Below are 115,343 nucleotides of genomic sequence, written 5' to 3'. Positions count from 1 at the left end.
CAGCGACGTCAGCGTGCGGACACCGACGTTGCCGCGCGACCCGCCGCCGGTCCGGTAGCCGGTGACCCGCACCTGCGCACCGTCCGGCGGGACGGCGCCGTGCCGGCGCGTGCGGCCGTCGGGCTGGCGGACGGCGGGGCCGAAGCGCACCTCGCCCGTCGCGGAGTCCCACACGACGTGCCGGTCGTCCGGGCCGGAGGCGGAGAAGTCGGGGACCTCGTCCCACTCGGTCGCACCGGTGCGGTCCACGACGACCACGCGCTCGTCGGGCCGCCGCGTCGCGACGGGTGCGGCGGACACGGCGAACCGCTGGCCCGGGCGCCCGTCGGACCGTCCCAGCACCTCGGCCGGCATCGCCTGCGCGTGCTCGGCGGGCACGCCGACGCCGACCGTGCGCACCTGCACGGAGCCCACGTGCGGGGACGCCTGGTACGCGGGTCTGCCGTCGGCGCGGTCGAGCAGCCGTGCCCGCAGCCAGTACGCGGTGGTCCCGCCGATCGTCAGGGGCGCGTGCCGGTCGCCGACCAGCAGCGTCACGGCGCCGTCACGGTTGAGCCCGCCGGTGGTGTCCTCGTCCACGACCGTGGGCACCCACGCCTCGCCGCTCCACACCTCCCACGCCAGGGGCGGGCGCGTCGGGTCCACGCCGATGCCCTCGGCGTGCGCGGTGACGTCCAGGCGCAGCACGAGGTCCGCGAGCGGCCCGGCGCAGCCCAGGTACAGCGCGTCGCCGTCGCGGATCGGTGACGACGGGAAGCAGCGCACGGACTCGCCGGGCACCTGCAGGGCCTCCCACGCGTCGGTGGACGCGGCGCCGTCGGGGCCGGCCGTGCGCGCCGCGACGAGCACCGGCGGGACCGCGACGGCCTCGGCGGACGTCGCGAACACCACGGGGTCCTGCCCGCCCACCGTCACGGTCGAGACCGCGGTGCCCGCGGGCACGACCACGGGCTCCGTGGCCGGCGCGGCCAGCAGGAACGTCAGCCGCGTGCGCGCCACCGACGGCGGGAACGGCTCGACGCCGACGAGCTCCAGGAAGTGCGCGTACATGCGGTCCGGCACCTGGTTGACGCGGTACAGCACCATCTCCCCGACCCACGCGAACAGCTCGACGAGCGCGACGCCGGGGTCCGACAGGTTGTGGTTGGTCCACTCGGGCGTGAAGCGCGGGATGAGGCGCTTGGTCTCGTCGACGATGTCCTGGAACCGGCGGTCGTCGAGGTTCGGCGGGTCGAGCGGCGGCATGTCAGGAGTCCTCGCGGGGGATCACGTAGAAGGGGAAGACCAGGTTGCGGCGGTCGTTGGTGGACCGGACGCGGTAGTCGATCTGGATGTGGAGCAGGCCGGTCTCGCCGGGGTCCTGCACGGGGCGCACGTCCTCGACGTCCACCCGCGGCTCCCACTGGGCCAGCGCGTCGCGCACGGCCTGGCGCACCAGCCCGACGAGGTTCGGGGTGATCGGCTCGAAGAGCAGGTCCCAGATGCGGCAGCCGAACGCGGGGCGCATGAGCCGCTCGCCGGGGGCGGTGAGCAGGACGACACGCATGGCGTCCTCGACGTCACCGGTCCCGTCGGTCATGGCGATCGACCCGGTGTGGTCGACCGCGAAGGGCCAGGCGAAGCCGCGGCCGACGAAGTCGGCGGCGGCCGTCATGCGCGCCGAGGGGTGCTGGAGGTCGCTCATCAGTTGATCGCCACCGGGTTGCCGACGACCTTCGTCGGGCCGGACGCGGAGACCTCGGCGGTGCCGCTGGCCTTGAGCGCGACCTGCGCGCCCGTGACCTCGACCTTCGCGGTGCCCTCGATCTTCACGGTCGTGCCCTTCAGCCGTAGCTCGTTGTCCGCCTGCACCGCGACGTCGGTGCCGCGCACGGTGACGCGTCCTGTGCCGTCCAGCTCGATCGACGACGACCCGGCGACGATGCGCAGCGGGATCTTCCCGACCTCGAGGACGGCCTGCTGCTGCGAGATCCGCAGGCCGTGGCCGGCGGCGCCGAGCGCGAGCTCGACGTAGGCGTCGTCGCCCGACTCGCCGTCGCCCAGGACGAGGCGCTGGCCGTGCCGCGCGTGCAGGGCCCGCACGCGCGGACCGCCCTGGGCACGCACGGTCTGCGGCGGCAGCGCCTGCGCCGAGTGCAGCCCGCCCAGCACGACCGGCCGGCTGACGTCGCCGCCCTCGAACGCGACGAGCACCTCGTCCCCCGGCTCGTGCTGCAGGACCATGCCGCCCGCGCTGCCGCCGCCGGGCGCGAGCACCCGGGCCCAGTCGGAGGACGTGCGGTCCGACGCGGTGACGAACGTGACCCGCACGCGCCCCAGGCGGTCGGGGTCGTCCGTGCTGTTGACGGTCGCGACGACGAGCCCGGTGTGCCGCGCGGACCGCACCGCACGCTCCCCCGTGGCACCGCCCAGGCGGACCGGCTCGCGGTCGCCCGCGACGAACGTGGTGCGCGAGGCGCGACCGTCGAACCGGTGCTCGACCTCCTGCACGTAGTACGTGCCGTCGAGGGGGCCGCCCTCGGCGACCTCGACCTCACCGCCGGGCACCACGTCGGGCAGCAGCGGGCCGCGGCCCTGCGCCTCGACGCGGCCGTGCCGGGCGGCCATGGCCTGCGCCCGCACCCGCGCCTCCTCGGCGGAGCGCACCTGCAGCCCGCCGACCTGGATCTGCGGCGTGGCGCCCCCGGCGTCCACCCGGGCGGTGAAGCCGGCGCGCGGCGCCGGTGCGTCGGCGGTGGCGCGCACCGACGTCGTGGTCGCGGCGTCCCAGCCCTGCACGACGTACGTCGCGTCGGGTCGTCCGACCTGGCGCGCGGACAGCTCCTCGAGGTCCACACCGAGCGTCAGGCGCGCGCGGCGCGCCCCGGACGCGGTGCCGTCGGCCCGCCGCCACACGCGCAGCGTCGTGCCGTCGACCACCCAGTCGAGCCCGGAGGCGACCGCGAGCTCGTCGATCAGCCCGAGCGGCGAGTCCGCCTGCAGGTGCCACGGCTCGGTGCGCGCGGTGGGCCAGCCCTGGACGGTCAGCCGCGCCGCGCGGGCGAGCTCGGCGACCACCTGCGAGGCGTCGACGTTGGCGCGCGCGACGACCCCCGCGTCGGTGGTCAGCGCGTACGCGCCGTCGTGGGCCGTGACGGTGGTGGTGCTGCCGCGGTGGTCCGCGCGGGTGCCCAGCGCCGTGACCGTGCCCGTGAACAGGGCCGTGCCGTCGACGCGCACCTCGACGTCCTGCCCGATCGCGAGACGCGAGGTGACCAGCCGGTACCCGCGGTCGACGAACGTCAGCGACGCCCGGCCGACGGTCCGCACGCCGCGCTGCACCCGCACGTCGACGAGGTCGTCGAGCTCCGTGACGCCCAGCGGGCGCCCGCCGAGGCGCACGTCGAACGACGTGTGCGCCAGCGGGTTGAGCCGGGCGGTCCCGACGTCCGTGCTCACGCGTCACCCCGCGGGACGGACAGCACGGTGCCGGGACGCAGGTCCAGCGGGTCGTCGATGCCGTTGGCCTGCGCGAGCGCACGCCACCGCGTCGGGTCGCCGTAGTGCTGCGCGGCGATGCGGTCCAGCGTCTCGCCGGCCTGCACCCGGTGGACGCGGTGCGGCTGGGGCGTGCCCGACGTGGGGTTCTGCGGGCCGAACGCGCGCGACGGCTCGTACTGCCGCAGCTCGAGCCCCGCCCGGGCCCGCAGCGGGGTCCCCGACGCGGAGAAGTACGTGAACGTCAGCTCGAGCGCCGCGACCACCGCGGTGAACGAGTGCAGGTCGCCCCAGTGGAACGTGACGGTCGGCGGGCGGACGTTGCCCGTGGCCTCGTCCGCGCCCGGCAGCGACGGGTCGACCTCCATGAGCTCCAGCAGGCGCCCGGTGTGCCGGGTGACGTCGGTGCCGTCGTGCGTCGTGTCGAAGAACAGGTCGACGGTGAGCACGCCGGACGACGACCCGGCGTACCGCAGCCTGGGCACGCCGCGGCCCGGGCGCGGGTCACCCACCCAGTGGTTCTCGCGCGTCAGCTGCAGCTGCGCCGGGTTGAACAGGCAGGGCACCTTCTGCCCGCCCTCGATCTCGAGGAACGCCTTGACCGGGGCCGTCGTCGCCGTCATGAGAAGACCTCCCGCGTCCGGCGCCAGGTGCGCCTCTCGTCCTGCTCCGCCAGCCGTTCCTCCACGAGCCGCACGACGCGGTCGTCGAGCTCGTGCTCCAGCCACGACGTCAGCTCGGCGCGCAGCCGGCGCTCGACGTCCGCATGGGGTGGGCGTACCTCGTCGTGCACGGGGGTCCTCTCCTGGCCGGCCGGCGGCAGCCACCGACGGACGACGGTGGCGCCCGCGGCCGAGGCGGGGGTGGCAGGGGCGGCACCGGGCGCGCCGCGGGTGGCGGCGGCCGGGAGCCCGCCCGACGCGGGTGCCGCGGGCGGGGCGGCGACGGGGTCGTGGCGCACGACCGTGCGCGGCGGCAGCACCGTCAGCCGCCGGACGACGCCGGCCGCGGCGAACGCCGGGGCAGGCGCCGGGGCGCCGGCGACGGTCGCGTGCGCCCCGGACGCCGCCGTGCCGCCCGCCGCGGCGCGGCCGGTGGGGACGCGGCCCCGTGCGCCGTGCGACGTCGGGTGCGCGACCGCGGGGACGGCCGGTGCACCGGGCAGGCCCGGACGCCCGCTCGGTGCGCCGACGGGAGCGGCGGACGCCCCGAGCGCGGGGACCGCGGCCCCCGCGCGCCCGGGGCCGCCGCTCGACGCGAGAAGTGTGGCGGCCGCCGACCCCCGGCCCGTGCGCGCGACGGCAGGGAGCACCGGTGCGGCGACCGCCGCACGCAGCGCGCCGGCGGGCGCGGTGGCGCGGACCCCGACGGGCTGGACCGCGCGGGCGAGCTCACCGGCCCCGCGCAGCGACGCGACGGCGGGCGTGCGGGCCGCCGGACCACCGGCGCGCGCGACGGAGCGTCGCACCGCTGCACCGGTGGGTGCCGGCCGGGCTGCCGGCCCGGCGGGCACGTGCTGGTCGCCGCCGGTCCCGAGGGACGTGGTGCGGGCGCGCGCGGGACCGCCGTGCGACGTCACGGTGGAGGTCGCGGTGGTGGAGGAGGTCGCGGAGGTGGACGTCGCCGCGGTGGACGTCGCCGCGCCGCGCGCCGCGATGCTCGCGGGCGTGCGGACCGCCGGGGCCGTCGCGCGCGCGACGGCGGACGTCGCGGCGGGCGAGGTCGAGCCGTACGGCGCGGCAGACGCTGCTGGTGCGGGCGCCGCGGCACGCGACGTCGGGACCGGCGCCGCCGGTCCGTCCGACCGTGAGGCAGCGCCCGGCACCGTGACGTGGGTCGCGGCCTGCGAGGCCCGGGCCGCGGCGGCGACCGCCGACGCGGCGGGGGCGACCGCCCGGCGCACGGTGCTCGGCTGCACGTCCTGGGCCGGACGCGATCCGGCGACCGGCCCGGCCGCCGGCGCGCCAGGCCCGGTCGACGCGCCTCCTGCGTGGGCGCCGGTGGCCGGCGTGCGGGTGGCCGCACGCAGGGAGGGGTGGGCGGCGGTGCCGTGCCGTCCGACCGGCAGCGTGGGCGTACCCGTGCCGAGCCCGGCCGAGCGCCGCACGAGGCCGCGCCGGTGGCCGGCTCCCGGCACACGGCCGGCGCCGCGCCAGGACGCGACCGGGCCGGTGCCGTGCGCGCCCGGCAGCGCCGACGCGGCGGACAGGGAGGCGGCGTCGGGCAGCGCCGACGCGCTGACCCGGGAGGGTGCGTCGAGCGAGCCCGCCGAGGGTCCGGGCACGGCAGGGCGACCGGTCGTGACCGGCCGACCCGTCGTGACCGGCCGACCCGTCGTGTCCGGCCGACCCGGGGTGGCCGGACGCCCCGTCGGGACGCGTCCCCGGTCGACGGCGCCCTGCGCCGGCGGCAGGGCGGGACCACGACGTCCCGGGGCGCCCGCGGCGGACGGTGCCGCGGTGGACGCGGCGGCGGCTCGCAGCGCAGGCGCCGAGAGGCCGGTCCCCTCGGATGCCGTGGAGCGGGTCTCCGCGGCCCACCGCCGCACCGCCGTGACCGGACGGCGGCCCGGGAGGGGCGTGCCGGGGACGGAGGCGCGCACGGCGAGGTCACGCGGGCCGTGCAGCGCCAGCGCCGCACGACGCACGGGCCCGGCGAGGGCAGCCGTGGCGGTCGGCAGACCGGCTGCCGCGCGGCGCACCGTGCCGCCGCGCCCTCCGGCGAGAGGCCGGTCCAGCACCGCGGCCCGTCCGGGGCCGGGCTGCTCGCCCGCGGCCGGGGAGGCGTGGGCAGGTGCGGGCGACCCGGCCGGGCCGCCCGTCGCGATCGGGACCCCGACGCGGGGTCGGTCCGGCTCCGCGCCCGCAGGTCGCGACGACCCGCGGGCCGCGCCGCCCGCGGTGCCGCCCGCGGCGACGCGCTCGGCTGCGGAGCTGCCGGTGACGGTGCGCTCGGCTGCGGAGCTGTCGGTGCCGGCGCGCGCGGTGGCAGTGCGCTCGCCGGCGGTGCGGCGCGTGAGCTCGGACGCGCGCTCGGCGCGCACCGCGGCGTGACGGCGCGCCGCGGCACCCGCGTGGACCTGACGGCGCACCAGCGCGCCCCCGGGACCGGGACGACCGGAGGGCGCAGGGGCGCCGGGGACCGTCGGGCTCGTCGGCGCCGCAGCGCCCGGCGCGGGACGGCCGGGAGACGGCTGCTGCGGCGCCGTGGTCGGCCCCGGGCGACCCCGGGCGGTCCGGCGTCGGGGGGCGACGTCGGAGAGGGTGGTCATGGTGCCGACGGCGCGGACCGCGTCGGGCAGGCGCATCGGCACGACGCGCGGAGCGAGACGTGCCTGGACCGCGCCGGGGCGGTGGCCGCGCTCGTCGGGCAGCCGGTCGGCGGAGCGCGGCAGACCGCGCGGGCGGTCGCCGATCGCGGCGACGACGCCGGCGTCCTGCGCGGCACGTGCCCGACGCTCGGCGGCCAGGCCGGACGACCACCAGCGCGGCGGACGCACGTCGTCCACCACGCGGACCCGGGCGGGCGCTGCGGCGGGGCCCGCGAGCGCGCGCCGCACCGCGACGGGACGCCCGGAGCCGGACGCGAACCGCACCGCGGCGGACGCGAGCGACCCGATCGCGGCGGGGCGCGCCCGGCCCACGGGACCGGGCCGGCGCCACCGCTGCGCGACGGCCGCGCCCAGCGGGGTCGCCGGGGTCGGCCGCGACGCGCGCGTGCCGGTCACCGGGTCCGGCCCCGTCACCGCGTCACCGCGCGGAACCCGTGGTGCGCGACCTCGAGGGACTCGGTCAGGGGCGCGTCGGAGTCGGCGGACAGCGACGGGCCCGTCCAGCTCACGGCGAAGACGCCGTCGAGCTCCCACGAGCGCATGCGGTTGCCGCGGTCGTCGAGGACCGTCACGGCGCCGGTGGCGCGCGTGAGGGTGTCGCCGTTGCCGGCGAAGCCCTGCCCGGACGACCGCTGCACCCAGCCGAAGAGCGCGTCGGACTGCACCATGCCGCGCGTGAACACCAGGTGCGGCCAGCGCATCACGCCGGGCAGCTGGTGCACGTACCCGTTCTGGCCGCCCTCGACGTGCTCGACGACGTCGACGTCGAGGCGCAGGCCCTGCACCTCGCGGAACGTGCCGATCTCCACGCCGTCGACCTCCAGCAGGAACCTGCCGGACGTCGTCGGCACACCACCGCCCAGGGGCGTCTGCTCAGACACTCTCGCGCACCGCCTCCCACGCCTGCTCGTTCATCGCCGCGACCGCCCGCACCATGCGGACCCGGTCGAGGTGCTCGAGGTCCAGCAGGTCGTCGAGCGGCCAGTGCAGGTGGTACGCCAGGTAGGCGATCTCCTGCCAGACCGCGTCGACGGGGTAGCGCAGCACGGTCCGCTCACCGGGTCTCGGCCGGGAGCTCCTCGATCGCCGAGCGCGCCGGACGCGCGGACGGCACGAGGCCCGCGTCCGGGACGTCGGCGGCCGGGGTCGGCTCCTCGACGGCGGCGGGCGCCGCGGGGGCCGCGGCGGCCACGTCGTCCTGGCCGGCCAGGAACTCCTCGACCTCGGCGGGGGTGCCGAAGTTGATGACGCCGTAGAAGTCCTGCAGGTACGCCAGGTCGGCGGCGAACAGGCCCTCGATCTCGTGCGTCGTCACCAGCTCCAGCGCCCCCAGGCGCTCGACGACCCGCGCGAGCACCACGACGGTCAGCCGCGGGTCGTCCGGGCCGCTGATCGTGGGGTCGCGCAGCGGCTCGAGCTCGTCGCGGGCCGTCGCCAGCCGCATGACGCCCTGCCGGTGCAGCGCCCCCTCGCGGTCGACGTAACCGCGAGGGAGCGTGAACTCGTACCGGGTGCGCAGGGTCACTTGACCCTCTCGAGGCGCTCGATCACCAGGGACACGGTCTCCTTGATGGCGTCCGACCCGTCGACCGACAGCTGGTCGGTCGAGATCTTGCTGGGCCAGCCGTTGAAGAAGTTGAACCGCGCGACCTCCTTGGCGCCGGCGTCGTAGAGCACGACGGAGCCGTTCTTGCGGTTGGTGTCGCGCGAGCCGCTCAGGCCGCCCTCGCGCACGGCCTTGAACCACTTCCACAGCGGGTCGTTGGTGACGTCGCCGGGGGCGACGCGGGTGAGCTGCAGGTCCGGCACCTCGACGGTCTGGCCGAGGAACTTGACCTGCTGCTTCTTGCCGTCCGCGCCGATCTGGGTGACCTTGCCGACGCCGACCTCGACGTCGAGGCCGGACACCGAGATGAGGGCCGAGACGACCTGCCCGTCGATCTCGAGGAAGAAGTTCTGGGAGACGATCGGGTCGGCGCTGAACAGGCCGGTGCCGCTGCTTGCCATGGGGTGCTCCTGTGGTGGTGGGGGGCGGGCTCGGGCCGTCAGGCCGCGCTCTGCTTGTTCTGGCTGATGCGGAAGACGACGAACTCCGCGGGCTTGACGGGCGCGAGCCCGACCTCGACGACGAGGCGGCCGGCGTCGATCGACTCCGGGGTGTTGGTGGTCTCGTCGCAGCGGACGAAGAACGCCTGCTCGGCGGTGGACCCGAACAGCGCACCGGACTGCCACAGGCCGTGCAGGTAGCCGGTGAGGGTCCGCTTGACGCCCTCCCACAGGGTCACGTCGTTCGGCTCGAAGACGGCCCACTGGGTGCCCTCGAGGATCGTCGACTCGACCATGTTGAACAGGCGGCGCACGTTGACGTACTGCCAGTCCGTGTCCGAGGCGAGGGTGCGGGCGCCCCAGATGCGGATGCCGCGCGTGCCGAACGGGCGGATCGCGTTGACGCCGATCGGGTTGAGGAAGCCCTGCTCGTTCTGCGACACGGTGCGCTCGACGTCCAGGACGCCGCGGATCGTGTCGTTGGCCGGGGCCTTCCACACGCCGCGCGTCTCGTCCGTGCGGGCCCACACGCCGGCGACGTGCCCCGACGGCGGGACCACGATCTCGGCCGACGCACCCGAGCCGAGGGGGTTCTCGACCTTGATCCACGGGTAGTACATGGCCGCGAACGCCGAGTCGTACTGCGCGACCTCGGAGCGCCACTCCTTGACCTGCTGCGGCGTCATCCCGGGGGGCGCGTCGAGCAGCGCCATGCGGTTGGCGTGCTGCTCGCAGTGCGCGATGAGGGCCGTCTGCACGGCCTTCCACAGCCCGAGGTCCAGCGTGCCGTCCTCGCGCGTGGCGGCGGTGACCAGGTCGGGGACCGCCACGATCGTGACGTCCTCGGCGATCGCCAGGCCGTTGATGCCCGTGCGGGCGGCCTCCGAGCCGGCGAACTTGCGGCCCGTGACCGGCACCTTGACGGGCTCGGCCTGCTGCAGGTCGTAGGTGCCGGGGCGCAGCAGCTCGAGCTGGCTGGACAGGTCGGTCGCCTCGTCGAGGCGGATCTCCAGCTTCACCTTCGTGGACGTCTTGTTGACGACCGTCGCGGCGTCGCGCGGCCCGCCCAGGCTGAGGCCCGGGTGCTCCTCGACGACCTCGCCGCCGTCGAGGACGGTCAGCGTGAACGTCGTCGGGCCCTCGAGGTCCTCGGGGGCGTCGTCGCTGCGCACCGCGACGGACAGCTGCGCGTCGGGCTCGACCGACTCGACGGCGACGGGCAGGCCCAGCGCGCGGTCCGCCGCGGGCAGCTCGAGCGTCGCCGGCTTGCCCGACGGCTCCGCGTTGGGGACGCGGACGATGTACGCCTGCGTGCCGCCGTTGAGGAAGTAGCCGTACACCGACAGGGGCAGCATCGCGCCCTCGACGAACCCGCCGTACAGCGCCTCGTACTGCGTCCAGCTGGTCACCAGGCGCGGGGCCAGACCCTGCGGGTCGGCCGGGTCGTCGGTGGGTGCCGACGCGGTGAAGCCCACGAAGGCCGTCACGGCGGTGGGCGCTGAGGTCAGCACCTTCTGGGACGAGGGGATCTCCTCGACGTACACGCCGGGCGCGGTGTAGGTGGGCACAGGTGGGTCCTTCTCTCGGTGGTGGGTCGCCGCCGCTCGGGTGGTCGGGGCCGGCGTCGCGGGTCGTCGTGAGGCTAGGCAGCGCGGTCCGGTGCGGACATCGGTAATCGCTACCGAAGGTTGCGCGGACACCCTCCGAGGGGCCGTCCGGGTGAGCCACGAACGGGTGAACTCCGTGTCCGACCAGGGGTTTCGGCACGCCTTCGTCGCACTTGCCCGGCTCGCACACCGCAACGGGCCTCACCCCCGCGCCACGCGCACGCGACCTTCACCCCAGGCACGAAGTCTCCGGAGGCGCTATGACCACGTCCGACGCAGGCACCAGCGCGGTCCGAGGACGGTCCACCTTCGCCGGTGTCCCCGCCCCGCGCGGGGGCCCGTCCCGCGCGCCCGCGCACGTCCTGCGCCCGGACGCCGTGGAGCACGTCACGTCGTCGCTGGGGACGGGGCGCAGCGTCCTCGTCGTCGGGGACGCGGGCACGGGCAAGACGCAGGTGGTCGCACGCGCGATCGAGCGGCTGCGCGCCGAGCAGGGCGACGTGCGCGTCGTCCTCATCAGCGGCGCCGGCACGCACGACGCGCTGCCGCTGGCGGCGCTCGAGCCGCTGCTCGAGGACGCGGGGGCCGCGTTCGGCGACCTCGCGGCGACGTTGCGCTCGCTGACCGCCGGCCTGGACCGGCTGCGCGGCGACGGCCGCCTGGTGCTGCGCATCGAGGACGCGCACCGCCTCGACGACGCCTCGGCCCGCGCGCTCGACTGGCTGGTCCGGCAGGACACGGTCCAGGTGGTCGCGACGCTGCGGCTGAGCTGGGCGTCCCGCACGCCGTGGGCCGCGCTGTGGAAGGACGACCTGGTCGAGCGCGTCGACATCGCCCCGCTCACGCGCGACGACGCCGAGCGGTGGCTCGCGGCCGAGCTCGGTGGGCCGGTGACGGCCCAGGCGGCGCACCACCTGTGGCGCGCGTCGAACGGCAGCGCGACGCTCCTGCGGGAGACCGTCAAGGACGCGCTGGCCTCCGGCGCGCTGACCCGGCGCCACGGCGCGTGGATGTGGCAGGGCGGCCCGCCGTCGCCCGCGCGCATGGAGGACCTGGCCGAGCTCGACCTGCAGGGAGCGAGCCGGCAGGCCCGCGCCGCGCTCGAGGTGTGCGCCGTGGTGTGCCCGATCCCGCTCGACGCGCTGCTCGACCTCGTCCCGGCCGCCGCGCTCGACGAGCTGGTGCTCGCCGGTGCCGTCGCCACGACGACGGCACCCACGCCGTCGGGCGGGACGGCCCGGGTCGTGGACCTGGCGGCGCCGGCGTACGCGGACGTCGCGCGCGCGTGGCTCCCCGCCTCGCGGCAGCGCGACCTGCTGCAGCGCGCGCTCGACGCGCCCGTGGTGCGCGGGGTCGCGGCCGGCTCGCTGGTCCGCTCGGTGGCCCTCGCGATCGACCTGGGGATGAGCGTCCCGCCGACGCGGCTGCGGGAGGCGTTCGACGGGGCGTTCGCGATCCACCAGTACGACGCGGCCGTGCGACTCGCGACCGGTGCGCTCGCGTCCTGCCCGCCGGAGCGGGCGGCGGAGCTGTACGCGTTGCGTGCGGCCGCCCGCGTGATGCTCGGCGAGATGGCCGAGACCTTGCGTGACCTGGCCCACGCCGCCGAGCTGCTGGCCGCCGGCCCGCTCGACGCCGAGGCCGCCGGCCTGCTGCTGCACGTCGGCGACATGACGGCGCACGTCGTCCACGCGCAGCTGGGCGACGTCGACCGGGCGCTCGCCCGTCTCGACGACGTCGTCGCGCCGCTGCGCGCTGCCGACCCGGAGGGGCGCCTGCGACGCTGGCGCGACGAGGTGGAGGTCACGCGGCTGACGCGGCTGGGGTACGCCGGCCGGTTCGGCGAGTGCCTGGACGCCGCCCTCGTCGCCGTCGACGGCGACACGCACCCGGCCCGTCGCGTGTCGCTGGCCCCACCGACCGCCCTCGCCCTGGGCGAGCGCGGCGAGCTGCGGCGCGCGCTCGCACTGTGCCTGCAGTTCGGCGCCGTCGCCGCCGCGCACGGCGACGAGCACCGCTGGGGCAGCGGCGAGGTCATGGTGGCGACGTTCTTCACGCTCCTGTGGTCGGGCGAGGTCGACGCCGTGCGCGACGCGCTGGGCCCCCCGGGGGGTGATCTGCCGTTCGCGGTGGAGTGGTCGTCCATGCACAGCGCGCTCGGTCTCATGGCCGTCGCCGCGGGGTCCTGGAGCGAGGCGCGCACGCAGCTGGCGACCGCGCGCGCCCGGTCCGGCCCCGCCGACCTCAGCGGCTTCCTGCGCTCGAGCCTCACGGCCGAGGCCGTGGCGGCGGCCGCCTGCGGCGACGCCGCGGCGGCGCGCGACCTGCTCGAGCAGGCCGAGCACGCGGCGGTCGGGTCGAGCGGGGCCCTCGAGGGCGACCTGCGGGTGCGTCGGCTCGACGCGCTCGGCTGGATGCGCAGCCCCGAGGTCGTCGCCGAGGCACGCGCCGTCGCCCGCTGGGCGCACGAGCGGGGCGCCGCGCGCGTCGAGCTCGAGGCGCTGCACCGGTGGGTCGACGCGACCCGGCGCGGCGGCGGCACCCTCGACCCGGCGGTCGTCGCGCGGGTCCGGGACCTGGGGCGGGTGTGCGACGGCGCGCGGTGCGCCGCCCTCGTCGCGCACGTCGAGGCCCTCGCGGCGGGCGACGCGGACCTGGTCCGCATCGCCGAGCGGGAGCTCAACCGCCGCGGGCTGTGGCTGCCGCCGCTCGAGGCACCGGTGTCGCTGACGTCCCGCGAGCGGGAGATCGCGTCGCTGGCCGCCGGGGGCATGACCAGCCGGGCCATCGCCCAGCGCCTCGTCCTGTCCACCCGCACGGTCGACTCGCACCTGTCGCGCGTGTTCGCCAAGCTCGGCGTCCACTCGCGCGAGGAGCTGGGGAACGTCCTGCGATGACCGCGGACCGCGGACCGCCGACCCGGTCCGTGGAACCACGACCACGGCCCGGGCGTTCTGCTCAGCACGACCGGTCGTTCCGGTACCGTGACCAGCGCCGTCACCGTCGGACGGCAGCCGCGCCACCAGCGCCTCCAGGAGGACCGCCGATGACCGAGCCCACCCCCCTGCAGCCGCCCGCGCCCGGCGCGGCGTTCGCGCTCGAGGCACCGGCACCCGTGGCGCCCGTCGCCTCGCACGACGCCCCGGCGATGGCCCCCCGGGTCGACCCCGCCGCGCTGCCCGGTCTCGACGCCAAGGTCGGGGCGTACCTGGCGAGCCTCGACAGCGCGCAGGCCGGCTCCCCGGAGTTCGCCGCCAAGGCCGACGACGTGCGCCTCATGGGCGACGCCGACATCCGGCAGGCCGCGGACACGTCGAACCGGCTGCTGCAGGTGCCCGTGCGCGAGCTGCGCGAGGGCGGCGTCTCCGGCACGTCGCAGGTGTCGAGGTCCCTGCTGGACCTGCGCCGCACGGTCGAGGACCTGGACCCGTCGGAGAAGTCCGTGGGCCGCAAGTTCCTGGGCATCCTGCCGTTCGGCGACTCCGTCACCGACTACTTCCGCCGGTACGAGAGCTCGCAGAAGCAGATCGACGCGATCGTCAAGGCGCTGTACCGGGGCCAGGACGAGCTGCGCAAGGACAACGCCGCGCTCAACCTGGAGAAGCAGAACCTGTGGGACACCATGGGCCGGCTCAACCAGTACATCTACGTCGCGAGCGCGCTGGACACCCAGCTGTCCGCCAAGATCGCCCAGCTCGACGTCGCCGACCCCGAGCGCGCGCGGGCGCTGCGCGAGGACGTCCTGTTCTACGTCCGGCAGAAGCACCAGGACCTGCTGACGCAGCTCGCGGTGTCGATCCAGGGCTACCTGGCGATCGACATCATCATCAAGAACAACCTCGAGCTCATCAAGGGCGTCGACCGGGCGACGACGACCACGGTCTCGGCGCTGCGCACCGCCGTGCTCGTCGCGCAGGCGCTGAACAACCAGAAGCTCGTGCTCGACCAGATCACGGCGCTGAACTCGACGACGTCGAACATGATCGCGTCGACGTCCAAGCTGCTGCGCGAGCAGTCGGTCACCATCCAGCAGCAGGCGGCGAGCGCGACGATCGGGCTGCCGCAGCTGCAGCAGTCGTTCGCGGACATCTTCACGGCGATGGACTCGATCGACACGTTCAAGGTGCAGGCGCTGGACTCGATGGCGCAGACCGTCGGGGTGCTGGAGACGGAGACGGCGAAGGCCAAGCAGTACCTGGACCGCGTCTCGCGCTCGGACCGCACCGACGTCGCCGGCGGGTCGCTCGACCTGGGTCTGCGCTGATCGCCACGACCGGGGAGGTGAGCAGGTGAGCGCCCTGGGTGACCTCGTCGCGCGCCTCCTCGGTCGCGCCCCGCGTCACGTCGTCCGGATCGAGGAGGACCCGGTCCCGACGGCCGAGCAGATCGCGACCTCCGTGCGTGACGTCGAGGCGTCCATCGAGGGCCGCGTACCGGCGGCCGTCACCGCCCGCGTGCACCGCATCACCGGCACGGTCGAGGACATGGTGCCGCGCCTCGACCGCTTCGGCGTCGGGGACCGGCAGGCGTACACGGTGGTCGCGACCGCCACGAGCTACCTGCCCGAGGCCGTCGACGGGTACCTGCGCCTGCCGCGCGACTTCGCCGACCGGCGCGTCGTCTCCCGCGGCAAGACGTCGCTCATGCTGCTGTGCGACCAGCTGGACCTGCTGGCCATGACGCTGGAGAAGATCTCCGACGCCGTGTACCGCGCCGACGCGCAGGCCCTCGTGGCGCACGGGCAGTTCCTCGCCGAGAAGTTCGGCCGGTCGTCGCTGGACGTGCCCGGTGCGGGCGGGACGGAGGCCCCGTGACGGGCACGACGCCGGGTCTGCCGGGCGCGCTGGACGCGCTCGTCGCCGCGGGCCGCGCGGCCGGGCTGGACCCGTCGGCGGTGCGCGACGAGGGCGAGCGCCTGGCCGCCGCCGTGGCGGAGTCCGTCACGGGCGCCGGGCCGGCGTGGCTCGCGGCCGTGGGGCGCGGGGACGACCTGACGGAGTTCTTCCGTGCGGCCGGGTCGGCCCGGCGCTGGCGGCACGCTCCCACGGACCTGCTGACGTCGTTGGTCGACGCGGGCTCGTCGCACGCCGCCGCGTACGCCGACGCGCTCGCGCACGTCGCGTCGGCGGCCTGCGACCTGGGCGAGCCGAGCCTGCAGCTCGTCGCGGCCGCGTCGGTCACCGCTGCCGTCCAGCGCGCCGCCGCACCGGAGCGTCCCCCCGCCCGGGTTCTCCCGGGGCCGGATCGCCCTCTCGCGCACCCCGGGGCGGCTCCGGGGCCGGATCGCCCTCTCGCGCCTCAGGGGGTCCCCCCGGGCGCGAGCGGTCGTCCCAGCGACACCGCGGCGGTGCCCGAGAAGACGTTCGACGAGCTGCTCGCCGAGCTCGACGCGCTGGTCGGGCTCGACGGCGTGAAGCGGGAGATCCGCCAGCAGGCGCAGGTGCTGCGCGTGGAGCGGCTGCGCGCCGACGCCGGCCTGACCAGCCCGTCGCTGACCCGCCACCTGGTGTTCGTCGGCAACCCCGGCACCGGCAAGACGACTGTCGCGCGGCTCGTCGCCGGGCTGTACCGCGCGCTGGGCCTGCTGAGCAGCGGGCACCTGGTCGAGGTCGACCGCTCCGAGCTGGTCGCCGGCTACCTGGGGCAGACCGCGACCAAGACCACCGAGGTCGTGGCCAGGGCCCTCGGTGGTGTCCTGTTCATCGACGAGGCGTACTCCCTCGCGGAGGACCAGTACGGCGCCGAGGCCGTGAACACCCTGGTCAAGGACATGGAGGACCACCGCGACGAGCTCGTGGTCATCGTGGCCGGCTACCCGCTGCCGATGGCCCGGTTCCTCGCCACCAACCCGGGGCTCGAGAGCCGGTTCGCCACCACGATCGGGTTCGACGACTACACGGACGCGCAGCTGCGGGAGATCTTCGCGCTCGCGGCCCGCAAGGCCGACTTCGTGCCGTCCCCCGAGGCGCTCGACCTGGTCGAGCAGATCGTCGCCGCCCAGCCGCGGCACGAGGGCTTCGGCAACGGCCGGTTCGCGCGCAACCTGCTGGACCGCGCCGTGCTGCGCCACGCCTGGCGGCTGCGGGACGTCGAGCAGCCGACGGTCGAGCAGCTGCGCACGCTGCTCCCCGAGGACCTCGCGACCGACGTCGAGGACGTCGCCCCCGACCTGCCGGCACCCGACGCCGACGTGTCCGCCCCCGTGACCCCGGCTCTCGACCTGCCCGCGCCCGACCTGACCGCCCCCCGCACCCCGGCCCAGCCCTCCGAGGAGCCCGCGTGACCACGACCGTCGTGCCCCCCACCTCGAGCCCGCCGGCCGCGCCGGGCACGGCGCCCGCGCCGGACCTCCCCACCAGCGGGGTGCGGTCCACCCCGGGCGGGCTGCGCCTGTGGGGTGCGCTCGCCGCCGTCGTCACCGCCCTGACGGGGCTGGTCGCGCTGGGTGTCACGACGAGCCAGCAGGCCGCCGTCGCCCAGGTGCGCGACGCCGCCGCCCAGCTCGTCGGGCTGCAGGACGCCCGCAACCAGCTCGTGGCGGCCGACGCCGCGGCGACCACCGCGTTCCTCGTCGGCGGGCTGGAGCCCACCGACCTGCGCCGGTCGTACGACGCGTCGCTCGACGCCGGCGCGCAGGCCCTCACGCTGCTGGCCGCCAGCGGGACGCACGGCGCCGACACGCTGGCGCAGGTCTCGGCGGACCTCACCACGTACACCGGCCTGGTCGAGCAGGCGCGGGCCAACAACCGGCAGGGCTTCCCCGTCGCCTCGGCGTACCTGGAGGAGGCCTCGACGGTGCTGCGCGAGGACATCGTCCCCGCGCTCGACCAGCTCGTGGCGGCCGAGCAGGACCGCGTCGACGCCGAGCTCTCGACCGTCCGCACGTCCGCTCCCCTGCTGATCGGGGTGGTGGTGCTCGCGCTGCTCGCCCTGGTCGCGGTGCAGGTGTGGGTCGCCCGCCGCACGCGCCGCACGTTCAACCCCGGCCTGGTCGGCGCGACCGTGGCCGTGCTGGTCGTGGGCGTGGTCGGCGGTACCACCCTGGGCGGGACGTCCGCGGCGGCGGTGCGCACCGCCGACGGCCCGTACGCGGCGACCGTCGCGGCCTCGCAGGCGTTCGCGCTGGCCAACGACGCGCGGTCCATGGAGGCGTTCACGCTGATCCGCCGCGGGTCCGGCGCGGCCTACGAGGAGTCGTTCGTGGAGAACGTCGACCGGGCGCGCGCGGCGCTGCAGGGCGACGGCGGCCGGCTCGACCGGCTGCTGGTCGAGCGCCTCGACGCCTGGGTCGCGGGCCACGAGCAGGTCCGTGCGCTGGACGACGCGGGCGACTGGGACGGTGCCGTCGCGCTGGTCACCAGCGACGACCCGGCCGCACCGCCGGCGCTGTTCGACGAGCTCTCCGGCGCGCTGGACACCGCGGTCGACGCCGGCAGCGCCGACGTCGCCGACGGCCTCGGTGGCGGGGCCGGCTGGGTGGGGTGGCTGCTGGCCGTCCTCGGCGTGGGCGGTGCGGTCGCCGCGTGGACCGGGCTGCGCGCCCGACGGGAGGAGTACCGATGAGCACACGTGCCACCGCCCCCACGGGTGCGCGCCGGGGCACGCCCGGCACCCGGCGCCGCGGTGCGCTGGTCGCGGCGGCCGCGCTCGTCGTCGCGCTCGTCGGCGGCTGCGCGGGGCAGTCCCCGCCCGGCGGCACCGCGGTGGTCCCCGCGGACGCGGGGGCCGTCCCCGCCGCCGTCGTCCCCGCGGCCGACGGCTGCACGGACGCGACGACGTCCTACGCCCCGGACGCCGGCACCGAGATCGCGGCCGGCTCCACGATGGACGCGATCCGCTCGCGCGGGTACCTGCTCGTCGGCGTCTCGGCGGACACCCTGCGCATGGGCGCCCGCAACCCGTTCACGGGGCGGATCGAGGGCTTCGACGTCGACGTCGCGCGGCAGGTCGCGCAGGCGGTCCTCGGTGACCCGGACGCGATCCGGTTCCGCGTCATCACGGCGGGCGACCGGATCCCCGTGCTGGTCGACCACGAGGTCGACCTGGTCGCGCGCGCGTTCACCATGAACTGCGAGCGCTGGGCCGACATCGCGTTCTCCGCCGAGTACTTCACGGCCGGGCAGAAGGTGCTGGTCAGCACCGAGTCCGACGCGACCGGCATCGAGGACCTCGCCGGGCAGCGGGTGTGCGCACCCGAGGGCACGACGACGCTCGAGCGGCTGGACGAGTACGACGTCGAGCCCGTGGGCGCCCGCACCCACTCCGCGTGCCTGGCGCTGTTCCAGCAGGGCCGCGTGGACGCGATCACCGGTGACGACACCGTGCTGGCGGGGTTCGTGGCGCAGGACCCGTACGCGCGGGTCGTCGGCGACGCCTTCAGCGCCGAGCCGTACGGTCTGGGCGTGCCGGCCGACCAGGTGGACATGGTCCGGTTCGTCAACGCGGTGCTCGACGGCATGAAGGCCGACGGCACCTGGGCGCAGCTGTACGACCGCTGGCTGGGCGAGGCCCTCGGCCCGGCGCCCGCGCCGCCCGCGTCCGTGTACGGACGGTCGTGACGGCGACCGCCATGGCTGCCGCGTCCGCCGACGTCGTCGCGCCCGTCGCCCCGGGGCGGCTGGGCGAGGCGATCCCTGCGCGCGACCTCATGACGTACCTCGACGGGCTGCTGACGTGGCTCGACGACCGGCGCACGCGGCTCGACGCGCTGGACACGGCGGCCCAGGCGACGGCGGAGTCCGAGCGGTACACCCCGGACGTGGTGCTGGCGCTGTCGGTCTGGCAGTCGGTGCGGACCCGCGCCGACGAGCTGCTGGCGGTGTGGGACGGCGGGCGGGTCACGGAGGTCGAGCGCGAGCGCATGTCGCAGCTGCTGTGGGGCCGCGTCGACACGCGCGCCGGCGCCCCGGTGTCCCTGCCGGAGGCGCTGACGCTGTGCGACGCGATGGTCTCGGCCCTGCGCACCCGCCTGGCGTTCGACCCGGACACCGCGGACGTCGTGGCGCGCCTGCGCGGCGTGCGCGCCGCGCTCGTGCGCGCCGAGGACCTGGCCGGCTCCGACGCGGCCGCCCACGAGCGGGTCGCCGCCCTGCGGGAGCGGGAGCAGCGCCTGTCCGCGCAGGCCGCCCGCGGCGGTGACGTCGCCGGTCCGCTCGCCGAGCTCGAGACCCGCACCGCCCACGCCGAGCGCGACCTCATGGTCGCCGTGTCGCAGCGCCGCTCGGTGGCGCGTGCCCGCGCGGACGCGCAGGCCACGGCGGCCGCGCTGGAGGCCCGCGAGCCCGCGCTGCACGCGCTGGCTGAGCGGTGCCGCCAGGAGGTCACGCACCCGCCGCGGCTCGCGGTGCCCGACGTGTCACGGCTGGGCCCCGTGCCCGAGCAGCGTGAGGCGCTGGACGCCTACGTCGCCCGCCTCGACGCGGTGCGCCGGGCCCTGGACGCCGCGCAGGACGCGTACAGCAGCCCGCTGCGCGAGCGCGCCGAGCTGCGCTACCGCCTCGGACGCGCCACGGCGACCGCGGCGTCGAACGGCCGCGACGCGTCCCCCACGGTGCGCGCCGGGCACGACGAGGCCCGTACCGCCGTGGAGACGACCCCCTGCGACGTGGCGCTCGCCCGCGCCCTCGTCGAGCAGTACGAGCACCTCGTCCGGCCGCTGCCGGGCGGACCGGGAGGAGCCCGATGACCAGCGCGACCGCCTGCCGCGAGCCCGGCTGCACGGGGACGTACGAGGACGGCTGGTGCGACCTGTGCGGGTCGCCGGCCCCCGCCGGTGCGACGTCCACGGTGACCGGGACGACGACACCGCCGCCGGCCGCCGGCGCGAACGGCGCGACCGCGGCCCGCACCCCGTCGTCGATGCTGGGCACCGGCATCGCACCCGGCGTCCCGACCCCCGGGGCCGGTGACGACGGTGCGGCCGAGCGGTCCACCCGCACCGGGCGCACCAGCTCGACCCGGCTGGCGTCGGCCGCCCTCGGCTCGGCACGCACGGCGGCCACGGGCTCGCGCGCGACGCGCCGGCTCGGCACGTCCTCGACGCGGCTGCGGCGTGCCCGGCTGGGCGCCGGGCTGACGACCGTGCCGCCCGCGCCGGTGGCGGACCCGCTGCAGGCCGTCATGGCCGACCCGCAGGTGCCGGAGCGCAAGCGGTTCTGCGCGGCGTGCGGCGAGCCCGTCGGGCGTGGCCGCGAGGGCGTCCCCGCCCGCACCCAGGGGTTCTGCCCCTCGTGCGGCGCCCGCTTCGACTTCGACCCGCGCCTGGCACCCGGCACGCTCGTGGGCGGGCAGTACGAGGTCGCGGGGTGCCTCGCGCACGGCGGCATGGGCTGGATCTACCTGGCACGGGACCGCAACGTGTCGGGCCGCTGGGTGGTGCTCAAGGGCCTGCTCAACAGCGGCGACCCCGACGCCGTGGCGGCCGCGATCTCCGAGCGGCAGTTCCTCGCACGCGTCGAGCACCCGCTGATCGTCGAGATCTACAACTTCGTGCAGCACGACGGCGACGGGTACACCGTCATGGAGTTCGTCGGCGGACGCTCCCTGAAGGAGCTGCTCACCGACCGCCGCGAGGCCGCCGGCCACGTCGACCCGCTGCCCGTCGACCAGGCCCTCGCGTTCGTCCTCGAGGTGCTGCCCGCGTTCGCGTACCTGCACGACCTGGGCCTGCTGTACTGCGACTTCAAGCCCGACAACGTCATCCAGGCCGGTGACGCGCTCAAGCTCATCGACATGGGCGGTGTGCGCCGCATCGACGACGACGACTCCGCGATCTACGGCACGGTGGGCTACCAGGCCCCCGAGGTGCCGGTCGACGGGCCGTCGGTCGCGTCCGACGTCTACACGATCGGCCGGACGCTGGCGACGCTGGTGCTGGACTTCCGCGGCAACACGACCACCTACGTGGCGGCGCTGCCCCCGGTCGACCAGACCCCCGTGTTCGCGCGGTACGACTCCTTCTACCGGCTGCTCGCCAAGGCGTGCGCCCCCGACCCCTCCGACCGCTTCGGGTCGGTCGACGAGATGCGCGCGCAGGTGCTGGGCGTGCTGCGCGAGGTCGTCGCGGCCGACCGCGGGGCGGGCGACCCGCCGCTGACGAGCGTCGCGTCGGTGCTCTTCGAGCCGCCCGTCACGGACCACGCGCAGCGCCCGCTGACGTGGGACGAGCTGCCCGCCCTCAAGGTCGACCCCGACGACCCGGCGGCCGGGTGGCTCGCCGGCGTGAACGTGGTGGACCCGGAGCAGCGCCTCGCCGCCCTCGCGGGCGCCCCGGAGGACACGGTCGAGGTCCGTCTGCTGCGGGCGACCACGGCCATCGAGGCCGGACGCCCGGACGTCGTCGCGGCGGCCGTCGAGGCGATCCTCGCGGACGACCCGTGGGAGTGGCGCGCCGTGTGGACCCAGGGGCTGGCGCAGCTCGCGGCGGGCGACCCGGTCGCCGCGCGCGCCTCGTTCAACGCGGTGTACGGGCAGGTGCCGGGCGAGCTGGCGCCCAAGCTGGCGCTGGCCGTGGCCTGCGAGCTGTCGGGTGAGCCCGGCATCGCCGAGCAGCTCTACGCCACCTGCGCGTACGCGGACGCGAACTACACGGCCCCGGCCGCGTTCGGCCTGGCGCGGCTGCGGATCGCGTCCCTGCACGTCGACGACGCGCTGGCCGCGCTCGACCTGGTCACGCCCACCCGCAGCTCCTACCCGCAGGCGCGGCTGATGCGGGCACGGGTCCTGGCCCGCTCGCGGGACGACCTGCCCGCCCTCGCCGCCGCCCTCGACTCCGTGCGCTCCGTGCCGCTCGAGCCCGCCGAGCGCACGGCCCTGCGGGTGGACGTGCTGTCGACCGCGCTGGCCACGGTGCGCCGCGGTGCGACGGCGCCCGGCGTGACCCTCGACGGCGCACCGGCCACCGAGGACGGTGTGACCGACGCCCTCGAGGCGGCCTACCGTGAGCAGGCCGCTCTCACGGCCGACCACGCCGCGCGCGTCGCCCTGGTGGACCGCGCCAACCGGGTGCGTCGGTGGACGGCGTGGTGAGCGGCACGGGGACGGCCGTCGTGTGCCCCGCGTGCGGCGAGGCCGCCGGCGACGGTGCGCGGTTCTGCGAGGCGTGCGGGGCACCGCTCGCGGCCGCGCACGGCACCGGCCCGGACGGTGCCGACAGCGCCGACCCCAGCAGCGCCGTCCCCGGCAGCACGGACCCCGGTCCCGCACCCGGCGACCCCGCGTCGTCCGGTGCTGCGTCGCCCGACCCCGCGCAATCCGGTGCTGCGTCGCCCGGCGGCTCGCCGGAGGGCGCTCCCCCGGCCGGCACCGCCGTGGACGGTGCGTCACCGTGCCCGGCGTGCGGCGGCGACGTCGCCGACGACGGGTACTGCGCGCAGTGCGGTGCCCGCGCCCCCGTGGAGCGCGACCACCGCGAGGAGCGGGCCGCACCGCACGTCGCGGGCGTCAGCGACGTCGGCGTGCGCCGGCGTCGCAACGAGGACGCGCTCGCGCTCGGTGCCGTCCCCGGCCCGGGCGCGACCGGCGGGCAGGCCGCGGGCTCGTCGCCGGGCGAGGACGTGAGCGTGCTGGTGGTGTGCGACGGCGTGTCCTCGGCACCCGACTCCGACGTCGCCAGCCAGGCCGCGGCGACCGCGGCCCGGGACACCCTGGTGGCCGGTGCCGCGCACGTCCCCGCCGACGACGCCGCCGCCTGGTCGCGCCTGCTGGTGGCCGCGGGCCACGCCGCGGACGACGCCGCGCGGGCCGCCGTCGACGACGCGACCGCCCGGCAGGACCCGCCGTCGTGCACGTTCGCCGCCGCCGTGGCCGGGCCGGGGCTGCTGGTCGCGGGCTGGCTCGGCGACTCCCGGGTGTACTGGCTCCCCGACGCGGGCACACCGGAGCAGCTGACGGAGGACGACTCGGTGGCCGCCGAGCTGATGGCCGACGGCATGTCCCGCGCCGCGGCCGAGCGCTCCCCGCAGGCGCACGCGATCACCCGCTGGCTCGGCGCGGACGCCGAGGACACCACGGCCCGCACCGTCGCCACCCGCCCCGGCGGGCCCGGCTGGGTGCTCGCCTGCTCGGACGGGCTGTGGAACTACGCGTCCGCGCCCGAGGCCGTCGCGGACCTGCTGCGCGACGCCGTGGCCCGGGTGGGCGACGACCCGCTGGCCCTGTCCCGTGACCTGGTCGCGTGGGCCAACGCGAGCGGTGGGCACGACAACGTGACCGTGGCCCTCGCGCGCGTCCCCGGCACCGCCGCCGCGGGCGGCGGCCCCGCCGACCCGCAGGACGACCCGCACGACGACGCGGGCACCGCCCCGACCGTCCGGCGCCGACCGCCCGGTAGCCTCCCCGGAGAGCCGCCCACCGACACCGGACCCTCCGCACCCTGAACCGCCCGCACCACCCGTCCGACGCCCCACCGCACCACCGAGGAGCCAGCGTGGCCACGTTCCGTGCCGAGGTCTTCCAGAACGAGTTCCTGCCCGACGGCGGCACGGACGTGCACGCGATCGTCACGGTGAGCGCCTCGGGCGTAGGCGGGGCGGGGACCAGCGGTGCCGGTGTCGCGGAGATCGTCATGATCGACACGTCGGGCTCGATGACGGGCCCGATGCTCGCGGCGGCGAAGCACGCGGCGCAGGTGGCGCTCGACCACATCCCGGACGGGACCTGGTTCGCGATCGTCAGCGGCAGCCACGTCGCCCAGCGCGTGTTCCCGTACCCGAACGCGCCCGTCGCGATCGTGCAGATGGAGCCGGCGGCGCGGGCGGAGGCCAAGCGGGCGGTCGCGCGCCTGTCGGCGCAGGGCGGCACGGCGATGAGCACGTGGCTGCGGCTGGCGGACCAGATCTTCGCCACCCAGCCCGCGGTGACGCAACGGCACGCGATCCTGCTCACCGACGGCAAGAACGAGTCCGAGCCCCGTGACCAGCTCACCGCGGCCGTCACGGCCGTCACCGGCCGGTTCCAGTGCGACGCGCGCGGCGTCGGCGAGCGCTGGCAGGTCGACGAGCTGCGGGAGATCGCGACGGCACTGCTGGGGACGGTCGAGCTCATCGCGAACCCGGCGGACATCGCCGAGGACTTCCGCTCCCTGCTGGCGGCGTCGCTGTCCCGCGGCGTCTCCGACGCCCAGCTGCGGGTGTGGACGCCGCAGGGCGGGCAGGTGCTGTTCGTCCGGCAGGTGGCGCCCACGGTCGAGGACCTGACGGCGCGCCGCACCACGGTCACGCCGCTGGTCGGCGCGTACCCCACGGGAGCCTGGGCCGACGAGTCCCGCGACTACCACGTGGCCGTCCGCCTGCCGTCCAAGCCGCTGGGCGCCGAGCAGCTCGCGGCGCGCGTGCAGGTCGCGGTCGGCGGCGAGGTCGTCGCCGCGGGGCTGGTCAAGGCCGCGTGGTCGGACGACGCCTCGCTCACCGCACGCATCAGCCCGGAGGTCGCGCACTACACGGGCCAGGCCGAGCTGGCGTCGGCGATCCAGGAGGGCCTGGCGGCCAAGGCCGCGGGTGACGAGGCGACCGCCACCGTCAAGCTGGGCCGCGCGGTGCAGCTGGCGGCCGAGACGGGCAACGAGGAGGCGACGTCGAAGCTGCGTCGCGTCGTGGAGATCGACGACGAGGAGCACGGCACGGTGCGACTGAAGCGCGGCGCGTCCCGCCTGGACGAGATGGCCCTCGACACCGCGTCGACCAAGACCTCGCGGGTGCGGCGGTGAGCGCCACCTGCCCCGAGGGGCACGTCAGCGCGTCGACCGACTACTGCGACGTCTGCGGTGCGCCCATCGCGCCGGCGGGCGCCGGCCCCGCACCGTCCGCGCCCACGCCCGCGGTGGCCGCCCCGTCGACGTGCCCGCACTGCGGGTCGCCCGCGGCGTCCGGCGCGCTGTTCTGCGAGAACTGCGGCTACGACTTCACCACCGGCGTGACGCCCGTGGCGCACACCGCGCCCGCGCCGACGCCCGCGGCGTCGACCGGGGCGGTCGTGACGCCCGCACCGGCCGCCGCGGGCGAGGGCCAGGGTGCGGCGACGGGTCCGGGTCCGGCCGCACCCGGTGCCGGAGCCGAGGCCGCTGCGTCGCCGGCCCTGCCCGACCCCGACCCTGCGCCGCTCGCGCCCCTCGCCCCGTCGGCACCCGACGGCGACGCGTGGGTCGCCGAGCTGTGGGTCGACCCCGACTGGTACGCCGCCCAGCAGGCGGAGGACCCCATGCCGTCCGTGGGCCTGCCCGTGCTGGTGCCGCTGCGCGAGCGCAGCGTGCTGGTGGGGCGGCCGTCGGCGTCGCGCAACATCCGCCCGCAGGTCGACGCGGGCGCCGACAGCGGCGTCTCGCGGCGGCACTGCCAGCTCAACACCGACGGTCAGCGCTGGTGGGTGGAGGACCTGCAGTCGTCCAACGGCACCTTCGTGGCGCGGGTCGGCGAGCCCTTGCCCGAGGAGCCGATCCGGCCCGGCCAGCGCCACGAGCTCCAGGACGGCGACCGCCTCTACCTGGGCTCGTGGACCCGGCTCGTCGTGCGCAGGGCGCTGCCGGGCGAGGCCTGAGGGCGTCGCGACGTCCACCGCGTGAGCGGACGCGGGCGGTCGCCCGGACCGGCGCCCGCGGCACCTCCCCGGGGGCCGATCGGGCGATTCCTCGCGTGTCACACCGTGTGCACGGCCCCGACCGTCCGACCCTGCGCAGATGATGGCGCAGCACCCGCCCCTCCCCGTCCCCGACGAACGGACCTCGACATGCGCCCCGGCCACCGCCCGACCAGGGGACGCACGCCCCGTCGACCGCACGGCGCACTCGCCGCGGCGCTCGTGCTCGCCGTCGTCACCGTGACCGCGACCGGCGCGCGGGCCGACGCCCCCGCCATCACCGCGATGTGGGTGTGGGACAACTCGCTCGACCGCGCGGTCGACGCCCGCGGCACCGGGTACACCCCGGCGGACCCCGCGACGCTCGCAGCGTTCGTCCGTGAGCAGCGGCTGACGACGGTCCAGGTGTCGGTGCCGTGGGCCTCGGACGAGGGACCGGTCGCGGCCTGGGTCACCGAGGCCGTCGCGGCCGTCCGCGCCGAGGGGGCGACCGTCGGCGTCCTGGGCGGTGACCCGCCGTGGCTCGAGCAGCCGGGGCTGGCCGTGCAGTGGATGCGCGCGGCGACCCACGGCCGCACGGTCGACCACGTGCAGCTCAACGTGGAGCCGTGGACGCAGCCCACCTGGTTCACCGACCGCGCGGGTGCGGTGACCCGGTGGCTCACGCTGCTCGACGAGGTCCGTGCGCAGCTCCCCCCGGGCGTGGGGCTCGGGGTCGACGTGCCGTACTGGCTGGCGTGGGAGCCGTGGGGCGCGGGCACCGTCGCCGACGCCGCGATGGCGCGCGCCGACCGCGTCGAGGTCGTCGCGTTCGTCGACCACGCGCACGGCCCCGACGGCATCCTCGCCCTGTCCGCCGACGCGGTGGCGGCCGCCGTCGCCGCGGGCGTGCCGTTCACGGTGGGCGTCGAGACGGACACCCCCGCCGTCGCGGGTGGCGCCGAGTGGACGTTCGGCGACGACGGCGTCGACGCCCTGCTCGCCGAGACGGCCCTCGTGCGCGACGCGCTCGCCGGCACCCCCGGCTACGAGGGCGTCGCGGTGCAGCACTACCGCACGTGGCGCACCCTCCAGGACGCCGCCACCACCCCCTGACGCACCTGCCGGCGTCACCCGTCGTAGGGTCGGCCCATGGCACGCAGCATCGCGACGACGACGTCGGTCGACCTCCTCACGCTCCTGGACTTCGTGCGTCCCCGGCACCACCTGCTGCTGGCGACGACGCGCGCGGACGGGCGGTCGCAGCTCTCGCCGGTCAGCGGCGGCGTCGACGACGCGGGTCGCATCGTGATCTCGACCTACCCGGACCGGGCGAAGACCCGCAACGCCGAGCGCGACCCGCGGGTGAGCGTGTGCGTCCTCTCCGACGAGTGGGACGGCCCCTGGGTGCAGGTCGACGGCACCGCCGAGGTGCTGCACATGCCGCAGGCCGAGGACGCCCTCGTGGACTACTACCGGTGCATCGCGGGCGAGCACCCCGACTGGGACGAGTACCGCGCCGCGATGCGGCTGCAGGGCAAGAGCCTGATCCGCGTGACCCCCGAGAGGTGGGGCCCGCTGGCCACCGGCGGCTTCCCGGCCGACGTCGCCGCCCGGCTCGACGCCGCGGGCTGAGCGCCGCCGGACCCTCGCCTCGCCCTCAGCGCTCGCCGGCGCCCGGGTGCACGATCAGCCAGGTCGCGACCGTGACGTCGTCGGACCGGTTGCTGAGCCGGTGCGGTGTGGTGCAGGCGTAGGAGATCGTGTCGCCGGCGCGCAGCACGACGCGCTCGTCGGCGAAGTCGACGGTGAGCTCACCGCGCACGACCGTCCCGATCTCGTACCCGACGTGCGTGACGAGCTCGTGCTGCCGGCCCGCGACGGTGTGCGGCGGGTAGGTCGACTCGAAGAAGTCGACGTCGTGCGAGACGCCGGGCGACAGGCGGCGGTAGACCACCCCGCCCTCGAGCGTCACGGACTCCACCTCGACGGCGCGACGCACGACGTAGCCGTCGGGGACGGGCGTCGACAGCTCGACGTCGGGCGCGCCGGAGGTGCCGCCGAAGACGTCGACGAGGGTGGCGTCCATGGCGGTGACGAGCTCGAAGAGCCGGTTCACGGAGGGCCGCAGCACACCGCGCTCGATCTGGGAGACCGCACTGGCGGAGATCCCGAGCCGCGCACCCACCTCCCGCAGGGTCAGGCCGCGGTCCTCCCGCAGGCCGCGCAGGCGCGTCCCCAGCTGCTCGGCGTCGAACGACGCCAGCAGGCTGCCGGTGTCCGGCGCGGTGCTCATCGGGCCGCCTCCTCGGTGATCACGGATGAAGCAGGAAGTTCACGCGGCAGAAACCTGCCCGGGGTTGTGAAGTCATAGATTCACGACTCGGGACGAACCGGAAGCAGCCGCTTCAGGTCGGCCCACGGTACGTGATCCCGTCCGCCCCGGCCAGGGCGGACCCCCGGTCGGCCCACCCCGACCCTCGGCACCCCGGTGCCCGCTCGCCGCTCCCTCCCCGACGTCCCGAGTGCGAGGACCACCATGACCGCTCCGCACGACACCCCGGCCGTCCCCCCGGGCGCACCGGCCCCCGCCACGGCCCCGCCCGGCGCCGTCGCCCCGCTGCCCGGCACCAAGCCGCACGACCTCGTCGAGGCCGCGGGCATGCCGATCGGCGCCGGCGAGATCAAGGCCACCTACGACCCGCGCCTGACCAACGAGGACCTGGCCCCGCTGCAGAAGCAGACCTGGTCGTCCTACAACATCTTCGCGTTCTGGATGTCCGACGTGCACAGCGTCGGCGGCTACGTCACGGCGGGCTCGCTGTTCGCCCTGGGCCTCGCGTCCTGGCAGGTGCTCGTCGCGCTCGTCGTCGGCATCGTCATCGTCCAGGTGTTCTGCAACCTCGTCGCCAAGCCCAGCCAGAAGACCGGCGTGCCGTACCCGGTCATCAACCGGGCGATCTTCGGGGTGCTCGGGGCCAACATCCCCGCGATCATCCGCGGGCTCATCGCGGTGGCCTGGTACGGCGTGCAGACGTTCCTGGCGGCCGAGGCGCTCAACATCATCTTCCTCAAGTTCCTGCCCGGGTCGCAGGCGCTGCTCGAGCCGTCGTTCCTGGGCCTGAGCGCGCTCGGCTGGATCTCCTACGCCATCCTCTGGGTCGCGCAGGCGGCGGTCTTCTGGAACGGCATGGAGACGATCCGCCGGTTCATCGACTGGGCCGGCCCCGCCGTGTACGTCGTCATGATCGTCATGGCCGTGTACCTGGTGTCCGAGGCCGGTTGGTCGAACATCTCGCTCAACCTGTCCTCGGGCCCGCCCCTGACCTTCGCGGCCTCGATCCCCGTGATGCTCTCCGCGATCGCGCTGGTCGTGTCGTACTTCTCCGGCCCGATGCTCAACTTCGGCGACTTCTCCCGCTACGGCCGGTCGTTCGCGGCGGTGAAGAAGGGCAACTTCCTCGGCCTGCCGATCAACTTCCTGTTCTTCTCGCTGCTCACCGTCATCTGCGCGTCGGCGACGGTCCCGGTGTTCGGCGAGCTCATCACCGACCCGATCCACACGGTGCAGGCCATCGACACCCCGTTCGCGATCCTGCTGGGCGGGCTGACCTTCGTCACCGCGACCGTCGGCATCAACATCGTCGCCAACTTCATCTCCCCGGCGTTCGACTTCTCCAACGTCTCGCCGCAGCGCATCTCGTGGCGCACCGGCGGCATGATCGCCGCCGTCGGGTCGGTCGTCCTGACGCCCTGGAACTGGTACGCCAACGACGACGCGATCCACTACACGCTCGGCGTGCTCGGCGCCCTCATCGGCCCGCTGTTCGGCATCCTCATCGCCGGGTACTACGTGATCAGCCGCCAGCGCGTGCACGTCGACGACATGTTCACCATGGCCCCCACCGGGCGGTACTGGTACAGCCGCGGGTACAACCGCAACGCGGTCGCGACCGTCATCGGCGCGGGCCTGGTGTCCGTCGCCGCCGCGGTCCTGCCGAAGCTGGCCGCGTCGCTCGGGCTGGTCGACGTCACCTGGATCGCGTCGTACTCGTGGTTCATCGGCTGCGGTCTCGGGTTCGCGATGTTCGTGTGGCTGGAGCGCCGCAACCCGCAGATGCCGCGGCTCGAGGCGTCCGACGCGCACGTGTCGGACGGCACGCAGGACGCCCCGGCGGTGGTCAGCCACCACGCGCACCCCACGGGCTCCTGAGGCCGGTCGTGCGCGACGGCATCCGCCTGCGGGTCGTCAACCCGAACACCACCCGGGCGATGACCGACCTGATCGGTCGGTCCGCCCGGGTGGTGGCCGGGCCCGGGGTCACGGTCGAGGCCGTGCAGCCCACCACCGGTCCCGCGTCGATCGAGAGCCACTACGAGGAGGCGCTGGCCGCGGTCGGCGTGCTCGAGCAGGTGCGGGTCGGCGAGGTGGACGGCGTCGACGCGTACGTCGTCGCCTGCTTCGGGGACCCCGGGCTGGACGCGGCGCGCGAGCTGGCGCACGGCCCGGTGGTCGGGATCGCGGAGGCGGCGTTCCACGCGGCCACCCTGGTCGCACGGCGGTTCAGCGTGGTGACGTCGCTGGGCCGCACCGTGGGTCGTGCGCACGAGCTGCTCGACCGCTACGGGTTCGCCGGCGCCTGCGCCGGGGTGCACGCGTGCGAGATCCCGGTGCTGCAGATCGAGGCGCCCGGCGCGCTCGACCGGGTCACCGCGGCGTGCCGGGCAGCGGTCGAGGCCGACGACGTCGACGCCCTGGTGCTCGGCTGCGCCGGCATGGCCGGGTACACCGGGCGGATCTCCGACGCCGTCGGGGTGCCGGTGGTCGACGGCGTCACGGCGGCGACGACGTTCGCGGCGGCGCTCGTGCGGGCCGGCCTGCGGACGTCGGAGCGCTCGGAGTACGCGCGGCCGCCGACCAAGGCGGTGCCGGGGCTGCTCCAGGACTTCGCGGTCGGGCCCGCGGGGCTCACCGCCGTGGCGACCGGCTGACGGGACCCACGGGCCACGACCTTCGGGCCACGACGCCACCGCGACTCACCAGGGGCGCAGCTCCGGCTGCTCCCCCGGGTACGCCTCGAACACCGCGCGCTCCTCGGCGGTGAACGCCCGCGGGGTGTGCGTCGCCCGGTCCAGCTGCACCATCCGGGACCGGGCGCGCAGCGCGACGGCCGCGCCGGGTCCTTCCCCGTCGAGGATCTCGTACGCGAAGTCCACCGACGACCGGCCCAGCCGCGGCACCCACACCTCGACCACGACGGGCTCCTGCCGGAACCGGATCGGCGCCAGGTAGTCGATCTCGTGCTTGACGACCACGAGCAGCGACGCGGTCATGGCACCGACCTCGTCGACACCCATGCGCGGGAAGAGGGTGAACCGCGCGTCGTCGAGGTACCGCAGGAAGGCGGCGTTGTTGACGTGCCCGAACAGGTCGACGTCCGACCACCTGACCTGCATGACCACGCACCCGCGTCCGGCCTGCGTCCCGCGGCGGCCCGCGACGAGCGGCGCCGGCGTGCTGCTGTCGTCCATGCCCCCACGCTACGGCGCGCACCCGGTCGCACCGTGCAGCACCACGTTGTGCTCGGGTGCTCGACTCGTCACAGTGGAGCCATGGGCACCGTCTCCCCCGTCGCGCACGCCCGGACCGCGGTCGACGTCGAGCGCGTCGTCACCGCGCGGGGGGCGTGAGCGCTGCCGTGCCGCACCACGCCGACGCCCCCACCGTCACCGTGCTCACCGGAGCCGGCATCTCGACCGCCTCGGGCATCCCCGACTTCCGCGGCCCGCAGGGCGTGTGGACCCGCGACCCGCACGCGGCGGACCTGCTCGAGCTGGACCTGTACGTGCGCGACCCCGCCGTGCGCGAGCGCGGTTGGCGGATGTGGGCCGAGCACCCCGCCTGGCACGCCCGCCCCACCGCGGCGCACCGCGCGCTCGTCGACCTCGAGCGGGCCGGCCTGCTGCTGGCCACGCTCACCCAGAACTTCGACGGCCTGCACCAGGCGGCGGGTGCGGACCCGCAGCGCGTCGTCGAGCTGCACGGCAGCCTGGCGACCACGTCGTGCCTGCGCTGCGGGACGACCTGGCCCACGCGCGAGGTGCTCGCACGGCTGCCCGCCGAGCCGGACCCCGCGTGCACGGTGTGCCGCGGGGTGCTCAAGCCGGACGTCGTGTACTTCGGTGAGCGGCTGCCCGAGGACGCCCTGGAACGGGCCGTGGCCGCCGCGACGGACGCGGTCACGTTCGTCGCGATCGGCACCACCCTGACGGTCCAGCCGGTGGCGAGCCTGGCCGCGGTGGCCGTCGACGCGGGCGCGCGGCTCGTCGTCGTCAACGCCGAGCCGACGCCGTACGACCACCTGGCCGACGAGGTCGTCCGCGACCCCATCGACGAGGCCGTGCCCGCCCTGGTCGCCGACCTGCTCGCGACCCGCTGACACCTCGGTCCTGCGAGACCGGGCGTCCGGGGACACGGGCCCCGGCGCACGAGGCCGGGTGGTCACCGACGAAGCTGCCGACCCTCGGGCTCCGCTCGACCGTGCGCCGTCGACCCGGGTCCGGATGGCCGCGCGCTCGTGGCTCACGGACGAATCCTTTCGAGCCATAAAGAATGTGAGCATTCTCATCCGGATCACCCGATCGCGCATTGCTGTTTGCAGTATGGAATCTGCCTGAATTACCTCACCTGTTCGCCGACGCCACGCCGATATGTCTGATTCGATCATGACGGCTTGGTGCGGGGCGTCCGATGTCGCGCGGCTGTGATCCAGGGGGAAACTGCCATGCGCTTCGGTAGCCGCCACATGTCCATCTCTCGTGCCGTAGGCGCGCTGATCGCGCCGCTGATGGCCGTGGCCCTGCTGGTCCCGACCGGGTCCGCCGCCGCGGCCACCCCGGCCCAGCCGCGAGCCGTCAACACGCAGGCGCCGCCGGAGCGTCCGCTGCCGGCCTCGGCGCTGCCGAACCACGGCCTGCCCGCGGGTGAGCGGCCGCCCGTGGAGCCCCCGTCCGTCGAGGCGGCGGGCCCGGCGCAGGCTCCCGACGCGACGGCGCAGGCGGCGCCCACGGTCGACCCGCGGTGGCTGGGACTCGCGAGCAGCGAGCTCGCCCGACCGGTGCTCCCGCGCGTGGTGGTCGCAGCCGACGACGGTGGCGCGGGCGACGGCGCGCCCGGCGAGGCGCCGGTCCTCGCGGACGTCGTCGCGGCGAAGCGCCTCGTCCTGCGTCCCGGCTTCGCGATGGGCGACACCTCGTTGGTCGTGTACTTCGACGTGGAGGACCGGGAGTTCGCGACGTGGCGGGGGTCGGTCACCGACACCGCCACCGGCGCGGTGCAGGAGTCGGTCGAGCTCACGGCCGCGGACCTGGCGGTGTGCGGGTCGCCGCGCACCTACTGCCGGACCTTCGGAGCGGCCGACGGCTGGTCGCTCGTGGCGGGTTCGACGTACTCCGTGGCCATCACGGCCACGTACCCGGACGCGTCGGTGGCCGTGTCCGCCCCGTCGGACGCGGCCACGGCCCGCCGCGTCGACGTGCCGCCCGCGATCCCGGCGGCGCAGGCCTCGGCGTGCGCCTGCGAGGACGCGCTGGGACGCGCGGCCGTGGCGCAGCAGGTGCGCGGGTTCGGGGTCAACACCGGCACCGGCGCCTACTCGCGGACGGAGGCCGACCTCTCGATGGCCTCCGTCGGCGTGCCGTTCGCCGCCTCGCGCTGGTACTCGTCCACCTCGCAGAAGCCCGGCATGTTCGGCGTCGGGTGGACGTGGACCTACGACATGACCGTCACGGCCTCGGGCGACGACGCGGTGGTGCGGGCCGAGGACGGGGCGGTGGCCACGTTCGAGGGCAGCGACGACGGCACGTACCGGCGCCCCGCCGGCGTGCGGTCCAACCTCAGGAAGACCGCGGACGGCTGGACGCTGACGACCCCGACCCACCAGGTGATGACGTTCGACGCGCAGGGACGGCTCCTCTCCGTGCTCGACGCGCGCGGGCTCGGTGTGCGACTCACGTACGGGACGGACGGGCTCTCGACGATCACCGACGGCGCAGGGCGCGTCGTGAAGATCTCGCTGCGCAACGACGTGGGCCTCATCCGACGGATCGAGCTGCCCGACGGGCGCAACGTCCAGTTCGACTACGACCGCAACCGCCTGATCAGCGTCCAGGCGCCGAACGGCCGCACGACCCAGTACCGCTACGACACCGCGGGCCGGATGTCACAGGTCGTCGACCCGCGCGGTGCCGTGCAGGTCGCCACGACGTACGACGCCACCACGGGACGCGTCGTGAAGCAGGTCGACGTGAACGGCAAGGAGACGACCTTCGCGTGGGACGCGTCCCGCAACGAGGCCACCACGACCGACGCCGACGGCGTCGTCCTCCACGACGGCTACCGCAACAACCACCTGGTCTACACGCAGAACGGCAACGGCGACACGCACCACGTGCGGTACGACGCCACGGGCAACTCGAACCTGAGCGTCGACCCGAACGGCAACCAGCGCGCGGCGACGCACGACGCCGACGGCAACGCGACGTCGTCGTCGGCACCGGAGCCGTTCGCCTTCGTCGAGGAAGCCGAGTACGAGGGCAACGAACCCACGCGCTTCACCGACGGCAACGGCAAGACCTGGACGGCGGAGTACAACAGCTTCCACGAGCTGACGAAGAAGACCGATGCCGAGGGCCACTCGACGACGTACACGTACGACGACCGAGGACTGCGGACGACCGAGACGGACCCGCGCGGCAAGGTCACGACGTTCGAGTACGACGAGGCCGGCAACCGGACAGCGGTCGTCACCCCGACCGGACGCCGGTACGTCTACACCTACGACGCGGTCGGCAGACTGACCGGGACCACGGACCCGCGCGGCACCGTGGACGGTGCCGACGAGGACGCGTTCACCACCCGCTACACCTACGACGAGTCCGACCGGCCGGCCACCGTCTCCGCTCCCGGCAAGAAGACGGTGCGCAAGTCCTACGACGAGCTGGGCCGGCTCGACGTCGACACCGACCCCGACGGCAACTCGGTCCGGTACTCGTACGACACCGCGAACCGACTCGTCGAGGTGAAGGACCGGATCGGGAACGTCACGGCGTACACGTACACCCCCGCGGGCCGGATCGCGTCGAAGACGGACGCGGCGGGTGGCCGGACGACGTACACGTACAACGCCAAGGGCCTGATCGCGACAGTCGTGAGCCCGCGCGGCAACGTGGAGGGCGCGGACGGCGCCGCGTTCACCACCACGTACCACTACGACCAGAACGACAACCTGCTGCGCACGAGCCGCCCGGCGCCGGGCGGCGGGACCGTCACGCAGGACGCGTCGTACGACGAGCTGGACCGCACCACGTCCGAGGTCGACGAGAACGGGGTCGCGACCAGCGCCCGGTTCGACAACAACAGCAACCTCACGTCGATCATCGACCCGGTCAGGGGTGTCACGAGGCTCGGCTACGACGCGGCCGACCGGCAGCGCTCGTCGACGGACCCGGCGGGGAACACCGCCACGGTGGACTACGACGCCGCGGGCAACGTGACACGCCAGGTCTCGGCGACGGGAGCGGTGACGTCCTTCGAGTACGACGACGACGCCCGCCTCGTGGCGGTCGTCGACCCGCTCGGGAACGTCGAGGGCGCCGACGCCGAGAAGTACACGACCCGGTTCGCGTACGACGGCGCCGGCAACCGCACCACGGTCACCGACCCGCTGGGCAACGTCACGACCGACCTGTTCGACGCGCACAACAGGCTCGTCGAGCACACGGACGCGAACGGCCACACGACGAGCTACACCTACGACGACCTGGACCGCGTCAGGAAGGTCACGGCGCCGGACGCCAAGGACGGGCAGGGCACGTCGTACACCTACGACGCGAACGGCAACGCGACCCAGGTCCGCGACGCCCGAGGGAACGCCGTCACCGCGACCTACGACCGGCTCGGCCGGATCGCCACGACCTTCGACGCACTCGGTCGGCTCCGGCAGCACACGTACGACGCGGAGTCGAACCTCGTCGAGACGGTCACGGCGCGCACCACCCCTGACCCGTTCAACCCCGTCGACCCCGACAGGGCCAACCGGACCATCACGCAGACGTACGACTCGCTGAACCGCCTGACGGACCGCACGCTCGGGACGGACGGCCCCACCTACACCTACGGGTACGACTCCAAGAGCCGCCTGACCTCCGCGGTCAGCCCGTCGGGTACGACGACGACGACGTACGACGACGCGGACCGGATCACGCAGGTCGACCGCGAGGGCCGGGTCTACACGTACACGTACGACGTCACGGGCAACCTCGAGACGCAGTCCAACCCGGACGGGACGACGCGCACCGCGTCCTACGACGCCGACGACCGGATCACGTCCCTGAGCGCAGCCGGCGGGACGTGGGGCTTCACCTACGACACGGCCGGGCGGCGCGCGACCACCACGATGCCGGGCGACCTCGTCGAGAAGCGGTCGTACGACACGGCCGGGCGCCTGACGCAGGTCGACTCCCACGGCGCGGGCGGCACGTTGGCCCGCTACGACCTGACCCTGGACGACGGGGGTCGCCCGACGACCATCCGCACGACCCGCGGAGAGGTCAGCGAGGACGTCGCCTACACGTACGACCCTGCGAACCGGCTGACGGCGGCGTGCTACGGCACCGACTCGTGCGCGAAGCCCGGGAAGGGCAAGCTCTCCTACGAGTACGACGTGGTCGGCAACCGCACCGCGTCGTCCGCCACCGGCACGGCCGGCGCCTCCTCGGAGACGTACCGGTACGACGACGTCAACGCGCTCCTGTCACGCACGACCTCTCCGGCCGCAGGTGCCCCGACCACCACCACCTACGGGTACGACGCCGAGGGCAACCAGACCACCGCGGGCTCGGACGTCTTCGAGTACCACCTGGACCACTCCTTGGCGTCGGCGACGGTGGGCGGGTCGACCACGACCTACGAGTACGACGGACTCGGCAACCGTGTCGAGGCCACGACCGACGGGGTGCGCCTCGCGTCGGACTGGGACGTCAACGGCGAGCTCGCACAGATCACGTCGCAGCGCTCCGGACCTGTCGGTGGGGACCTCACCGGTGTGCGGGGACTCGTCCACGGGCCGAACGACGAGTCCCTCGCCCTGCTCACGAGCGCCGGCGACGTCTCAGCCCTGTTCGTGCACGACTGGCTGGGCGGCACCTCGGCGCTGGTGTCCCCGGACGGTGCCGTGCAGAGCCTCGCGGACTTCGACCCGTACGGGCTGCCGCGCACGTCGCCCACGCAGGACGGCCTGACCGTCACCCCGGACCCGATGGCCGCGGAGAACCCGGTGCTGTACGCCGGTGGCTACGCCGACCCGTCCCTCGGTGGGCGGTACGCGCTGCGTGCGCGCGACTACGACCCGACCACGGGCGTGTTCTCCACGGTCGACCCTGCGCCGGCCGGCCTCGGGATGCCTCTGGGGTCGACGTACGCGTACGCGGCCGGTTCCCCAACGATGTACACGGACCCTGCGGGTGAGTGGCCGAGCCTGTCGTCGGTCTGGAAGTCGGCGTCGAGCGGTGTCGCCAGCGCCTACCGGGCGACCGCGACGTTCGTGGACAAATACCAGGCCGAGATCGTCGGCGTCGGTGTGGGGATCGCTGCCGGGGCGGCGTGCGGCCTGACGACGCTCGGCGCCGGGAGTGTCGCGTGCATCGCGATCGGTGCCGCGGCGTCCTCGGCCGCCACGAACCTGTGGCGTACCAAGGTCCAGAAGAAGGAGGAGTTCACCTGGGGCGGGCTCGCCAAGGACCTGACGATCGGCACCGCCAGCTCGCTCGTCGGCTACGGGCTCGGTCGGTACGTCGCGAAGATCCCGGCTGTGCAGACCCTCGTGGGTCGGCTCGCCAACTCCACCGTCGGGCAGGCGGTGAACCGGGTCTCCGCCGCGGTGAGCACCGCGGTCAACCGTGTCGCCGCGAACGTACGGACCGCCACCGTCCAAGCCGCCGGCAGGGCACGCGCCAGCACCACGGCCGCGTTGCAGGCACGTGGCTGGAAGGCGATGGAGCCGAATGCGACGGTGAGGGATCTGGTGGGGATGCGTCGACCTGATGTCGGCGGCACCGCAGAGAGCACGATCAAGCAGCTGAGCGCGGCGACACGCTCGAACAGTGCGCTCCTCAGATCGGTGTTCAGGCCGAAGGACGGCGAGCACATCGCCCTCCGTGAAGGAACGACCAACGTCATCGACCAGGGCAACCACCGCGTGGAAGAGCTGCTGAGGAGGGCCGCCTCGTCCACCAGCCTCAGGCCCGACCGCATCACGTACGACACACCGATCTACATTCGAGGCTTTCCTGGTTCATGAGTCCGCTCGCGGGCACGCGCTCGACTCGAGGAGGAGGGATGTCGATGCAGGGAACGCCGATCGCGCAGCTGCCGTCGATGATCACCCGCATAGCAGTGGATCCCGCTGGTCGGTCGATCGCGTGCGCGACGGCGGCGGGGACGGTCCACCTGTTCGACACGACGAGCCTCACCGAGGTGTGGTCGGCTCGCCACGGGGGGCGATGGCGGGGGGTGCCGCTGCACTCCATCTCCATCTCCGGGCGCGGGGACATGGTGTGCACCGGGGGCGAGGACGGGACTGCGGTTCTCTGGTCCGTACCGGATGGTCGGAGGGCCGCCCGACTCACGTACGAGCACCGAGTTCCGGTCCTGTCGAGTTCCATCAGTCGGGACGGTCGCCAGCTGGCCCTGGGATACCGGACAGGGGTGATCGTCCTGCGGGACATGGTCGATCACCGCGAGACGGGGCGGCTGCACCACGACGTCTGGGCGAACCAGGTCGAGCACGACTCCACAGGCGCCCGGATCGCCTCGGCCGGCTACGACAAGACGGTCCGCGTCTGGCACGTCAGCGATCACTCCCCGGCGTGGCGCGTACCGACTCCTGGCCTCGCGGGCTCGCTGAGCATCGCACCTGAGGACGACCGGCTCGTCGTCAACGGATTCGGCTCGCGCGCGGCCGTGCTGTCGATGGAGGACGGCACGGAGCTCGGTGCGCTCCAGCACGATGCTGACGTCCTCTTCGTCAGGTTCAGCGCCGACGGTCGACGGATCGTCACGGAGTCCGAGACCGGTGTGGTGACGATGTGGAACGGCGAAACCCTCGACAAGATGGCAGAGGTCACCTTCGACCGGACAGTGGCCGATCCCCATGCCCTCCCCGCGGGGGCTGCCGTCGCGTTCGGCTACGGTGACGAGCTGCGCCTGTTCACCCTGAGCTCGGAGGAGTCGACGTGAGCACGCACCCGTCAGGGACCGAGCGGGTCCGCTCGACGCGGAACCTGCTCGACTCCGTGCTCAAGCCCAGGAGCGGCGCTTTCATCGCCGTGCGTCCCGGGACCACCGACGTGCTCGACGACGGTCAGCGCCGGGCGACGGAGCTGATGGCGCTGGCCGAGCGCGCGGACCTCGGGGACTACCGGGGAGTCACGTGGGACACCCCGATCCACATCAAGGGCTTCCGACGGTCGTCGTGAGCCTCGCCGCCCGTCGGCCCTCGAGGAGCTGACCACCCATGCCGTCCCCCCACGGGTTGCGCCTGCCCGCATCGATCACGAGCCTCGCCGTCCACCCGGACGGTCGGTCGATCGCGTGCGCGACGGCGGACGGCTCGGTCCACCTGGTCGACGCCGACCTGTCGGTGCTCTGGTCGGCACGGCACGGCACGCGGTGGTCGCGGGCCACCCGGCTCGCGTCCGTCGCGTTCTCCCCGCGGGGTGACCTGGTGGCCACCGGGGCGCACGACGGCAGCACGATGACGTGGCGGGTCGCGGACGGTCGACCGTCCCGGCGGATCACCTTCCCCCACACCGACTCCGTGGTGTCGTCCGCGTTCAGCCCCGACGGCCGCACGCTGGCGATCGCCCACCGGTCGGGGTACGTCGTCGCGTGGGACGTCGAGCAGGACCGCGAGGTGGGCCGCATGGACCACGGCTTCTGGGCGACCGGGGTCGAGTACGACGCGGCCGGCTCCTTCATCGCCACCGTCGGATACGACAGGTCCGTCCGGGTGTGGCGCGCGGACGACCTCACCGAGGTCTGGCGGGTGCCGACGCCGCAGATGGCGGGTGCGGTGAGCATCGCGCCCGCAGGGGACCGACTGGTCGCGGGCGGGTTCGGCGACCGTGCCGTCGTGCTGTCGAGCGACGACGGGGCCGAGCTCGGCGCGCTGCAGCACCGGGACAAGCTGCTCTTCGCGCGATTCACCCCGGACGGCCGAGGGATCGTCACGGAGTGCCTCGGCCACGTCCTGACGCTGTGGGACGCCGTCTCGCACGCGAAGCTGCGGGAGCTCCAGCTCGACGGGCTCGCCGTCGACCCGTGCGTGCTCCCCTCCGGCGACGCCGTCGCCGCCGGCTTCGGCCCCGAGCTGCGCGTCCTGCGCCTCGTCGGCTGACCGCCGCCTGCGCCTCCCGTCCGCCGACCGGTCGTCGACCCCGGGGAAGGCGCTCCCGGACCCCCGGGTGGGCGTGGCCGTCAGGTGAGCCAGTCGCGGACCGCCGCGACGACCGGTGCGTCGGCCGGCCCGTGGGCGCCGGGGACGACGACGAGCGTCGTGGGCCCGGCCAGGGTCGCGAGGTGCGTCGCGAGCTCGTCGGGGGTGCCGAACGGGTCGGTCGCACCGCTGACGGCCAGGACGGGCACGTCGATCCGCGGCAGGTGCTCGACCCGCAGCCGGTCCGGCCGACCGGGCGGGTGCAGCGGGTAGGACAGCAGCAGCAGACCCGCGACCGCGAGCCCGTCCGCGACGGCCATCGAGCTCATCCGCCCACCGAACGACCGCCCGCCGACGACCAGCCGCTCGGTGCCCACGCCCAGGTCGGCGGCGAACGCGTCGGCCTCCTCGCGCACCCGGGCGGGTGCGGCCGCCGCACCGCGCGGCAGGTCGACACGCCGCACCGGCAGCCCGGCGGCGGTCAGCGCGGTGTCGAGCGCGACGAGGGTCCGGTTGTCCCGCGTCGCCCCCGCCCCGGGGGCCAGCAGCACCCCGGCGACGTCGACCGGCCCGCTCCCCGCCCGCAGCACCCGCACGTCCGCCATCCCCCCATCCTCCCCCCGACATCACCCGCCCCGGACACCAGGTAAGGGCATTCCTGCAGGTAGCCTGCCCGCCGTGACTCGCGACACCCTCTCCCCGTCCGACCGGACCCGCGCCGGTGCGCTGTGCGAGCGCATCGAGGGCGTCTTCGACCAGCGCGTGGTCGGGCAGACGCAGCTGCGCACGTCCCTGGTGGTGGCGCTGATGTGCGGCGGGCACGTGCTGCTGGAGTCGGTGCCCGGTCTGGCCAAGACCACGGCCGCGCAGACGCTCGCGCAGGCGGTGTCGGGGTCCTTCCACCGCATCCAGTGCACCCCGGACCTCATGCCGTCGGACATCGTCGGCACCCAGGTCTTCAACTACGGGACGTCGACGTTCACGACGCAGCTGGGTCCCGTGCACGCCAACGTCGTGCTGCTCGACGAGATCAACCGCTCGTCGGCCAAGACGCAGTCCGCGATGCTCGAGGCGATGCAGGAGCGGCAGACGACGATCGCCGGCGAGATCCACCCGGTGCCGTCGCCGTTCATGGTGCTGGCCACGCAGAACCCCATCGAGGAGGAGGGCACGCACGTGCTGCCCGAGGCCCAGATGGACCGGTTCCTGCTCAAGGAGGTGCTGGACTACCCGCAGCCCGTGGAGGAGGTCGAGATCCTCGACCGCATCTCCGACGGCCGCATGACCCGCGCGCTGCGCGCGGACGCGCTGGCCCTCAAGGACGTCGAGTGGCTGCAGCGCACCGTCGACCAGGTGTACGTGGACCGGTCGATCCGGCGGTACGTGGTGGACCTGGTGGCCACCACGCGCGGGCGCGGGTCGGTGCAGGTGCCCGGCCTGGACCGGCTGGTCCGGATGGGCGCGAGCCCCCGCGGGTCGATCTCCCTCATGCGGGTGGCGCAGGCGGTCGCGCTGCGCGCGGGCCGCGGCCACGTGGTCCCGGAGGACGTGCACGCACTGCGCAACGCCGTGCTGCGCCACCGCATCGTGCGCACGTTCGACGCCATCGCGGACGACGTGTCGACCGAGTCGATCATCACGTCCGTGTTCGACGCGGTCCCGGCTCCCTGACCCGTGCCCGCCCGGTCCCGTCTCGCGCTGGTGCGCGCGCGCCTGCAGCTGCCCACGCTGCGGCGCGCCACCGGCCTGCTCGACGGACGGCACCGGGCGGTGTGGAAGGGCCACGGCGACGAGGTCGACGACCTGCACGTGTACACGCCGGGCGACGACGTGGGCGACATCGACTGGCGCGCGTCGGCGCGGTCCGCCACACCCGTCGTCCGGCGGTACGAGGCGACGTCGAACGTGGCGCTGGTGCTCGTCGTCGACACGGGCCGCCACATGGGCGCGACGTCGGCGGGCGGTGAGCCCAAGCACGAGGTCGCCCAGCTGGTGGCCGACGTGGTCGCGCACCTGGCGCACCAGCGCGGCGACCGCGTCTCGCTGCTGGCCGGCGACGCGGGGCGCGTCGTCGAGGTGCCGGCCGGGGCGGGCACCACGCACCTCGAGGTGCTGCTGCGCCGCCTGCAGCGCACGTTCGACCCCGACGCCCCCGAGGGTGACCTCGCCCGGCTGCTGGACCGGGTGCTGCGCCGCACGGCCCGCCGCTCGCTGGTGGTCGTCGTGACCGACGAGGCCCGGCCGGGCACGGACGCCGAGCACGCCCTGCGGCGGCTGCGGACGCGGCACGAGGTGATGGTGGTGCAGGTCGTCGACGCGGACCTCTTCGCCGGTGCGCTGGGGGCCGCCCCCGGCAGCCTCGCCGGGGTGTCGTCGTCCGCGGCCCGCGGCCGGCCCGTCGTGCTGCCGCCGGCCGGGCGCCCCGTCCGCGACGTCGTCAGCGGCTGGTCCCTGCCGGCGTACCTGCGCGGGCGCCGCGGCGTGCGCGAGGCGGTCGCCGCCGCGCGCACCGCGCGCCACGCGGAGGTGGAGGAGCGCATGCGCCGCCTGGGCGTGCGGTCCGTGACGGTCGAGTCCACGCACGACGTGCTCGACGAGATGGTCGCCCTGCTGGGGAGGTCACGTCGTGCCGGGCGCTGAGCTGGTCGACCCGGTGCCGTACTCCGGGTGGTGGCCGTGGGTCGCGGTGGCGATCGTGCTCGCGGTGGTCGGGTGGTACGTGTGGGTCTGGCGCTCGACGCGCGGCCCCGCCGCGGCCTCCCCGCCGCCGGCCGTGCCGGGCGTGCCGGGCGCGCCGCGGGCGGCGAGCTCCCGCCGCGACCCGTACGCCGCGCTGCGCGGCACCACGCTCGCCCGGCTCGACGAGGTGGAGCGCCGGCACGCCGCCGGGGACGTCGACGCACGGGGCGCCAACCTCGAGATCCGGTGGGTGCTGCGCGAGTTCGCGACGGCCCGCACCGGTGTGGACACCTCGGCGATGACCGCCGCCGCCGCCCGCGCGGACCGCCGCACCCGGCCCCTGGCGTCCCTGCTGGAGAACTCGTCCGTGCCGACGTTCGGGGCGTCGTCGCGCACCCGCGTCGCCCGGACGCTGGAGCAGGCCCGCAAGCGGGTGCGGACGTGGTGACGCGCGCGGCCCTCGAGACGCCCTGGCTCGCGCCGGTCGTCGTGGCGGTCGTCGTGAGCGCCCTGGTCACGGGTCTGCTGCTGCGCGACCGGCGCGGTACGACGCCCGTGGCCAACACCGACGACCTGCGCCGCGTGCCGGCCCTGCGCGCCTGGCGCGTGCGGTACCGCGCGCTGCGCGTGACCCTGGCGCTGGCCGTCGCGACCGCGGCCGTCGCCGCGGCGGTGCTGGCGGCACGGCCGGTCACGGTCCAGGAGCGCACGCGCGAGCTCGCGAACCGCGACATCGTGCTGTGCCTGGACGTCTCGGGCTCGATGCTGCGCTACGACGAGCAGGTCGTGGCGACGTTCGAGCGTCTGGTGGCCGGGTTCACCGGGGAACGCGTGGCGCTGTCCGTGTTCGACTCCACCTCCTCCACCGTCTTCCCCCTGACCGACGACTACGCGCTGGTCACCGACCAGCTGCGCATCGCACGGGAGGCGTTCGCGGCGCCGGGGTCCGGGGCCGCGGAGGAGCTGTTCCGCGGCACGGGCGGCATCGAGGGGCAGGCCTCCCTCATCGGGGACGGCGTGGCGTCGTGCACCCTGCTGTTCGACCAGCACGACGCCGACCGCTCGCGCTCGATGGTGCTGGCGACCGACAACGAGGTGTGGGGCGATCCGGTGTACACGCTGTCCGAGGCGGCGGACCTGGCGGCCGCGCGCGGCGTCGTGCTGCACGCCCTGTACCCCGCGCACCGCGACATGGGGGCGGCCACCCCCGCCGCCCTGCGGGCGGCCGCCGAGGGCACCGGCGGGACGTTCGCCGCGGCCGAGGACGCGGACGCCGTACCGGCGATCCTGGCGCAGGTCCAGCAGGCCCAGCTGGCGGCCATGGAGGCGGACCCGGAGCAGGTCGTCACCGACGACAGCGACGTGTGGGTGTGGCTGCTGTACGGCGCGGGGCTGGCCGTCGTGGTGCTCGCGTGGCGGGTGCGCGCATGAGCGCCCGGACGGTGGTGCCGGTCCTCGTCGTGCTGCTCACGGCGGTGCCGATCCTGGCGCTGTGCGTCGGTGCGGCCCTACGGGCCTCCGGTCGGCGGCGTGACCCTGCGGTGCCGGGCGCGCCCGCACGCACCTGGTGGCGGCGCACCGCACTGGTCCTCGTGCTCGCGGTGGTCGGTCTGACGCCCACCGTCGCCGCGACGCAGAGCGGTGGGGCGCGCGTCGGGGTGCAGGTGTGGTTCGTCGTCGACCGCACCGGCTCGATGGCGGCCGAGGACTGGGGGCCGGGCGACCCGGTGGTCCGCGGGCCGGGCCTGCCGCCCGTCCCCGCCGTGCAGCGGCTGGACGGGGTCCGGCACGACGTCGTGCAGCTGACGCGGGACCTGCCGTCGGCGTTCTACTCGGTGGTCGCGTTCGCCGACGAGGCCGGCACGCAGCTGCCGCTGACCGACGACACCACCGCCGTGCGGTCCTGGGCCCAGACCGTGACGCAGGAGGTCACCGCAGGATCCGCGGGCACGCGCCGCGACCGCGCGCTGGAGGTCCTGGAGCGCTCGCTGCGGGACGCGCAGGACCGAGACCCGGGGATGGTGCGCCTGGTGTTCTACCTGTCCGACGGGGAGCAGACCACCGAGGACGAGCCGGGGTCGTTCACCGCGATCGCCCCGCTCGTCGACGGCGGCGCGGTGCTCGGGTACGGCACGGCGGCCGGTGCGCCCATGCGGCAGCACGACGGCAGCCTGGACCCGGACGCGCCGTACATCCCGGACCCGCAGGACCCGTCCCGTCCCGCGCTGTCGTACGCGGACGAGACGGCGCTGCGCGAGGTCGCGGCCGAGCTGGGCGTGCCGTACGTGCACCGCACCGGCCCCACGTCCACGGCCGACCTGGTGGCGGACGTCGACGTCGCGGCGATCACGGCCGACGGGCGTGCCGACCTGTCCACGCGGCGCGACCTGGTGTGGCCGTTCGCACTGGTCGCGGGTGCGCTGCTCGCGATCGAGGCGTGGACGTGGGCGCGGGCGTCGAGCCGGCTGCGGGGGCGACGGTGAGCCGCCGGACCACGGGGCGCACGCTGCGGGAGCGCCAGCAGGCGGAGGCCCGGCAGAGGCTGCGCGAGCGGCGGGCGGAGATCAACGCCCGCCACACCGCCGAGCGCCGCCGGCGCCGTTCGGAGCGACGGGCCGCCCGGCGCGACCGGGTGCGCGCCCTGCCGCCGCACCTGCGCCGCCGCCGGCGGATGCTGCGGTGGAGCGCCCTGCCCGCGGTGCTGCTGCTCGGGTTCGCCCTCTCCCTGCTGCAGCTGGGCCCGCAGTACGCGGCGGCCCGGGCGGCGTACGACGACGACCAGTGGTGGGACGCCATCGACCTGTTCGAGCGGCAGGACCGGTGGGCGCTCGTCGAGCTGTGGAAGGGGCCGTTCAACGAGGGCACGGCCCTGCTGCGCGCGGACATGCCCCGCAGCGCGGTCGAGCCCCTCGACCGCGCGCTGGAGCTCGTCCCCGACGAGCACCGGTGCCTGGTGCAGACCAACCGCGCGCTGGCGCTGGCGGGCAGCGAGAAGGAGAGGACCGAGCGGGCCGAGGAGCAGCTCGAGTACGCCCAGGCCGTCGCGGACGCGGTGGCCGCGCAGGAGGCGGGTGAGCCCTACGACGCCGAGGTGCTCGAGCCGCGGTACGAGGGCGGCGATCCGCCGGTCGTCGCCGACGAGCTCTGGTACGCCGCGTACCTCTTCCGCGAGGCCGCCGACGACGCGGCGCTGCTCGCGGAGGCACTCGCTGACCCCGCCTGCGTCCCGCCCCCGTCGCAGGGCGGCGGCGAGGACGAGGAGGAGGAGTCCGAGGGCGGCGGCGAGAGCCAGGACGAGGAGTCCGAGGGCGGCGGCGAGAGCCAGGACGAGGAGTCCGAGGGCGGCGGCGAGGGCGACGACACCGAGGGTCAGGGCGGCGGGCAGGACGACGGCTCCGACGGCCAGGGCGGCGGGCAGGACCAGGGCTCCGACGGCCAGGGTGGTGGGCAGGACCAGCAGGACCAGCAGGACCAGCAGGGTGCCGGGGCTGCGGAGCGTCGGATGCAGGACCTGCTCGGCGCGTCGACGGAGCTGGAGAACCTGGGTCGGGCGGCGGAGGAGGGCACGCTCGAGGGCCGGCCGGAGCTGGGCCGCGGGCAGCAGCAGGCGCCCGACCCCGCCCAGGCGGAGGCCGAGCGGCGCCGGCAGCTGGCCGACCGCAACGGGCAGGCCGACGGCGGCGGGACGGGCGGGCAGCAGCAGGCGCCCGGCGGCACCGGCTCGTCACGCGGGGGCGGACCGGATCCGGGCACGGGGTCGGGCGGCGGCGGACGCAACTGGTGAGCCGGGGGCGGCGGCGGGCGGGTGCGAGGATCGGGGGGTGCTGGTGACCCCGTCGGACCCCGACCTGACCGCCCCGCCCCTGCCCGCCGTCGCCCCGGACGTCCGCCTGGTCGCGGTGGACATGGACGGGTCCCTGCTGGACGACGCCAAGCGCGTCGACCCGTCCTTCTGGCCGCTGCTCGACGCACTCGTCGCGCGCGGCGTGACGGTCTGCCCGGCCAGTGGCCGGCAGTACGCGACGCTGCGCCGCCAGCTCGGACGCGACGACCTGGTGTACCTGGCGGAGAACGGTGCGCACGTGGTGCGCGACGGCGTCACGGCGGCCGTGGACGGGCTCGACGCGGAGGTGGCACGCGACGTGGTGCGCGAGGTCCGCCGCCAGGTGGCCCACGGCGCGGACCTCGGGGTCGTGCTGTGCGGGCTGCGCAGCGCGTACGTCGAGCGCACGGACGCCGCGTTCCTGGCGCAGTGCGAGCCGTACTACGCGCTGCTCGAGCGCGTGCCCGACCTGACGGCGGTGGACGACACGGTGCTGAAGGTCGCGGTCTTCGACTTCGGGTCGGCCGACACGGGGGCCGGACCGGCCCTGGCGGAGTTCGCCGGCGCGGCGACGGTGCTGGTCAGCGGCGCGCACTGGGTGGACGTCATGAGCCCGACCGCCGACAAGGGCCACGCGCTGCGGGAGGTGCAGCAGCTGCTGGGGGTGGGCCCGGAGCAGACCGTCGCGTTCGGGGACTACCTCAACGACGTCGGCATGCTGGCGGCGGCCGACTGGTCGTTCGCGATGGCCAACGCCCACCCCGCGGTGCGGGACGGCGCCCGGTTCGTGGCACCGTCGAACCAGGAGAACGGCGTGGTCCGCACGCTGCGGGCGCTGCTCCGCCTGCCCTGACGCCGGCACGGCGCCCGGCGGGTCTCAGTCGGACGGCCGGTCGAGCAGCGGCGGCGGCGCCTGCAGGTCGATCGCCCGCAGGACGACGGCGTGCTCCACGCCCACCTGCCGGCCCTGCGCGGCGGTCAGGGCGGGGACCAGGTCGGCGGGCGCGGGGTGCCAGGGCAGCAGCGCGAGGTACTCGCGGTGCGCCTCCAGCGAGGCGACCGCGCGCGCCAGCGCCTGCGGCGGCACCGGCACGCCGTGCGTGGGCTCCGGGTCCCCCGCCACCAGCAGCCACCGGACGGACCACGGCTCCAGCCCGGCGTCCACCAGCTCACGGAAGACCCAGCGGTTGCCGGCGTCGCGCACGGCGTCCGCCGTGGCCAGGCCGGCCGCGCGGTGGTCGGCCTGGTTGAGGCCCACGGGGGTGTCCTCCCGCCACGTCGTGGTCAGCACGGCGTCGGGCCGGAACCGGCGGATCGCGGCGGCGACGTCGCGGCGCAGGTCCAGACCGTAGAGCAGCACGCCGTCGGGGTGCTCGAGGAAGTCCACCCGGGTCACGCCGACGGCGCGCGAGCCGGCCACCTGCTCGCGCACGCGCACCTGCGCGGCGTGCGCGGGATCCCGCGCGTCCATGCCCGCCTCGCCGCGCGTCAGCAGCAGGTACGCCACCTCCACGCCCCGCGCGGTCCAGGCCGCCACGGCGGCGGACGTGCCGTACTCCAGGTCGTCGGGGTGCGCGACGACGCACAGCACGCGGGTCAGCGACTCGTCGGGCAGCAACGGCAGCGGCGCGGCCATGGACCCACGGTAGGGCGCCGCCCGGGGCACGGCACCCGGGCGGACCTGCCCCGCTCAGGCCCGGGCCAGCGCGGCGTCGAACGCGCCGAGCAGCGCCGGGCTGAAGAGCACGAACCGCACGGTGGTGACCGGCGTGCCGGGGTGGGCGGCGACCCACGCGCGCGCGGCGCCGACCGCCACGTCGGCCGCCTGCGCCGCGTCCCACCCGTACACGCCCGCGCCCACGGCGGGCAGGGCCACGCTGGTTGCGCCCAGCCCGTCCGCCACGTCGAGGCTGGAGGTGACGCACGACGCGAGCAGGGCGGGGTCGGTCTGCCCGCGGTGGCGGTCCGGCCCGACGGTGTGGACCACCCACCGGGCCGGCAGGTCGAAGCCGGGCGTCGCGACGGCCCGGCCCACGGGCAGGCCGTCGGGCAGCGTGGTGGCGCGCAGCTCCCGGCACGCGGCGAGCAGCCGCGGGCCGGCCGCGGCGTGGATGGCCCCGTCGACCCCGCCGCCGCCGAGCAGCGAGGAGTTCGCCGCGTTCACCACGACGTCGACGTGCTGCTGCGTGATGTCCCCGAGGACCGTCTCGATGCCCATCGCGCCATCCTGACGCCGCCCCGCGCGGCCGGCGACCGCCGCGGGCGCACACCGTCCGACCAACCGCCACCGCACGAGCCGCGGCGGGCGGGGCACGGCGGGCGGGGCACGATGAGGCCCCTCGGACGCTTACTCCGAGGGGCCTGCTCCGAGCCTAGCGGCGGGCTGCCGCCGGACGGGTGACGCGGGCCGCGTGTCCACAGATCGTGTCCACAGCCCTGTGTCTGACCGATGGGTTCGCAGGTCGGCCTGTGGACGAGGGTGTGGACGGACCGGTGGACGAAGACCCGTCCCGACAGGCCCTTGTGGGACGGTCGCCGGGGGTCTAGAACTGGGGAATCGACCTCGGCCGACCGTGATCCACCAGCAGGAACGCCCCTCCCGGGAGCCTCCCGCGGGTCACGGCCGATCCCCGGGGACGGACCGAACGGAGAACGTGCGGCACCTCGACGGGGCGACCCGTCGACCTGTGGATGACGACGCAGGGACGCACCGGTACCGGGAGGTCGATCGTGGACGTCCCGCCCGCGGTGCACCGGCTCGCCGGTCGCACCGGGTGCCGGGGCGGAGCCGCACCGTCAACGGCGGCGTCGGCCACCGGGCGACCGGTGGCACGCGACCCACGGTCGGGGAGGCCCCTCGGACGCTTACTCCGAGGGGCCTTCCTCGTGCGCGCCCTCAGCCCGTCGGCGCCGACTCGACGAGGATCGTCACCGGGCCGTCGTTGACCAGCTCGACGGCCATGTCGGCGCCGAAGCGCCCGGTGGCGACCTCGAGCCCGCGTGCGCGCAACGCCGCGACGACCGCGTCGACCAGCGGCTCGGCGACGGGACCCGGCGCTGCGGCGTTCCACGTGGGACGACGCCCCTTGCGCACGTCGGCGTAGAGCGTGAACTGGCTGACCACCAGCACGGGCGCACCGACGTCGACCGCCGAGCGCTCGTCGCGCAGGATCCGCAGCTCGGCGATCTTGCGGGCGACCACCTCGACCTGCGCCGGGCCGTCCCCCGGGGTGACGCCGACCAGCGCGAGCAGGCCCGGCCGGTCGATCTGCCCGACGACCTCGCCGTCGACCCGCACGGCCGCGCGGGTGACACGCTGCACGACCGCCCTCATCGCCGCACCGACCGCGCGTCCGCACCGCCGACGACGGGCCGGCAGGTCACGCGTCCGGCCCGAACGTCGCCCGGACCTCACCGACGGGCCGGCCGTGCCCGAGCACCGGGGTGCGGGCCGCGTCGGCGACCAGCGCCGGGTCGACGCCCGCGAGCGCCAGCGCCGCGGCGAGCACGACCGCGCGGGGCCGGCTCGACCCGTCGAGGACCTTGAGGGCGACCGCACCGCCGTCCGGGAGACCCGCGGCGTAGACGCCGTCCGCGCCGTCCTTGGCGACCAGTCCCGGCACGGCGGCCATGAAGGCGGTGACGTCCCGGCCGGTCCCACCGACGTGCCAGGGGTGCGCCGCCATCGCGCGGGCCACGCGGCCCGGGGCGGCGGGCCCGTCCCCCGCCGCGGCGGCCAGGGTCCCGAAGGCACGCGCGAGACCGGCCAGCGTCGTCGAGAGCAGGGGCGCGCCGCAGCCGTCGACGGTCACGTGGTCCACGGGGGCACCGGTCAGCTCGGTGGTGGTGGCGACCACCGCCTGCTGCAGCGGGTGCGCCGGGTCCAGGTAGTCGTGCGTCGACCACCCGGCCGCGCGGCAGGTCGCGAGCATGCCCGCGTGCTTGCCGGAGCAGTTCTGCGTGAGCGACGCCGGGCCGTGGCCCTGCGCCCGCCACTCCCACGCCGCGTCGGGCGCCAGCGGCCAGTCGGGCGTGTTGCGCAGGTCGGCCTCGGTGAGGCCGGCACCGGCCAGCAGCCCCCGGACGACGTCGAGGTGCCCGCGCTCCCCGGAGTGGCTCGCGCACACCAGTGCCAGGTCCGCACCGGCGACGTCCAGCCCCTGCCCCAGCATGGCGACGGCCTGCACCGGCTTGAGGGACGACCGCGGCCACACGGTGACCTCGGGGTCGCCGACGGCGTGCCGCACCGCCCCGTCCGGGCCGACGACCACGACGTGACCCAGGTGGACCGACTCGACGAGGTCGCCGCGGTGCACCCGTGCGAGCGGGCGCGCGCCGGCGGCGACGTCCGCGACGCTCACCACCCGCCGCCGCGCGACGGGCCACCGCCCCGGCGGCGCGAGTACGGCGTGACGGCCGGGCGCACGTCCACCAGGTACACGATGGCGGCCGCCGCGCTCACGAGCGCGAGGAACGACGGGAACCGCAGCGGCAGCCCCAGCGGCGGCGGGATCGAGATGAACGCGACGACGGTCGCGGCCACGAGCACCCACGTCCAGAACGTGCGCGTCCGCTTGCCGGCGGCCGTGAACGCCGCGGCGGGACGGCGCAGGCAGTCCACGAGCGCCCACGCGGACAGCACGAGGATCGCCACGTAGAAGACGAGGAAGAGCAGGACCTGCAGCGACCCGATGATGCCCACGCCGAGAGCCTACGAGACGCAGGGCGGGCGGGTGCGTCGGACGAGCCGCTCAGAGCTCGGGCAGCGCGACCCGGGCGTCCGCGGGCGTGGCCCCCGACGCCTCGAGCAGGTCCACCACCAGCGAGCGCAGCAGCAGCACCAGCGACTGCGACGTCCAGTCGTCGGGCGCCAGCGCGTACGGGTCGAGGGCCGCGGCCACGGCCAGCAGCCGCTCGCGCGCCGGGCGCGGGTCGTGCCCGGCACCGATCGCGGTGGCGAGGTCGTCCGTGGCCCGGGCCGCGGCCGCGACGACGTCCGCCAGCCCCGGCGGCACCGGCCCCTCCTGGACGACCGCGACGGACCGCCGCGCCAGCACCCGCGCGCTGCGCATGGCCCGGTCCAGCAGGACGCTCTCGTCCACCAGCCCCTCGAGCTCGGCGCGGTGCCGGCGGTGCGCGGGCGCCAGGCGGACCAGCTCGGCCGCCGAGCGCGCGGCGTCGCGCCACTCGTCCAGGGCCGGCTGCGACGCCCGTCCCGTCAGGAGCGCGGCCTCGACGTCCTCGACGTCCCCGGCGCGCAGGCCGCGGGCGAGCACGGTCAGCACCGTGGTGAGCTCCTGCACCGCCGCCTGCGCGAGCGTGCGCGGGTGCCGTCGTGGGTCGGTCGGGGTGAGCAGCGCGAACGCCAGCGCGACGCAGCCGCCGACGACCGCGTCGACCCAGCGGCCGAACGGCCCGCCACCGATCTGCGGCAGCCCGACGATGACGATGGCCTGCACACCGGCCTGGGTGGTGAGCAGCGCCCCGCGGTCCAGGAACCGTCCCACCAGCGCCGAGGCCGCCAGGACGACGGCCATCTGCCACATGCCGGACCCGATGACGTGCACCACCAGGTCGCCCGCCGCCACGCCGATCGCCACGCCGCCGGCCAGCTCGACGACGCGGCGCACCGACCGGTCGCGCGAGAACCCGAGCGCCAGCCACGCGGCGACGGGCGCGAAGAACGGCATCTCGTGGCCGAAGACGTACAGCCCGATGCCGTACGCGAGCCCCGCCGCCGCGGACGCCTGCAGGACGAGCCCCCACGAGGACCGGACGCGCGCCCACCCGGCACGCACGCGCGACCCGAGCTGCAGCCGCAGCATGGCCGACGTCCGCAGGGCGCCCGGCGCGCTCACCGCAGCAGGTCCACGGAGGTCACGCGCCCCCGAGCATGGGGTGCTGGCCCAGTCCGCGGGTCAGCGGACCGCGCGCCGCCGGCCGGTCGGGCGTCACGCCGTCCCCGCGCACGACGACCTCCTGCCCGCCGGCGACCGCACCGCCGTCGCAGTCCACGAGCAGCACGGCGTCCTCCGGGACGGACCGCTTGACCACGGCCAGGGCGATCGGGCCCAGCTCGTGGTGCCGCGCCACCGAGGTGACCCGCCCGACCTCGCGGCCGGTCGTGGCCTCGTCGGCACCGCCGGCCGTGGGCGCGGCGGCACCGGGCAGCCGCACGGGCGCACCGACCTCGGGCAGCAGGTGCCCGGAGCCGTCGAGGTGCAGCATCACCAGCCGACGCGGGGGCCGGCCCAGGTTGTGCACGCGTGCCACCGTCTCCTGCCCGCGGTAGCAGCCCTTGTGCAGGTGCACGGCGGTGCGCAGCCAGTCCAGCTCGTGCGGGATGGTCCGGTCGTCGACCTCGTGGCTGCGACGCGGGCGCCAGGCCTCCACGCGCAGCGCCTCGGACGCCCAGGTACCGACGAGGGGCCAGCCCGCCGCCTCCCGGGCGCGCACCTCCTCGACGAGCCGCTCGCGCGGCACCAGCACCAGGCGCCACCGGCGGTCGACGCCCGGGTGGGCGTCGTCGTCCGCGCCGTAGCGGGTGCCGCCGGGGGCGGTGCGAGGCCACGGGTCGCGCCACGTCACGGGCTCCCCCGCGGCTCCCTCGGCGTCGACCGGCTCCGCGAGCGCCGCCCACGCGTCGGTGACGTCGGCGACCTCGACGCGCAGCATGAACCGCATCCGGTCCAGCCACGCCGCGAGGGCGGGCGCGGTCTCGGTGAGCAGCCACGTGGTCGTGCCGTCGTCGACGACCCCCGCCGCGTGCTCGACGCGGCCGTTCGGGTCGAGCACGAGCAGCTCGGTCGACGTGCGCGGGGCCAGCGCCTGCAGGTCCTGCGACGTCAGCGAGTGCAGCCAGGTCAGACGGTCGGGACCGGTGACGGTGACGACGCCGACGTGGGACTGGTCGACCACGGCACCACCGCGTGCCAGCGCACGCTGCTCCGCGGTGGGGTCGCCGTAGTGCCAGGCGACGCCGGCGTCGGGCCCGGCCGCGGCGACCGCACCGCGACGGGCGAGCAGCGGGCTGCGGTGCCGCGGCGGGGCGACGGCCTCGGTCTCGCCGTCCACGTCAGTCCTCCACCCGGGCCAGGCGCCCCGACGCGTACGACTGCATCGGCTCGCCGAAGGCGGCCAGGTCGTGCGCCCACATGAGCTCACCGTTGACCAGCCCGTACAGGCGCTTGCCGGCGTTCACGGCCGCACCGGTGGCGGTGCGGGCGATGAGGTCGGAGACCAGGTCGATGCGCCCGTTGCCGACCGACCCGACGTACACGTCGACGTGCCCGGACGGGTCGGCGAGCAGCAGCTCGACGGGGTGCTGGTCGGCGGCGAGGTCGGCGGGCCGCTCGGGCGGCACGCGCCAGTAGCCGGACTCGGTGGACCACACCGGGCCGTCGAGCGGCTCCGGCGTCCCCGCGGGGGCGGCGTCGGGGTCGTCGGCGACGGGGGTGCCGCCGTCGAGGGTCGCGGCGTCGTCGGGGGCGACCACCAGGCGGATCGTCGTGCGGTACGCCAGGTAGGGACCGCCGTCGTGGGTGATCTCGAGCTCCTGCGTGAAGGTGCTCTCCTCGACGCCGGGGTAGCCCACGACGCCCTCACCGCGCCAGCGGCCGACCAGCCAGGCGAGCGGGTAGACCTCGGGGGCCAGACCCTCGGGCAGCACGAACGGCACGGTGCCTCCTCGACTCGGGCGCGCGCCGGCGGTGGCCGGCACGCGCGGCGGACGACCGACCGGTCGCCCGCAGGGGACGCGTCAGCGCCGAGGGCTCAGCGCTGGCCCTTGTAGAGGCGGTACACGACGAAGCCCGCGAACCACGCGATCGTCAGCGAGGCCAGCACGAGCAGGCCGATGAAGAAGCCCTCGAGCGCAGTCATGCACCGATCCTAACGACGAGAGGGACCGGTTTCGTCCCGGGCGCGCGGATCACCCCGCCAGCACACGCCCGGCGACGTAGACGAGGACACCGCTGACGGTCACGGGCAGCACCACGACGGCCAGCGACGGCAGCCGCCGCTCGAGCGCCGGGAGCCGGTCGAACAGGGCGTGCAGCGCGGTGACCAGGACGCCGACACCGACGCCGAGCACGGCACCCGCGACCAGCTGCACCGTCGGCAGCAACCAGCCGACGAGCGTGCCGCCGGCCGTCGCGGCGACCACGGTGACGAGGTACACCAGCCAGGTGCGGCCCCGCAGCGCGACGCTGGCCGAGCCGAGCGCGAGCGCGACCGCACCGGCGACCACCAGCTCCTCGCCCCCGTCGAGCCGGGCCGTGGCGACCCAGCCGGTCACGCAGACGGCGAGCACGGTGCCCGCGACGGTGCCCGAGACCGACTCGACCATGCGCAGCCGGCCGTCGCGGCGCAGCATCTCGTTGACGAACGCGAGGACCACGGCTGCGGCGAGCACGAGCGCCAGGTGCTGCAGGTACGGCTGCTCGGGCGTGAACGTCACGGCCGCGACGGAGCCGAGCCCGCCGAGCGCGACCACCGCACCGGCACCGGGCGTGAAGGGCAGCGCGGCGAGCCCGGGCCACCCCAGCGCCAGGACGAGGACGAGGACCGCGCTCACGGCCGCCAGCGGCAGGACACCGGCGAAGCCGGCCACCGCGACCACCGCGGCGAGGACCGCGGTGAGGACGGACCGGGTCTCGACGCTCATCGGGTCCCCCGTCGGCCGTCGGGCCGACGCCTCAGGGGCGGGTCGTGGCGCGGACGGGTCGGACGGCGGTGGTGAAGCACGCGGGCGATTCTCGCAGACGCCCCCTGGGACCGTGGACGCGCGGACGGGTGGCACCCGCGGGCTGTCGGCGCGGGGCACGCCCACCACGCGGTACCGTGTGCCAACTCGCAGCCAGGAGGTGACAGGTGGCGGATCTGCTGCTGCTCACGCCTGCGTCCGGGGGTTCGGCACAGGTGCTTCCCGCGTTGGGGCTCCTGTCCCACCGGGTCCGGGTGCTCCCTGTCGAACCGTCCGCTCTCGTGGACGCCCCGGACGCGGACATCGTCGTGCTCGACGCGCGCCGTGACCTCGTCACCGCCCGCACCACCTGTCGACTGCTGCGCGCCACCGGTCTGACCGTCCCGCTCGTCCTCGTCCTGACGGAGGGCGGCCTGACGGTCGTCACCGCCGAGTGGGGCGCGGACGACATCATCCTCGAGCACGCGACGCCGGCCGAGGTCGAGACGCGGTTCCGGCTGGTCATGGAGCACGCCGCGACGTCGTCCTACGACGACGCGCCGCAGGAGATCTCGTCCGGCGAGCTGACGATCGACGCGGGCGGGTACACCGCCCGGCTGCGCGGTCGCCCGCTGGACCTCACGTACAAGGAGTTCGAGCTCCTCAAGTACCTGGTGCAGCACCCCGGCCGCGTGTTCACGCGCGCCCAGCTGCTGCAGGAGGTCTGGGGGTACGACTACTACGGGGGCACCCGCACCGTGGACGTCCACGTGCGGCGGCTGCGCGCGAAGCTCGGCCCGGAGCACGAGCAGCTCATCGGCACCGTGCGCAACGTGGGGTACCGGTTCGACCCGCCCAAGGACCGCCGCGTGACGGAGGACCGCACCGACGTGGCGGAGCCCGCGGAGGCCTGACCGGCGCGCGCCCTGCGCGGAGCGGCACGGCGTGCAGGTGCCCGGACCCGGCGGTAAAGTCGACATCCGGTGCGCCGGGAAGTCTGGTCGGCAGTGACCCCGTCGACCCCACCGAGAGGTACGACCTGTGCCCACCACGCCTTCAGGCGCGCCCGCGCGCCGCCCCGCCCGCACGCTCTTCGGCAGCCTCAGCGCCGGCAGCGAGCGCAACCTCGCCGACACCCTGCGCGACGAGCGGATCGGCGGCCTGCTCCTGCTGGTCGGTGCCGTCGCCGCGCTGCTGTGGGCGAACCTCGCCCCGGACTCGTACCGTGCCGTCAGCGAGACCGTCGTGGGCCCGGCGGCGCTGCACCTCGACCTCGACCTGGCGCACTGGGCGGCCGACGGGCTGCTGGCGATCTTCTTCTTCGTCGTGGGCCTCGAGCTCAAGCGCGAGATGGTCGTCGGCGAGCTGCGGCACGTGGCCACGGCCGCGCTGCCCGCCGCGGCGGCCGTCGGCGGCATGGCGGTCCCTGCCCTCGTCTACCTGACGGTCAACACGACCCTGCCGGGGGGCGCACCGGAGGGGTGGGCCGTGCCCACGGCCACGGACATCGCCTTCGCGGTCGGCGTCCTGGCCATCGTCGGCCGGGGCGTGCCGGTCGCGCTGCGCGCGTTCCTGCTGACGCTGGCCGTCGTCGACGACCTGCTCGCGATCGTCATCATCGCGGTCGGGTACACCGAGACCGTGACGTTCGGGCTCGTGCTCGGCTCGTTCGCGTGCGTGGCCGTCTTCGCCCTCGCCCTGCGCCGCGGGATCCGCTCACCGTTCCTGCTGGTGCCGCTCGCGCTGGCGGCCTGGACGCTGCTGCACGCCTCGGGGGTGCACGCGACCATCGCCGGTGTGCTGCTCGGGTTCGCCGTGCCTGCCGCGGCCGGGACGGCGCGGCCCGCACGGGGTGGCGCTCCCCGGCCCCTGGCGGACCCCGACCACTCGCTGGCCGAGCGCTACGAGCACCTGTGGCGCCCGGTGTCCGCCGGGTTCGCGGTGCCCGTCTTCGCGCTGTTCGCGGCCGGCGTCACCATCGACCCGGCCACCGTCGGCGCCGCGTTCGCCGAGCCCGTGGGCCTCGGTGTCGTCCTGGGGCTCGTGCTCGGCAAGCCGGTCGGCATCACGCTGGCGACGTGGGCGGTGTCCCGGTTCACCCGCGCCCGCCTGGCACCCGGGCTGGGGTGGTGGGACGTGGTCGGCGTCGGCGTCCTCGCGGGCATCGGCTTCACCGTGTCGCTGCTGGTCGGCTCGCTCGCGTTCGGCACCGGGACGGAGCTGGGCGACCACGTCGTCGTCGGCGTGCTCACCGCCTCCCTGCTCGCCGCCCTGGTCGGCGGTGCGATCCTCGCCTGGCGCGGGCGCGTGCACAGCGTGCGGGCCGACGGCGCCGCCGCAGGGGCGGCCGGTGCACCCGCACCCGGGCCCGGTCGCGGTGCGGCCGGGAGCGAACGGGACACCGACCCGGGGGCGAGCCGGTAGGTTCGCACTCGATGACCACCGTCGACTCCGCGTCGCTCCTGATCGAGGGGCCCTGGCAGCACCGCTTCGTCACGGCGAACGGCGCCCGGTTCCACGTCGCGCTGACCGGACCCCAGGACGCTCCGCTCGTGGTGCTGCTGCACGGCGTGCCCCAGCTGTGGTGGGCGTGGCGCCACCAGCTCCCCGTCCTGGCCGCCGCGGGCTACCGCGTCGCCGCGATGGACCTGCGCGGTACCGGCGGGTCGGACAAGCCCCCGCAGGGCTACGACGTGCCGACCCTGGCCGCGGACGTCGCCGGCGTGGTCCGCTCCCTCGGTGCGGAGTCCGCCGTGGTCATCGGTGCGGGCACGGGCGGCGACGTGGCCTGGGCGACCGGTGCGTACCACCCGCAGGTCGTGCGGGCGCTCGGTGTGCTCGCCGCCCCGCACCCGCTGGACGCCGTCGCGCTGCCGCGCCCACCGCTGCGCCCCGCCGCCGCCGCGGTGCTCGCCTTCGCCCAGCTGCCGTCGCTGCCGGAGCGGGCGATGGTGCGGGGCGACCTCGTCGACCGGATGCTCGGGCGGTGGGGCGGCGTGCCCGGTCTGCCCGGCCGGGAGGCCGTCGAGACGTACCGGCGGGCGGTGCGGGTGCCCTTCGCCGCGCACAGCCAGCTGGAGCAGGTGCGCTGGCTGGTCCGTTCGACCCCGCGCCCCGACGGCGCCCGGTACCGGGCGGCCCTGCGGGCGGCCCGCCCCGTCCCCGTGCTGCAGGTGCACGGCGTGCTGGACGGGCTGCGCCCCGCGTCCGGGACGGCGCTGCGGGCCGCCACGGCGCATCTCGCGCAGCCGTACCGGTACGAGCTGCTGCACGGCGCCGGGCACTACCTGACCGACCAGGCCCCCGGCCTGGTCGGCGAGCTGCTGGTGGACTGGCTGGCCGAGGTCGGGTCCGTCAGCCCTTGAGCATCTCGGCGGCCCGCACCGGGTCGGTCTCCCCGACACCCGCGGACGGGCACAGCGCGGCGACGGGGCACGCCCCGCACGCCGGACGCCGTGCGAAGCACGTCCGCCGCCCGTGGAAGATCAGCCGGTGCGACGCCATGGTCCACTCGCGCCGCTCCAGCAGCGCACCGAGCTCGGCCTCGATGACCACGGGGTCCTCGCTGGTGGTGTAGCCCAGCCGGTGGGACAGCCGCTGCACGTGGGTGTCCACCGTGATGCCCGGCACGCCGAACGCGTTGCCGAGGACGACGTTGGCCGTCTTGCGCCCGACACCGGGCAGCGTGACGAGGTCCTCGATCCGACGGGGCACCTCACCGCCGAACCGCTCGACGAGCGCCTGCCCGATGCCGATCACGGCGCGGGTCTTGGCCCGGAAGAACCCGGTGGGGCGCAGCACGTCCTCCACCTCGGTGGGGTCGGCCGCCGCCAGCGCGGCGGCGTCGGGCCACCGTGCGAACAGCTCGGGCGTCGCGAGGTTCACGCGCACGTCCGTGGTCTGGGCCGACAGCACGGTCGCCACCAGCAGCTCGAAGGGGTTGCGGAAGTCGAGCTCGCAGCGCGCGTCCGGGTACCGCACGGCCAGCGCCCGGTCGACGCGGCGGGCACGTCGGGTCCGGGCGAGCGGGGTCTCGAGGGTGAGGTCGGTCACGCGGCGAGCGTACGGGGCCCCACCGACGTCCGTCCCCTGCCGGCCGGCGTTGGGCCTGGCGGGTGAAAGGACCGTACGGATCGGTGCGGACCGGTCAAGACCGCGGCGCGCCGGTCCGAACCAGGAAGCGTGACGTCCTGCGTCGACCCCCTGCCCGACCTGCGGCTCGCGCGCCGTGCGCTGCGTGCCGAGCGCGAGCGGGTCGCGTGGTGGCGACGCGCCGTGCGTGCCCGCATGGACCTGGCGGTGGCGGCGGCAGCCCCCGCGGGCGTCCTCGGTGAGCAGGTCGCGTTCCTCCTTCCCCTCGACGTCTGCCTGCAGGTGCCGCGCCCCGACGAGCTGGGCACCGCGCTGCCCCCGGGCGACGGGCACGACCTCGGCCGGCTGCCCGAGCTGCGCGCGCTCGACGCCCGGCTGGCCACCTACGAACGGGGCGTCGTGGACGCCCTCGACCGCACCACCGCCCGCCTCGTCGAGCTCCTCGCCGGCGACCCGTCCGCGACGCTGCGCCCCCGCACGCCCGCCGTCGAGGGCCGCTGACCACGGCGAGAGCGCGCTGCGCACCGCGTCGACGCGCGGCAGGCCCGCGATGGGGCAGACTGGTTGCGGACGTCCGGCCTCGCAGCCGGACGGGACGTACGCCCGCGAACGAGCGCGGGACGAGGGGAAGGAACCGCCGTGGCGGAGGACATCGTGCTGACGGCGCCGCTGTTCGCGGGCATGGACGAGGAGTCGTCCCGGGCGCTCATCGACTCGATGAAGGTGCTCGACGTCACGCGCGGCGACGTCCTGTTCCACGAGGGGGAGCCGGGCGACCGGCTGTACCTGGTGCGTGACGGCAAGATCAAGCTCGGGCGACGCTCCAACGACGGACGCGAGAACCTGCTGGCCGTCCTCGGCCCCGGCGAGATGTTCGGCGAGCTGTCGCTGTTCGACCCGGGCCCGCGCACCGCGACCGCGACGGTCGTGGCCGACGCCGTGGTGCTGGAGCTGGGCCACCGCGACCTCATCACCTGGCTCGCCGACAAGCCGACCGTCGCCGAGCACCTGCTGCAGGCCCTCGCGCGGCGGCTGCGCCGTACCAACGAGGCGCTGGCGGACCTCGTGTTCTCGGACGTCCCCGGCCGCGTCGCCAAGGCGCTGCTGGACCTGTCGACGCGGTTCGGCCAGCCGGTCGAGGAGGGCATCCGCGTGGCGCACGACCTCACGCAGGAGGAGCTCGCGCAGCTCGTCGGGGCGTCCCGCGAGACCGTCAACAAGGCCCTCGCCGACTTCGCCGCACGCGGGTGGGTGCGGCGCGAGGGTCGTGCGGTCGTGCTGCTCGACGTCGACCGCCTGGAGCGCCGCGCCCGCTGAGGCGCCGCGCCCGCTGAGGCGCCGCGCCCGCTGAGGCGCCGCGCCCGCTGAGGCGCCGCGCGCGGTCGTCCGGACCGACCGCCCGATCCGCCTCGCCGGCCGGTCAGTCCGTCTCGCCGGTCAGTCCGTCTCGACGACCAGCTCGAGCTCGACCGGTGCGTCCAGCGGCAGCGCCGCGACGCCCACGGCGGAGCGGGCGTGGACGCCGCGCTCGTCGAGCAGCTCGTGCAGCAGCAGGCTCGCACCGTTGACGACGGCGGGGTGGCCGGTGAACCCGGGGTCGCTCGCGACGAGCCCCACCACCTTGACCACGCGGCGCACCCGGTCGAGGGCCGCGACGGGGTCGCCGTCGGGCCCCTCGGCCGCGAGGACCGCGCCGACGGCGGCCAGCGCGTTCAGCGCGGCGGTCCGCGCGAGCGCCGCGGCGGTCTCGACGTCGACCTCGGCACCGACCTTGCCCGTGACCGGCAGGACCCCGTCGACGAACGGGAGCTGGCCGGACGTCCAGACGTGGGCGCCGCTGCGGACCGCGGGGACGTACGCCGCGAGCGGTGCCGCGACGCCCGGCAGGGTCAGGCCCCGCTCGGCGAGGCGAGCCGCGACACGACCGGGGGTCGGGCCGACCATCAGGCGGCCTTGGGACGCTTCAGGTAGGCGACGAGGCCCGCGTCGGGGCCCTGGATCACGGTCACCAGCTCCCAGCCGTCGGACCCCCACTGGTCCAGGATCGCCTTGGTGGCGTGGATGATGAGCGGAACGGTCGCGTACTCCCACTGGGTGGCCATGCGCTCACCCTAACGGTGTGGAAGCGCTCACACGCCGCCCAGAGCGACGAGCGCCGGCTCGTTGCCCAGCAGCTCGGCGCGCCAGGACGCGACCTCCGGCCGACGGCGCAGCAGCGCCCGCCGCTCGCGCTCCGTCATGCCTCCCCACACGCCGAAGTCGGCGCGGCTGTCGAGCGCGTCCGCCAGGCAGTCCAGGCGCACGGGGCACCCGTGGCAGACCGCCCTCGCCTCCCGCTGTGCCGCGCCCTCGACGAAGAGCGCGTCGGGCGCCTGCTTGCCCTGCCCGCACGACGCCTGTGCCGTCCAGTGGCCCTCGTACACCTGTGCCCCCTGCGCTACCACCACGTGATCCTCCGCGTGTCGCTCCCTGCGTGTCGCAGGCGTGACGGTATCGGCACCAGGGAGGTCCTGACGAGACCCCGGACGGGTTCTTTCCGGCCGGGTGCTCCCCGACGTGTGCAGGTCGGGTGAAGGCCCGTGCGTGGGGGACGTGCGGACCGCCGTCGACGCACCTCCCCCCGGTAGCCTGACGCCATGCCGACCCCTGCCCGCGCGCGCGGACGCAGGGTCAGCGCCGCCCAGGCGCTGGCCCTCCTGCTCTCCTTCTGCCTCGTCGCCGGTATCGGTGGTGTCCTCGCCGCCGGCCTGGTGCTGCCCGGCGTCGCCGTCGCCAACGGCGTCACGAGCATGTCCGTGACGGCGTTCGACGACCTGCCCAGCGAGCTCGAGCAGGCGCCCCTGCCGGAGAAGTCGGAGATCCTGGCGGCCGACGGCACGCTGCTGGCGACGTTCTACGACCAGAACCGCATCGTCGTGCCGCTCACGGAGATCGCGCCGATCCTGCAGCAGGCGGTCGTCGCGGTGGAGGACCGCCGGTTCTACGAGCACTCCGGCATCGACCCCGCGGGCATGCTGCGGGCGGCCGTCGCACAGGCCGGCGGCGAGACGCAGGGCGCGTCGACCCTGACGCAGCAGTACGTCAAGAACGTCTTCCTCGACGCGGCCGAGCGGGTCGACGACCCCAAGGAGCGCGCACGGCTGCGCAGCGAGGCCAAGGTCTCGAAGGGCTCGGCCGGCATCGCGCGCAAGCTCCGCGAGGCCAAGATCGCGATCACGCTCGAGAAGTCCATGACGAAGGACGAGATCCTCGAGAAGTACCTGAACATCGCCGCGTTCGGGGCGTCGGTGTACGGCGTGGAGTCGGCGGCGCAGTACTACTTCAGCAAGTCGGCCAAGGACGTCAACTACCTCGAGGCCGCGACCATCGCCGGCATCACGCAGTCGCCCAGCGCCTGGGACCCGGTCGGCGCGGCCAACCAGACCGACGAGCAGCGTGCCGAACGGTACAAGAACTCCCAGAAGCGCCGGGACAAGGTCCTGCGTGACATGGAGCGCGAGGGGTACATCACCCCGGAGGATCTGGCGAACGGCCTGGCGACGCCGATCCAGGACACGCTGGCCGTCTCGCCGCTGCGGCAGGGCTGCATGTCCGCCGACGCGGCGGTGCCCGGCTCCGGGTTCTTCTGCGACTACGTCACCAAGGTCATCGCCAACGACCCGGCGTTCGGGGAGACCGCCGCGGCGCGCAAGAAGCTGCTGTACATCGGCGGTCTGCGGATCACCACGACGCTGCGTCCCGCCGAGCAGGCCGTGGCCGACGCCGAGGTCAAGGCCGGTGTCCCGGTCGACGACCCGTCCGGCGTCGCCAGCGCCGTGGTCTCGGTGGAGCCGGGGACGGGGCAGATCACCGCGATGGCCCAGAACCGCAACTACTCGGCGCTGCGCGAGCAGCAGCCCGGTGAGACGTCGGTCAACTTCAACACGAGCTACCAGTACGGCGGGTCCGGCGGGTTCGCCCCGGGCTCGACGTTCAAGGTGTTCACGCTCCTCGAGTGGCTCAAGCAGGGCCACGCTCTGCAGGAGACGGTCAACGGCTCGCGGCTGCAGTACAACACCCGCGAGTTCACCGCCTCGTGCGTCGGACGCTTCGCCAACGACACCTTCAAGTTCGGCAACTCCGAGAACGGCCGGGCGATCCCCCAGAGCGTGCTGGACGCCACGCGCAACTCGGTCAACTCCGCGTACGTCGCCATGGCGTCGCAGCTCGACCTGTGCAACATCATGCAGGGCGCCGCGGACCTGGGCGTGACCAAGGCGGGCGACCCGAACCAGACCAACGCGAGCGGCAAGCCGCTGGGCGGTACGCCCTTCGACCCCTACCCCGCGGTGGTCCTGGGCACGGACTCGACGTCCCCGCTGCAGATGGCGGCCGCGTACGCGACGTTCGCGTCGGGCGGCACCTACTGCAAGCCGATCGCCATCACGCAGGTGATCGACGCGACCGGCGCCGAGGTGCCCGTCCCGTCGGCGGACTGCCTGGGCGGTGCCATCGACCCCAAGTACGCCTCCGCCATGAACTACGCGCTGAGCAACGTGTGGACCGGCACGGCCAAGTCCGTCGGCGCTCCCCCGTTCCCGTCCGCGGGCAAGACGGGCACGACGTCGAGCAACGAGTACAACTGGTTCGTCGGCTACACCCCGCTGCGCGCGACCGCCGTGTGGGTGGGCTTCAGCGACGCCATGCGGTCCATGAACCGCGTGACGATCAACGGCAAGCGGTACACCAGCGGCCCGTACGGCTCGTCGATCGCCGCCCCGACGTGGAAGCGGTACATGACGCAGATCCTCGCCGGCACCGACAACCCCGGGTTCTCCCAGCCGGCCGACCGTGAGATCTACGGCGAGCGGGTCTCCGTGCCGTCCGTGCTCGGCCTGGGCGAGCAGCAGGCGCGCGAGCGGCTGGAGCGTGCCGGGTTCGGCCTCTCGGTCTCCGGTGAGCAGATCGCGTCGGGCTACCCGGCCGGCACCGTCGCGGAGCAGTCCGCGGCGACGGCGTCGCGGGGTGCGACCATCACCGTGAAGATGTCGAGCGGGCAGCCGGCGCAGAACCCCGGCGGCCCCGGCCCCGGCGGCGGCGGTCCCGGTGGCGGCGGTCCCGGTGGCGGCAACGACGGCGGGAACCGCCCCGGCCCGGGCCAGCCGTGAGCGGTGGCACCACGGCGACCGGCACGGCCGGCCGCGCCGGCACCGCCCTGCGTGCGGCCGGCGGGCTGGCCGTGGCGGGTGCGGCCGCCCTGGCCTGGGCCTCGCTCGTCGAGGTCCGCTGGTACGCGCTGCGTGAGGTGACCGTGCCGGTCCTGCCCCCGGGGCAGGCGCCGCTGCGGGTGCTGCACGTGTCCGACCTGCACCTGACCCCGGGGCAGCGCCGCAAGGTCGACTGGGTCCGGGACCTGGCGACGCTGGACCCGCACCTGGTCGTCGACACCGGCGACAACTGGGCGCACATCGACGCGATGCCCGCGCTGCTGCGTGCGCTCGAGCCGCTGCTCGCCGTCCCGGGTGCGTTCGTCCTGGGGTCCAACGACTACGTGGCGCCCGGTTTCAAGAACCCCGCGCGCTACCTGCTGCCCGACGCACGGCACGCCCCGCAGCGCCCGCCCGCGGCCCTGCCGTGGCGGGAGCTCGTCTCGCGGCTGACCTCGGCCGGCTGGGTCGACCTGTCCAACCGCCGCGACGTCCTCGAGGTCGACGGGCGCCGGCTGTCGCTGGTCGGCACCGACGACGCGCACCTGGACCGCGACCAGATGCCCCCGGCGGGCGGGCCGGACGACGCGCGCACGTCGGACGGCCGCTCCCCCGCGGTCGACCTGCACGTGGGGGTCACCCACGCGCCGTACCGGCGGGTGCTGGACGCCATGCACGCCGACGGGGTGGACCTGACGATCGCCGGGCACACCCACGGCGGGCAGCTCGCCCTGCCGTTCTGGGGGGCGCTGACCACCAACTGCGACCTGGACCTGCGTCGCGCCAAGGGGCTGCACGGCTGGCCGGGCGCCCGCCCGGACCGCGCCGACGGTGCGGGGTCCTCCTGGCTGCACGTCTCCGCGGGGCTCGGCACGTCGCCGTACGCGCCCGTGCGCTTCGCGTGCCGGCCGGAGGCGACGTTGCTCACGCTGACGTCGCCCTGATCGGATTTCGTCGCGAGGGTCCTCGTCGGCTATCCTTGCCAGGCTCCACGGGGTGTGGCGCAGCTTGGTAGCGCGCTTCGTTCGGGACGAAGAGGTCGTGGGTTCGAATCCCGCCACCCCGACACAGTCAGAGGGCCGGTGAACTGGGCAGACGCCCGGGTCACCGGCCCTCTGCCATGCGGCCGGCACCGACGCGTCGACGGCGTCGGGACGGCCGGCACCGACGGCCTCCGGGCTCAGCAACACGGTGACGCACGCCGGTCGGGCCGCCCGCCGACGTCCGCCCTTGTTAGCGTGACCGCGTGCCCAAGCCGTCGCGACCGAGCAGCCTCCTGTCCGGCACGCCACTGGGGTCCCGGTCGATCCTGCGGGAGATCCTGGTGCGCGGACCCCTGTCGCGCACCGACCTGGCGACGGCGCTCGACCTCACGCTGCCCAACGTCAGCCGGCTGACGCGACCCCTCGTCGAGCTGGGCGTGCTGGTCGAGACGACGGAGCGGGTCACCGGCCTCGGCCGGCCTCGGCAGCCGCTCGACGTCGCCATCGACGACCACCGGGTCGTCGGCGTCAAGGTGACCGCCGACCACCTGTACGCCGTGTGCACCGACCTGCGGGCCCGCGTGGTCGCCGAGACGCACGAACCCCTCACCACGACCGAGCCCGACGCCGTCGCCGAGCAGATCGCCGCGATGGTCGTGCGGCTGGCGGACGGGACCGACATCGTGCGGGGCGTCGGCGTGACGATCGGCGGTCACGCACCGGACCGGTCCACGGTCGCGTCCGCACCGTGGCTGGGCTGGTCGGACGTCGACGTCGCCGGGCGCCTCTCGGAGCGCACCGGCCTGCCCAGCGTGGTGGACAACGACGTGGCCGGGACGACGGGGTTCCTGCACTGGTTCGGGTCCGCCCGGACCCTCGACCGGTTCGCCGTGATCACCGTCGGGGCCGGGGTCGGCTTCGCGCTCGTGACGCACAACAGGATCGTGCGCAGCCGTTCGGCGGACCTCAACGGCCTGGGCCAGCACGTGGTCGCGGTCGCCGGTGACGGCACGGTCCGGACGGCCGCCTCGTACCTCACCACGGCCGCGATCTGCGAACGGGCGTCGACGGCCTACGGGAGCGAGCTGACCCACGCGCGGGTGCTGGAGCTGGCACGCGAGGGGGACCCGGCGTGCCGGCAGGTCGTCGACGAGGCCGTGGCCGTCCTCGGGCACCTGGTCGCCTCCGTCGCCGACTTCGCGCTCGTCGAGCACGTGGTGCTCTCGGGCGAGGGCATCCTGCTCGCCGCGGAGCACCGCGAGGCGCTCGAGTCCGTCGTCCGCACCCGTCGCCCCGCCGACGACGGCCCGGTCATGGACGTCCACGGGGTGGACTTCACCGAGTGGGCACGCGGGGCGGCCGTGCTGGCGATCCAGGAGTTCGTCGCCGCCCCCAGCACCGTCCACCCGACGCTGGGCGGCTGACCGCCCACCCGTCCCCCACCGCACCGATCACCACGGCCCCGAGCAGGCTCACCGGAGCGCGGTCGCCCCCAGCAGCCCGTCCGCGACGCCGCGTGTCACGGTCGGCGCCAGTGGCAGACGCGGCAGGAGCGTGGCCTGGACCGCGTGGTAGAGGTCCGGCTTGCCGGACCACACCGCGGCCGACGGGCGGTTGCCGGGGTCGAGCTCGTGCTGCCAGGAGCCGTCCGCCAGGTCGAGCAGGTACCGCGCGGCGTAGTCCCAGAACGTCCGGTACCACGCCGCGTAGGACGCGTCCCCCGTGCGCCGGTGGAGCGCCGCCGCGGCGCAGATGGCCTCGGCCACGACCCAGTGCATGCGGTGACGCACCACCGGGCCGCCGTCCCAGTCGGTCGTGTAGACGAACCCGTCGGCGCCGTCGACCGCCCACCCGTCCGCCACGGCCCGCTCGAAGAGGGCCACCGCGGCCGCGAGCAACCCGTCGTCGACGCCGATGGCGGCCTCGAGGTGGAGCAGCAGCCTCGACCACTCCAGACCGTGGCCGGGAGTCGCACCGAAGGGCTTGAACTGGTCGTCCGGGCGGTCCCGGTTGAGGTCCGGGTGAGGGGTCCAGTCGGAGCCGAAGTGCTCGGGCAGGCGCCCGTCGTGCGCGTCCACCAGCCCGACCACGAATCGCGCCGCCCGTTCGGCCCGCCGCCGCCAGGCCTCGGCCCGGTCGGCGGGCACGGCGTCCGCCACCGCGAGCATGGCCTCGACCGAGTGCATCGTGGAGTTCAGTCCGCGGTAGTCGTCCGGCCGCGCGAAGTCCCGGTCCCACGCGTCGACGACCAGCCCCACCTCGTCGTCCCAGAACCGCTCGAGGAACACCGCGGTCGCCTCGTCCAGGAGCGTCGCCGCACCGGCCCGCTCGGCGAGCACCGCGCTCGATGCAGCCAGCATGACGAAGGCGTGGTCGTAGCAGGCCTTGCCGGCGGTGAGGTCGGCCGACCCGTCCGGCAGCAGGGCACGGAACCAGCCGCCGCGCTCGGCGTCACGCAACCGCCCACGCAGGCCGGCGATCGCGTCGTCGGCGACGAGGCCCGCCCCGGGGAACCCCAGCAGGCTCCCGAGGCTGTAGACGTGGGCTGCCCGGGCGGTCAGCCAGGTCGCCACGCCCTGCGAGGGGTCAGGGGTGCCGCGGCCGTCGAGGTAGGCAGCGCCGCCGTCGACGAGGCCCGCGTCCAGACCGAAGGTCAGCAGGCGCCTGCACTCGGCGTCGAGCCACGCGTGGTGGGCGGGCCGTTCGATCCAGCCGGTCATGACTGCTCCTTCGCGGGGCTGTGGACGGAGGGCGCGCGGGGAACCAGGCGCAGGACGCGCGCCGAGGGTGAACGGGTGCCGCCGTGGACGCTCAGGACCCCGTCGCCCGGCCGCCAGGACGTCCGCCAGCCGGTGGTGCCCGGGGTGCCCCGGGGCGGGAAGACGGTCTCGACGGCGAGCTCACGCCCCACGTGGGCCGGGAACGGGAGGTCGAGCACCGCACACGCGCCCGGGAGCCGCCAGACGGTGACGACCACCGTGCCGTCGGCGTGCAGCGCGAAGGCCTGCCAGGCGCCCCGGTGCTCCAGGCCGAGCGGCCAGGACGGGACGCCCCGGGCGAGGACGGGCGCGAGCCCGCGGTGGGCCGCCACCCCCGAGCCGACCAGCGCGAGCTGCGCGTCGTCCATGGTGTCGAGGTGGCCGGAGAGGTACAGCCGTCCGGTCACGCCGGCCACCAGGGTGAACGCCGACTCCTCGACGCTCATCGAGGGCTGGGCGTACCCCCAGTGACCGGCCTGCTCGGGCAGCACGGACGCCGGGGTCGCCGCCGCGATGGGCGGGTAGAGCAGCGGGTCCTGCTGGTCGGAGGTCGACTGCAGGTGCAGCCGCGAGAGCGTCGCGTAGTCCATCCGCATGGCTCCGGAGGCGCAGTTCTCGACCAGGAGCGTGGGGTGCCGTGCCAGCACCGCGTCGAGCCAGTCGAGGTAGGCGCGGCAGTGCTCGAGCAGCCCCGCACCGGCCGGCTGCCCGCCGACGTCGGTACCCGGCCCCGGCATGATGTTGTAGTCGAGCTTGAAGAACCCGACGCCCATGCCGACCAGACGGTCGACGACGGCGTCCAGGTGGGCGCGGGCGGCCGGGTGCCTCAGGTCGAGCTGGTAGCGGCCGTGCTCCACGACGCGCCGGCCGAGACGCTGGAAGAACGCCTCCTCGGGAAGGACGTCCGCGACCGGGGAGCGCACACCGACGACCTCGGGCTCGAGCCAGATACCGGGCACCATCCCCAGGTCACGGATGTGGTCGAGCACCTCCTGCAGCCCACCGGGGAAGCGGGACCTGCTGGGTTCCCACGCGCCGACGGCGTCCCACCATCCGCCGGCGCCGTCGTCGTACCACCCGGCGTCGATGCAGTAGTACCGCGCACCGGCCCGTGCGGCGGCATCCGCCAGGGGCAGGATCGCGGCGGTCGTGGGGTCGCCCATCAACGTGTTCATGTAGTCGTTGAAGATCACCGGCAGGTCCCCCGGCCGGGCCGTGCCCACGTGGGCGACGAGTGCCCGCCGGTACGTGGTCAGGGCCGCGAGCGCTGCGTCGACGGGCGTGTCACGCCCTGCGACCGGCGCGTGCGCGACCGTCACCGCGACGGGCACCGACGTGAACCGCTCACCCGGCGGGAGCGTCACCGACCAGTGGTGCTCGGCGTCGGTGGGACCGAGCAGGGCGAGGCTGGCCCCCCGCTGGTCCTCACCGACCTCCCAGTGCCACGCACCGTTGTGCTCGATCTGGAAGGCGAGTCCGTAGGTGCCGCCCCGCTCCACCAGCACGCCGGTGGGCAGCCGCTCCCCCGTGGACCACGACGAGCGGGTGGTGACGGCCATGCGGGCGCGGTTGAGGTGGTGGTGCACGGCGGTGTCCATGGCCGGCAGCCCGACGTCGCGCAGCGGGGCGCGGTGCCAGCGGGACTCGGCCACCCAGTCGTTGTCCGCCCACAGCACGTCGACGTCGTCCACCTCCACGCCGGCGTCCGGCAGGAACGTGCCGAGCACGAGCGACGTCACCGCCTGGACGGTCACCGGGGACGCGCCGGCCTCGAGGACGGTCCAGCACCGCAGTGCCCCCGCGAGCGGGCTCAGGACGCTGGTGGCGCGCAGGCCGGTCACGGCGTCGACCTGATGGAGGTGCAGGGCACCGTCGACCACCTCGTGCCCGGTGTACCGCAGCCGGGCGCCGACGACGGTGGACGTGTAGCGGTGGCTGCCCGGGAACCGGCCGTGGCCGAGCACCTGCACCTCCACGAGAGGCGGGGTGACGGTGGCCGGCCCCTCGTCGTCGACCGTCACGGGGACGGCCGTGCGGGCCGCGTCCGACGGGCGCAACGAACGCAACGTCACGGGCGCGTCCGGCCCGATCCGCACGAGGGTCTCGAGTCCGCCGGTGCTCCAGCGCAGGGTCGTCATGGTCGCCTCTCGGGCTCGGGGGTGCGGTGGTGGTCCGGGCGGCGCGGTCAGGAGAGCGCGGGCAACGTGTCGAGCGTGACCGCGTACGGGCTGTGGTACGCGGCACGCAGCACGTCCGGGTCGGTGGTCGACTCGCGGGTCCACTCCTGGCTCCACGTCATGAGGAACGTCCACGGCACGCGGGAGACCTCGAGCGCCGCCAGGTCGGCCATGGGCCCGATCTCGGCGTCGCTCCCGTGCAGCGGCGAGAACCAGTGCCACGTGAGGTGGAGCAGGCCCTGGCGCTCGGCCCACTGCCAGGCCTGCTCCAGGGTGCCCCGGTTCTGCTCGACCTCGGTCAGGCACGCCTCGCCGCTCCGGGCGACGTCGATGTTCGGCGAGTACGCCAGCAGCTCGAACCCGCAGAGCGCCGGCAGCCTGCCCGTGGTCCGCGCGATGTACGCGAGCTCCTCCTGGGCCCGCGTCTGGGTGTGCCGCCCCAGGACGACGCCCCGGCCGCGCAGCTCGTCCAGGTGGTCCAGGACGTTGCGCACCTCGGCGGACGCGTCGGGGTTGCAGGGACGGTCGTCACCCACGTCCCGCTCCGTCGCGGCCCAGCAGGTCGTTCGCGCAGCGCACCGTGCCCGCGAAGGCCGCGGGGTCGACGTCGGCGGCGGTGGCCACGTGGAACGTGACCGACGCCCCGGCCGGCAGGCTCACCATGCCGCCGGCGACGCGCGCGGCCGGGTCGACCTTGTCCGCGAGGACCATGAGGTCCCGCACGTAGGACGAGGCGGTGACGGTCAGGTCCACGCCGCCGTCGACGGGGACCGCGTCGACCGTCACCGGTGCCGGGTCGAGCACCTGCCCGACGACGTCGGCGCCGTCGAGGAAGGCGGGCGCGAACCCGCTGCCGGTGTCGTCGGGAACCACGACGACGACCTCGCGCGAGGCGTCGGTGAACGTGACGACGTCAGCGGGGAGCACGACGTCGGCCGCGCCCCGCGCCGGGACCTCGGCGGCCAGCGTCGCGGTCGCGAGCACGGTGCCGTCGAAGGTCTGCCGGGTCGCGGTGAACGTGCCGGCGACGTCCTCGGCGGTGTCGTTGACGAGCACCAGCGCGGTGGTGTCGGGCTCGGCGGGCAGCCCTTCCCAGGCGGCGTCCCGGGCGGCCTGGGAGGCACGCGGCTGGATGGTGGCCAGCCGCGGCGCGTAGGCGTCACGCATCGCGTGCCACAGGGGCTTGCGGTGCCCGTCGTGGTCGACCGCGGCCCAGGACACCACCGGCCAGTTGTCGTTGAGCTGCCAGAGGATGGTGCCGGTGTTGTGCGGCGTCAGCGACCGCCAGTGCTCGACGCCGAAGCGCACCGCCTGGGCCTGGTTGAGCTGGGTGGTCCAGTGCCAGTCCTCGATGCCGCTCGGGTCGGGCAGGTGCCCCTGCCAGCCGCGCTCGAGCTTCTTGTTGCCCTGGTTCGCCTTCTGGTGGACGAGCATCTCGTGCCCGAAGGGGTCCATCGGCTCGTCGTGGACGACCCGCGTGAGCGTCGACCACGCCGGCGGACCCTGGAAGCCGAACTCGCTGACGAACCGGGGCCGGTAGTCCCGGTAGACGGTGTAGTCGACGCGGTTCCACACGTCCCAGACGTGCATGGTCCCGTAGCGCTCGTCGTTGGGGTACCGGTAGTCCCCGAACGAGAAGGGCGAGGCCGGCGAGTAGAACCGCGTGGTGTCGAGCTCGGCCAGCAGTGCGGGGAACAGCTCGGTGTAGTAGCCGTCACCCCAGGGGCGACCCGCGAGCCGGTGCCCCCAGCCCCAGTCGACGCTTCCCCAGGTGTTCTCGTTGTTGCCGTTCCAGACGACCAGCGAGGGGTGCGGGGACAGGCGGGTGATGTTCTCCCGCGCCTCGGCCTCGACCTCGCTCCACATCGCGGCGTCCTGCGAGTAGGCGGCGCACGCGAACAGGAAGTCCTGCCACATGAGGATCCCGGCCTCGTCGGCGAGGTCGTACAGCTCGTCGTTCTCGTAGATGCCGCCGCCCCAGACGCGGAGCAGGTTGACGTTGCCCTCCAGCGCGTCGGCGACCGCCCGCCGGTACCGGTCGGGTGTGACGCGCGTGAGGAACGCGTGGTCGGGGATCCAGTTGACGCCGCGCACCAGCACCGGCCTGCCGTTGACGAGGAGGGTGAACGGTGCGCCCGCCTCGTCGTCGGCCGTGTCGACCGTGACGGTGCGGAAGCCCACCCGCCCGGCCCACGAGCCGTCGCCCGCGCGCACGTCGACGCCGTACAGCGGCTGCCCGCCGTGCCCCACCGGCCACCAGAGGTCCGCGTCGGGCACCCGGACCTCGACGACGCCCGTGCCGGCGCCGGCGGGGACCACGCCGTCGGCGGTCAGGACGTCACCGGCGGGGGACGTCACGGTGACGGTCACGGGCACCTCGCCGTCGCCCGACGCCCGCTCGACCTGCACGTGCGCGCTCAGCACGCCCGTGGTGCCGTCGACGTCGACGAGCGGACGGACGGACGCCACCCGCACGCCGGACCACGAGTCGAGGCCGAGCGGCTTCCAGATGCCCGCCCCCGCGACGTCGATCCCCCAGTCCCAGCCGAAGGAGCAGGCCATCTTGCGCAGCTGGTTGTACTCGTGGTGGTTGGTCCGCGGCAGGGCGCCGTCCCGCTCGGCGCGGGCCAGCGCCTCGGGGACCGGCGCGGCGAACGTGACGGTCAGCGTGTTGGTGCCCTCGTGCAGCAACTCCCGCACGTCCCAGCGGTAGGAGCGGTGCATGTTCTGCGTGCGGGCGACCACGGCCCCGTTCAGCTCGACCGTCGCGACCGTGTCGAGACCGTGCGCCACCAGGTCATGGCGCTCGGCCTCGCCCGGGCTCCACACGAACGTGGTGGTGAAGCGCCACGAGGTGTCGCCGATCCACTGCTGCGCGGCCTCGTTGTCGCCGTCGAAGGGGTCGGCGACCAGCCCGGCCGCCAGCAGGTCCAGGTGCGCCTCGCCCGGCACGACGGCCGGGACACCGGCCGCGAGGGCCTCCGCGGCGGCGGCGGGCACCGGGCCGTCGACGGCGGTGAGGGTCCAGCCCTCGTGCAGCGGGCGGAAGGTCGGGGGGAGGTACGTCACGGGAGTCCTCGCGTGTCGGTGGTGCGGGAAGGGTCGGGGTACCCGCCGGGCGTGCGTGCCGGGCAGGTCGGGGGGCGGGCGGGGGCGGTCAGCGTTCGCGCACGACGCGCACGGTCCCCGGCGGGAGCGTCACGCGCGGCTCGACGTCGGTACCCGTGAGCAGCTCGGTGCCCGTCGCGGCGACGGTGTGCTCGTCACCCGTGTGGTTCAGGAGGAAGAGGTACGACCGGTCGTCGCCGACCCGGCGTACCGCCTCCACGCCGGGCGGCGCCTCGACGGTGCGAGCGATCCCCGTCTCCGCCAGCAGCCGGGCGGTGACGCGGTCCACCGCGGCGGGCTCCAGCGGGGCGGAGACGTACCAGGCGGCACCGCGGCCGACCTGGCGGCGCGTCACCGCCGGACCACCGGCCAGGGAGCCGGAGGTGTAGGAGACGACCGCCTCGGCGCCGTCGAGGTGCACGCGCTCGGTCCAGTCGGCCACCGAGCTGCCGTCGTCGAGCGTGGCGCGCTCCCCGACCTGCAACGGGTAGAACTCGTCGGCCCAGGCACCCAGCACCTCGCGGAAGGCGCCCGGGAACCCCCCGGGGATCACCTGGTTGCGCTCGTCGCACGCACCGGACAGGTACGTCACGAGGAGCGTGCCGCCACGCCGCGGTACCGCGTCCAGCCGTGCCGCGAGGTCCTCGTCGACGACCAGGAGCGTGGGGACGACGACGAGGTCGTACCCCTCCAGGTCGGCGTCCCGGGGAACCACGTCGCACAGCACCTGCAGGTCCCACAGGGCGCGGTGCCAGGCGCGCAGCTCGGGACCGTAGCGGAGCCCGCGGTGCGGCTTGAGCCCGTGGCCCAGCGCCCACCCCGCCGCGTCGTCCACGACGATCGCGGCCCGCGCGGGCTCCACCCGGGTGCCGGCGACCTCCGCGATCGCGCGCAGGTGCCCACCGAGCTCGACCACCTCGCGCCAGATGCGCGACCGCGTCCCGCTGTGCGGCAGCATCGCGGAGTGGAACTGCTCCGCCCCGGCGCGTGAGGCGCGCCACTGGAAGAACAGCACCCCGTCCGCGCCGCGCGCGACGTGCGCGAGCGCGTTGCGCCCGATCTCGCCCGGGTCCTTGGCCCGGTTGCGCTGCTGCCAGCTCGGGCTGCCGGTGGAGTGCTCCATGAGCAGCCACGGCCGCCGGCCGGCGCTGATGCCCCGCATCCGGTCACCCGCGAAGGCCAGCTCCTGCTCGCGGTACGGGTCGTCCACCAGCGTGTAGTGGTCGTTCGCCACGACCGCCGTGTGCGGCGCCCACGAGGCGTAGTCGACGACCTGCGCACCCGCACCCACCATGAAGTTCGTCGTCACCGGGGCGTCGGAGTGCCGTTCGATGACCTCCTTCTCGGCGAGGTACTGCGACAGCAGCGCGTCCGACGAGTACCGCTCGAAGTCGAGGAACATGGACGGGTTGGGGGCGCCGTGGCGGCCGCGCGGAGGGTCGATCTCCTCCCAGGTGCCGAAGCGGTGGCCCCACTGCGCGGTCCCCCAGGCGACGTTGAGGGCGTCGAGCGACCCGTACCGGTCCTCCAGCCACGCCCGGAACCCCGCGGCGGACAGGTCGCAGTAGCACCGCATGTTGCCGCCGCCGAGCTCGTTGCCGACGTGCCACAGCCTGACGGCGGGGTGCCGACCGTAGCGGGACGCCAGCTCCTCGACGTGCCGCAGCGCGTAGTGGCGGTAGACGGGGTTGGCCGGGCACCACGCGTTGCGCCCCCCGGGCGGCTCCCGGTACCCGTCGGCCAGGACCGGGGCGATCTCGGGGTGCGCGGTGAGCAGCCAGCTCGGCGGCGCGGCCGTCGGCGTCGCCAGGTCGATGGCGATGCCGTTGCCGTGGAGCAGCTCGACGACCTCGTCGAGCCACGACCAGTCGCGCACGCCGTCGGACGTCTCGACGGTGCCCCAGGCGAAGATCCCCAGCGAGACCAGGCTGACCCCGGCCTCCCTCATGAGGCGCACGTCCTCGTGCCAGACCTCCCGGGGCCACTGCTCGGGGTTGTAGTCACCGCCGTAGGAGATGCCGTCGGTGGGCCAGGTCAGGGGCGCGGGCGCCGGGGGCGGCGGGATCGACGCCCGGACGAACTCGGTCACGCTGTCCTCCGTGCGGTTGCCGCGCTCCGTGCGGTTGCCGCGCTCCGCGCGGGGGATCCGACCTGCTGCCACTCGCCGGCGAAGTGGTCGTAGCAGACGCTGTTGTCGATCGCGGCGCGGTCGATCACCGCACCGGCGGCGACCCGCGCCGGCCCTCGCTCCGGATCCGGGGCGGCCATCGCGAGCAGCTTGGTGTAGTCGTGCTGCGGGTCGAGGATGACGGCGTCCGCCGGCCCGCGTTCCACCACCCGGCCGCGGAACAGCACGACGATCTCGTCGGAGAAGTGGCGCGCGGTGGCGAGGTCGTGCGTGATGTACAGCACCGCGAGCCGGTCCTCGCGCTGCAGGCGGCCGAGCAGGTTGAGCACCCCCAGGCGGATGGACACGTCGAGCATCGACACCGGCTCGTCGGCGATCAGCACCTGCGCGCCCGGGGCCAGCGCCCGGGCGATCGCCACGCGCTGGCGCTGTCCGCCGGACAGCTCGTGCGGGCGTCGGGCAGCGATCTGCTCCGCGGGTGAGAGGTTGACGCGCTCCAGCATCTCCAGCACCCGCTGGTGCGTCTGGGCGGCGCCCGTGGTGCGCTGGTGGATCCTCAGCGGGCGGGCGACGTGGTGCTCGATGGTGTGGAACGGGTTGAGCGACGCGTAGGGGTCCTGGAACACCATCTGCACCTGACGGCGGTACAGCGAGCCCTGCACGGGGGTGCCGTCGTCGAGGCGCACGTCCACGGTCCCCGACGTCGGGGACTCCATGCGGGTGAGGATCTTCGCGATCGTCGACTTGCCCGACCCCGACTCGCCCACGAGGGCGACGGTCCTGCCGGGAGTCAGGTCCAGGCTCACGTGGTCGACGGCGCGCAGCCTGCTGCGCCGCAGCCCCTCGCGGATGGTGTAGTCCTTGACCAGGTCGGTCACGTGCACGCGGGTCATGCGGGCACCTCCGTCGTCGGCTCGGGCCCGGCTGTCTCGTCGACGCCGGAACGGATGAACGCACCGCGCTCGCCGTGCAGGCTGGGGAAGGACCCCAGCAGCTTGCGGGTGTAGGGGTGCCGGGGCTCGCGCAGCAGCCGCTGGGAGGTGTCCAGCTCGACGATCTCGCCCCGCAGCATGACGGCGATGCGGTCGGAGATCTCCAGCAGGAGCGGCAGGTCGTGGGTGATGAAGACGACCGCGAAGTCGAGCTCGTCGCGCAGCCGGACGATCTCCGTGAGGATCTCGCGCTGCACGACGACGTCGAGCGCGGTCGTCGGCTCGTCCATGATCATGATCTGCGGCTCGAGCAGCATGGCCATGGCGATCATGACGCGCTGGCGCATGCCGCCGGACAGCTCGTGCGGGTACGACGAGAGCCGTCGCGGGTCGACGCCGACGCGCTCCAGCACCTCGACGCTGCGCGCCTCGACCTGCGCCCTGGTCATGCGCGGGCGGTGGGCCCGGAGGGTGTCGCGCAGCTGGGCACGGATCGACGTGACCGGGTTGAGGGCGTTCATCGCCCCCTGGAACACCATCGAGAGCTGTGACCAGCGGAACTCGCGCAGGTCGGCGTCCTCGAGCGCCAGGACGTCCACGTCGTGACCCGCCCGGTCGTGGAAGACGATGTCCCCGGACGCGATGCGCGCGGGCGGGCGGTGCAGCCTGTTGACGGCGTACGCCAGGGTCGTCTTGCCGCAGCCGGACTCGCCGGCCAGGCCGAGGATCTCCCCGCGGTGCAGCGTGAGGCTCGCTCCCTTGACGGCGGTCACCGGCTCCTCGACCTCGTAGACCACGGTGAGGTCCCGGATCGTCAGGACCGCGTCGCGGTCCGTCGCGTCGGGGCCCACGGCGAGGGTCGCTGTGCTGGTCATCGGGACGCCACCTCCTGGGCGCCCGCCTCGGACCGGCCGGCCGTGCGGCGGTCCGCCCGCCGGACCTCCCGCTCGAGGCGGATCGCCTTCCTGGCCCGCTTGCGGTGCGCGCGCACGTTCTTGAGCTTGGGGTTGATGATCTCGTCGATCGAGAAGTTGATGAGGGACAGCCCCATCCCGAAGAGGGCGATGAGGAGGCCCGGGGGCGCGAACCACCACCACGCACCCATGCCGAGCGCGAAGCCGTTCTGCGCGAAGAACAGCATCGTGCCGAGCGTCGAGGCGTTCGAGGCGCCCAGGCCGATGAACGCCAGCCCCGCCTCCCCGAGGATGGCGGCGATGACCGCGAACACGAACTGCGACGCGATCACGGGCAGCAGGTTCGGCAGGATCTCGACGACGATGACGCGCCACGACCTCTCGCCGGCGACCCGCGCGGCCGCGACGTAGTCGCGGCTGCGCACCGACAGCGTCTGCGCGCGCAGCACGCGGGCGGATCCGGCCCAGCTCGTGATGGCCAGCACGACGGCGATCGTCCAGAGCCCGCGTGCCTCGCGGGGCACGAAGCCCGAGATCACGATGACCAGCGGCAGCCCGGGGATGACGAGCATGACGTTGGAGAGCAGCGAGAACGCCTCGTCGGTGAGACCGCCGCGGTAGGCACCGTAGATGCCGAAGAAGCAGGACAGCGCCGTGGCGATCAGGCCGACCAGCAGGCCGATCTGCAGCGACCCCCGGGTGGCGTGCGCGAGCTGGGCGAAGACGTCCTGACCGGTCTGCGTGGTGCCGAGGACGAACTCGCCGGACGGTGCCGTCAGGCCGATGTCGCGGATCTGGCCCGGGTCGCCGACGAGGTACGGGCCGATGGTGCCGAACAGCGCGATCGAGATCACGAGGAACAGGCCGAGCGCCAGCCACGGCGTCATCGTGGGGAGCATCGCCCGCCACCCGGCGCGCGGCCTGTCGGCGGACGACGCCACCGGGGCGAGCTTCTCGTCGGCGGCCGAGCCGACCGTCGGTCCGTTGTCGGTGCTGAGGTGGGTCATGGTCGTCTCCTGTCAGGACCGAGCCCGGGTGCGGGGGTCGATGAGGCCGTAGAGAAGGTCGACCACGAGGTTGGCGGCCAGCACGGAGAGCGTGATGAACAGGAACATGCCCTGCATCAGCGCGAAGTCGTTGTTGGACACCGCCATCAGCAGCCGGCTGCCGATGCCGGGGTAGGAGAACACCTGCTCGGTGATCACGGACCCGCTGACGACGAACCCGAGCGAGATGGCGAACCCGGCCACCGACGGCAGGACGGCGTTGCGCGCGGCGTACGAGCGCAGGATCTTCGTCGGCGACAGGCCCTTGGCCTCCGCGGTCAGGACGTAGTCCTCCGAGAGCGTGGAGACCATCATGTTGCGCATGCCCAGCAGCCAGCCGCCGATCGACGCCAGCACGATCGTCAGGGCCGGCAGGAACCCGTGCTGGATCGCCGAGCCGATGAAGTCCGCGTTCCAGCCGGGCTGCAGGGTGACGTCGAACCCGCCCTGCATGGGGAACCAGCCCAGGTTGCGGGCCAGGAAGTAGACCAGGACGAGCGCCAGCCAGAAGTACGGCATGGACGCCATGAGGGTGGTGGCCGGCACCAGCGAGTCGAGCCAGGTGCCGGGCTTCCACCCGACGAAGGCGCCGAGCAGGACACCCAGGATCGCGGTGATGACCGTGGCGAGCCCGACCAGGACGATGGTCCAGGGCAGCGACTGCAGGATGACGTCGCTGACGCGGGCCGGGAAGTAGCTGACCGAGACCCCGAGGTCCCCCCGCAGGAGGTTGCCGAGGTACTGCACGTACTGCTCGAGGATCGGCTGGTCGGAGTCGCCCCCGAGGAGGAGGGCGTACGCCGTGCGCGTCTCCGCCGTGACCTGGCCGCCACGCTGCTGGAGACGTGCCAGCAGGATGTCGACCGGGTTGCCGGGCATCAGGCGTGGGATCGCGAAGTTCAGCGTCAGCGCGGCCCACAGTGCGACGGCGTAGAAGCCGAGCTTGCGCAGGACGAAGCGCATGGGTCCTCCTCCTCGGGGGTCGACGTGCCGCTCAGCCGACGGGGCTCAGGCGCTGGTAGATCTGCGCGTTGTCGAACGACGACCAGACGGCCGGGAAGGCGTAGAGGTCGTCCTGCGTGGGCCAGCCCTCGAAGCGCGCGGTGTTCCACACCGAGGTGGTGCCGCCGTTGAGGACCGGGATGTACGGCATCTCGTCCAGCAGGATCTGCTGGATCGTGTCGAAGTGCGCCTGGCGGGCCGGGTCGTCGAAGGCCATGGCCGTGAGCGCCTCGATCGCGGCGTCGACCTCCGGGTCGGCGAAGCGCGCGAAGTTGTTGCCGGCACGCTCACCCACCGCGGCGCCATTCCGCGAGTGGAAGAAGTCCTGGTAGACGAAGTACGGGTCGGGCTGCGGGCCCTGGTGCACACCGTCGATGGCGAGCTGGAACTGACCGGTCACCTTGCGCTCGGTCCACTCGTTCCACGACGACTGGGAGACGTTGATCTCGATGCCCGCGGCACGGGCCTGCGAGCTGATGACGTCGAGAGCGGTGATGTAGTCGGTCCACCCGGTGACGACCTCGACGGACAGGGACAGACGCTGCCCGTCCTTGGCGAAGATGCCGTCCGCGCCCTTGGCCCAGCCGGCGTCCTCGAGGAGTCGCGTGGACTCCGCCGGCTGCGCGGTCATCGGGGCCTGGTTCTCGTCGAGGATCGTGACGAAGTCGTCCTGGCCGGGGGTCAGGGCGAAGACCGGCGAGACCGGCGCGGCCGTCTTCTCGAACGCGAGGTTGTTGAGCTGGGTGCGGTCCAGCGCGTTGTAGAGGGCGTGCCGCACGACCGGGTCGGTCTGCGGGCCCTCGCACCCCATCTCGACGGACGAGCACGTGGCCAGGACCATCTGCGACGAGAACGCCGTCAGGTGGTGGTACTGGGGGTGGTTCTTGTTCGTGTTCTGGATGTCGGGGATCGGTCCGGTCAGCCAGTCGATCGTGCCGGCGGAGACCGCGTCGGCGCCGGCCTGGTTGCCGGAGAGCGCGATCCAGCGGATCTTCTGCAGCTCCGGCTCGCCGCCCCAGTAGTCGGGGTTGGCGACGAACGTGAAGGCCTGCGGCATGAAGCTGTCCAGCATGAAGGCGCCGGTACCGACCGGGTTCTCCATGATGTCGGTGGTCGGGTCGACGTCGGCCCAGAGGTGCTCGGGCACGATCACCTGACGACCGAGGATCTGCGCCCCCAGGACGAAGGACGCCCGGTCGAACGAGAACTTCACCGTGTGCTCGTCGAGCGCCTCGACCTGACCGTCCCAGCCGAAGCTGTCGAGCTGGGGGTACTCGTCGATCAGCTGGAACGAGAACACGACGTCGTCGGCCGTGAACGGCTCCCCGTCGGTGAAGGTGACGCCCTCCCGCAGGGCGACGGTCAGCTCGGTGCCGTCCTCGTTCCACTCGTAGGAGGTGCCGAGCACCGGCTCGAACTCGTCCGTGGACAGCTGGTTGATGAAGAACAGCTGCTCGTAGATCGTGCCGACGCCACCGATCTGCGACGGCGAGAACGGGTTGAAGTTCTTCTGGTAGTCACCTGCCTGGCCGGTGAACGCCACCAGCGTGCCGTCCTCGGCGCCGGACGTGCCGGCGTCGCTTCCGCCGGAGTCGGAGGAGCCGCATCCGGCCACCATGAGGCTCAGCGCGGCGGCACCTGCGAGCACCGCGACCGCGCGCTTCTTCAGGAACATCCTTGGTCCTTTCTCAGCGCCGAGCACCGACGCCTGGCGGGTGTCGAGCGGGATCCCCTCGACGTTGAGGTATCCTTCACACACTTAATTATTGCTGTCAAGTAAAGCGAGGAGGCATCGATGGCCGCGCAGACGGGCGCCCGCCGACCGGCCGCGACCACGATGCTCGACCTGATCCGAGCGGGTGGCCGGCTGAGCAGGGTCGAGCTCGCCGCGCTCTCCGGGCACACCCCGCCGAGCGTGACCAAGGTGATCCGCGCCCTCGTCGAGGAGGGCCTGGTCCGCGAGGCCGGGCTCGAGCACCAGTCCCGGGGGACGCCGCGACGCCTGCTCGAGCTCGTCCCGGACGCCTGGTACGCCGTCGGCGTCCAGGTGGACCGCACCTCCAGCACCGTGGTCGTCATCGACTTCGCCGGCCGTCAGGTGGCCGGCGCAGGGCTGCGCGGATCCGGTGACGACGCCCCGCAGACGACCGTCGAGGGACTCGTCGACCACGTGGCCGACCTGCTCACCAGCGTCGGTGTGCCCCGCGAGCGCGTGCTGGGCGTCGGGCTGGTCACGCACGGCCCCCAGGACCGCGAGCGCGGCATGCTCCTGACGTCGCAGCCGACACCTGCCTGGCTCGGCTTCCCGCTGACCAGGACCCTCGGGGACGGGCTCGGCCTGCCGACGCTGCTGGAGAACGACGCGACCGCCGCCGCCATCGGGGAGCAGTGGGCCGGCGCGGTGCCGATCGACACCTTCGGCGTGCTGTACATGGCGACCGGAGTGGGCGGTGCGGTCGTCGTCGACAGCGAGCCGTACCGCGGACGCGCGTCCAACGCCGTCGAGATCGGCCATCTCAGCCTGGACCGGGGCGGCCGCCGCTGCGTGTGCGGACTGTCCGGCTGCGTGCAGGTCGAGGCCTCGCCGGTCGCGGTCGTCGAGGCAGCGATCGGCCGGGCCGGTGTCGCCGCACGCCTGGGGCTGCGCGGCGGGAGCGAGGAGACGCTGGCCGACTTCGAGCGCATCGCACGTGCAGCGCGCGACGGCGACGGCGCGGCCCGCGAGCTGCTGGAGCACTCGGCGGCCTGCCTGGGCGCCGCGGCGGTGACCCTGGCCAACCTCTTCGACCTCAGCACGTTCGTGCTCGCCGGGCCGGCGTTCAGCACCGCCGGGCCGCTGTACCGCGACACGGTCGAGGCCACGCTGCGGGCCGAGGCGCTCAGCCGCGACCTCGTGGCCGCCGAGGTGATCATCAGCTCGAACGTCAGCACCGCAGCCGCACTGGGCGGCGCCCTGCACGTGCTGCGCACCATGCCGCCGAGGCGCGTGCAGCACGCGCCCCTCACCGGGGAGGCGCGCACCCTCCCCACGACGACAGGAGCACCATGACCCCCGCCTCCGCCCCGGCCCCGCGCCCGACCTGGACCGTCCTGCGGCGCGACGGCGTCGGCGTCGTCGTCCGCCACCCCGCGCAGGGCCTACCGGCAGTGGTGCACTGGGGCGCCGACCTCGGCGAGCTCGACGACGCCACGTTGGCCGCGCTCGACCCGATCACCGAGCGGCAGACCGCCCCCGGCACGCTCGACGCCGCGTGGCGGCTGCCGCTCGTGCCGCAGGAGTCCGACGGGTGGGCGGGCCGCCCCGGGCTGCTCGCCGGCCGCGGCGGGCGCCCGCTCTTCCCGCGCTGGACCGTCGTCGACGTGGAGCGCCGCGGTGGGGCGGCCCTCCACGTCGTCGCCGAGGACGACGTCGCCCACCTGCGGCTCGCGCTCGGCATCGAGGTCGGCGCCGGCGGGCTGGTCCTGCTGCACCAGGAGCTGACGAACACGGCGGGACCCGACGCCGGCGTCGTCGACGTCACCCAGCTCGAGGCGACCCTGCCCGTCCCCCGGACCGCCGACCACCTCACGTCGTTCGGTGGTCGGTGGACGCGCGAGAAGTCCCCGCTGACCACCCTCATGCCGCGCGGCTCCACGACGCGCCAGTCGCGCCGCGGCCGCGGTGGGCACGACAGCCCGTGGGTCACGCTCGCCAGCGTGGGTGAGCCGCGCAACCGCTCCGGCGAGGTGTGGGCCGTGCACCTCGGCTGGAGCGCCGACGTCACGCACCGCACCGACCGCCTCACCGAGCACACCACCCTGATCGGTGCCGGCGAGCTGCTGCGCCCCTGCGAGATCCAGCTGGGCGCCGGTGAGACCTACACGGCGCCGGTCACCTACTTCGCCTGGTCGGCGAGCGGGCTGGACGGCGTCTCCGACCGGTTCCACACGTGGTTGCGCACCCGTCCGCAGCACCCGCGCACGCCGCGGCCGCTGGTCCTCAACACCTGGGAGGCCGTGTACTTCGACCACGACCCCGCGACGTCGGCCGAGCTCGCGCGGCGCGCCGCCGAGGTCGGGGTGCAGCGGTTCGTCCTCGACGACGGCTGGTTCTCCGGGCGGCGCGACGACACCACGTCGCTCGGCGACTGGACCGTCGACACGGACGTGTACCCCGACGGCCTCGAGCCGCTCGCCGACCTGGTGCACTCCCTGGGCATGCAGTTCGGCATCTGGTTCGAGCCGGAGATGGTCAACCTCGACTCCGAGCTCGCGCGGCGGCACCCCGGGTGGATCCTCGGCAACCCCGCCTCGGTGCCGTCCCCCGACGGCATCTCGTTCCGCACCCAGTACGTGCTGGACCTCGCCGAGCCGGCAGCGTGGGAGCACGTGCGGTCGCAGATGTCCGAGGTGGTGAGCCGGCTCGGCGTCGACTTCATCAAGTGGGACCACAACCGCGACCTCGTCGAGGCCGTGCACGACGGCACGCCCGGCACGCACCGGCAGACGCGTGCGGCCTACCGCCTCATCGCACGGCTCAAGGCCGACCACCCCGGCCTGGAGATCGAGTCGTGCTCCTCCGGCGGCGCGCGCACCGACCTGGGCATCCTGGAGCACACGGACCGCGTCTGGGCGTCGGACTCCAACGACCCGGTCGAGCGCCTGGACATCCAGCGCTGGACCGAGCTGGTGCTGCCCCCGGAGCTGATCGGCGCCCACGTCGGCCCCTCCCCCGCCCACTCCTCGGGCCGGATGACCGACCTGTCCTACCGGATCGCGACGTCGCTGCAGGGGTCGCCCGGGTTCGAGTGGGACATCCTGCAGTGCACCGCGGAGGAGACCGCGCAGATCGTCGAGCTCGGGCGGCTGTACCAGGAGCTGCGACCGCTGCTGCACACCGGCACCGTGGTGCACCCCGACATGCGCGACCCGGCGCTGCGGGTGCGCGGCGTCGTCGCGAAGGACCGGTCCGCAGCGGTGTTCACGGTCGCCACCGTGGCCTCCCTCGAGGAGGCGCAGTCCGAGCGCCTGCGCATCGACGGCCTCGACCCCGACCGGCGCTACACGGTCCGCGTGCTCGACGAGATCGGTGCGGGCAGGCGCGGCTGGGTGCACCCCGGCTGGATGGGCGCGGAGCGCGCGACCGTGCCGGGCCGTGTGCTGGCGGAGGTCGGTCTGCAGCTGCCGACGTTGTGGCCGGTGCAGGCGGTCGTGCTGCACCTCACGGCGGTGTGACCCGCCGCCGTACGCACTGCTGCGCTACGCAGGAGTCCCGGTCACCTGCCCGGCCGCCTGACCAGCGGCCCCCGGGGCGGACCGGCCGTGCGGCGCCGGCCGGCGCCCGCCACCAGGGCGACGAGGCCGGCGCCCACGGTCGTGCCGAGCAGCACCAGCAACGCGCCGACGAGCCAGAGCCCGGAGTCGTCCCGCGGCGCCTGGGTGGCCACCCACGCCGCCGTGAACGTCACGGCGACCGCGGCCACGGCGCGCCGGCCGCCGAGCGCCCGGACCGCGAGCACCGTCACGGCGACGAGGCTGACGACGCAGCCCACGACCTGCCACGCCTCGTAGGGCCCGGTCACGTCGCCGGTGACCGGGTCCGTCCGGTACTGCGTGTCCCACCCCAGCCAGGCGAACCAGCAGGCGGCGGTCAGGACCGCGACGAAGGCGTACCGGGCGGCGGTGCGCCCCGGCCCGGCGGCGGCGTGGTCCGGTGTCGTGGTCACGCCCGGAGTCTGGCAGACCGTCAGCCCTCGGGGCCGAGGTACGCCACGTCGCCGTCGGACGCGCGCAGCTCGACGCGCACGTCGGCGGCGGGGTCCGTCGCGCCCTCGACGCGCTGGCGCCCGTTCGACGTGATCTCCAGCGCGACGGGGTCGCCCGTCCCGTGGACCGTCACGTCACCGTCGGTGGCCTGCACCGTGACGTGGCCACGCACCTGCGCGACCAGCACGTCGCCGTCCCGGTGGCGCACCGTCAGCGCACCCCGCACGTCGCGCACCTCGACCTGCCCGTCGGAGGCCCGGACGTCGGCGTCGGCGGCCAGGTCGGCCAGGACGACGGCCCCGTCACGGCTGCGTACCGCGACGTCGCCGCCGGCCTCGGCGACGCGCACGTCCCCGTCGGAGAGCTCGACCGCCACACTCCCGCGCACGCCCTGCGCGGTCACGTCGCCGTCGCGACCGCGCACGTCGAGGTCGCCGCGGGCGCCCGCGACGTGGACGTCGCCGTCGGACGCGCGCACCTCGACGTCCGCGGCGGGCCCGGCCACGCGGACCTCGCCGTCGGTGGTGCGGACGACCACGTGCGTGCCCTCGGGGACCGTCGCCTCCAGCCCGGCGGAGCAGCTCGTCAGCCACACGCCCTCGCACTCGTGCCGCACGACCGTCCGCACGCCGTCCGACGTGACCTCGTACCGGGGCCCGGTCCACGCGAACCGCGCGACCCGCTCGACGCGCACGTCGTCCACCGCGGACACGGTGACGAGCACCTCGCCGTCGGCGACGAGCTCGACGACGTCCGTGGCCGCGAGCGTCGCCACGGCGGACGTGGTCCGAGCGAACATCGACGCGAGGACCTGCACGACGCCGAGCGCGAGCAGCAGCGCCGCGAGCACACCGCCCACCACGGTCAGGGCGCGACCACCGGCCGGGCGGCGCGCCGGTCCAGGCGGGGCGGCGCCCGGCGTCGTCGGCGGCGGGACGTGCGTGGGCTGTGCGGCGGTCACGGTCGTGCTCCGTTCGTCGGGCCGTCCTCGAGCCAGCGCAGCACCGCGAGGACGCGGCGGTGGTCGTCGGCGTCGGGCGGCAGGTCGAGCTTGGTGAGGATGGAGGTCACGTGCTTCTCGACGGCCGGCAGCCCGACGACGAGCCGCTCGGCGATCGCCGCGTTGGACCGGCCCTCGGCCATGAGCGCGATGACCTCGCGCTCGCGGGGCGAGAGCACGTCGGACAGGGTGCGCCGCGAGCGGGCGAGCACCTGCGCGACGACCTCGGGGTCGAGGGCCGTGCCGCCGGCGGCGACGCGGGCGAGGGCGGCGAGGAAGTCGTCGACGTCGGCCACCCGGTCCTTCAGGACGTACCCCAGCCCGCGCGCGTCGGCGGCGAACAGCTCACGGGCGTAGCGCTGCTCGACGTACTGCGACAGCACGAGCACGGGAAGCCGGGGGTGCAGGCCGCGCAGGTGCACGGCGGCGCGCAGACCCTCGTCGGTGTGCGTCGGGGGCATGCGGACGTCGGTGACGACCACGTCGGGCAGGTCGGCGGCGGGGTCACCGAGGTCGGCGACGAGCTCGTCCGCGGTGCGGTAGCCGGTGACGGTGTGCCCCTCGGCGGTGAGCAGACGGGTCAGCCCGTCGAGCAGGAGGACGGAGTCCTCGGCGATCACGATGCGCACGGCACCTCCACGGTGAGCACGGTGCCCCGCCCGGCGGGGCTGACGAGGTGGAACGTGCCGTCGAGGGCCTCGACGCGGCGGCGCAGGCCGTCCAGGCCGCCACCGGGCGCGGTGTGCGCGCCGCCGGCGCCGTCGTCCGCGACCTCGATGCGCAGCCGGTCGCCGTCGACCGCCGCGCGGACCGTGGCCCGCGTCGCGGTCGCGTGCTTGGCGAGGTTGGTCAGCGCCTCGGCGACCACGAAGTACGCGGCGGCCTGCGCCTGCGGCCCGACGCCGTCACCGACGCCCTGGGCGTCGACGTCGACGGGCACGGGGCAGCGGGCCGCGAGCGCGGACAGCGCGGCGTCCAGACCGCGGTCGGTGAGGACGGCGGGGTGGACGCCCCGGACGAGGTCGCGGAGCTCGGCCAGCACCTCCTTGACCTCGCCGTGCGCCGCGTCGATCGCGGCGACGGCCGCGGCGGGGTCCTGCGCGGCGGTCCGGCGTGCGACACCCAGCTCGACACCGAGTGCGACGAGGCGCTGCTGCGCGCCGTCGTGCAGGTCGCGCTCGATGCGGCGGCGCTCCTCGTCGGCGGCCACGACGGCGGCCGTGCGCGTCTCGCGCAGGTGCTCGGCGCGGTCCTCGGCGACGTCGGCCCGCTGCTCGGCGGCGCGTGCCGCACGCTCGGCCTCGGCACGCGAGCGACCTCCCAGCAGGGTGCGGGTCAGCCGGACCTGTGCGAGGTTCGTGAGCTGCACGACGAGCGCCGCGAGCCACAGCGCCACCACGGCCCCGGGGACGAGGAGCACGAGGTGCAGCGCGTTGACCCGCCCGGCGAACGGTGCGGCGGGCACGACGAGCGCGAACGCTGCCAGGCTGAAGGCGACGGACCCGGCCGTCCACGCCAGGAGGCACGTGAGCAGCGCGTGCGCGACCGCCGCCCACGAGCGGGCGTCGCGCAGCCACGGCCACCACGTGCGCGGGTGGTACGGCGCCCCGGGGCCGGGTGCGGGCGGCAGCACGACGACGCCCAGCTGGGCCCGCAGCCGCGCCCGCTCGCCCGCGCCGTACCCGCGGGCCAGGACCAGCGTGAGGACGAGCAGCGGCACGCCGACGACGAGCACCACCAGCCCGACCCCGAGCGCCACGCCGGTGACGAGCAGGACGGACGCCGCGAGGCTCACGGCCGCCGCCAGGACGATCTGCCCGGCGCCGGCCCAGGTGGCACCCGAGACGGGTGCCAGCCCGAGCGCGCGACCACCGGTGAGCATCGGCGCGACGACGCGCACGTCGTCGGCGAGCGGGGCCTCGTCCGGGAGCGGAGGCGCGGTGGCGGCCTCGATGGTTGTGCTCATGCGGACGACGGTAGGCGTCGCACGCGGGACGGCGCTGCGGTGCCCGCCCACGTCAGGGGGTAGGGCACGCCCTACCCCGCACCCGGGCGGGTGGCGCCGCCTCGTGGCGGCCGGGACGTGCCCGCACCAGCACGCGAACCGGCACCCGGCGACGCGCCTCCCCTCCCCTGCCGGGGCGGGTGCGGCGGTCGCCGGGTGCCGGTTCGCGTGCGGTGCGTCAGGCCGGCTGGAGCCGGAACATGCTCCAGGACGCCGGCGGGAGCTCCGCGCGCAGCGTCGTGCCGTCGACCGTGGCCGACGTGTGGGGCCGCGGCGCGACGCGGTCGGGCTCGTCCATCGTGTTGGCCGCGAACGGGTCGTCGTCGGCGAGCAGGACGGCCTCCGTGAGGGTCGCCGCACCGAAACCGCGCAGGTCGGTGGCGAAGGCGAGGGCCTCGGCGGGGTCGCGGTTGACCACGAACACGGTCAGCTCCCCCGTGTCGGCGTCGTGGGTGGCGACCGCGTCCAGGCCCGCGACCTCGCCGTGCTTGGCCGTGGTGAGGGTCGGCGCGTCCACCCGCAGGTCGAGCACCTGGCCCCGCGCGTGCCGTGCGGTGAGCGCGAACGGGTGGAAGATCGACTGGCGCCACGCCGGCCCGTCGGGCTCGGAGCGGATCGGGGCGATCGTGTTGACGAGCTGCGCCTGGCACGCGATCGCGACGCGGTCGCTGTGCCGCAGCAGCGTGATGAGCAGCGACCCGACGACCACGGCGTCGAGCAGCGTGTACGCGTCCTCGCTGAGCCGCGGCGCCTGCGTCCAGTCCGTCGGCAGCCCGGACTCGGTGAGCGCCTTGTTGTACCAGACGTTCCACTCGTCGAACGAGATCATGATCTTCTTCGACGACTTCAGGCGCGCGCCGACCGCGTCGGCCGTGGCGACGACCTCGCGGATGAACTTGTCCATGTCGACGGACGAGGCGAGGAAGCTGGCCCGGTCGTCGCCGTCGAGCTCGTAGTAGGCGTGGGCGGACACGTGGTCGACGAGCTCGTACGTGTGCTCGAGGACCGTGTCCTCCCAGGCGCCGAAGGTCGCCATCGCGCGGCCGGACGACCCGCAGGCGACGAGCTCGAGGTCGGGCTCGACCTGCCGCATCGCGCGCGCGGTCTCGGCGGCCAGGCGGCCGTACTCCTCGGCCGTCTTGTGGCCGAGCTGCCAGGGGCCGTCCATCTCGTTGCCGAGGCACCACGTGCGGATGGCGTGGGGCTCGGGCGCGCCGTGCTCGACGCGCAGGTCGGACAGCGCGGTGCCCTGCGGGTGGTTCGCGTACTCCAGGAGCTCGACGGCCTCGGCGATGCCGCGCGTCCCGAGGTTCACGGCCATGACGGGCTCGATGTCGGCCTTGCGGGCCCAGCGCATGAACTCGTTGAGGCCGAACGCGTTGGTCTCGATGGTCTTCCACGCCGGGTCGAGGCGCGTCGGTCGGTCCTCGACGGGTCCGACGCCGTCCTCCCACCGGTACCCGGACACGAAGTTGCCGCCCGGGTAGCGCACGGCCGTGACGCCCATCTCCCGCACCAGCTCCAGGACGTCGCCGCGCAGACCGTCCTCGTCCGCGGTCGGGTGCCCGGGCTCGTACAGCCCGCCGTAGACGCACCGACCCATGTGCTCGACGAACGACCCGAACACCCGGCGGTTGACGGGGGCCACGACGAAGGCGGGGTCGATCGACAGCTTGCCGCTCTGCATTGCTACTCCTGTGCTGGGGGGACGCCCGCGACGGGTCACGGGCGCGGGGTGGTGGCCACGGGCCCGGGCGCCGGGGTTGCCGGCGCCCGGGCTCACCGCGACTACTGGCCGATCTGGTTCTGCAGGTCCTTCTGCGCCTGCTCGAGGGCCTGCTGCGGCGCGACGCCGTTCTCGTAGACCTCGGTCAGGGTGGTGGTGGTGAACAGGTTGTTCAGCGTCGGCAGGTTCGGGTTCGCGAAGCCGTCGAAGTGGCCGATGCCGTCCTTGACCTCGTTGAGCACGTCGAACAGGTTCGTGCGGAAGTACTTGTTGAACTTGTTCTCCGGGTCCTTCGTGACGGCCTCGTCCTCCCACACCGACATGTTCACGGGGTCGAAGCCGAGGACCTCCCACACGGCGACGTTCGCCTCGGGCGAGAGCTTGGCGAACGCGAGCCACTCGGCCGCGAAGTCCTTCTTGGGCGAGGACTCGATGACGGCCGTGCCGGTGCCGCCGCCACCGATCGTGGCGACGTCGCTGCCCTCGACGACGGGCGCCGGGGCGATCGCGATGTCACCGGCGAGGTCGGGCATGTAGTCGACGAACCGCGACGTGTACCAGGCGGGGTACACCACGGCGGCGTAGTCGCCGCTGTTGATGACGCCGAACGCCTGCTCGTCGTCGGGGCTGCCGCCGGGGATCGTGGAGATCGCGCCCGCGTCGAGCATGGCCTTCTGCATCTCGAACGCCTTGACGACGTCGGGGTTGGCGACGTCGACGTCGCCGTTCTCGTCGAAGAAGTTGCCCCCGAGCTGCGCGACGATGAGCGGCTCGACGAAGTTCACGGTGGTGCTGGCGATGCCGAACGCCTTGCCGGTGGCCTCGTTGTACGTCGCCCCGGCCTCCGAGAAGTCGTCCCACGTCTCGATGGTCGTGTAGTCGATCCCGGCCTCCTCGAGGAGCGCCGCGTTGTAGAACGTCACGAACGCCCCGACGTGCATCGGGAAGCCGAGCACCTTCTCGGCGCGGGTGTAGAGGTCCAGCCGCGCCTGGACGATGTCGTCCTGGTAGGGCTCGGCGGCCTCGGACAGGTCCATGAGCGGGGTGCGGCCGTCCGCGGACACGAAGTTGCCGAACTTGTTGACCTCGATGTCGACGACGTCCGGCAGGCCGGAGCCCGCGTTGACCGCGAGCTGCAGCTTGTTGTGCATGTCCTGGTACGGGTAGACGGTCACGTCGAGGTCGACGGGCCGGTCGGGGTTCTGCTCGTTCCACTCGGCGGCCATCTGCTCGTAGTAGTCCGCGTGGAGCTCGGCGAACACCCACATGTCGAGCGAGGTGGCCTCACCGTCGGCGGGGGCCGCCGCGGGCTCGTCCGAGCCGCCGCTGCACGCCGAGAGCATGAGTGCGCCTGCCAGGCCGGCCGCAACGAGCGACAGGTACCTGCGTGGTCCAGCCATGGTTGTGACTCCGTTTCGTTGTGTGGTGCGGGTGGTGCGGGTGGGCGATCAGCCCTTGAGCGCCCCCGCCGTCATCCCGGCGACGAAGAATCGCTGGAAGCAGAGGAAGAGCACGAGGACGGGCAGGAGGGAGAAGAAGGACCCGATGATCAGCAGGTCGTAGTTGTTCCCGTACGGCGTCAGCAGGGTGTTCAGGCCGATCGGCAGCGTGAACTTCTCCGCCGAGCGCAGCACCAGCAGGGGCCACAGGAAGTTGTTCCACGTGACCATGCCGTTGAGGATCCCCATGGCGGCCAGCGCGGGCCGCGAGATGGGCAGGACGACCCGGAAGAAGATGCCGAACTCGGTGACGCCGTCGACGCGGCCCGCCTCGAGCAGCTCCTTGGGGATCCCCATGAAGTACTGCCGGAAGAAGAAGATGGTCACCGACGCCGCGAGGAACGGGATGACGATGACGCTGTACGAGTCCGCGAGCCCCAGGTCGTTCACCATGACGTACAGCGGCAGCATCATGATCTCGAACGGCACGGTCATGAGGAGCAGCACCGCGATGAACGCGGCCGTCTTCCCCTTGAAGTCGTACATCGCGAAGCCGTAGGCGACGAACGAGCTGACCAGGAGCGTGCCGGCCACCTGGACGAGCGTGAGGCCCACCGAGTTGGCGAACCACCGGAAGTACAGGCCCGAGTCGGTGAAGAGCATGACGTAGTTGTCGAACCGGAACGACGAGACGTCGACGTCGAGCCGCAGGCCGCTGCGCATGATCTCGCCGCCGTCCTGGAACGTGCCGACGAAGATCACGACGAGCGGCACCAGGACGATGAGCGCGATGACGACGAGGAAGACGCTCTGGATCGTCACGAACACCGCCCGGGGCAGCGGGTACTTGCGCCGACCCCCGGGGACGCCCGTCCCGTGCTCCGCCGAGGGGGCGGGCGTGGTCGTGGTGGTGGGCGCGCTCATCGGGACTCCTTCTTGAACGTGCCGGTGAGGGTGAGGTAGGTGAGGTTGATCGCCATGATCACGACGAGCAGGACCACCCCCACGGCGGACGCGTAGCCGAGGTCGTTCTCCTCGATGCCGCGGCGGTACAGGTAGCCGACGACCGTCAGACCCTGGTTGTTCGGGGAGCTGTTGCCGGCGTAGAGCATGAAGCTCTCGAGGAACATCGCCAGGCCGCCGTAGATGCTGATGGTCGTGACGTAGACCATGGTCGGCTTGATGTTCGGCAGGGTGATCGAGAAGAACTGCCGGAGCTTGCCGGCCCCGTCGATCGACGCCGCCTCGTAGAGCTCGTCGGGGATCGATTGCAGGCCGGACAGGAAGTACAGGATGTTGACGCCCGTGTACCGCCAGGTCGCCAGCGCCAGCAGCGCGACGAGGCCACCGAGGTCGGTGCGCAGCCACCGCACGGGGTCCGCGCCGAACCAGGCGATCACCTGGTTCACCAGACCCGTGCTCGTCTCGGCGAACATGAGCCGGAAGATGATGCCGGCGACGACGACGGACGTCAGCGCGGGGATGAACATCGACGCCTTGAAGAGGTTCTTCAGGCGGTCCGACCCGAGCCGCGCGTTGATGACGACCGCGAGCAGCAGCGGGACGGGGATGAGGATCACGAGCGTCAGCACCATGTAGCGGGCGCTGTTGTACATGGCCTGCCAGAAGATCCGGTCGCGCCACAGCCGCTCGAAGTTGTCGGTGCCGACGAACGACGCCTCGCCGAACATCACGCTCTGCGTGCTCATCACGAAGGTCCGCACGAGCGGCACGGCCCAGAACGCCAGGAGCGTGATGACGAACGGGGCGATGAAGAAGTACGGGGCCAGTCGCTGCGAGTACAGCAGCGCCTTGAGCCGGTGCCCGACCGGCGTGCCGGGTGACGCCGGTCGTTCCTGCAGCTGTGCCACTTCTGCTCCTCCTGCCTTCCAGGGAGGACCTCGCCGCTCGACACCTGTGTCGGGCTGGGCGTCCCACCCTGGATCGGACGTTTCACCACATGTGGCACGGTGCTCGTCGACTATGACGATATACACCGCTGACCTGGCGTTTTACGACGTCGTAACCGCCACGCCACTATTGCGCCCGCGGCAGACGTCTGTCAACCTCTCGGCATGAGAACGACGGGACGGCGGGGGCGGCCGGACGCAGGGGCGGACGCACGCGCGGCGGGTGCACGGGCACCCGGGAACGCACGGCAGCCGTCGTGAAGGTGACGATGCAGGACGTCGCCCGGCGCGCCGGCGTCTCCAACAAGACGGTCTCGAACGTCGTCAACGACCACCCCCACGTGCGCCCCGAGACGCGTGCACGCGTGCAGCGGGTCATCGCCGAGCTGGGCTACCGGCCCAACCTGTCGGCCCGCGGCCTGCGCTCCGGCAGGACCGGCGTCATCGGGCTCGCCGTGCCCCAGCTGCGGCAGCCGTACTTCGCCGAGCTCGCGGACGCGGTGATCGCCGCCGCGGAGCGGCGCGGCCTGGGGGTGATCGTGGGCCAGGCCGGGGCGGACCGTGACCACGAGACCGCCGTGCTGACGAACGGCCTGCGGCAGACCGACGGCATGCTCTTCAGCCCCGAGCACCTCGGCACCGAGGACCGCCACCTCCTCGACGACGTCACCTACCCGCTCGTCCTGCTCGGCGAGCGCATCTTCGGCGGGCCCGACGACCACGTCACCATGCACAACGTCGAGGGCGCCCGCGCGGCCGTCGAGCACCTCATCGGCCTCGGCCGGCGGCGCATCGCCGTCCTCGGCGCCCACCCCGACCGGCGCAGCGGGCAGATGCGCCCGTCGGACCTGCGCGTGCGGGGCTACCGCGAGGCGCTCGCCGTGGCCGGCCTGCCGGAGGACCCACGGCTCGAGTGCGCCGTCGCCCCCTGGCTCCCGCAGAACGGCGTCGACGCGACCCGGGAGCTGCTCGCGTCCGGGGTCGAGTTCGACGCCGTCTTCGCGCTCAACGACAGCCTCGCCATCGGTGCCCTGCGGGCGCTCGCCCGGGCCGGGCGCCGGGTGCCCGACGACGTGGCCGTCATCGGGTTCGACAACATCGGCGACGGCCGGTTCTCGACCCCGTCGCTGTCCAGCGTGGACCCGGGGCGGGAGGAGATCGCCGAGACGGCCGTCGCGATGCTCGTCGAGCGCATCGAGGCCGGGCCCCAGGACGTCCGCCCGCCCCGGCTCCACAAGGCCGCGTTCCACATCGTGGCCCGCGAGTCCACGGGCGGGCAGGACGACGAGGCCTGAGCCCCGCCCGGGCCTCGCCCACCCCGCGCCGCACGACGAGGGGCCGGCCCCGGGCGTGTGCCCGGAGCCGGCCCCTCACCCGTCGCGCATGGGGTCGCGACGGGAGCCGTCAGCCGATCAGCCGGCGGTGCAGGCAGCGCCGTTCAGCGTGAACGACGTCGGTGCGTTGTTGGTGCCGGAGTGCGACCCGTTGAAGCCGATGTCGACGGACGCGCCCGGTGCGAGCGAGCCGTTCCACGCGGCGTTGGTCGCGGTGACCGCCGTGCCGGACTGCGACCACGTCGCGCTCCAGCCCTGCTGGACCTGCTGGCCGTTGGCGAACGTGAACCGCAGGTTCCAGCTGCTGAGCGCGCTGGTCCCGTTGTTGGTCACGCGGACCGAGGCCGTGAAGCCGTTGTTCCAGCTGTTGGCGGTGTACCGCACGGTGCAGGCACCCGTGGGGTTCTGCGTGGGCGTCACCGACGGGGTCGGCGTGACCGACGGGGTCGGCGTCACCGACGGCGTCACGGAGGGCGTCGGGGTGACCGTGGGGGTCACCGTCGGCGTCGCCGTGGGCGTCGCGGTCGGCCCGGGGCCGGCGTCCTCGAAGAGGCGCGAGTAGTCCGACAGGGCACCGGCGATGGCCGTCTGCGCCCAGAAGCGGTGGTACTCGAACTGCGGGTCGGGCCCGCCGTTGAGCGCCGCCTGGACCTTCGCCCACTGCGGGTCGTCCTTGTAGAACGACCGGATGTCGAGGAACGACACCCCCGGCTCGATCTCGTCGCCGTTGGGCATGGTGCCCGACCAGCCGGAGGGGATGTACACGCCGTTGCCGCCGGGGGTGTACTCGTCGTCGAACCGCTGGTAGTCCTTGCGGGTCTCGACCGACGTGACGCCGAGCGAGTCCTGGTTGTTGTCCCAGATCGCGTCGAGCAGGTCCTTGGCGGTGTCACGCGCCTCGGTGTTGCCCGACTTGGCCGCGTAGAACAGCAGCGCCCGGGCGGTGTCGCCGGCGACGCCGACGTCCTGGCCGGAGCTCTTGAGCGTGACGGTCAGGCCGGAGTTGGAGCCCGGGTTGCTCGGGTTCCAGGTGTCGGGCTTGCCCGACCAGGTGAGCTCGGACGGGACCGACCAGTCGGCACCGTCGGTCTCGACGTGGTCGACGACCCAGGCCGCCCACTTGTCGAGGACCGTCTTGGCCTTCGCGTTGCCGGTCTCGTAGTAGAGCTCGGCGAGCCGCTGGACGCCCCACGCCTGCATGCCGAACCACTGGTTCGACGGCGGGTCGTTGTAGACGGGCGCCTCGGTGTAGGCCATGCCGTAGAACGTCGGCGTGCCGGCCGGCGGCTGCGCGTACGCACCGTCCCAGCTGTTGGTGGCCCCACCGGCGATCGGGCCGTTGGACGACTGCAGCCACTGGTACAGCTCGACCTGACGCTCGGCGGCCTTGGTCCAGTCCGCCTTGGCCGTCGCCGACTTCGGCGTCAGCTTCGGGTCGTTGGACAGCGCCCACGCCGCGAACGGGTTCTGGTAGCCGAAGTGCGCGTGCGACGAGCCGATGCGCCACGCCCAGCCGGAGCTGGTGTCGGTCGCACCGCCCCACGCCATGTACCAGGACAGCAGGTAGTGCGCGCTGTCCTTGCCGGTCCCGGCGGGGCAGCTCGGCGACGTGCAGCCGATCGTCTTGAAGTACTTGTCGAACAGCGTGTAGCGCAGGTAGTCGCCGAGCTTCGCGGCCTTGGTGACGACGGACGCGACGTCCGCGGCCTTGCCCTGCTCGGTCGCCCACTTGTTGGCCCAGTAGACGGCCTCGACGGCACGGGCGTCGGCGTCGGACGCCGACGTGTACTTCCACTGCTTGGCGTACGACGCGTCACCCGTGAACAGGTCCAGGTAGCCGTTCGGACCGCCGTACGTGAAGTCGTCGCAGGTGGGGTGGGGGACGGTCTCCCACACGGACTCCTGCGGGCCGCGCTGGAAGGTGTTGACGAGCGACATGCCCTCGTGGTCCGGGCCGAGCTGGCAGCCGGGGCCGGGTGCGGCACCGAAGCCGTAGATGTTGTCGACGTCGCCCAGCCAGTGCATCTGGTAGATGTCGTTGTTGCCGTAGGTCGCGCGGAGCTCGGCGGCGATCGGGTCCTTGCCGACGCTGCCGCTGCTGCCGATCTGCGACGGGTAGTTGCTCGGGTGGTTGTACTCCGAGGCGTAGCTGGCCGGGGCGTCGGCCTTGTAGAAGGAGTTCGTGGGCTGATCCGCCTGCTGGGGGATCATGTACGTCTCCATGTTGGTCCACGCCTCGTTCAGCGGGTCCCAGTCACCGGTGGCCTGCCCGTACAGGGCCTCGAGCCAGATCCAGTAGCTGTACGCCTCCGACGTGGTCATGTGCCCGTAGTCCGGGGCCTCGACCATGAGGGTCTCGACCGCGTGGTACGGGATGCCCTGCGGGCTGAAGTACCCGTTGGCGGGGTCCTTGATCTTCTCGTACTGCTCGAGGAACCGCTGCGCGTACTCGGAGTCGACCGCCACGGCAGCGGGGACCGCTGCCTGCGACGTCGAGCCGGAGAGCGCCTGGGCGGCCTGTATGCCGCCTGCGGCCACGAGCGTCGTGGCGGTCAGGACGGCCCAGGCCGCTCTGACGGCACGCCGTCGGGTGCTTGAGGACATCTTCCGTACCTTTCCTGGCGTCGACCACGCGCGGCCTCGGTGCCGGCGTGGAGCCTGTCGACGGCCTCGGAGCCGGCGACAGTCCTGCACGAAGGAACGGACCGGTCCGCGGTGCGCAGCGTCGCGCGCCCGCGGTGAGCGGTCTGGACGACGCTCACTCTCACCAGGTCCACAGGCACCGTCCAGGCCGCGAAACGCTTAGGGAGCCGCGGTCGTGGGAGCGCGACCAACCTGGTGGGCGCCGCGACGCACCCCGCGAACCCCGGCGCACGACGACGACCGGGACCCGGCCGCCGGCCGCGGGGCGGCACGGACGGCGGGTCCCGGTCGACGGGCTCCCCGGCGCGTCGATCAGGTCCAGCGGAACAGCCGGACGGCGACGGGCACGCCGACCAGCGCCCACACCGCCATGACCAGGAGCTGGGTGGTCGGGAACGGCTGCCCGACCCACCCCGCGGTCATCGCCTGCGTGGCCGCGCCGAGCGGCGTGTACCCCGCGATGTCCTGCACGAGGTCCGGCATCAGCGGCAGCGGCAGCCACACCCCGGCGAAGAACAGGCAGAGGAAGTAGAGCGTCATCCCCCACCCGTTGGCCGCCGCCGCCGTCGGGGCCCGGGCCGCCACGAGCGAGCCCAGCGCGAAGGCCGACAGCACCGCCAGCAGGAACGCCAGCAGGACGGTCGCCGGCTGCTCCGGCAGCGAGATGTCGAGCACCAGCACGCCCGAGGCGACCGCGAGCGCGGCGGCGAGGAGCAGTGCCGCGAGGTTGACGACCACCTGCGCCACCAGCAGGCGCGCAGGCCCGACCGGCGTGGTCGACAGCCGGCGCAGCACTCCGCGCTGGCGGTACGTCGCGATGATCGCCGGGAACGTGGAGACCGCGACGGTCGCGGCGGCCAGGCTCAGGACGATCGGGGTGTACCCCGTGATGGCGGTGATCGCGCCCAGGAGCGGGTCGCTGTCGTCGTAGGGCAGGTCCGCCCAGGGCATCACCAGGCCCAGCACCGTCAGCAGCACCGCCGGGAACAGCAGCGCGAAGAACAGCACGGACGGGTCGCGCACCATCAGGCGTGCCTCGACGGCGATCATGCGTGCCAGGGCACCGCCCGGCGCGCGGTGCGCGACGACGCCGGCGGTCGGGGCGAGCGCGCGGCGGCGCACGGCGGCGTCGGGCGTCGTGCCGGTGGCCGTGCTCGACGTCGGGCCGGGGGTCGGGGTCGTGGGGGTCGTCATGTCACACCTCCGCAGGAGCGGTCGTCGGGGTGGCCGCCGGCGTCGTCGGCGGCGTGGTCGTGGCGCCGGGGGTGCCGGTGCCGGTGAGGGAGACGAACGCGTCCTCGAGGGACGCACGCTCCAGACGGACGTCCTGCGCCCGGACGTCGTGCCGCGAGAGAGCGACCATGACGTCCTGCACGACCGTGCCGCCCCCGCGGACGACCAGCGCCCGGTCCTCGACGACCGCGTCGCGGACGCCCGGGACGCCGGCCACCGCCGCCAGGAGGACCGCGTCGGCGACCGGGGTGTGCGGCCGTACGCGCAGCACCTGCTCGCCCTGCGCCAGGGTGACGATCTCCGCCGGCGTGCCGACGGCCGCGACCTGGCCGGACGCGATGAGCGCGATCCGGTCGCACAGCCGCTCGGCCTCCTCCATGAGGTGGGTGACCAGGATGATCGTGACGCCCGCGTCGCGGATCGCCTCGACCACGGCCCACGTCTCGCGCCGGGCGTGGGGGTCCAGCCCGGTGGTGAGCTCGTCGAGGATCGCGAGCTCCGGACGCCCGACGAGCGCGAGGGCGACCGACAGCCGCTGCTTCTGACCGCCGGACAGGTCCTTGAAGGCGGTGTCCTTCTTGTCCGTCAGCCCCAGCAGGTCCAGGAGGTCCGCGGGGTCGGCGGGGTCGGGGTAGAACGACGCGTACAGGTCGAGCGCCTCGCGCACCCGCAGCCGGTCCGGCATCGCGGACTCCTGCAGCTGCAGGCCGACCCTCTCGTGCAGCGCCGCGGCCTGCGTCGTCGGGTCGAGACCGAGGACCTCGACCGTGCCGCCGTCGGGGCGCCGCAGGCCGGCGATCATCTCGACCGTCGTCGTCTTGCCGGCGCCGTTGCGCCCGAGGACGCCGTAGATCTCGCCGCGCTCGACGGTGAGGGACACGTCCCGCACGGCCAGGGTGGTGCCGTAGGACTTGCGCAGGTGCTCCGCGCGGACGACCGGGGTGGTGCTCATGCTGACCTCCGGGTGGGCGGTGGGCGCGCCGGGGACCGGCGCGTGGGTGCGGGGTGCCGCGGCCCCGGCGGGTGCCGGGTCCGTGGTGACGGGTGACGCGGGGTGACGCGGTGGGCGGTTACGGGTGCGGTGGCCGCAGCTGCGTGCGGCGGACGACGGCGGTGTAGGCCGCGGCGGTGAGGGCGACGACGAGCGCGGACCAGCCGAGCGCGGGCCACGGCGGGCCAGGGGCGGCGGCGGGCAGCGGGCCCCAGCCGCCGGACGCGCCGAGCAGGGCGAAGACCAGGAACACGGGGCCCACGGTGAGCGGCAGCGCGAGCGTGCCGCGCAGTCCGCCCCAGCGCTGGTAGGCGGCCCCGACGAGCAGGGCGGAGACGTTCCCGACGACGCAGCACACGACGAGCTCGGCGAGCAGCAGGCCGAGGGGTGAGGACTCGTCGGCGAGGAAGCCGTCGGTCACCCGCCAGCCCCGGCCGAGGGCCGTGTGGATGCCGCGCTCGACGACCGCGAGCACGGTGAGCACGACGCCGTAGGCCGCGCCCGTGCCGACCCCGACGAGCACCGTCGCCCGCGCGAACGTCCTGCGCGTCATGCCGGCGGCGACGTGCAGCCGCAGGTAGAGCGCGACGAGGGCGATGGCCTGGGAGAACGGGAACCAGATGGCCGCGTGCCGCGCGTAGAGCACGACGGACGCGTCGTCGACGCCCAGCAGCCGGTCGACCAGGACGCTCGCGACCACGACGACCGGCACCGAGCACACCCAGAACCAGACGAGCAGCGTGAGGTTGGCGGCGGCGAGCCGGGTGACGGTGTGCCGCAGCGGGCCGGTGCGGCCCGCCGGTGCGGCGGTGGCGGTGGCGGTCATCGTCGCCTCCTCTCTCGTGGTCGGGGTGTCCGGTGGTCGGGGGTCGGGTGGTCGGTCGTCAGGGCGCCGGGGCGAGCTGCAGCCGCCGCACGAGGGCGGCGAAGACCGCCGCCATCACCGCGGCCAGGACGACGCCCACGCCGACCGCCAGGGCCAGGTGGCCCGCCGCGGTCGTGGTCCAGACGCCCGGCAGGTCGACGAACCGGACGCCGGGGATGTAGAGCAGCAGCACGAGCGGACCCACGGTCAGCGGGAGCGTGAGCGTGCCGGCCCAGGCGCCGAACCGCTGGTAGACGGCTCCGACGAGCAGCCCGGACAGGTTCGCGACGACGCAGGTCACGGACATCTCGAGCAGCATCGCCCCGGCGGATGCGTACTCGTCGGCGAGCTGGACCTCGGTGATCACCGCCCCCCAGCCCAGGGCGTCGTGGACGGCCCGCTCCAGCAGCACGAGGGCCGTGAAGACGGCCGCGTACCCGACACCGGCGGCCACCTCGACGAGCAGCGCGGCCCGGACGAACGTCCGGCGCGTCATGCCCGACGCGATGTGCACCCGCAGGTAGGCGGCGACCAGCATGATGCCGAGCGAGAACGGGAACCAGGTCGCCGCCTGCCGGGCGTAGACCATGATCGACACGTCGACGCTGCCGGCGACCCGCCAGGCGACGAGGGTGGCGGTCACGGCCGCCACGACCGCGATCGCCCAGAAGATCCAGGCCATGGTCGCCAGCGCCGCGCCCAGCCGGCGCGCGGTGTGCGCCGTGGGCGACGGGCGTGCGGCGACGGTCGTCGTCATCGGTCCACCCCCTGCGCGTGCGCCGCCGCGCCGCCGGTGCGGACCGGGTCGGTGAGGTGGACGAACAGGTCCTGCAGCGGGACCGGGCCCAGCTCGAGCCCGGCCTCCCGTGCGCGGCGCGCGTCGCCCTCCACGAGCGCGCCGCGCACGGTGGTCTGGGTGGTGCCGCCGAGGCGCTGCGTGGCGAGCACGTCCCGCCCCGCGACGAAGTCCGCGACGGCGGCCGTGGGGCCGGTGACCGAGACGCCCTCGGCGCGCAGGGACTCGGCGTCCTGGGCGATGAGGACGCGGCCGCGGTCGAGCACCACGACGTCCTCGAGCAGCCGCTCGACCTCGTCGATCAGGTGGCTCGACAGCACGACGGTGCGCGGGTGCTCGGCGTAGTCGGCGAGCAGCGCGTCGTAGAACGCGTACCGGCTGGGCGCGTCGAGACCCAGGTGGACCTCGTCGAGGATGGTCAGCGGGGCGCGCGAGGCCAGCCCGACGACGATCCCGAACGCCGACTTCTTGCCGCGCGACAGCTTGGACGGCTTGCGCTTCAGGTCGAGCTCGAACAGCTCGAGCAGCTCGCCGGCCAGCTCGTGCGAGAAGTGCGGGCGGGCACCCGAGAGGTAGGCGACGTTGTCCTTGAGGGAGTAGTCGTCGAGCACGTCGCCGGACTCGCGGACGAAGCACACCCCCGGCGCGACCCGCTCGTTCTCCCACGGGTCCTCACCGTCGACGAGCACGCGACCCGCGGTCGGGCGGCGGAAGGCGGCGAGCAGGGAGCCGAGCGTCGACTTGCCGGAGCCGTTGCGGCCGAGCAGGCCGGTGATGGTGCCGGGGCGGACGGTCAACGCGACGTCGTCGAGCGCGACGACGTCGCCGTAGCGCTGCGTGACGCCGTGCAGCTCGACGCCCCAGCCGGTGGTCGTCGCGGTCATCGGGGCTCTCCCTGGGGTGCGGGTGCGGCAGTGCGGGCGCGGAGGCGGGCGACGACGTCCTCGACGTCGATGCCCAGGACGCGGGCCGCGTCGGCCACCGGGTCGACGCTGTCGGCGAAGAACGACTCGCGGGCGTCGGCGAGCAGGCGCTCGCGGGCGCCCGGGGCGACGAACATGCCGACGCCGCGCCGCTTGTAGAGCACGCCCTCGTCGACCAGCTGCGCGAAGGCCTTGGCGGCCGTCGCGGGGTTGATGCGGAACGTCGTCGCGTACTGCGTCGTGGACATGACCTGCTCCTCGGCGGCCAGGGCACCCGAGAGCACGTCCTGGCGGATCTGGTCGGCGATCTGCAGGTACACGGGGTCGCGGCCGTCGAACACGGTCACCCCTTCCTGCTGGTTCTGTGGTTCATTACTCGACTAATGAACCACAGAACCGTGCGGACCACAAGGCCCGGATCCGCGCGTGCGAAGCGTTTCGACGTCGACCGGGGCGTGTACGGCCCCGCGCGGGCGGGGTTACGTTCGCCGACGTCACGTTGTGATCGTTCACACCACCTCGACGGAGAGGTCCCGACGATGCCCCAGCAGCCCGACCCGCACGCAGGCGGCGACCCACGCGCACCGCTCACCCGCCGACGCCTCCTCCAGCTCGCGGGCGTCGCGGGACTCGTCGCCGCGGCCGGGCCGCACCTCGGCCCCCTCCCCCGCGCGCTGGCCGCCGAGACGCCGCTGGCCCGCGCGGAGATCGGCACCCGGGCGCGGCCGTTCGAGCTCGGCCAGGTGCGCCTGGCCGCGAGCCGCTGGACCCAGAACCAGGACCGCACGCTCGCGTACCTCCGCAGCGTCGACGTCGACCGGCTGCTCTACAACTTCCGCGCCAACCACCGGCTGTCCACGCAGGGCGCCCAGGCGCTCGGCGGCTGGGAGGCCCCGAGCTTCCCGTTCCGCACCCACAGCCAGGGCCACTTCCTCACGGCCTGGGCCCAGGCGTGGGCCGTGCTCGGCGACACGACGTGCCGCGACAAGGCCACCACCATGGTCGCGGAGCTGGCGAAGTGCCAGGCCAACAACGGCGCCGCCGGGTTCACCCCGGGCTACCTGTCCGGCTTCCCCGAGTCCGACTTCAACGCCGTCGAGACCGGCAGCGGCAACGTCTCGTACTACGCGATCCACAAGACGCTCGCCGGCCTGCTGGACGTCTGGCGGCTGCTGGGCAGCACGCAGGCGCGCGACGTCCTGCTGCGGTTCGCGGCCTGGGTGGACGCCCGCACCGGCCGGCTGTCGCAGTCGCAGATGCAGACCGCCCTGCGGGTGGAGTTCGGCGGCATGAACGCGGTCTTCGCCGACCTCTACCTCCTGACGGACGACCGGCGCTGGCTCACCGTGGCGCAGCGCTTCGACCACGCCGCGTCGTTCGACCCGCTCGCCGCCAACCGCGACCAGCTGAACGGGTCGCACGCCAACACGCAGGTGCCCAAGTGGGTGGGGGCGGCACGCGAGTACAAGTCCACCGGCACGACCCGCTACCGGGACATCGCCCGCAACGCCTGGGCGATCACCGTCGGGGCGCACACGTACGCCATCGGCGGCAACAGCGAGGCCGAGCACTTCCGGCCCCCGAACGCGATCTCAACGTACCTCGACAACGACACGGCCGAGCAGTGCAACACGTACAACATGCTCAAGCTCACGCGCGAGCTGTGGACGCTCGACCCCGACGACGCGCGCTACTTCGACTACTACGAGCGGGCTCTGCTCAACCACCTGCTCGGCGGGCAGAACCCGTCCGACCCGATGGGCGGCTTCTCGTACTTCACGCCGCTGCGTCCCGGCGGCCGGCGCGGCACGCCGTCCACCGGCCCGGCCTGGGGCGGCGGCACGTTCTCCACGCCCTACTCGACGTTCTGGTGCTGCCAGGGCACCGGGATCGAGACCAACACCAAGCTCATGGACTCGATCTACTTCTTCGAGGGCACGACGCTGACGGTCAACCTGTTCATGCCGTCGACCCTGACGTGGTCCGCCCGCAACGTGACGGTCACGCAGGCGACGACGTACCCCGTCGGGGACACCACGACGCTGACCATCGGCGGGAGCCCGTCGGGGTCCTGGACGGTCCGGGTGCGCATCCCGTCCTGGGCCACGGGGGCCTCGCTGACCCTGAACGGTGCGGCGCTGGCCGTCGCGGCCGCCCCGGGGTCGTACGCGTCGGTCACCCGCACCTGGGCGGCGGGCGACGCGCTCGGCGTCCGGCTGCCGATGACCTTGCGGGTCGAGCCGACGAACGACGACCCCGGCGTGGGCGCGGTCTTCTTCGGTCCCACCGTGCTGTCCGGCAACTACGGCGACCGCACGCTGTCCGGGCCGCCGGCGCTCGACGTCGCGTCCGTCACCCGCACCAGCGCCACCGCGCTGGCGTTCACCGCGAGGGCCGACGGCCAGGACGTCGCGCTCGGCCCGTTCTACGACGCGCACGGCCACAACTACACGGTCTACTGGCGCACGAACGGGTCCGGCGGCACCCCCGCGGGCGGGTCCGGCCCGTACCGCCTGGTCAACGCGGCCAGCGGCCTGGTGCTCGGCATCGCCTCGATGTCCACGGCCGACGGCGGCCTGGCGCTGCAGTGGTCCGACAACGGGTCCGCCGACCACGACTGGGTGCTCGTGCCCGACGGCGACGGCCTCACGCTGCGCAACGTGCACAGCGGCAAGGTGCTGGGCGTCGAGAACATGTCGACCGCCGACGGTGCGCGCGTCCTGCAGTGGGGCGACACGGGCACGGCCGACCACCGCTGGACGCTGCTCGACGCGGGCGACGGCACGCACCGCGTCCGCAACGCGCACACGTCGCGCCTGCTGGGCCTGGCCGGCAACAGCACCGCGCAGGGCGCCCAGGCCGTCATGACGGGCGACGACGGCACCACCGACAACCGCTGGCGCGTCGTGCCCACCGGCGCGCGCCGCATCCAGAACCGGAACAGCGGCCTGGTGCTGGGCGTCACGGACATGTCCACGGCCGACGGTGCGCGCGTGCTGCAGTGGGGCGACACGGGCACGGCGGACCACCTGTGGACGGCCGTGCTGGGCGGCGACGGTCTGCTGCGCGTGCGCAACCAGCACACGGGCAAGGTGCTGGCCGTCGACGGCACGGGCAACGGCGGGCGTGCGGTGTCGACCACCGACACGGGCGCGAGCACGCAGCGGTGGCGCCTGCGGTACGGCTCCGGCGGGTACTTCCGGCTGCAGAGCGCGACCGGCCGGGTGCTCGGCGTCGACGCCATGTCGACGACCCAGGGCGCCGCGGTGCTGATCTGGGACGACACCGGCACCGCCGACCACCTGTGGCGGTTCGTCTGACGGCCCCCGGCGGCCCCGTCAGCCCGTGACCACCGCGCAGCGGTCCTCGCCGGGCTCGGCGGGGCCGCTGGCACGCGCGAGCAGGGCCCGCAGGGTGTCGCGCTCGACGGGGGTCAGCCCCTGCAGGACGTCGTCCTCGGCCGCGGCGATGCGGCCCTCGACGTCCGCGAGGACGTTCCTGCCGGCGTCGGTCGCGGCGATGCGCCGCACGCGGCGGTCCGCCGGGTCGGGGCAGCGCGCGACGAGGCCGGCGGCGCACAGGTCGTCGAGCAGGTAGGTCATGACGGTGCGGTCGATGCCCAGGTGGGCCGCGAGCGCGGCCTGGCTGGGCGGCTCCGCGGCGGTGACGACGACGCGCAGCAGGTGGTAGCCGCGCGGCCCGGCGGGGATCGGGCCGAGCGCCTCCCCGACGGCGTCGCGCCACCGGCCGAGCAGCGTGCCCAGCTGCCAGCCGAGGTCGTCGCCCGTGCGCGTCGTGGTGTCGGTCACGGCACCCAGCATACCCGTTGCCCCGCAGATCGTCGGTCGTGCATATGATCTACCCAGCACACGACCACGGAGGCGACGCCATGACCGACTACGGGCACGAGCTGCAGCTCGGCACGTTCATCACCCCGCAGAACGCCGACCCGCAGACCCCGGTCGACCTGGCCGTGCTCACCGAGCAGGCCGGCCTCGACCTCGTGACGTTCCAGGACCACCCGTACCAGCCCTCGTTCCTCGACACGTGGACCCTGCTGTCGTACGTCGCCGCGCGCACCGAGCGCGTCCACCTGTCCGGCAACGTGCTCAACGTGCCCATGCGCCCGCCGGCGGTCCTCGCGCGCGCCGCCGCGAGCCTCGACCTGCTGTCCGGCGGGCGCGTCGAGCTCGGCCTGGGCGCCGGGGCGTTCTGGGACGCGATCGAGGGCATGGGGTTCCCGCGGCTCACCCCCGGCCAGGCCGTCGACGCGCTCGACGAGGCCATCGACGTCATCCGCGCCCTGTGGGACACCGACGCGCGCGGTCCGCTGCGCGTCGGCGGCGAGCACCACCACCTCGCCGGCGCCAAGCGCGGACCGGCACCCGCGCACGACATCGGCATCTGGGTCGGTGCCTACAAGCCCCGCATGCTGCGCCTGGTCGGGCGCAAGGCCGACGGCTGGCTGCCCTCGCTGGGCTACCTGCAGCCGGGCGACCTGGCCCGCGGCAACGCGACCATCGACGAGGCCGCGACGGCCGCCGGCCGCGACCCGCGCGAGATCCGGCGCCTGGGCAACATCAGCGGACGGTTCTCCCCCACCCCCGGCGACGGCCTCGACGGCCCGCCCGAGCAGTGGGTCGACGCCCTGGTCCGGTACGCGCTCGAGGACGGCATCGGCACGTTCGTCCTCGCCTCCGACGACCCCGCGACCATCCGGACGTTCGCTGAGCAGGTCGCACCGGCCGTCCGCGACGTGGTCGCGGCCGAGCGCGCGTCGTCGGGCACGTCCACCGGTCCGGCACGCGCCGCCGCCGCACTGGCCAAGCGCGTCGACGGGATCGCGTACGACGCCGTGCCCGCCGAGGTGCCCGCCGTCGAGCCCGGGGACCGCGCGTACGCGCCCCTGCGCTCCACGTACATGCGTCGCGGCGCCCCGGGGCTCATCCTGCTCCCCCGCACCACGCAGCAGGTCGTCGACGCGCTCGGGTACGCCCGCGAGCAGCGCGGACCCCTGGGCGTGCGGTCCGGCGGCCACGGCATCTCCGGCCGGTCGACCAACGACGGCGGCGTCGTGCTCGACGTCGGCGCGCTGGACGAGGTGACGGTCGTCGACGAGCCGACGCGTCGGGTGCGGCTCGGCGCGGGTGCGACGTGGGGCAAGGTCGCCGCGACCCTGGCACCGCACGGCTGGGCGATCTCGTCCGGGGACTACGGCGGCGTCGGCGTGGGCGGGCTGGCGACGACCGGCGGGATCGGGCTGCTCGGCCGCTCCCAGGGCCTGACGATCGACCACGTCGTCGCCTACGAGGTGGTCACCGCGGACGGCACCGTGCGCGTCGTCGACGCCGACCACGAGCCCGAGCTGTTCTGGGGGCTGCGCGGCGCCGGCGGCAACCTGGGCGTCGTCACGTGGGTGGAGCTCGAGGCGCCCGAGGTGCCCGACGTCGTCCTCGCGACCATGACGTTCGACGCGTCGGACCCCGCGCGGCTGATCGAGCGCTGGGGGCGCACCGTCCAGGACGCGCCCCGGCAGCTCACCAGCTTCCTGCACCTGCAGGCCGGCAGCGGCGGACGCCAGCCGCTCGCCCAGGCCATGACGGTGTGGGCCGACGACGACACGACGTCCGCCGTCGCCGCCCTCGAGGAGCTGCTCGGCGCGGGGCCCGTGCTCGACCAGCGCGCGACGCTCACGCCCTACACGGGTGTCGTCGGGCCGGTGGCCAAGCACCACGACGGCGGGGCACCGCCCGTCACCCGGTCCGGGCTGCTGCCCGCCATGACGGACGTCGCCGCCGTCGACCTCGGGCGCCTGCTCGGCTCCGGCGAGGCGATGCTGGTGCAGCTGCGCGCCACCGGGGGCGCCGGCAACGACCTCGCCCCCGACGCGACCGCGTACGCCCACCGGCACCAGCAGTTCTCCGTCACCACCTTCGCGGGGCGCTCGTCCCGCACCGGGCTGGACGACGCGTGGGACCGCCTCGCGCACCCGCACATGGACGGGCTGTACCTGTCGTTCGAGACCGACCCGCGCCCCGAGCGGCTGCACGAGGCGTTCCCGCAGCTCACGCTCGACCGGCTGCGCGCGCTCAAGCGCACGTACGACCCGGACCACGTGTTCGACCAGAACTTCCCCATCGACCCGCGGGGCTGAGACACCGGGGGACGAACTCCACACATCGGGGGTCGAGCCGCGTTGTGAGGGGGCACGTACCGACGAGCCCCCACGGAGGACCGATGAACCCCAGCACCACGCCCCAGCCCCGCCGTCGCCGCATGGTCGCGATCGGCGTCATCGCCGCGACGCTGACCGTCGCCGGCTCCGGCGCCGCGATCGCCGCCAACCCGAACTCCGTCGCCGGGCAGGCCGTCGAGGAGGCGCTCGGCCTCGTCGGCGTCGACTGGTCGGGGATGCCCGAGGGCTACACCCGCGAGCAGTACGTCGCCTTCTGGGGCGCCGGCTACACGGTCGCGGACCTCGAGGAGCTCTCCGCGCTGTGGGGCACGGAGAGCACGGAGACGAAGGCCCGCGCGGGTCAGATGCTCCTCGACGGCGAGCAGGTGCCGGTCGACCCGACCGGCACCGTGCCCACCGCACCGGCGGAGGCCGAGTCGTCGGACGCCGCCGCGCCCGCCCCGGCCGACGTGCCCGTCCGCCCCGAGGGCGGCGACGTGCCGGCACCCGAGCAGCCGACGGTCGCGTACACCGACGCGCAGTACGACGCCTTCTGGGACGCCGGCTACACCTCCGAGGACGCCAAGGCGCTGGCCGCGCTCTGGGGCACGGAGATCATCGAGACGAAGGCACGCGCCGGCCAGGCGCTCCTCGACGGGCAGACTCTTCCCGTCGCACCCGGCAGCACCGTCACCGGCTCCTGACCCGACCGCCCGGCACCACCGACGAGAGGACCGACGTGGACGAGCTGTCGCTGCGCACGGGGTTCGAGATCGAGCTGCTGGCCCCCGCGGGCTCCGACCGGCAGGACCTGGCGACCGTCGTCGCCGAGCGCCACGGCGGCGCCGTGCACCGGTCCTTCCACACGGACAGCGAGCCGTCGGCGGTGCCGGGCGTGGGTGTCTTCCGCCACCTGTCACCGGCGTTCGACGTCGTCGACGCGCGAGGGGAGCCGGTGGCACGTCTGGTGGACGACATCACCATCGAGGCGGACCTCGCCCCGGTGCCCGGGTCGCACGCGCGGCCCGGGCACCGGGGGTGGTACCGGCTGCTCTCGGACGACGCGAGGCTGCTGCGGCTGATCGCCCGCCACGCGGACCCCGCCGCGCCGCTGGCCACCGTGCTCGACCCCGTCGCGGACCTGTTCGGCGTGCGGGCGGACGTCTTCCCCCGGGCGGCGCGCGTCAACGACGCGACCGGTGCGACGATCGCCGTCGCGCTGCCCCTGCCCACCGGGCGGGAGCGCCCGTGCGAGGTCGTCACGCCACCGCTCGTCACCGGCCACGCGCACGCCCTCGAGCGCCTGCTGTCCCCGGCCCGCGAGCTCGGCTTCACCGTCCCGCAGGAGGCCGCCGTGCATGTCCACGTCGACGGTGCGCCCTTCCGCCGCCCCGCGGCGTTCGCCAACCTGGTGCGGCTGTTCGCGCACTGGCGCGAGCCGCTGTGGGCGGCGCTCGCCACCAACCGGGCCTGCCGCCGCCTGGCCCCCCTGCCCGACGCCCTCGTCGCGCTGGTCGAGCGGCCGTGGGCGGACGACGACGCGGGTTGGGCGGCGCTGCGGGCCGAGGCGCACGCGATCGGCCTCACCAAGTACGCCGACGTGAACCTCACCCAGCTCGTCGCGGAGCGCCGCCTGCGCGACACCGTCGAGGTGCGCATCCTGCCCGGCAGGATCGACGGACGCGCGATCGTCCGCGACGCCGCGCTCGTCGAGCGCCTGCTGCTGCGCTGCCTCGACCCCGCGCCGCTGCCACGACCCGGGGCGCGGGCGCTGCACGACCCGCGCGCCGCGCTCGCCGACCTCACGGGGGTGGTCGCCCGATGACCACCTGGATGCGGTCCGCCGGGCCGGACAGCGCCGCCGTCCCCCTCGTCGGGCCCGCGCGCGTGCGCGCACGCAGGGCACCCGCGACGGTCCACGGCCCGCCGGACGACGCACCGGCCGGCGACGTGCGGGACGACGCGGCCCGCGCCCTCGACGACGTCGTCCGCGACCACCTGCCCGGCCTGCTGCGGTACGCCACGGTCCTCACGGGCGACGGCCACACGGCCGCCGACCTCGTGCAGGAGGTGCTGCTGCGCGCCCACGTGCGCTGGACCCGCATCTCGCTGATGGCCCGGCCCGACCTGTACCTGCGGCGCATGGTGACCAACGAGCACCTGTCGTGGCGCCGACGCTGGCACGTGCGGACCATCCACCCCGCCGCGGACGACGTGCTGGCCGCGCACGCCGACCCGTACGTCGACCACGCGGACGTCGCGCAGGACGACGCGATGTGGCAGCACCTCGCCTCGTTGCCGCCACGGCAGCGCACGGTCCTCGTGCTGCGCTACTACGAGGGCCTGACCGACCCGGAGATCGCGAGCGTCCTCGGCACGTCGGCCGCCACCGTCCGTTCCCATGCCTCCCGCGCCCTGGCCGCGCTGCGCCAGACCGACCTCACCACCCCACCGGAGCCACGATGAGCGAGCAGCACCGGGGCGACCCGCCCCCGTTCCCGGCCACCGACGACGAGCTGGCCGCACGGATCACCCGCACCCTGCACGCGCGGGCCGCCGCGCAGCAGCCGCGCCTCGACGACGCGGCCGCGCGCCTGCGCGCGGCCGCGCAGGCCGCGGAGCCGGCACCCGTGCGCGCGCTGCACCGCGGGGGCAAGATCCTCGCGGCCGGGCTGGTGACCGGCACGCTCGCGGTCGCCGGTGCCGGCGCGGCTGCCGCCGCCAACCCGTACTCGAACGTGGCGCGGGCCGTCGAGGGCGCGGCCCAGGCGGTGGGCATCGAGTGGTCGCCCATGCCGCCGGGGTACACCCGCGCGCAGTACGAGGCGTTCTGGGGCTCCTACGACGTCGACGACGCCGCGGTGCTCAGCGAGCTGTGGGGCACCGAGATGATCGAGACCAAGGCGCGCGCCGGTCAGCTGCTGCTGGACGGCGAGCCGCTGCCGGTCGAGCCGGGCGTCCACTCGCCGGGGGACGTGGCAGCCCACGAGCAGGAGGAGGCGCTCGACGCCTTCTGGGCGGCCGGGTACACGGGCGGGGACCTGCGTCTGCTCATGGCCCTGTGGGAGCAGGACGACGTGTCCGAGGCCAAGGTGCACGCCGGCCGGTTGCTCCTCAGCGGCAGCGAGCTCCCGGTCCGGCCGTCCGGGGAGGCGTCGTCGGCCACCCCTGCGGGCCGGCCCGACGCCACCTCGCTGCCGCCGGCGGTACCGGCACCGGCCCGGCCCGCCCGGCCGGGCGAGGAGCTCGGGCAGGGCGTGGACCGGTAGGCCGGGCGCGGTGCGTCAGACGATCGCGAACCGCCGGGCCGCCAGCACCTCGGCGATCTGCACGGCGTTGAGCGCCGCACCCTTGCGCAGGTTGTCGTTGCTGATGAACAGCGCGAGGCCCCGCCCGTCGGGCGCGCCCTCGTCCTGCCGGATGCGGCCGACGAACGACGGGTCCTGCCCGGCGGCGACCAGCGGCGTCGGGACGTCCGCGAGCTGCACCCCCGGGGCCGTCGACAGCAGCTCGGTCGCCCGCTCCACGGAGATGGACCGCTCGAACTCCGCGTTGACGCTCAGCGAGTGGCCCGTGAACACCGGCACCCGCACGCACGTGCCGGACACCAGCAGGTCCGGGACGTCGAGGATCTTGCGCGACTCGTGCCGCAGCTTCTGCTCCTCGTCGGTCTCGTGCAGACCGTCGTCGACGATCGACCCCGCGAGCGGGATCACGTCGAACGCGATCGGCGCGACGTACTTCTCCGGCGACGGGAACGCGACGGCGCCGCCGTCGTGCACCAGCGCGAGCGTGTCCTGCTCGACGGCCGCGCGGACCTGCGAGTCGAGCTCGCGCGCACCGGCCAGCCCGGACCCGGACACCGCCTGGTACGTCGAGACGACGAGACGACGCAGGCCGGCCTCGTCGTGCAGCACCTTCAGCACGGGCATCGCGGCCATGGTCGTGCAGTTGGGGTTGGCGACGATGCCGATCTCGATGTGGTCCAGCGCCTGCGGGTTCACCTCGGACACCACGAGCGGCACGCGCGGGTCCCGGCGCCAGGCCGAGGAGTTGTCGACGACGATCGCGCCGGCGGCGGCGAACCGCGGCGCGTGCTCCTTGGACGTCGACCCGCCGGCGGAGAACAGCGCGATGTCGATGCCGGACAGGTCGGCCGTCGCGACGTCCTCGACGACGACGTCCTCGCCGCGCCACGGCAGGGTCGTGCCCGCCGAGCGCGCCGACGCGAAGTAGCGGATGGACGCGACCGGGAAGTCCCGCTCATCGAGCAGGCGGCGCATGACGGCACCGACCTGTCCGGTCGCCCCGACGACCGCGACCCTCAGACCCTGCGTCATGTCAGCGCCCCGTCCCGCCGTACACGACGGCCTCGGTGTCCTCGGCGTCCAGGTCGAACGCCGTGTGCACGGCCCGCACCGCGTCGTCGAGCGAGTCGGCGCGGGTGACCACGGAGATGCGGATCTCCGAGGTCGAGATCATCTCGATGTTGATGCCGGCCTGGGACAGCGCCGCGAACAGCTTCGCGGACACCCCCGGGTGCGACTTCATGCCCGCGCCGATGAGCGAGAGCTTGCCGATCGTGTCGTCGTACTGCAGCGAGTGGAAGCCGATGGACGGCTGGTCGGCCGTGAGGGCCGACGTGGCGCGCGCACCGTCCGACGCGGGCAGCGTGAACGAGATGTCCGTCAGGCCGGTGGCGGCCGCGGACACGTTCTGCACGATCATGTCGATGTTGACGCCGGAACCGGCGACGATCTCGAAGATGCGTGCGGCCTTGCCCGGCACGTCGGGGACGCCGACGACCGTGATCTTGGCCTCGCTGCGGTCGTGCGCGACGCCGGCGATGATCGGCTGCTCCATGCTGGGGTCCTCCTGGTTCGTCACGAGCGTGCCGGTGTGCGTCGAGAACGACGAGCGCACGTGCACGGGCACGTCGTACCGGCGGGCGTACTCGACGCAGCGCGGCATGAGCACCTTGGCGCCGCTCGCCGCCATCTCGAGCATCTCGTCGTAGCCGACGCGCTCCAGCTTGCGGGCCGTCGGCACGATGCGGGGGTCGGCGGTGAACACGCCGTCGACGTCGGTGTAGATCTCGCAGACGTCGGCCTTGAGCGACGCGGCCAGCGCGACGGCCGTGGTGTCCGAGCCACCGCGGCCGAGCGTCGTCACGTCGTTCGTCGAGGGGTTGACACCCTGGAAGCCGGCGACGATCGCGACCTCGCCGCGCGCGATGGTGTCCTTGATGCGGCTCGGGGACACGTCGATGATGTGCGCCTTGCCGTACACCTCGTCGGTGATGACGCCGGCCTGCTGACCGGTGAACGACTTCGCCTCGACGCCGAGGTTGCTGATCGCCATCGCCAGCAGCGACATCGAGATGCGCTCGCCGGCGGTCAGCAGGATGTCCATCTCCCGCACCGGGGGCAGCGGGGTGACCTCCTGCGCGAGCTCGATGAGCTCGTCGGTGGTGTCCCCCATGGCCGAGACGACGACGACGACGTCGTGCCCGGCCTTCTTCGTCTCGACGACCCGCTTCGCGACGCGCTTGATGCTGGCGGCGTCGGCGACGGACGAGCCGCCGAACTTTTGGACGATCAGGGACACGGGATCGGACGCTTCCGGACGGGCGGTCAGGGACCCCGCGAGTGTAGGCCCGGCCCAGGATGCGGACGCCCGCGATTTCGCATGGCGGACGCGAGGGTCCGGCGCTGGTGAAGCGATTGGGGACCTGGCGGCGACCAGCGGCCGGGGCGCACGCTCACGGGGACGAGCGCGACGCCGTCCCAGGACGCGCCGCACCACGCGCCACGCAGGGGAGAACCATGACCACCACCCGCCCGATCGCGCGTGCCCGCGCGCTCCTCGCCGCGCTCGCGGCGGTCGCCGTGACGGCCGTCGGCCTCGCCGGTGCCGTCGGCGCCCAGGCCGTCGACACCTGCCGCGTCGAGTGGGCCACCAACGCGTGGCCCGGCGGCTTCGTCACCGAGGCACGCCTGACCACCGGTCCGGCGCGGTCCGGCTGGACGCTCACGTTCGACCTCGCCCCCGGGGCGCGGGTCGGCAACGCGTGGAGCGCGACGGCCACCCAGTCCGGCGCGACGGTCACGGTGACCAACGCGCCGTGGAACGGCGCGCTGGCGGCGGGCGCGACCGTGTCCTTCGGGTTCCAGGGGACGTCGACGTCGACGCCCACCCCGCCGGCCGACGTGCGGCTCGACGGCGTGCCGTGCGACGGCCAGGGCGGGTCCACCGGGACCCCGACCCCGACACCCACCCCGTCGGCCACGCCGACGGTGACGGCCACGCCGACGCCGTCGGTCACGCCGACGCCGTCGGTCACGCCCACGCCGACGGTCACGCCCACGCCCACCGTCACACCCACGCCCACCCCGGTGCCCGGCACCTGCTCCGGCGCGTTCTGCGACGGCTTCGAGCAGCAGACGGGCACCACGCCCGCCGCGCCCTGGACCGTCGTGCACCCGGACTGCTCGGGCACCGGGACCGCGAGCATCGACTCTGCGGTGGCGCGCACCGGGAC

General features: G+C 74.6%; 99 protein-coding genes and 1 tRNA gene (2 of these 100 cut by a window edge). 46 read left to right on the top strand and 54 right to left on the bottom strand.

Features of this window, described 5'->3' with window-relative positions; genetic code table 11:
- The 10 genes in view from BMZ16_RS02800 to BMZ16_RS02760 are tightly spaced (at most 38 nt apart) and all read right to left on the bottom strand, a layout consistent with a single transcriptional unit that may run on beyond the window.
- On the bottom strand, positions 1 to 1,245 hold the 5' portion of the coding sequence (locus tag BMZ16_RS02800; RefSeq protein WP_089798062.1) for a putative baseplate assembly protein. The gene continues 711 nt to the left of window position 1, outside the view; 1,245 of the gene's 1,956 nt are visible here — the first part of the coding sequence; the start codon lies at positions 1,243 to 1,245; its stop codon lies off the left edge, out of view.
- A gap of 1 nt (position 1,246) precedes the next feature.
- Positions 1,247 to 1,684, bottom strand: coding sequence for a GPW/gp25 family protein (locus tag BMZ16_RS02795; RefSeq protein ID WP_089798061.1), 438 nt, complete (start codon positions 1,682 to 1,684; stop codon positions 1,247 to 1,249).
- Positions 1,684 to 3,438 (bottom strand): phage baseplate assembly protein V, encoded by a 1,755-nt coding sequence (locus tag BMZ16_RS02790; protein ID WP_089798060.1) that lies wholly within the window; start codon positions 3,436 to 3,438, stop codon positions 1,684 to 1,686. Before BMZ16_RS02790 ends, BMZ16_RS02795 begins: the two co-directional genes overlap by 1 nt.
- Entirely contained in the window at positions 3,435 to 4,100 is a 666-nt protein-coding gene (locus BMZ16_RS02785) for a CIS tube protein (RefSeq protein WP_089798059.1), read from the bottom strand. Before BMZ16_RS02785 ends, BMZ16_RS02790 begins: the two co-directional genes overlap by 4 nt.
- Complete coding sequence (locus BMZ16_RS02780; protein WP_089798058.1) at positions 4,097 to 7,222, bottom strand: hypothetical protein; 3,126 nt, start codon at positions 7,220 to 7,222, stop codon at positions 4,097 to 4,099. The genes BMZ16_RS02785 and BMZ16_RS02780 overlap by 4 nt, the downstream gene beginning before the upstream one ends.
- A complete protein-coding gene (locus BMZ16_RS02775) occupies positions 7,219 to 7,689 on the bottom strand; it encodes a phage tail protein (RefSeq protein WP_089798057.1) in 471 nt (156 codons plus the stop codon). The genes BMZ16_RS02780 and BMZ16_RS02775 overlap by 4 nt, the downstream gene beginning before the upstream one ends.
- Positions 7,682 to 7,855: a DUF6760 family protein gene (locus BMZ16_RS19140; protein ID WP_177199566.1), complete on the bottom strand. Its 174-nt coding sequence runs from the start codon at positions 7,853 to 7,855 to the stop codon at positions 7,682 to 7,684. Before BMZ16_RS19140 ends, BMZ16_RS02775 begins: the two co-directional genes overlap by 8 nt.
- Positions 7,856 to 7,862: 7 nt before the next feature.
- Positions 7,863 to 8,333 (bottom strand): hypothetical protein, encoded by a 471-nt coding sequence (locus BMZ16_RS02770; protein ID WP_218143298.1) that lies wholly within the window; start codon positions 8,331 to 8,333, stop codon positions 7,863 to 7,865.
- Positions 8,330 to 8,815, bottom strand: a complete 486-nt coding sequence (locus tag BMZ16_RS02765; RefSeq protein ID WP_089798056.1) for a phage tail protein — start codon at positions 8,813 to 8,815, stop codon at positions 8,330 to 8,332. Before BMZ16_RS02765 ends, BMZ16_RS02770 begins: the two co-directional genes overlap by 4 nt.
- Before the next feature lie 38 nt (positions 8,816 to 8,853).
- Positions 8,854 to 10,422 carry a phage tail sheath family protein gene (locus BMZ16_RS02760; protein ID WP_089798055.1) on the bottom strand — a complete coding sequence of 523 codons (1,569 nt, stop codon included), beginning with the start codon at positions 10,420 to 10,422 and terminating at the stop codon, positions 8,854 to 8,856.
- A 299-nt stretch (positions 10,423 to 10,721) separates the two neighbouring features.
- Between BMZ16_RS02760 and BMZ16_RS02755 the strand changes: the two genes are divergently transcribed.
- From BMZ16_RS02755 to BMZ16_RS02695, 13 genes are all read left to right on the top strand, one after another.
- Positions 10,722 to 13,358: a LuxR family transcriptional regulator gene (locus BMZ16_RS02755; protein ID WP_089798054.1), complete on the top strand. Its 2,637-nt coding sequence runs from the start codon at positions 10,722 to 10,724 to the stop codon at positions 13,356 to 13,358.
- 149 nt (positions 13,359 to 13,507) lie between these two features.
- Positions 13,508 to 14,725, top strand: a complete 1,218-nt coding sequence (locus BMZ16_RS02750) for a toxic anion resistance protein (protein WP_089798053.1) — start codon at positions 13,508 to 13,510, stop codon at positions 14,723 to 14,725.
- Between the two features lie 25 nt (positions 14,726 to 14,750).
- Complete coding sequence (locus BMZ16_RS02745; RefSeq protein ID WP_089798052.1) at positions 14,751 to 15,275, top strand: hypothetical protein; 525 nt, start codon at positions 14,751 to 14,753, stop codon at positions 15,273 to 15,275.
- Complete coding sequence (locus tag BMZ16_RS02740; protein ID WP_255366313.1) at positions 15,272 to 16,744, top strand: AAA family ATPase; 1,473 nt, start codon at positions 15,272 to 15,274, stop codon at positions 16,742 to 16,744. The genes BMZ16_RS02745 and BMZ16_RS02740 overlap by 4 nt, the downstream gene beginning before the upstream one ends.
- Positions 16,741 to 18,024 carry a hypothetical protein gene (locus BMZ16_RS02735; protein WP_089798051.1) on the top strand — a complete coding sequence of 428 codons (1,284 nt, stop codon included), beginning with the start codon at positions 16,741 to 16,743 and terminating at the stop codon, positions 18,022 to 18,024. The genes BMZ16_RS02740 and BMZ16_RS02735 overlap by 4 nt, the downstream gene beginning before the upstream one ends.
- The gene (locus BMZ16_RS02730; RefSeq protein WP_089798050.1) at positions 18,021 to 19,019 is read left to right on the top strand and encodes a glutamate ABC transporter substrate-binding protein; all 999 of its coding nucleotides are present in this window, start codon (positions 18,021 to 18,023) and stop codon (positions 19,017 to 19,019) included. The genes BMZ16_RS02735 and BMZ16_RS02730 overlap by 4 nt, the downstream gene beginning before the upstream one ends.
- Positions 19,016 to 20,146, top strand: coding sequence for a hypothetical protein (locus BMZ16_RS02725; protein ID WP_089798049.1), 1,131 nt, complete (start codon positions 19,016 to 19,018; stop codon positions 20,144 to 20,146). Before BMZ16_RS02730 ends, BMZ16_RS02725 begins: the two co-directional genes overlap by 4 nt.
- Positions 20,143 to 22,488 (top strand): serine/threonine-protein kinase, encoded by a 2,346-nt coding sequence (locus BMZ16_RS02720; RefSeq protein ID WP_089798048.1) that lies wholly within the window; start codon positions 20,143 to 20,145, stop codon positions 22,486 to 22,488. Before BMZ16_RS02725 ends, BMZ16_RS02720 begins: the two co-directional genes overlap by 4 nt.
- A complete protein-coding gene (locus BMZ16_RS02715) occupies positions 22,485 to 23,837 on the top strand; it encodes a PP2C family protein-serine/threonine phosphatase (RefSeq protein WP_089798675.1) in 1,353 nt (450 codons plus the stop codon). Before BMZ16_RS02720 ends, BMZ16_RS02715 begins: the two co-directional genes overlap by 4 nt.
- 50 nt (positions 23,838 to 23,887) lie before the next feature.
- The gene (locus tag BMZ16_RS02710) at positions 23,888 to 25,165 is read left to right on the top strand and encodes a VWA domain-containing protein (protein ID WP_089798047.1); all 1,278 of its coding nucleotides are present in this window, start codon (positions 23,888 to 23,890) and stop codon (positions 25,163 to 25,165) included.
- Complete coding sequence (locus BMZ16_RS02705; protein WP_089798046.1) at positions 25,162 to 25,992, top strand: FHA domain-containing protein; 831 nt, start codon at positions 25,162 to 25,164, stop codon at positions 25,990 to 25,992. Before BMZ16_RS02710 ends, BMZ16_RS02705 begins: the two co-directional genes overlap by 4 nt.
- A gap of 189 nt (positions 25,993 to 26,181) precedes the next feature.
- The gene (locus BMZ16_RS02700; protein ID WP_255366312.1) at positions 26,182 to 27,126 is read left to right on the top strand and encodes a hypothetical protein; all 945 of its coding nucleotides are present in this window, start codon (positions 26,182 to 26,184) and stop codon (positions 27,124 to 27,126) included.
- Positions 27,127 to 27,162: 36 nt separating this feature from the next.
- Positions 27,163 to 27,645 carry a PPOX class F420-dependent oxidoreductase gene (locus BMZ16_RS02695; protein WP_089798045.1) on the top strand — a complete coding sequence of 161 codons (483 nt, stop codon included), beginning with the start codon at positions 27,163 to 27,165 and terminating at the stop codon, positions 27,643 to 27,645.
- A gap of 25 nt (positions 27,646 to 27,670) precedes the next feature.
- On the opposite strand, the gene BMZ16_RS02690 is transcribed toward BMZ16_RS02695, so the two are convergent.
- Positions 27,671 to 28,306 carry a helix-turn-helix domain-containing protein gene (locus BMZ16_RS02690; RefSeq protein ID WP_089798044.1) on the bottom strand — a complete coding sequence of 212 codons (636 nt, stop codon included), beginning with the start codon at positions 28,304 to 28,306 and terminating at the stop codon, positions 27,671 to 27,673.
- Positions 28,307 to 28,549: 243 nt separating this feature from the next.
- Here BMZ16_RS02690 and BMZ16_RS02685 point away from each other — a divergent pair, with 243 nt between their 5' ends.
- The gene (locus tag BMZ16_RS02685; protein WP_089798043.1) at positions 28,550 to 30,223 is read left to right on the top strand and encodes an NCS1 family nucleobase:cation symporter-1; all 1,674 of its coding nucleotides are present in this window, start codon (positions 28,550 to 28,552) and stop codon (positions 30,221 to 30,223) included.
- 8 nt (positions 30,224 to 30,231) lie between these two features.
- Positions 30,232 to 31,002: an aspartate/glutamate racemase family protein gene (locus BMZ16_RS02680; protein WP_255366311.1), complete on the top strand. Its 771-nt coding sequence runs from the start codon at positions 30,232 to 30,234 to the stop codon at positions 31,000 to 31,002.
- A 45-nt stretch (positions 31,003 to 31,047) separates the two neighbouring features.
- Here the strand turns inward: BMZ16_RS02680 and BMZ16_RS02675 are convergent, their stop codons facing one another.
- Positions 31,048 to 31,542 (bottom strand): acyl-CoA thioesterase, encoded by a 495-nt coding sequence (locus tag BMZ16_RS02675; RefSeq protein ID WP_089798042.1) that lies wholly within the window; start codon positions 31,540 to 31,542, stop codon positions 31,048 to 31,050.
- 155 nt (positions 31,543 to 31,697) lie between these two features.
- On the opposite strand from BMZ16_RS02675, the gene BMZ16_RS02670 reads away from it, so the two are divergent.
- From BMZ16_RS02670 to BMZ16_RS02650, 5 genes are all read left to right on the top strand, one after another.
- A complete protein-coding gene (locus BMZ16_RS02670) occupies positions 31,698 to 32,450 on the top strand; it encodes an SIR2 family NAD-dependent protein deacylase (protein ID WP_255366310.1) in 753 nt (250 codons plus the stop codon).
- 366 nt (positions 32,451 to 32,816) lie between these two features.
- A complete protein-coding gene (locus tag BMZ16_RS02665) occupies positions 32,817 to 38,369 on the top strand; it encodes a DUF6531 domain-containing protein (protein WP_143082734.1) in 5,553 nt (1,850 codons plus the stop codon).
- 38 nt (positions 38,370 to 38,407) lie between these two features.
- A complete protein-coding gene (locus BMZ16_RS02660) occupies positions 38,408 to 39,307 on the top strand; it encodes a WD40 repeat domain-containing protein (RefSeq protein ID WP_089798040.1) in 900 nt (299 codons plus the stop codon).
- Positions 39,304 to 39,546, top strand: a complete 243-nt coding sequence (locus tag BMZ16_RS02655; RefSeq protein ID WP_089798039.1) for a hypothetical protein — start codon at positions 39,304 to 39,306, stop codon at positions 39,544 to 39,546. Before BMZ16_RS02660 ends, BMZ16_RS02655 begins: the two co-directional genes overlap by 4 nt.
- Before the next feature lie 38 nt (positions 39,547 to 39,584).
- Positions 39,585 to 40,466 carry a WD40 repeat domain-containing protein gene (locus tag BMZ16_RS02650; RefSeq protein ID WP_089798038.1) on the top strand — a complete coding sequence of 294 codons (882 nt, stop codon included), beginning with the start codon at positions 39,585 to 39,587 and terminating at the stop codon, positions 40,464 to 40,466.
- Positions 40,467 to 40,546: 80 nt separating this feature from the next.
- Here BMZ16_RS02650 and BMZ16_RS02645 read toward each other — a convergent pair whose 3' ends face one another.
- Positions 40,547 to 41,110 (bottom strand): alpha/beta hydrolase family protein, encoded by a 564-nt coding sequence (locus BMZ16_RS02645; protein WP_089798037.1) that lies wholly within the window; start codon positions 41,108 to 41,110, stop codon positions 40,547 to 40,549.
- 73 nt (positions 41,111 to 41,183) lie between these two features.
- Here BMZ16_RS02645 and BMZ16_RS02640 point away from each other — a divergent pair, with 73 nt between their 5' ends.
- The 7 genes from BMZ16_RS02640 (at position 41,184) to BMZ16_RS02610 (ending at position 47,860) form a co-directional block, all read left to right on the top strand.
- Entirely contained in the window at positions 41,184 to 42,176 is a 993-nt protein-coding gene (locus BMZ16_RS02640; protein WP_369822481.1) for an AAA family ATPase, read from the top strand.
- A gap of 3 nt (positions 42,177 to 42,179) precedes the next feature.
- Positions 42,180 to 43,145, top strand: a complete 966-nt coding sequence (locus BMZ16_RS02635; RefSeq protein WP_089798036.1) for a DUF58 domain-containing protein — start codon at positions 42,180 to 42,182, stop codon at positions 43,143 to 43,145.
- A complete protein-coding gene (locus BMZ16_RS02630) occupies positions 43,132 to 43,632 on the top strand; it encodes a hypothetical protein (protein ID WP_089798035.1) in 501 nt (166 codons plus the stop codon). The genes BMZ16_RS02635 and BMZ16_RS02630 overlap by 14 nt, the downstream gene beginning before the upstream one ends.
- On the top strand, positions 43,626 to 44,615 hold the full coding sequence (locus tag BMZ16_RS02625) for a VWA domain-containing protein (RefSeq protein ID WP_143082732.1): 990 nt from the start codon (positions 43,626 to 43,628) through the stop codon (positions 44,613 to 44,615). The genes BMZ16_RS02630 and BMZ16_RS02625 overlap by 7 nt, the downstream gene beginning before the upstream one ends.
- Complete coding sequence (locus BMZ16_RS02620) at positions 44,612 to 45,667, top strand: vWA domain-containing protein (RefSeq protein WP_143082731.1); 1,056 nt, start codon at positions 44,612 to 44,614, stop codon at positions 45,665 to 45,667. The genes BMZ16_RS02625 and BMZ16_RS02620 overlap by 4 nt, the downstream gene beginning before the upstream one ends.
- Positions 45,664 to 46,968: a hypothetical protein gene (locus BMZ16_RS02615; RefSeq protein WP_143082730.1), complete on the top strand. Its 1,305-nt coding sequence runs from the start codon at positions 45,664 to 45,666 to the stop codon at positions 46,966 to 46,968. Before BMZ16_RS02620 ends, BMZ16_RS02615 begins: the two co-directional genes overlap by 4 nt.
- 121 nt (positions 46,969 to 47,089) lie before the next feature.
- A complete protein-coding gene (locus tag BMZ16_RS02610; RefSeq protein ID WP_177199606.1) occupies positions 47,090 to 47,860 on the top strand; it encodes an HAD hydrolase family protein in 771 nt (256 codons plus the stop codon).
- 24 nt (positions 47,861 to 47,884) lie between these two features.
- Here the strand turns inward: BMZ16_RS02610 and BMZ16_RS02605 are convergent, their stop codons facing one another.
- The 9 genes from BMZ16_RS02605 to BMZ16_RS02565 all read right to left on the bottom strand — a co-directional run bounded on the left by BMZ16_RS02605 (position 47,885) and on the right by BMZ16_RS02565 (position 55,672).
- Positions 47,885 to 48,643, bottom strand: coding sequence for a PIG-L deacetylase family protein (locus BMZ16_RS02605; protein ID WP_089798030.1), 759 nt, complete (start codon positions 48,641 to 48,643; stop codon positions 47,885 to 47,887).
- A gap of 54 nt (positions 48,644 to 48,697) precedes the next feature.
- Complete coding sequence (locus tag BMZ16_RS02600) at positions 48,698 to 49,225, bottom strand: O-acetyl-ADP-ribose deacetylase (RefSeq protein ID WP_089798029.1); 528 nt, start codon at positions 49,223 to 49,225, stop codon at positions 48,698 to 48,700.
- 678 nt (positions 49,226 to 49,903) lie between these two features.
- On the bottom strand, positions 49,904 to 50,341 hold the full coding sequence (dtd, locus tag BMZ16_RS02595; protein WP_089798028.1) for a D-aminoacyl-tRNA deacylase: 438 nt from the start codon (positions 50,339 to 50,341) through the stop codon (positions 49,904 to 49,906).
- A gap of 46 nt (positions 50,342 to 50,387) precedes the next feature.
- A complete protein-coding gene (locus BMZ16_RS02590) occupies positions 50,388 to 51,368 on the bottom strand; it encodes an asparaginase (RefSeq protein WP_089798671.1) in 981 nt (326 codons plus the stop codon).
- Entirely contained in the window at positions 51,365 to 51,709 is a 345-nt protein-coding gene (locus BMZ16_RS02585) for a DUF2516 family protein (RefSeq protein WP_089798027.1), read from the bottom strand. Before BMZ16_RS02585 ends, BMZ16_RS02590 begins: the two co-directional genes overlap by 4 nt.
- Before the next feature lie 49 nt (positions 51,710 to 51,758).
- The gene (locus BMZ16_RS02580; RefSeq protein WP_089798026.1) at positions 51,759 to 52,865 is read right to left on the bottom strand and encodes an FUSC family protein; all 1,107 of its coding nucleotides are present in this window, start codon (positions 52,863 to 52,865) and stop codon (positions 51,759 to 51,761) included.
- 19 nt (positions 52,866 to 52,884) lie between these two features.
- Positions 52,885 to 54,081 carry a CAF17-like 4Fe-4S cluster assembly/insertion protein YgfZ gene (locus BMZ16_RS02575; protein ID WP_089798025.1) on the bottom strand — a complete coding sequence of 399 codons (1,197 nt, stop codon included), beginning with the start codon at positions 54,079 to 54,081 and terminating at the stop codon, positions 52,885 to 52,887.
- A 1-nt stretch (position 54,082) separates the two neighbouring features.
- Complete coding sequence (locus BMZ16_RS02570) at positions 54,083 to 54,685, bottom strand: heme-binding beta-barrel domain-containing protein (protein WP_089798024.1); 603 nt, start codon at positions 54,683 to 54,685, stop codon at positions 54,083 to 54,085.
- Positions 54,686 to 54,937: 252 nt separating this feature from the next.
- A complete protein-coding gene (locus BMZ16_RS02565; protein WP_089798023.1) occupies positions 54,938 to 55,672 on the bottom strand; it encodes a hypothetical protein in 735 nt (244 codons plus the stop codon).
- Positions 55,673 to 55,878: 206 nt separating this feature from the next.
- Here BMZ16_RS02565 and BMZ16_RS02560 point away from each other — a divergent pair, with 206 nt between their 5' ends.
- The 3 genes from BMZ16_RS02560 (at position 55,879) to BMZ16_RS02550 (ending at position 59,055) form a co-directional block, all read left to right on the top strand.
- Positions 55,879 to 56,604, top strand: a complete 726-nt coding sequence (locus BMZ16_RS02560; RefSeq protein ID WP_089798022.1) for a winged helix-turn-helix transcriptional regulator — start codon at positions 55,879 to 55,881, stop codon at positions 56,602 to 56,604.
- A gap of 127 nt (positions 56,605 to 56,731) precedes the next feature.
- On the top strand, positions 56,732 to 58,114 hold the full coding sequence (gene nhaA / locus BMZ16_RS02555) for a Na+/H+ antiporter NhaA (protein WP_089798021.1): 1,383 nt from the start codon (positions 56,732 to 56,734) through the stop codon (positions 58,112 to 58,114).
- A gap of 11 nt (positions 58,115 to 58,125) precedes the next feature.
- Positions 58,126 to 59,055, top strand: a complete 930-nt coding sequence (locus tag BMZ16_RS02550; RefSeq protein ID WP_089798020.1) for an alpha/beta fold hydrolase — start codon at positions 58,126 to 58,128, stop codon at positions 59,053 to 59,055.
- Here the strand turns inward: BMZ16_RS02550 and nth are convergent.
- Positions 59,045 to 59,743, bottom strand: coding sequence for an endonuclease III (gene nth / locus BMZ16_RS02545; RefSeq protein WP_089798019.1), 699 nt, complete (start codon positions 59,741 to 59,743; stop codon positions 59,045 to 59,047). The two genes, BMZ16_RS02550 and nth, sit on opposite strands and share 11 nt — an antisense overlap.
- 129 nt (positions 59,744 to 59,872) lie before the next feature.
- Here nth and BMZ16_RS02540 point away from each other — a divergent pair, with 129 nt between their 5' ends.
- Together BMZ16_RS02540 and BMZ16_RS02535 are read left to right on the top strand one after the other, a co-directional pair.
- The gene (locus BMZ16_RS02540; protein WP_089798018.1) at positions 59,873 to 60,283 is read left to right on the top strand and encodes a hypothetical protein; all 411 of its coding nucleotides are present in this window, start codon (positions 59,873 to 59,875) and stop codon (positions 60,281 to 60,283) included.
- A 138-nt stretch (positions 60,284 to 60,421) separates the two neighbouring features.
- Positions 60,422 to 61,099 carry a Crp/Fnr family transcriptional regulator gene (locus BMZ16_RS02535; protein ID WP_089798017.1) on the top strand — a complete coding sequence of 226 codons (678 nt, stop codon included), beginning with the start codon at positions 60,422 to 60,424 and terminating at the stop codon, positions 61,097 to 61,099.
- Between the two features lie 120 nt (positions 61,100 to 61,219).
- Here BMZ16_RS02535 and BMZ16_RS02530 read toward each other — a convergent pair whose 3' ends face one another.
- The 3 genes from BMZ16_RS02530 to BMZ16_RS02520 are packed head-to-tail and all read right to left on the bottom strand — an operon-like array spanning position 61,220 to position 62,226.
- On the bottom strand, positions 61,220 to 61,726 hold the full coding sequence (locus BMZ16_RS02530; protein ID WP_089798016.1) for a RidA family protein: 507 nt from the start codon (positions 61,724 to 61,726) through the stop codon (positions 61,220 to 61,222).
- On the bottom strand, positions 61,726 to 61,884 hold the full coding sequence (locus tag BMZ16_RS19135; protein ID WP_089798015.1) for a hypothetical protein: 159 nt from the start codon (positions 61,882 to 61,884) through the stop codon (positions 61,726 to 61,728). Before BMZ16_RS19135 ends, BMZ16_RS02530 begins: the two co-directional genes overlap by 1 nt.
- A 27-nt stretch (positions 61,885 to 61,911) precedes the next feature.
- A complete protein-coding gene (locus BMZ16_RS02520) occupies positions 61,912 to 62,226 on the bottom strand; it encodes a WhiB family transcriptional regulator (protein WP_304441031.1) in 315 nt (104 codons plus the stop codon).
- A gap of 192 nt (positions 62,227 to 62,418) precedes the next feature.
- On the opposite strand from BMZ16_RS02520, the gene BMZ16_RS02515 reads away from it, so the two are divergent.
- The 4 genes from BMZ16_RS02515 to BMZ16_RS02500 all read left to right on the top strand — a co-directional run bounded on the left by BMZ16_RS02515 (position 62,419) and on the right by BMZ16_RS02500 (position 67,375).
- A complete protein-coding gene (locus BMZ16_RS02515; RefSeq protein WP_089798013.1) occupies positions 62,419 to 64,929 on the top strand; it encodes a penicillin-binding protein in 2,511 nt (836 codons plus the stop codon).
- Complete coding sequence (locus BMZ16_RS02510) at positions 64,926 to 65,912, top strand: metallophosphoesterase (protein ID WP_255366391.1); 987 nt, start codon at positions 64,926 to 64,928, stop codon at positions 65,910 to 65,912. The genes BMZ16_RS02515 and BMZ16_RS02510 overlap by 4 nt, the downstream gene beginning before the upstream one ends.
- 48 nt (positions 65,913 to 65,960) lie before the next feature.
- Positions 65,961 to 66,034 (top strand) — tRNA-Pro (locus BMZ16_RS02505).
- Between the two features lie 180 nt (positions 66,035 to 66,214).
- Positions 66,215 to 67,375 (top strand): ROK family transcriptional regulator, encoded by a 1,161-nt coding sequence (locus BMZ16_RS02500; protein WP_089798012.1) that lies wholly within the window; start codon positions 66,215 to 66,217, stop codon positions 67,373 to 67,375.
- A 48-nt stretch (positions 67,376 to 67,423) separates the two neighbouring features.
- Here BMZ16_RS02500 and BMZ16_RS02495 read toward each other — a convergent pair whose 3' ends face one another.
- From BMZ16_RS02495 to BMZ16_RS02450, 10 genes are all read right to left on the bottom strand, one after another.
- The gene (locus tag BMZ16_RS02495; protein ID WP_089798011.1) at positions 67,424 to 68,671 is read right to left on the bottom strand and encodes an AGE family epimerase/isomerase; all 1,248 of its coding nucleotides are present in this window, start codon (positions 68,669 to 68,671) and stop codon (positions 67,424 to 67,426) included.
- The gene (locus BMZ16_RS02490) at positions 68,668 to 70,848 is read right to left on the bottom strand and encodes a glycoside hydrolase family 36 protein (protein ID WP_089798010.1); all 2,181 of its coding nucleotides are present in this window, start codon (positions 70,846 to 70,848) and stop codon (positions 68,668 to 68,670) included. Before BMZ16_RS02490 ends, BMZ16_RS02495 begins: the two co-directional genes overlap by 4 nt.
- 47 nt (positions 70,849 to 70,895) lie before the next feature.
- On the bottom strand, positions 70,896 to 71,423 hold the full coding sequence (locus tag BMZ16_RS02485; protein WP_089798009.1) for a glycosyl hydrolase: 528 nt from the start codon (positions 71,421 to 71,423) through the stop codon (positions 70,896 to 70,898).
- Positions 71,416 to 73,956, bottom strand: a complete 2,541-nt coding sequence (locus tag BMZ16_RS02480; protein WP_089798008.1) for a glycoside hydrolase family 2 protein — start codon at positions 73,954 to 73,956, stop codon at positions 71,416 to 71,418. Before BMZ16_RS02480 ends, BMZ16_RS02485 begins: the two co-directional genes overlap by 8 nt.
- Positions 73,957 to 74,044: 88 nt before the next feature.
- On the bottom strand, positions 74,045 to 76,084 hold the full coding sequence (locus tag BMZ16_RS02475) for a beta-galactosidase (protein ID WP_255366309.1): 2,040 nt from the start codon (positions 76,082 to 76,084) through the stop codon (positions 74,045 to 74,047).
- On the bottom strand, positions 76,081 to 77,016 hold the full coding sequence (locus tag BMZ16_RS02470; RefSeq protein ID WP_089798007.1) for an ABC transporter ATP-binding protein: 936 nt from the start codon (positions 77,014 to 77,016) through the stop codon (positions 76,081 to 76,083). The genes BMZ16_RS02475 and BMZ16_RS02470 overlap by 4 nt, the downstream gene beginning before the upstream one ends.
- Positions 77,013 to 77,930, bottom strand: a complete 918-nt coding sequence (locus BMZ16_RS02465; RefSeq protein WP_089798006.1) for an ABC transporter ATP-binding protein — start codon at positions 77,928 to 77,930, stop codon at positions 77,013 to 77,015. The genes BMZ16_RS02470 and BMZ16_RS02465 overlap by 4 nt, the downstream gene beginning before the upstream one ends.
- Entirely contained in the window at positions 77,927 to 78,976 is a 1,050-nt protein-coding gene (locus BMZ16_RS02460; protein ID WP_089798005.1) for an ABC transporter permease, read from the bottom strand. Before BMZ16_RS02460 ends, BMZ16_RS02465 begins: the two co-directional genes overlap by 4 nt.
- 12 nt (positions 78,977 to 78,988) lie before the next feature.
- Positions 78,989 to 79,978, bottom strand: coding sequence for an ABC transporter permease (locus BMZ16_RS02455; protein WP_089798004.1), 990 nt, complete (start codon positions 79,976 to 79,978; stop codon positions 78,989 to 78,991).
- A gap of 31 nt (positions 79,979 to 80,009) precedes the next feature.
- Positions 80,010 to 81,692 (bottom strand): ABC transporter substrate-binding protein, encoded by a 1,683-nt coding sequence (locus BMZ16_RS02450; protein WP_089798003.1) that lies wholly within the window; start codon positions 81,690 to 81,692, stop codon positions 80,010 to 80,012.
- Between the two features lie 120 nt (positions 81,693 to 81,812).
- On the opposite strand from BMZ16_RS02450, the gene BMZ16_RS02445 reads away from it, so the two are divergent.
- Both BMZ16_RS02445 and BMZ16_RS02440 read left to right on the top strand, forming a co-directional pair.
- Complete coding sequence (locus tag BMZ16_RS02445; RefSeq protein ID WP_089798002.1) at positions 81,813 to 83,066, top strand: ROK family transcriptional regulator; 1,254 nt, start codon at positions 81,813 to 81,815, stop codon at positions 83,064 to 83,066.
- Positions 83,063 to 85,231, top strand: a complete 2,169-nt coding sequence (locus BMZ16_RS02440; RefSeq protein WP_089798001.1) for an alpha-galactosidase — start codon at positions 83,063 to 83,065, stop codon at positions 85,229 to 85,231. Before BMZ16_RS02445 ends, BMZ16_RS02440 begins: the two co-directional genes overlap by 4 nt.
- Before the next feature lie 41 nt (positions 85,232 to 85,272).
- Here the strand turns inward: BMZ16_RS02440 and BMZ16_RS02435 are convergent, their stop codons facing one another.
- The 8 genes from BMZ16_RS02435 to BMZ16_RS02400 form a co-directional block, all read right to left on the bottom strand.
- Positions 85,273 to 85,722, bottom strand: coding sequence for a hypothetical protein (locus BMZ16_RS02435; RefSeq protein ID WP_089798000.1), 450 nt, complete (start codon positions 85,720 to 85,722; stop codon positions 85,273 to 85,275).
- A 20-nt stretch (positions 85,723 to 85,742) separates the two neighbouring features.
- Positions 85,743 to 86,723 carry a DUF4097 family beta strand repeat-containing protein gene (locus BMZ16_RS02430; RefSeq protein WP_089797999.1) on the bottom strand — a complete coding sequence of 327 codons (981 nt, stop codon included), beginning with the start codon at positions 86,721 to 86,723 and terminating at the stop codon, positions 85,743 to 85,745.
- Positions 86,720 to 87,391, bottom strand: a complete 672-nt coding sequence (locus BMZ16_RS02425; RefSeq protein WP_089797998.1) for a response regulator transcription factor — start codon at positions 87,389 to 87,391, stop codon at positions 86,720 to 86,722. Before BMZ16_RS02425 ends, BMZ16_RS02430 begins: the two co-directional genes overlap by 4 nt.
- Positions 87,379 to 88,728 (bottom strand): sensor histidine kinase, encoded by a 1,350-nt coding sequence (locus tag BMZ16_RS02420; RefSeq protein ID WP_089797997.1) that lies wholly within the window; start codon positions 88,726 to 88,728, stop codon positions 87,379 to 87,381. The genes BMZ16_RS02425 and BMZ16_RS02420 overlap by 13 nt, the downstream gene beginning before the upstream one ends.
- Positions 88,729 to 88,945: 217 nt before the next feature.
- Positions 88,946 to 90,454 carry an arabinosylfuranosidase ArfA gene (locus BMZ16_RS02415; protein ID WP_089797996.1) on the bottom strand — a complete coding sequence of 503 codons (1,509 nt, stop codon included), beginning with the start codon at positions 90,452 to 90,454 and terminating at the stop codon, positions 88,946 to 88,948.
- Positions 90,455 to 90,555: 101 nt separating this feature from the next.
- Complete coding sequence (locus BMZ16_RS02410; RefSeq protein ID WP_089797995.1) at positions 90,556 to 91,893, bottom strand: ABC transporter substrate-binding protein; 1,338 nt, start codon at positions 91,891 to 91,893, stop codon at positions 90,556 to 90,558.
- Between the two features lie 48 nt (positions 91,894 to 91,941).
- Positions 91,942 to 92,856, bottom strand: a complete 915-nt coding sequence (locus BMZ16_RS02405) for a carbohydrate ABC transporter permease (RefSeq protein ID WP_089797994.1) — start codon at positions 92,854 to 92,856, stop codon at positions 91,942 to 91,944.
- Positions 92,853 to 93,803, bottom strand: a complete 951-nt coding sequence (locus tag BMZ16_RS02400) for a carbohydrate ABC transporter permease (RefSeq protein WP_255366308.1) — start codon at positions 93,801 to 93,803, stop codon at positions 92,853 to 92,855. Before BMZ16_RS02400 ends, BMZ16_RS02405 begins: the two co-directional genes overlap by 4 nt.
- Before the next feature lie 296 nt (positions 93,804 to 94,099).
- Between BMZ16_RS02400 and BMZ16_RS02395 the strand changes: the two genes are divergently transcribed.
- Positions 94,100 to 95,137, top strand: a complete 1,038-nt coding sequence (locus BMZ16_RS02395; RefSeq protein WP_177199564.1) for a LacI family DNA-binding transcriptional regulator — start codon at positions 94,100 to 94,102, stop codon at positions 95,135 to 95,137.
- A gap of 117 nt (positions 95,138 to 95,254) precedes the next feature.
- Here the strand turns inward: BMZ16_RS02395 and BMZ16_RS02390 are convergent, their stop codons facing one another.
- From BMZ16_RS02390 to BMZ16_RS02360, 7 genes are all read right to left on the bottom strand, one after another.
- The gene (locus BMZ16_RS02390; RefSeq protein WP_089797993.1) at positions 95,255 to 97,780 is read right to left on the bottom strand and encodes a glycoside hydrolase family 48 protein; all 2,526 of its coding nucleotides are present in this window, start codon (positions 97,778 to 97,780) and stop codon (positions 95,255 to 95,257) included.
- Between the two features lie 351 nt (positions 97,781 to 98,131).
- Complete coding sequence (locus BMZ16_RS02385) at positions 98,132 to 99,013, bottom strand: ABC transporter permease (RefSeq protein ID WP_089797992.1); 882 nt, start codon at positions 99,011 to 99,013, stop codon at positions 98,132 to 98,134.
- A 1-nt stretch (position 99,014) separates the two neighbouring features.
- The gene (locus BMZ16_RS02380) at positions 99,015 to 100,004 is read right to left on the bottom strand and encodes an ABC transporter ATP-binding protein (RefSeq protein ID WP_255366307.1); all 990 of its coding nucleotides are present in this window, start codon (positions 100,002 to 100,004) and stop codon (positions 99,015 to 99,017) included.
- A gap of 118 nt (positions 100,005 to 100,122) precedes the next feature.
- Entirely contained in the window at positions 100,123 to 100,869 is a 747-nt protein-coding gene (locus BMZ16_RS02375; RefSeq protein ID WP_089797991.1) for a hypothetical protein, read from the bottom strand.
- Between the two features lie 58 nt (positions 100,870 to 100,927).
- Positions 100,928 to 101,665, bottom strand: a complete 738-nt coding sequence (locus BMZ16_RS02370; protein WP_089797990.1) for a hypothetical protein — start codon at positions 101,663 to 101,665, stop codon at positions 100,928 to 100,930.
- Complete coding sequence (locus BMZ16_RS02365) at positions 101,662 to 102,588, bottom strand: ATP-binding cassette domain-containing protein (RefSeq protein WP_089797989.1); 927 nt, start codon at positions 102,586 to 102,588, stop codon at positions 101,662 to 101,664. Before BMZ16_RS02365 ends, BMZ16_RS02370 begins: the two co-directional genes overlap by 4 nt.
- Positions 102,585 to 102,968, bottom strand: coding sequence for a GntR family transcriptional regulator (locus tag BMZ16_RS02360; RefSeq protein WP_089798666.1), 384 nt, complete (start codon positions 102,966 to 102,968; stop codon positions 102,585 to 102,587). Before BMZ16_RS02360 ends, BMZ16_RS02365 begins: the two co-directional genes overlap by 4 nt.
- A 198-nt stretch (positions 102,969 to 103,166) precedes the next feature.
- Between BMZ16_RS02360 and BMZ16_RS02355 the strand changes: the two genes are divergently transcribed.
- Positions 103,167 to 105,947: a beta-L-arabinofuranosidase domain-containing protein gene (locus BMZ16_RS02355; RefSeq protein ID WP_089797988.1), complete on the top strand. Its 2,781-nt coding sequence runs from the start codon at positions 103,167 to 103,169 to the stop codon at positions 105,945 to 105,947.
- Between the two features lie 18 nt (positions 105,948 to 105,965).
- On the opposite strand, the gene BMZ16_RS02350 is transcribed toward BMZ16_RS02355, so the two are convergent.
- Positions 105,966 to 106,436 carry a MarR family winged helix-turn-helix transcriptional regulator gene (locus tag BMZ16_RS02350; protein WP_255366306.1) on the bottom strand — a complete coding sequence of 157 codons (471 nt, stop codon included), beginning with the start codon at positions 106,434 to 106,436 and terminating at the stop codon, positions 105,966 to 105,968.
- An 80-nt stretch (positions 106,437 to 106,516) separates the two neighbouring features.
- On the opposite strand from BMZ16_RS02350, the gene BMZ16_RS02345 reads away from it, so the two are divergent.
- From BMZ16_RS02345 to BMZ16_RS02325, 5 genes are all read left to right on the top strand, one after another.
- Positions 106,517 to 108,781 carry an LLM class flavin-dependent oxidoreductase gene (locus BMZ16_RS02345; protein ID WP_089797986.1) on the top strand — a complete coding sequence of 755 codons (2,265 nt, stop codon included), beginning with the start codon at positions 106,517 to 106,519 and terminating at the stop codon, positions 108,779 to 108,781.
- A gap of 83 nt (positions 108,782 to 108,864) precedes the next feature.
- Positions 108,865 to 109,506 carry a hypothetical protein gene (locus tag BMZ16_RS02340; RefSeq protein ID WP_143082729.1) on the top strand — a complete coding sequence of 214 codons (642 nt, stop codon included), beginning with the start codon at positions 108,865 to 108,867 and terminating at the stop codon, positions 109,504 to 109,506.
- Positions 109,507 to 109,541: 35 nt separating this feature from the next.
- Positions 109,542 to 110,627, top strand: coding sequence for an amidoligase family protein (locus BMZ16_RS02335; protein ID WP_089797984.1), 1,086 nt, complete (start codon positions 109,542 to 109,544; stop codon positions 110,625 to 110,627).
- Positions 110,624 to 111,268, top strand: coding sequence for an RNA polymerase sigma factor (locus tag BMZ16_RS02330; RefSeq protein ID WP_089797983.1), 645 nt, complete (start codon positions 110,624 to 110,626; stop codon positions 111,266 to 111,268). Before BMZ16_RS02335 ends, BMZ16_RS02330 begins: the two co-directional genes overlap by 4 nt.
- Positions 111,265 to 112,071, top strand: coding sequence for a hypothetical protein (locus tag BMZ16_RS02325; RefSeq protein ID WP_143082728.1), 807 nt, complete (start codon positions 111,265 to 111,267; stop codon positions 112,069 to 112,071). The genes BMZ16_RS02330 and BMZ16_RS02325 overlap by 4 nt, the downstream gene beginning before the upstream one ends.
- 15 nt (positions 112,072 to 112,086) lie before the next feature.
- On the opposite strand, the gene BMZ16_RS02320 is transcribed toward BMZ16_RS02325, so the two are convergent.
- On the bottom strand, positions 112,087 to 113,142 hold the full coding sequence (locus tag BMZ16_RS02320; protein WP_089797981.1) for an aspartate-semialdehyde dehydrogenase: 1,056 nt from the start codon (positions 113,140 to 113,142) through the stop codon (positions 112,087 to 112,089).
- 1 nt (position 113,143) lies between these two features.
- A complete protein-coding gene (locus tag BMZ16_RS02315) occupies positions 113,144 to 114,409 on the bottom strand; it encodes an aspartate kinase (RefSeq protein WP_089797980.1) in 1,266 nt (421 codons plus the stop codon).
- Between the two features lie 218 nt (positions 114,410 to 114,627).
- Here BMZ16_RS02315 and BMZ16_RS02310 point away from each other — a divergent pair, with 218 nt between their 5' ends.
- Positions 114,628 to 115,343, top strand: partial view of a cellulose binding domain-containing protein gene (locus BMZ16_RS02310; RefSeq protein ID WP_089797979.1) — the 5' portion only. The gene runs 547 nt beyond the window's last position; 716 of the gene's 1,263 nt are visible here — the first part of the coding sequence; the start codon lies at positions 114,628 to 114,630; the stop codon falls past the right edge of the window.

The sequence above is a fragment of the Cellulomonas sp. KH9 genome (assembly GCF_900114185.1).
Classification (GTDB): Bacteria; Actinomycetota; Actinomycetes; order Actinomycetales; family Cellulomonadaceae; genus Cellulomonas.
This window is presented reverse-complemented; position numbering and strand designations above follow the sequence as displayed.

Excerpts from the sequence above, each read along its gene's own strand:
- BMZ16_RS02795 (WP_089798061.1), bottom strand. The coding sequence starts at position 1,684 with ATGAGCGACCTCCAGCACCCCTCGGCGCGCATGACGGCCGCCGCCGAC.
- BMZ16_RS02785 (WP_089798059.1), bottom strand. The coding sequence starts at position 4,100 with ATGACGGCGACGACGGCCCCGGTCAAGGCGTTCCTCGAGATCGAGGGC.
- BMZ16_RS02765 (WP_089798056.1), bottom strand. The coding sequence starts at position 8,815 with ATGGCAAGCAGCGGCACCGGCCTGTTCAGCGCCGACCCGATCGTCTCC.
- BMZ16_RS02755 (WP_089798054.1), top strand. The coding sequence starts at position 10,722 with ATGACCACGTCCGACGCAGGCACCAGCGCGGTCCGAGGACGGTCCACC.
- BMZ16_RS02750 (WP_089798053.1), top strand. The coding sequence starts at position 13,508 with ATGACCGAGCCCACCCCCCTGCAGCCGCCCGCGCCCGGCGCGGCGTTC.
- BMZ16_RS02730 (WP_089798050.1), top strand. The coding sequence starts at position 18,021 with ATGAGCACACGTGCCACCGCCCCCACGGGTGCGCGCCGGGGCACGCCC.
- BMZ16_RS02720 (WP_089798048.1), top strand. The coding sequence starts at position 20,143 with ATGACCAGCGCGACCGCCTGCCGCGAGCCCGGCTGCACGGGGACGTAC.
- BMZ16_RS02700 (WP_255366312.1), top strand. The coding sequence starts at position 26,182 with ATGCGCCCCGGCCACCGCCCGACCAGGGGACGCACGCCCCGTCGACCG.
- BMZ16_RS02695 (WP_089798045.1), top strand. The coding sequence starts at position 27,163 with ATGGCACGCAGCATCGCGACGACGACGTCGGTCGACCTCCTCACGCTC.
- BMZ16_RS02690 (WP_089798044.1), bottom strand. The coding sequence starts at position 28,306 with ATGAGCACCGCGCCGGACACCGGCAGCCTGCTGGCGTCGTTCGACGCC.
- BMZ16_RS02685 (WP_089798043.1), top strand. The coding sequence starts at position 28,550 with ATGACCGCTCCGCACGACACCCCGGCCGTCCCCCCGGGCGCACCGGCC.
- BMZ16_RS02675 (WP_089798042.1), bottom strand. The coding sequence starts at position 31,542 with ATGGACGACAGCAGCACGCCGGCGCCGCTCGTCGCGGGCCGCCGCGGG.
- BMZ16_RS02665 (WP_143082734.1), top strand. The coding sequence starts at position 32,817 with ATGTCCATCTCTCGTGCCGTAGGCGCGCTGATCGCGCCGCTGATGGCC.
- BMZ16_RS02660 (WP_089798040.1), top strand. The coding sequence starts at position 38,408 with ATGTCGATGCAGGGAACGCCGATCGCGCAGCTGCCGTCGATGATCACC.
- BMZ16_RS02650 (WP_089798038.1), top strand. The coding sequence starts at position 39,585 with ATGCCGTCCCCCCACGGGTTGCGCCTGCCCGCATCGATCACGAGCCTC.
- BMZ16_RS02645 (WP_089798037.1), bottom strand. The coding sequence starts at position 41,110 with ATGGCGGACGTGCGGGTGCTGCGGGCGGGGAGCGGGCCGGTCGACGTC.
- BMZ16_RS02620 (WP_143082731.1), top strand. The coding sequence starts at position 44,612 with ATGAGCGCCCGGACGGTGGTGCCGGTCCTCGTCGTGCTGCTCACGGCG.
- BMZ16_RS02610 (WP_177199606.1), top strand. The coding sequence starts at position 47,090 with ATGGACGGGTCCCTGCTGGACGACGCCAAGCGCGTCGACCCGTCCTTC.
- BMZ16_RS02605 (WP_089798030.1), bottom strand. The coding sequence starts at position 48,643 with ATGGCCGCGCCGCTGCCGTTGCTGCCCGACGAGTCGCTGACCCGCGTG.
- BMZ16_RS02600 (WP_089798029.1), bottom strand. The coding sequence starts at position 49,225 with ATGGGCATCGAGACGGTCCTCGGGGACATCACGCAGCAGCACGTCGAC.
- dtd (WP_089798028.1), bottom strand. The coding sequence starts at position 50,341 with ATGAGGGCGGTCGTGCAGCGTGTCACCCGCGCGGCCGTGCGGGTCGAC.
- BMZ16_RS02565 (WP_089798023.1), bottom strand. The coding sequence starts at position 55,672 with ATGAGCGTCGAGACCCGGTCCGTCCTCACCGCGGTCCTCGCCGCGGTG.
- BMZ16_RS02550 (WP_089798020.1), top strand. The coding sequence starts at position 58,126 with ATGACCACCGTCGACTCCGCGTCGCTCCTGATCGAGGGGCCCTGGCAG.
- BMZ16_RS02530 (WP_089798016.1), bottom strand. The coding sequence starts at position 61,726 with ATGGTCGGCCCGACCCCCGGTCGTGTCGCGGCTCGCCTCGCCGAGCGG.
- BMZ16_RS19135 (WP_089798015.1), bottom strand. The coding sequence starts at position 61,884 with ATGGCCACCCAGTGGGAGTACGCGACCGTTCCGCTCATCATCCACGCC.
- BMZ16_RS02515 (WP_089798013.1), top strand. The coding sequence starts at position 62,419 with ATGCCGACCCCTGCCCGCGCGCGCGGACGCAGGGTCAGCGCCGCCCAG.
- BMZ16_RS02495 (WP_089798011.1), bottom strand. The coding sequence starts at position 68,671 with ATGACCGGCTGGATCGAACGGCCCGCCCACCACGCGTGGCTCGACGCC.
- BMZ16_RS02490 (WP_089798010.1), bottom strand. The coding sequence starts at position 70,848 with ATGACGACCCTGCGCTGGAGCACCGGCGGACTCGAGACCCTCGTGCGG.
- BMZ16_RS02470 (WP_089798007.1), bottom strand. The coding sequence starts at position 77,016 with ATGACCCGCGTGCACGTGACCGACCTGGTCAAGGACTACACCATCCGC.
- BMZ16_RS02465 (WP_089798006.1), bottom strand. The coding sequence starts at position 77,930 with ATGACCAGCACAGCGACCCTCGCCGTGGGCCCCGACGCGACGGACCGC.
- BMZ16_RS02460 (WP_089798005.1), bottom strand. The coding sequence starts at position 78,976 with ATGACCCACCTCAGCACCGACAACGGACCGACGGTCGGCTCGGCCGCC.
- BMZ16_RS02455 (WP_089798004.1), bottom strand. The coding sequence starts at position 79,978 with ATGCGCTTCGTCCTGCGCAAGCTCGGCTTCTACGCCGTCGCACTGTGG.
- BMZ16_RS02450 (WP_089798003.1), bottom strand. The coding sequence starts at position 81,692 with ATGTTCCTGAAGAAGCGCGCGGTCGCGGTGCTCGCAGGTGCCGCCGCG.
- BMZ16_RS02445 (WP_089798002.1), top strand. The coding sequence starts at position 81,813 with ATGGCCGCGCAGACGGGCGCCCGCCGACCGGCCGCGACCACGATGCTC.
- BMZ16_RS02440 (WP_089798001.1), top strand. The coding sequence starts at position 83,063 with ATGACCCCCGCCTCCGCCCCGGCCCCGCGCCCGACCTGGACCGTCCTG.
- BMZ16_RS02420 (WP_089797997.1), bottom strand. The coding sequence starts at position 88,728 with ATGAGCACAACCATCGAGGCCGCCACCGCGCCTCCGCTCCCGGACGAG.
- BMZ16_RS02415 (WP_089797996.1), bottom strand. The coding sequence starts at position 90,454 with ATGCAGAGCGGCAAGCTGTCGATCGACCCCGCCTTCGTCGTGGCCCCC.
- BMZ16_RS02410 (WP_089797995.1), bottom strand. The coding sequence starts at position 91,893 with ATGGCTGGACCACGCAGGTACCTGTCGCTCGTTGCGGCCGGCCTGGCA.
- BMZ16_RS02405 (WP_089797994.1), bottom strand. The coding sequence starts at position 92,856 with ATGAGCGCGCCCACCACCACGACCACGCCCGCCCCCTCGGCGGAGCAC.
- BMZ16_RS02390 (WP_089797993.1), bottom strand. The coding sequence starts at position 97,780 with ATGTCCTCAAGCACCCGACGGCGTGCCGTCAGAGCGGCCTGGGCCGTC.
- BMZ16_RS02385 (WP_089797992.1), bottom strand. The coding sequence starts at position 99,013 with ATGACGACCCCCACGACCCCGACCCCCGGCCCGACGTCGAGCACGGCC.
- BMZ16_RS02380 (WP_255366307.1), bottom strand. The coding sequence starts at position 100,004 with ATGAGCACCACCCCGGTCGTCCGCGCGGAGCACCTGCGCAAGTCCTAC.
- BMZ16_RS02375 (WP_089797991.1), bottom strand. The coding sequence starts at position 100,869 with ATGACCGCCACCGCCACCGCCGCACCGGCGGGCCGCACCGGCCCGCTG.
- BMZ16_RS02370 (WP_089797990.1), bottom strand. The coding sequence starts at position 101,665 with ATGACGACGACCGTCGCCGCACGCCCGTCGCCCACGGCGCACACCGCG.
- BMZ16_RS02365 (WP_089797989.1), bottom strand. The coding sequence starts at position 102,588 with ATGACCGCGACGACCACCGGCTGGGGCGTCGAGCTGCACGGCGTCACG.
- BMZ16_RS02355 (WP_089797988.1), top strand. The coding sequence starts at position 103,167 with ATGCCCCAGCAGCCCGACCCGCACGCAGGCGGCGACCCACGCGCACCG.
- BMZ16_RS02345 (WP_089797986.1), top strand. The coding sequence starts at position 106,517 with ATGACCGACTACGGGCACGAGCTGCAGCTCGGCACGTTCATCACCCCG.
- BMZ16_RS02340 (WP_143082729.1), top strand. The coding sequence starts at position 108,865 with ATGAACCCCAGCACCACGCCCCAGCCCCGCCGTCGCCGCATGGTCGCG.
- BMZ16_RS02330 (WP_089797983.1), top strand. The coding sequence starts at position 110,624 with ATGACCACCTGGATGCGGTCCGCCGGGCCGGACAGCGCCGCCGTCCCC.
- BMZ16_RS02325 (WP_143082728.1), top strand. The coding sequence starts at position 111,265 with ATGAGCGAGCAGCACCGGGGCGACCCGCCCCCGTTCCCGGCCACCGAC.
- BMZ16_RS02320 (WP_089797981.1), bottom strand. The coding sequence starts at position 113,142 with ATGACGCAGGGTCTGAGGGTCGCGGTCGTCGGGGCGACCGGACAGGTC.